Source organism: Arthrobacter sp. ov407 (assembly GCF_900102895.1).
In the GTDB taxonomy this organism is placed as follows: domain Bacteria; phylum Actinomycetota; class Actinomycetes; order Actinomycetales; family Micrococcaceae; genus Arthrobacter.
Genome location: NZ_FNGD01000008.1, coordinates 1 through 115,079 on the forward strand (window position 1 = coordinate 1; position 115,079 = coordinate 115,079).

A 115,079-nucleotide genomic window follows, 5' to 3' on the forward strand; every position below is an offset into this window, starting at 1 on the left:
ACTATTGAGTCTCATGACTTAATGGACATTTCTGTCTCAAGACATCGTGGACAGTGTGTCTCAGGACATCGTGGACACTCGGACCGGTTTTGCTCGGGTCATGAGCAAAATGCACCCCGATATCAAGATCCGGCATTTGGTGGCGACATGGCCTGACGACGCCGAGAGGGGTGCGGTTTCACGGTTCTGCCGGCGTCATAAGGTGTCCCGGGCCTGGTTTTACAAGGTCCGGGCCGCGGCTGCCGCCGTGGGGCCGATCAGAGCCATGGGAACGGCCTCGACCAGGCCGGCGGCCAGCCCGGCTAAGGTCGATGCCTCGATGGCGGAACTGGCTCTCGCGACCCGGGAGTCCCTGAAGAGCCTCGGCTATGACCACGGACCGCTGAGCGTCGCCGCAAAACTGCGACGCCAGGGGGTCCGTCCGCCATCACGTGCCACCTTGGCCCGGATCTTTACCCGGGCGGGAGTCGTGGTCCCGGAACCGGGGAAGAAACCCCGCAGCGCCTACCAAAGATTCGTCTATCCGGAACCCAACGGGTGCTGGCAGATCGACTCCACGCAGTGGCTGCTGGCCGGCGGAGCCACGGTGGCCATTTTCCAGCTCATCGATGATCATTCCCGCCTGGCACTGGCATCTCTGGTCGCAGACGCAGAGACATCCGAGGCGGCCCTCCGGGTGGTGCGAATAGCTATCGATCGCCACGGAGTGCCCCAAAAGTTCCTGTCGGACAACGGGGCAGCGTTCAATCCCACGCGGAGGGGCCGCACCGGGGCCCTGGTGGAATACCTCAAAACCCTCGGCGTCGTGCCGATCACCGGCAAACCCTACAAACCCACCACCCAGGGCAAGAACGAACGCTTCCACCGGACCCTGCACACCTACCTGAACCGCCATCCCCGGGCCGGGACCATCGCCGAGCTACAGGCCCGTGTCGATGTCTTCGACACGTACTACAACACCGAGCGTGAACACCAGGCGCTGCCGCCCGGCACGACCCCGGCCGAGGCCTGGAACGCCACCGCGACAGCCCTGCCGCCAGAGCCCCCGACCCCCGAAACCCGCAAACCCGCACCCCGCCAGAGCGTGCAACGGAAGGTGGGGCGTCAGGGCGAAGTCACCGTCATCGGAATGCACTTCTACATCGGAACGAACCACGCAGGAGAACAGATCCACATCCTCTACGACGACGAAACCATCATGTTCTTCGACGCCCGCGGAACGGAAATCATCCAACACCCGCGCCCGCCCAAGGGAACCGTCTACATCAGCCGCAACGGCCCCACCAAGCAGCCGTCCACGAAGTCCTGAGACATGAACTGTCCACGATCAGTTGAGACATGAAGTGTCAACGATGAGGTGAGACATCACACGGCCTCCAGACAACCCAAAATGATAGGGCAACCGGGCGGGTCAGGGGGCTAGGACACATAGCGTAGGCTTAAAAAACCATGGCAAACATTGATTTTCCCGCTGAAATCCGCGCGCTGCGGGCCACCTACGTGTCCATCGAGAACGTCTCGAACGTCGAGGCGCTCAAGGAAGACATCGCCGAGCTCAGCGAGCGGGCCGGTGAACCCAATCTCTGGGACGACCCCGCCGCGGCACAGGTCATCACCTCGAAGCTCTCGCACAAGCAGACCGAGCTCGAGCGGCTCAACAAGCTCGTGGCCCGGATCGACGACCTAGAGGTCCTCGTGGAGCTCGGCCAGGACGAGGACGACGCCGACTCCATGGCCGACGCCGCCGCGGAACTCGAATCGGTCCGCAAGGCGCTGGCCGACCTAGAGGTTGTCACGCTGCTCTCCGGCGAGTTCGACGAGCGCGAAGCCGTGGTGACCATCCGCGCCGGCGCGGGCGGCGTGGACGCTGCGGACTTCGCCGAGATGCTGCTGCGGATGTACCTGCGCTGGGCCGAACGCCACGGCTACCCGACCACCATCATGGATACCTCCTACGCCGAAGAAGCCGGGCTGAAATCCGCCACCTTCGAGGTCAAGGCGCCTTACGCCTTCGGCACGCTCAGCGTCGAGGCCGGCACTCACCGCCTGGTCCGGATCAGCCCGTTCGACAACCAGGGACGCCGCCAGACCTCCTTTGCCGCCGTGGAAGTGATCCCGCTGATCGAGCAGACGGACTCCATCGACATCCCGGACAACGAGATCCGCGTGGACGTCTTCCGGTCCTCCGGCCCCGGCGGCCAGTCCGTCAACACCACGGACTCTGCGGTGCGCCTGACCCACATCCCCACCGGGACCGTGGTGTCCATGCAGAACGAGAAATCGCAGCTGCAGAACCGTGCCGCCGCCCTGCGCGTGCTGCAGTCCCGGCTCCTGCTGCTGAAGAAAGAACAGGAGGACGCCGAGAAGAAGGCGTTCGCCGGCGACGTCAAGGCCTCGTGGGGCGACCAGATGCGCTCCTACGTCCTGAACCCGTACCAGATGGTCAAGGACCTCCGCACCGAGCACGAGGTCGGCAACACCTCGGCCGTGTTCGACGGCGAAATCGACGATTTCATCGACGCCGGCATCCGTTGGCGGACGGACAACCGCAACGCCGAGAAGTAGGCGCCGCGCTTCGACTTGCGCCCCTGCCGGGAGGTCCCTGGCAATCGTGCGACACGCCCCTCAGTTCCGGCGGTTCCGCCGTTACCCGTGCGTATAGTCGAGGGGCCGGAGCTCTACTTCCCCCAAACGAAAGCCCTTGCCCCGGCGGCAGAACCAGGCCCCCGCGGCCCCGTCCTGCAGGGTACTTAGGGCCATGATTCGTTTCGAAAATGTCACCAAGGTCTATGACCAGAAGGCGCGGCCGGCGCTGGATTCGATCAGTCTTGAGATCGACCGTGGCGAATTCGCCTTCCTCGTCGGTGCCTCCGGCTCCGGCAAATCCACGTTCCTGCGCCTGGTCCTCAAGGAGGACCGCGCCTCTTCCGGCGCCGTCTATGTTGCCGGCCAGAACGTCGCTAACATCTCCAGCTGGCGCGTGCCGCGGCTGCGCCGCGGAATCGGCGTCGTCTTCCAGGATTTCCGCCTGCTGCCGCAGAAGACCGTCTTCGCCAACGTCGCCTTCGCCATGCAGGTCATCGGCAAGAGCCGCAGCGTCATCCGCGACACCGTCCCCGAGGTCCTGAAGACCGTGGGCCTTGAAGGCAAGGAAAACCGCCTCCCGCACGAACTCTCCGGCGGCGAGCAGCAGCGCGTGGCGATCGCCCGCGCCGTCGTGAACCGTCCCGGCATCCTGCTGGCCGACGAGCCCACCGGAAACCTGGACCCCACCACCTCCATGGGCATCATGGGCGTGCTGGACAAGATCAACCAGAACGGCACCACCGTGGTGATGGCCACGCACGACGACGACATCGTCAACGAGATGCGCAAACGGGTGGTGGAACTCAAGAACGGCGTCGTGATCCGCGACGAAGCCAAGGCCCTCTACACCTCCATGATTCCCGTGGTGGGCCAGTCGCGCCGCCTGCGCGACGCCAGCGGCCGGGACGAGCCGCCGGTTGTCCCGCCCCGGGCTGGGACACGCGCCGAAGCCCGCGCCGAGATCCGCCTCGCAGGGGAGGGACAGGCGTGAGGCTTGCATTCGTCCTGAGCGAGATCGGCAGCGGCCTGCGCCGCAACCTGGCCATGGTGATCTCCGTAATCCTGGTGACCTTCGTGTCGCTGACCTTCGTCGGTGCCGCAGGCATGCTGCAGCTGCAGATCAACCAGATGAAGGGCTACTGGTACGACAAAGTCCAGGTGGCGATCTTCCTCTGCAGTGACGGTTCGACGGCGCCCGGCTGCGCCACCGGCCCGGCGACGCCGGAGCAGGAGGACAGCCTGCGCAAGCTGCTGCAGTCACCCGCGGTGGCCCAGTACGTCAACGACTTCGAGTACGAGTCCAAAGACGACGCCTACAAGCACTTCAAGGAACAGTTCTCGAATTCCCCGATCGTTGATTCGGTGACCCCGGACCAGCTTCCGGCCTCCTTCCGGATCAATATGAAGGACCCGGAGAAGTACGAGATCATCAGCGAGACCTTCTCCTCCCAGGCCGGCGTGGAGACCGTGATCGACCAGCGGCAGCTGCTGGAGCGGCTGTTCTCGGCCATGAACGCGGCGTCCCTGGTGGCCGTGAGCATCGCCGGCGTCATGATCATTTGCGCAATTCTGCTGATTGCGACCACCATCCGGCTGTCCGCGTTCAGCCGCCGCCGGGAAACAGGGATCATGCGTCTGGTGGGCGCGTCCAAGATGGTCATCCAACTGCCGTTCATCCTCGAAGGTGTCATCGCCGCGGTGATCGGCGCGGCCCTGGCCTCCGGCACACTGTGGGCCGTGGCCCACTTCTTCCTCGGCGAGGTCATGTCCAAGCAGTATCCGGACACCGCGTTCATCTCGCCCGGGCAGACCCTGATCCTGGCTCCTGCCCTAATTGGCCTGGGCGTCGTCCTGGCCGGAATTTCCTCCCTGCTGACCCTCCGCCGGTACTTGCGGGTCTAGCTTTGCGCAACGAAAAGGGAATGCTTATGACACCGATGGCCCCCCGCACCCTCCGGCAATCGCTCCGGCTTCGTCTGGTGGGACGCCGCAGCCGGATGATCAGCGCCACCCTGGCGCTGGTCCTGGCCGGGAGCATGGGAGCCTCGAGTCCGATGGCATTCGCCGACGACCTTGAGGACCAGCAAGCCGCATTGAAGGATCAGGCGGCACGGGTCCAGGACTCCCTTGAGTTCGTGGACGCCAAGATCTCCCAGGCCGCGGCGGACCTGGTGCTGTACCAGGGCCAGCTCCCAGGCGCCCAGCAAGCTCTCCTGGACGCCCAGGGCAGGGTGGCCGGCGCGGTCCAGGAAGTCCAGGCCCTCGCGGCCCGCGTGGACCTGGCGCAGCAGAACAAGGCAAAAATCACCCAGCAGATCGATGCGGACAAGCAGAAGATTGCGGGCACCCGGAAGCTGATCGGGCAGATCGCCACACAGGCGTACATGTCCGGCGGCGTCCCGTCCAACTTGTCGCTGTTCTTCGGCTCGAACCAGGGCAGCAGCCTGACGGACACCATCGACCTCGCTGACCAGGCCCTGCGCAGCCAGAACTCCGCGATGGACAAGCTCACCCAACAGAGCGCCACGAACGTCAACGCGCAGGCCCGGCTGGCGGCCGTCGAGGCTGAAATCACGGATCTCAAGGCCAAGGCCGACGCCGCGCTGGCCCGGGAAAAGGCAGCCCGGGACGAGGCAGAAGCCAAGAAGGCCAAGGTGGACAAGCTCATCGCCGACACAACCCGGCTCGACGCCCAGCTCCAGGCCGCCAAGCCAGGGATCCAGAAACAGCTGGCTAAGGTCAAGGCGCAGCAGGACGCCGTCGCCGCCGAAATCGTCGAACGCGACCGGAAGCTGCGCGAGGCCTGGGAGGCCGAGCAGCGGCGCATCGCCGCGGCCGCGGCCGCCGCCGCCCGGGCGCGGGGACAGGCCAAGCCACCGTATGTCCCTGCCCCGCCAGGGCCCCCGTCGGCCTTCGGACTGCGGCACCCCTTCAACGGCGTCCCGATCACCTCCGGATTTGGCTGGCGTCCAACGCCGCCGGGCACCATCGACTTCTACGGCCAGGGCGGCTACATGCACACCGGCATCGACTTCGGTGCCGCCTGCGGCACGCCCGTCTACGCCGCGGCTGCCGGTACCGTCTTCTCGGCCGGCTGGGCCAACGACGGGGGAGGCAACAACGTGAAGATCTCCCACGGCGTCATTCAGGGCAACTCGCTGACCACGATCTATTACCACAACACTTCCGTGGCGGTCTCGGTCGGCCAGCACGTCAACCAGGGGCAGCTGATCGCCTATTCGGGCACCACCGGCAACTCCACCGGCTGCCACTCGCACTTCGAGACCTGGCTCAACGGCCGGGCCGTGGACCCGATGAACCTGCTGTAGCCCGGCCCGGCAAAGGCCAGCCGCCGCGGCGGCTGCCCTACCGTAAACTGGAAAGGCTCCGCACCACCTGGCCGGAGTGAACCACCCACAAAACCTAGGAGTCCTACCGTGCCCAAAGAAAGTGGCCGTAAGGTAGTGGCCACCAACCGCAAGGCCCGGCATGACTACCTCATCCTTGACACTTATGAGGCCGGCATCGCGCTGATGGGCACGGAAGTTAAGTCCCTGCGCGAGGGCCATGCCTCGATGGTGGACGGCTTCTGCACGTTCTACAACGACGAGCTGTGGATGGAGGGCATCCACATCCCCGAGTACCACCAGGGGAGCTGGACCAACCACGCCGCGCGCCGCCGCCGCAAGCTGCTGTTGCACCGCGAGGAGCTCACGAAGATCTCGCACAAGATCCGTGAATCAGGGTTCACGATCGTGCCACTGCAGCTGTACTTCGTGGACGGACGCGCGAAAGTCGAAATCGGCGTCGCCCGCGGTAAGAAGGAATACGACAAGCGCCAGACGCTGCGCGAGCAGCAGGACAAGCGCGAGGCGCAGCGGGTCATGCGCGAACGCAACCGCCGCTAGCCGCAGCGGGCCCCGGGAATGTTTCCTGGAGGCCGTGCGTTATAGTGGGTAGTCCGGGAAGGATGCGAAAGTGTCCGGTCCGGGTTTGATAAAAAAATACGGGGATGATCGGTTTCGACGATGTTAGTCGCGACAGGTGAAGCGGGCCGAGGATGCAGAATTATCTCGTAAACGCTGTCTGCAAACCAATAAGTGCCGAATCAAAACGCACTGACTTCGCTCTCGCTGCCTAAGCAGTAAGACAGTCCGTCAGCCCGAGGTTGCTATTGCCCCGGATCCTGGCGTCATTTAGATAGCCACTGCTGTTTACCTCCGTCATCGGGGTAAACGGGACTCTTAGATGACTGGGCCCGGATCAGCCAGCTGTTTGTAGCATGGCTGGGGCCGAGAAAATCCAACGCAAACTGCGCCCGGAGAAGCCCTGACAACACGACATCGGACGGGGGTTCAATTCCCCCCATCTCCACACAAGATAGGCCCTAGATCCCAGTGATCTAGGGCTTTTCTTTTTGGCTGTTGCCATGAAGCCCCGATTTGTTGCCATGGAAGGAATCCCGGGAGCCGATCGCCCCAGATGGATTGCGCTGACGACGAGGGCGACCAGTTGAGTTCGCCCCGTTCCGCAGTTTTACCGCAATTTTCGATGCGTCGTCGGCGTGTGTAGAAAGTGAGTTTGGGCTGACGGCGGACGATGTCGGCAGCACCAGTGGGCACGACGCCCCCGCTGACTGCTGACGGAGAGGAAGAACCGGGATTCGATGACTTTTGTAGTTCCCGCCAAGATGCGCTGGATAGTTCTCGGCGACGAAACGGAGGCGGCTGCCCTGGTGGATACGGCTGCCCGTGATAACGGTTTCAGATCGAGGTCAAGTGCATCCGGTTTTCTTGTAGAGATACCCCGGTCCCTGCGGAAGCGCAGGCCCGAAGCCTGGCTCACGGGAATCGTCGGAACCTCGGAGTGGGGTACTGAGATTCTCTGGGACTGCGGCACCGACACGAACCGCTCCTATGAGCACCTGCTGGAGCTCGAAGCGGCGTTCCCTGCCGGGAAAATTCGTTATCACGGCATGGTTGAGGCATCGGCCGCTGCGGGAGTAGTTTTCGATGGGATACGGGCTTTCCGGGCCGTGGCGGCCGGTCTCCAGCCCGACGAACGCGTGCTCGCCGTCGGCCAGGGACAGGTGGAAAGAGAAACCTGCATCGTTGTGCTGACGGATCGGCGCCTGCTGGTCTTGCGAGGTTGCCTAGAGGCGCCGCCATATCTGGACGCCCGCTTGGAAACCATCAAGGCAGTGAAACTGGGCAAGAAACGTAGTGGGGAGACTCTCCGCATTGGCGCCCCTCCCGGCGCCTCCTTTGTCTCCCATCTGGGGCACGGCGAAGGTCATGCTATCGCCGCTGGGTTCAGACTGCGCGTCGAGGATTTGGCGTGCTCCTTCCCGGCGTTCCCGGCCGGAGTTCCGGGTGACACCTCCGTCGACGACGACAGCGGGTGGCGTTCGACCCGGCCAGGGACACGATCCCCCAGGGACGGGGTGACACTGTGATGCCCGGTCTCGTGGACGCCTGGCGGACGGACCCTGCGACGCTGCGGGATGTCGTACTGGACGCACCGGCGATGGAGGCACGCCTGACGCAGTGCCCCGAATTGGAGCGGGTATGGATTCTGTGTTTGCTCGACCGAACTCGGGAAGCGATCACAGAAGGACTCGAGCTCCTCGCCTGCTCCCGGGACCGACTGCGGCCCCTCCTAGCGCTCGCCCAGGCCTACCAGCGCGAATACAACTGGCACCAAGCCGCCCGGCTGCATGAGGAAGCCTTACGTCTGTCCGGTACGCGGGCCCGCGAGGCATTGGTCCGCCGCCAAATCGGCCATCGACTCTTCAACGAGGCCCGCTACCGCGAAGCAGCCGCGGAATTCGAATGGGCCCGCGATCTCTACCGCAGCACCGGCCAACGCGAGCACCTCGTCCGTGCATGCCAGGAAGCAATGGTGAGGTCCCGGGAACTTTTTCACGGGCAGCGTTAACCGGGTGCGAACTGTCGGAGGAACCCCGGCAGCCGGCCGCCCCACCTGATGGCGCGCATGACAAAGGGCAGGGAAGCGTCTTCTGACACTTCCCTGCCCTTCCTGCTGGGCGGCGCTACATGCCGAGGATCTTCGCCTTCTGGACGCCAAACTCTTGTTCCGTGAGAATCCCTTGATCCTTCAGCGCCCCGAGCTGCTTGAGCTGTTCGAGGGCTTCGTTTGAGATGCCGCCGGCGGCCGGGGGAGGCGGCGGCTGCTGGTAGACAGGTTGCTGGGGTGGTGGTGGCGGTTGCTGCTGCGCCATCTGCGCATCGTATGCGTCCTGCTGCTTGGCCGCCGTCGCGGCGTCCTTTTCGGCAAACTTGTTCGCCTGCCGTCGCTGGACTCGGCCGCTGACTGCACTGGCCGTCCCGGCAACCACCGCCGTCCGCGCCACACCCCTAAGAAGTCCCATAATCCTTCTCCTCTCACTCTTCTTCTTCTGCGTCAGGTCTTATGCGTCGGTTGCCGGCGACTCGGCCTCGAGAGCCTCGAGCGCTTCCATCACGTCGGGCGCAGGGATACGCGTGCTCGCGATGAGCTCGCCCCCGCTGTCGCGGACAGCCGCCACGAAGGGTGCAGCCCAGGTGTTCTCGTAGACAATCAGCGCGGCGACTGTCCCGGGGAGAAGCGCGGCCGATGCCTCGGCGATGTCATCATCGCCCAAAAGCCCGGTCTGCGCTCCGTCGAAGTAGGAGAATGCCGCGGCGGGACCGCCTGGGTCGGTGAGTTCGAGAACCTCGACCGTGCCGTCGTCATTCTTCATGACGACGAGGAGATCGAAGAGGCGGATCACGCCCTGCTCGACGAGTTTGACGAGTTCTTCACTGGCCCGTCCCGTCAGTCCCTCCACGGGGAACTCGAGGAGTACGAAGTCGACCGGCCCGTGGGCCTCGGTCTCCGGTGTGATTGTCACTGGTATTCCTCCGGTCTGTTTCGAGAGCGCTGTCTGGCGCACTGGTCTTAGTCTGGACGTCCTCTCCCGGCGCGTCACCACCCGAGTCGAATGATGCCGACCGGGCCGGGATCCCAAGACCACTAAAGCGCCAACGGGAGTCCCGCCGCATCATCCGTTACGGGTGAGCCCAAGACGTGAAACGTCAAAGGGCCGGAAGCAACGGCTTCCGGCCCTTTGAGTGTTCAACTTGAGTGTTCAGCGCTTCTTGATGTGTGCCACTGGATCGGTGTGGGCATCAACGACGTGCTTCGCCTTTTTCTCGGCCCGTTTTTCCTTGATCGTTTTAACCGACTTCTTCGACACGCTCTGGTGCGGCGTCTTGTCAGGCATGGTGCTCTCCCTCACGGCAGGGGCCCGGAGTAGCCCCGTCTTTTAAGCTACGCCTCGGGAACCGCGGCGTCCACGATCCCTGCGAAGCGGCTGCCGACGCCGTCATACACACTGCGTACGAGCCCGGGGCCGAGGACGGGGATGTCGCGGGCCTCGTGGTGGGCGCAGCAGACATAGGTGAAGTCCGGCCACCATTTCTTGGGCCGTGCAGCTTCGGAAAATCCACAGACGGCGCAGGTGAGTTGGACCCAGACGGGCCGCTTGCCTGTCCGATTTGCCCTGGACTGGACCAGCCACGCCGGGGGGTTGTCCAGCAGCTCGCCGAGCTCGGCCTCGGACAGCCGTGAGGGGATGCCGTGACGGTGCGCCATTTCCAGTGGAATGTCGAGGGTCTGGGCTGCTTCACGTCGGGTAACCATCCTTCAACGATACGGGAATGAGGGCGGCCCGCAGCCACCGAAGCCGCCCGGTGTTAGGCTCGACACACCACCGCCGGGCCCAGTCCTGGCCCGGTGGTGAGCCGGCGGCAGGCTGGGGGAGTTTCAGCCGGCGAGGAAGAGTCCGAGGGCCGCGGCAGCGAGACCCGCGAGGAGATTCGAGCCTATGTTGAGCGCAGCCGCCCGGTAACGCGTTTCGCTGACCAGACGGACCGTTGCTGTGGTCCAAGAGCTGAAGGTTGTCAGGCCGCCGGCCAGCCCGGTGGCGATGGCGGCGTGCCAGTCGGCTCCCAACTCCAGGTGGCCGGTTAGGCCCACAGACAAACCGATGATGAACGATCCGGCGACGTTGACCGCAAACGTCGCCCACGGCCAATGCGGACGGGAACCTTGGTGGTGCGCAAACCAGGAGTCGACGGCGAATCGCAGCAGTGCTCCCGCCACCCCGCATACTCCGACCACGAGCGCGGTCATCATTGGGCACCTCGGCCGAGGTCGGCAATCGCCTTGCCGGCTTTCCAGCCGGCGGCGGCGGCCCCGAGGCCCAGGACGAGCGAGAGTCCGAGGTAGGCCAGCCACGTGGCGTGGAAGCCGCCGCGGATCTGCTGGTCAATGGCAATCACGAGCGCCGAAAAGGTGGTGAAGGACCCCAGGAGGCCAGGGCCGATACCTGCCCGCAGCCAGAAGGCCGTCTGTGGCCGCGCGATCCAGATGGTGGTCAGGGTGGCCAGGACGAAACTCCCGGCCACGTTGATCGCCAAGGTGGTCCACGGCACCGCACCGGCGCTTTCGGGAAAAATCAGGCCGGCTCCGAACCGCAGCTCAGTTCCGATCAGCCCGCCGACGGCGACGGCGGACCAGGCCTTCCAGCCCGGCACGCCGGGGCGAGGCGCGGCCCGGCGCTCGTCCAGCGCACTCTTCACTCAGGTCTCCGAAACGCTGCAGCCCGCGTGCGCGGCATCGCTGTGGACCCAGAGAGCTGAGGCGACTTCCTCGGCAAAATCGAATTCCCGCGGTGCCGCGGCGGACCCAATCCGCACCACGATCGGGCCGCCGAACGGCCGCCGACCCACCACCTCCACTTCGGCGTCGAGGTCGATGTCCTCGGCGGCGAGGTAGCGCAGCAGCTCCGGGTTCTCGTCGCTGATCCGCGTGATTCGGCCGGTATGTCCGTCGTCGAGTTCGCTCAGGCGGTGGGCGGCGGGCACCAGCACCGAGCCGTCCGCGGCCGGGATGGGATCGCCGTGAGGGTCCCGTGAAGGGTTTCCCAGCTTGGCCGCCATCCGTTCAATGAAAGTGTCGGAGACGGCGTGTTCAAGGAGTTCGGCTTCGTCGTGGACCTCGTCCCACCGGTACCCGAGCTCGCGGACGAGGAAAGTCTCGATCAGCCGGTGCCGCCGGACCATGGACAGGGCGAGCCGGACGCCGTCGCTGGTGAGCGTGACGGCGCTATACGGTTTGTGGTCTACGAGGCCTTGGTCCTTGAGCTTGCGGACCATTTCCGAAACCGAGGAGTTGGCGACGCCGAGGCGCTGCGCCAGCTGCGTGGAGGTGATGGGCTTCCGCTGCCACTCGGTGAAGGAATAGATGACCTTGACGTAGTCCTCGATCGAGGAGGAGGGCGTACTGGTCTTCACAGAGCTAAGCCTACCGTCAGCTGCTCCCGGAGAAAGTGAGCCACAGCAGGACCAGGTTAAGTGCCACGACGAGCACCACGCTGATGATGGCTGCGATTCGCAGGGCCATGCCGTCGGCAAACCGGCCCATCAGGGCCTTGTTGCTCGTCAGCACCACCAGCGGGACGAGGACAAAGGGAATTCCGAAGCTGAGGACCACTTGGCTCAAGACGAGTGCCCAGGTGGGGTCGAAACCCACCGCCAGCAGCACAACGGCCGGAATCAGGGTCACCACGCGGCGGGCCATGACAGGAATCCTGATCTTGAGCAGACCCTGCATGATGGTTCCGCCTGCGTAGCAGCCCACCGAGGTCGATGCCAGGCCGGACGCGAGCAGCCCGACCGCGAAGATCACGCCGACGATGGGTCCGAGGTTGGCGGTGATGGCGGCGTGCGCGCCCTCGATCGTGTTCGTTCCCGCTTCGCCGCCGAGTGTGGAGGCGGCAAGGAGCAGCATGCCGATGTTGACCAGTCCGGCGATGGCCAGCGCGGCCACGACGTCGAACCGGGTGGCCCGGACCAGGCGCGCGATGGCCGACGGCGGAACGTGCAGGTGTTCGTCTGGCCGGTGCCGGTCCCGGGACAGGGCCGAGTGGACGTAGATGGCGTGTGGCATGACGGTGGCGCCGAGCATGCTGGCGGCCAGCAGCACCGTGTCCGGGCCCTGGAAGCCGGGCACGAGCCCGGCCAGGGCGGCCCCCGTATCTGGCGGGCTGATGAACAGCCCGGCCAGGAATCCGATGCTTATGATGCCGAGCAGGAACATGATGATGAATTCGAACGGCCGCTGTTTCTGCCGGGCCTGCACCGCGAGCAGGAGCATCGACACCGCGCCGACAATCACGGCCCCAAGGGGGAGGGGAAGTCCGAACAGCAAGTACAGGGCGATTGCCCCGCCCACCACCTCAGCGAGGTCGGTGGCGGCGGCCACGACTTCGGCCTGCAGCCAGAAGGCGCGGCGCCAGAGTGGCTTGAGCCGCTCGCCGAGGATCTCCGGCAGGCTCTTGCCCGTGACGATCCCGAGCTTGGCAGACTGGTACTGGACGAGGACTGCCATGATGTTGGCGGCCACGAGGACCCACACCAGCAGGTAGCCGTACTGCGCGCCGGCGGTCAGGTTGGCGGCCACGTTTCCGGGGTCCACGTAGGCGATCGACGCCACGAACGCCGGCCCCAACAGGCCGATCAGCGCGCTGCGGGCGCCCGGATGTTTGTAGGTCCGTGTGTCCTGCGGCGGTTGCCCGTGTCCCGTTACATCCAGCACTGCCAGCTCCTGTGATTGGCGCGTCCGCGTTGACGCGATGATCGGCACCGGCCGGAAAGCTGCCGGTGTCAAAGTTTCGTATGCCTACAAGTAATTATTAGGCATACCGAAACAATAAGCCGGACGGGCCCTGCGTGCAATCCGGGAGGAGTCTCGCTGTAACAAGACCGGGCCCGGCCGGGGCCCTGCTCCGTCCCGGCGTCAGGTCCGGAAGGCCCGCCACGTCTGGGTCAGGTAGGGCAACCGGAGCACGTCGCCCGGGGCGTGGCCCAGGTGCTCGTGCAGGTACCAGTCGAGGTTCGCCGAGACTTTGGTCCGGGTGGAGTCGGATGCCGCGAGGTAGTAGCTGCGGGACTTGGTCAGCTCCTGGATGTCCTCCGTGGTGACGGAATCCTCCCACCGGGTCAGGTGGCTCTCCAACCCGGTGAACTCGGTGCCCAGGGGCGGGCGGAAGTGTGGCTTGTGGACGTCCCCGGCGTGCATGATGCGGGAGAGTCGGTGCACCCAGGGCACGGCGGTGTCCAGCTGGTTCCAAATCAGGCCCAGCACGCCGTGCGGCCGCAGGATCCGGGCAATCTCGGTGCTGGCCAGGCGGGGGTCGCACCAGTGCCAGGCCTGGGCGACCGTGACGAGATCGAAGGACTCCGGCTCGAGGCCCGTGTCCTCGGCACTGCCCTCGACGGCGGTGACCTCCGGCAGGGTCCGGCGCAACTGCTCGAGCATGTCGGCAGAGGGGTCAACAGCCACCGTATGCAGTCCACGTGCTGCCAGAAGCGCAGTGAACTTTCCGGTGCCGGCGCCGATGTCCGCGGCGTCCTCGGCCCCAGCCGGAATCAGCCAGCCGGCCGACTCCTGTGGATAGCCAGGGCGGACGCGCTCGTAGTGCTCTCCGCCGTCCTGGAAGCTTTGCCCGAGTTCCCGGCGCCGCTCACTGTGCAGCTTAGGACCACTGTGCAGTCTAGGCTCACTGTGCAGTTGGGGTCCGCCGCTTGCCACGTGCGATCTCCTTCAGGAAGGTTCTGCCGGTTTCAGATACCTTTCGAATTTACCGCACCCGCGCTGGGTCCGGCTCCCGCCGCATGTTAGTCCACTGTGCTAGTCCGCCGACTTAGTCCACTGTGCAGGGCGCGGCACCAGCGGTGCCCGGGGTGTTCGGCGCCCAGTGGGGGTAGCTGCGGGTGTCGTTGGCCGGCACCCAGCGGCCGGCGTCTACCACGTAGTCCCAGCCGAGTCCCGTTTGCCGAAGCTGGTGCAGGCCAGCCAGTAGGCGCTCGGCATCCTCCAGCCGTGAGCCGAGACCGAAGCTGGCGCGCAGGGAGCCGGCGGGCAGGCCGAGCCGCTTGAGCAGCGGGTGGGCGCAGAAGCGGCCGTCGCGCAGGCCAATGCCGTGTTCGGCCGACAGGTAGGCGGCCACCAGCCCGGCGTCGTAGCCTTCCACGGAAAAGTTCACGACGCCGATGGTGCCGGTGCCCGGCAGATCGCCACCGGAGGAAGAAGCGGGAGGCGAATCGGCGAAGATCCGGTGCACGCTCACGCCGTCGATGTCCTGGAGACCTTCGACGAGGAAGGACCGGATGGCGTCCTCGTGGCCCTGCCACTGTTCCGGGTCCAGGGCTGCGATGACCTGCGTGGCGCGGGCCAGGGCGGCCGCACCGAGGACGTTCGGGGAGCCGCCCTCGTGCCGCGCGGGGCCGGTGGTCCAGCTGACGGAGTCGAGCCGGGCGTCCCGGACGGCGCCGCCGCCGGCCAGGTGCGGCGTGCCGGCGTCGAGCCAGTCGGTCCGGCCCACCAGCACACCGGCGCCGAACGGGGCGTAAAGCTTGTGCCCCGAGAAGGCGAGGTAGTCGACGTCGTCCGCGGCGATGTCGATCCGCCGGTGCGGGGCCAGCTGCGCGGCGTCGACAACAATCCTGGCGCCATACTCGTGCGCCAGTGCGGCCAGGGTCCGGATCGGCAGGATCTCTCCGGTGACGTTGGAAGCGCCGGTGACGGCCAGCAGGCTCACGCCGCCGCGCGCGAGCTCGTCCCGCAGCCGGTCCACGGTGGCCGCGAGGGTGGGGGCGGCCACGACGCTGCGGTGCGGGACATTCTGCCAGGGCAGGAGGTTGGCGTGGTGCTCGATGTCGAGGTAGAGGACCTCGCCCGCGGGCCGGCCGTCACGGAGTGGCAGGCAGCCGGCCAGCAGGTTCAGGGAATCTGTGGTGTTGCGGGTGAAGATCACGGAATCGTCCGGCCGGCCGCCCACGAAGTCCCGCACGATATCCCTGGCGTTCTCGTAGACGGACGTGCTGATCTGCGATGCGTAGCCGGCGCCGCGGTGCACGCTCGCGTAGTACGGCAGGATTTCGTTCAAGTAGGCCGAGACCACGGACAGGGCCGGGGCGGAGGCACCGTAATCGAGGTTGGCGTAGCGGGCGTGGCCGCCGGTGATCAGCGGGGCCAGGATTTCGGCCCCGGTGACGGCGGCCAGCGGGCGGCCCGCGAGGGCGTGGAATTCGGGGGCAGCGGGAAAAATGGCAGTTGTCATGGGACCTCACTCGAATAGGACCCCACTTCGTGGGAATCCGCGCTTGCCGGGTCCATTCCGGACCGGCCAGGTCGTCACCCGGGGCACCCCACCGCGAATGGAGGGTTGCCGGCCAGCAAACCGGGGTTTAGCGCTGGCACTCGTGACCTGCATCGAGCGTAGGACATCCCCGCGGCCGCGGAAAGGCGGCCACGGATTGTGAAGCGGATTGTTACGTGCGCAGAACGCGCGTTCGTCGAATAAAAAGCGGCGGCGACCCCCGGGTTGGGGCCGCCGCCGCAGTTTGTTTGATTCAGCGTTTGTCGGGATTGAGCCTAGAGAAGGTCGTCGAGACCGGGGTTGAGCCGCTTGAGGACTTCCGAGTGGAGGATCGAATTTGTGGCGAGGGCGTTGCCACCGAACGGGCCGTCCTCGCCCTCGAGCGAGGTGAAGCGGCCGCCAGCCTCGGTCACGATCGGCACCAGGGCGGCCATGTCGTAGAGGTTCAGCTCGGGTTCGCAGGCGATGTCCACTGCTCCCTCGGCCACGAGGCAGTAGGACCAGAAGTCACCGTAGGCGCGGGTACGCCACACTTCCTCGGTGAGGCCCAGGAACTCGTCCAGGTTCCCGCGTTGCTTCCAGCCGCCAAGGCTGGAGTAGGACAGCGAGGCGTCCTCAAGCTTGGAGACGTTGGATACCTTCAGACGTGTGGCGGCGGCCAGCGAGCGGCCCATATAGGCGCCCGCCCCCTTGGCCGCCCACCAGCGCTTGCCCAGTGCCGGTGCGCTGACGACGCCGACCACCGGCTCGCCCTCGTCGACGAGGGCGATCAGGGTGGCCCAGACGGGGACGCCGCGGACAAAGTTCTTGGTGCCGTCGATCGGGTCAATGATCCAGCGGCGGGAACCGTGACCTGAGCTGCCGAATTCTTCGCCCAGGACCGCGTCGCGGGGACGGGACCGGGAGAGCTGGCCGCGGATGGCTTCTTCGGCGGACTTGTCGGCATCGGTGACGGGCGTGAGGTCCGGCTTCGTCTCGATCCGAAGGTCGAGCGCCTTGAAGCGGCTCATCGTCTGGGAATCGACCGAATCTGCCAGTACATGGGCAAGGCGCAGGTCATCGTTGTAGCTTGAAGCGGGTTGGCTCATGGTTCCAAACTACCGTCAAACCGGGCTGCCGGGCGGGAGGCCGCGGCACGGCGCCGCAGGCCAGCAGCCGGGCGGCTTAGGAGACGGTGCCCAGTTCCTTGGTTTCCTGCGCCTCCAGCCGCGGGTCCGTGCCCAGCAGCCGGCGCAGGGACGCGAGCCTGGCGGGTCCCGAGGGCCCCGCGTGCCCGGCCGCAACCCACTTGTCGACGCCGCAGTTGACGGCGGTGGCGTCGTGCTTGCAGCCGCGTTCGCAGTCGTCGGTGCCCGGTTCCAGGTCTGGGAAGGAACGGAGGATCCGGTCCGGGTCCACATGGGCCAGCCCGAAGGACCGGATGCCGGGGGTATCGATGATCCAGCTGCCTGCCGGGGCGTCGTTGACTTTGAGCGCCAGCGCGGAGGAGGACGTGTGGCGGCCGCGGCCGGTTACCGCGTTGACGCCTCCCGTGGCCCGTTCGGCCCCGGTCAGGGCGTTGACCATGGTGGACTTGCCGACGCCGGAATGGCCCAGCATCACGGTGACCTTGCCGTCGAGGTAGTCGCGCAGCTGGGACACCGCATCCTTGTCGAGCCGGGCGGAGAGCCCGTCGTCGGAGCGGGCGTCTATGCCGGAAGCGGCGGAGTCCGCGGTCTTGGAGATGATGACGGGGAAGTCGAGGTGCTGGTAATTGGACAGCAGCTCGGCGGGATCCTTGACGTCAGCCTTGGTGACGAGCAGCAGCGGCTCAATGCCGGCGTCGTATGCGGCCACCAGCGCACGGTCGATGAATCCGGTCCGCGGCTCGGGATTGGCGGCGGCGACCACCACAACCAGCTGGTCGGCGTTGGCCACGACGGCGCGTTCGATCGGGTCCGTGTCATCGGCGCTGCGGCGCAGGAGCGTCTTGCGGTCCTGGATCTTGACCAGCCGCGCGAGGGTGTCGGGCTCGCCGGTGACGTCCCCGACCAGGGAAACGAAGTCGCCGGCAACTACGGGATTGCGGCGCAGCTCCCGGGCCCGCGCCGCAATGATCTTGCGTTCGTCGGGGGTCCCTTCGCCGACGACGGCGGTGTAGCGGCCGCGGTCAACGGTGATGATGCGTCCGGTGACGGCGTCGTCGTAACTGGGCCGGTCCTTGGTGCGGGGGCGGGTGCCCTTCTTGTTCGGTCGGATCCGGACGTCGGATTCGTCCCAGGAATCAGTGCTGCGTGCCACTGGCGGTGTCCTCATCTGCGGCGGGTCCCTGTGCCAGCATGGCTTCCCAGAGTTGCGGGAAATCGGGCATGGTCTTGGCCGTGGTCGCGATGTCCTCGACCTCCACGCCGTGCACGGCAAGGCCGAGGATGGCGCCTGCCGTGGCCATGCGGTGGTCCGCGTAGCTGTGCACCACACCGCCGTGCAGCGTGGCCGGGCGGATGATGAGACCGTCGGCGGTCTCTTCGGCGTCGCCGCCGAGGCGGTTGATTTCGGTGACGAGGGCCGCGAGCCGGTCCGTTTCGTGGCCCCGGAGGTGGGCGATGCCGCTTAGCCGTGAGGGCCCGGCGGCGAGGGCGCAAAGCGCTGCCACGGTGGGGGCGAGCTCGCTGGTCTCGTTGAAGTCGCCACCCTTGATCTCCGTCCCGCCGCTGACGGACAAGGTGCCGCCGTCCACTGTCACCGTCGCGCCCATGGCGGTCAGGATGCCACGCCAGAGATCACCGACCTGGGTGGTCTCCGCGGGCCAGTTCGGGATCCGTACGGTGCCGCGGGTGGCCAGGGCCGCCGCGAGGAACGGTCCGGCGTTCGAGAGGTCCTGCTCGATCCGCTGGTCGAAGGCGCGGATGGGCCCGGGGGAGACGACCCAGTGGTTCGGCACCGAGTCATCGACCACCACGCCCACCCCGCGCAGCACGGCCACGGTCATGTTGATGTGGTCCAGGCTCGGTACGGGCTGTCCGACGTGCTCGAGATGGAGTCCCTCGGTGAAGCGGGCCCCGGCCAGCAGCAGGGCGGAGACGAACTGGGACGATGCGCTGGCGTCGATGATGAGGTGGCCGCCGGGTACTTCGCCCGTGCCGTGGACGGTGAAGGGCAGCGACGACGCCGGACCGCCGTCGGGTGCGTTCACTGCCACACCCAAACCGGCCAGGGCCTCGATGATGGTGCCCATCGGGCGTTTGCGGGCGTGCGGGTCGCCGTCGAAGCGGGACTCACCGCGGCGCAGTGCTGCCACCGGAGGCACAAAGCGCATGACCGTGCCGGCCAGGCCGCAGTCGATCGCGGTGTCCGCCGCGTCGGCGTCCATGCTGATCGGGATGATTTCCAGGTCCGGGCCGAAGGCGCCGTCGCCGGGAACCTCCGTGACGTTGGCCCCCAACTGCCGCAGGGCCTCAATCATCAGTGCGGAATCCCGGGAGTGCAGGGGGGCCCGCAGCCGGGACGGTCCGTCCGCGAGGGCGGCGAGCACGAGGTACCGGTTGGTCAGGGACTTGGACCCTGGAACGGTCACGGTGGCATCGACCGGCCGCGCGGCGAAGGGCGCGGGCCAGTGCGGACCTACGTCGGCAGCATGGGAGCCGGCAGAGTGTGAAAGGGCAGTTGCTGAGGGGGTGGTGCCAGTCATTAAGGTCTTAGGCTCCGGACGAGTGCTCTACGGCCTTGCGGACGACTTTGTCGGCCTTCTTCAGCTGCTTGTTGGTGGTTTTCCGGGCATCCGCTGCCAGGTGCCCGGCCCGCCAGGCCAGGCTGGGCTTGCCGGCGGTATCGACCGCGGCGAGGAGCACGCCGCCGGTAAGGGTGACGTTTTTCAGGAGCTGTTTGCGGCGGGCGTCGCGGGCTTCCTTTGAGGAGATGTCCGCGCTGCGCCATTCAACGTAGCTGTTCAGGACCGAAATGACGGCGAGCAGGGAGGCTGCCAGCCGGGCGGACTTGCCGAGGGCGAAGCAGAGACCTGCACCGATCTGGGTGCCGCCGATCACGCGTGCCAGGACTTTTTCGTCGGGCTGGAATGGCAGTGCGTCGGCCGTACGGCGCAACAGGGGGGACAGCTGTGCGGCGGTGTCATCCGCGTTCTTGAGCTTGTCCATGCCGGCGAGGACGAAACTGGAGGCGAGCATGGGCCGGGCGAGAAAGCGAACAAACGACATGAATTTCCTCCTGGATGGACGAACCGCGGCTTCACTGCGGGAGAACCGGTTCTAGTCTTGCACTTTTGCGGAATATTTGCCCGCAGGCCGTGGTTGTGAAAAGCAGATCCCAGCAGGCTAACAAAGGCAGAGATTTGACTCTCGTCAAAGACAGGGCGGAACCGGAAGCCAGTTCCGGGCATACGTGGACCCTCGCGCTTCCGGCAGTTCCGGGTGCCCGGCGGAAGGTGACAGTAGACTTGAACGCAATGAGCACCATGGACCCGGCCGTTGCGGCCATGCACGAGGTTGCCGGAAACGACGCCACGCCCACCAAGACACCTGATGCCGGCACGTCCGGCTCACCAGAACGGCCCGCTGTGCAGATTTCGCCTATGCAGGTGCCCGCTGATGGTCCCGCCGCCTTGGAAACCGAGGTGGACGGAAAGCCCCTGGACGTCTCCACCGAGTCAGCGGAAGAGCGCCGGGTGCGCTTTGAACGCGACGCCATGCAGTACGTTGACCAGTTGTATTCGGCGGCCATGAGGATGGCCCGGAACCCCTCCGACGCCGAGGACTTGGTCCAGGAGGCGTACACAAAGGCGTTTTCCGCGTTCCACCAGTACAAGCCCGGAACCAATCTGAAGGCCTGGCTGTACCGCATCCTCACCAACACGTACATCAACCTGTACCGGAAGCGCCAGCGCGAGCCGCTGCAGTCGAATTCGGACACCATCGAGGACTGGCAGCTCGCCCGCGCCGAGTCGCATACGTCGTCGGGACTGCGTTCGGCGGAGGCCGAGGCCCTCGACCACCTGCCCGATTCCGATGTGAAGCGCGCACTCCAATCGATTCCGGAGGAGTTCAGGCTCGCCGTGTACTTCGCCGACGTCGAGGGCTTCGCGTACAAGGAAATTTCAGACATCATGAACACCCCCATCGGGACCGTCATGTCCCGGTTGCACCGCGGCCGGAAGATGCTGCGGGACATGCTTGCGGACTATGCCGCCGAACGAGGATTCAGGGCCGCAACCGAGTCAGGCGCCGCGGCCGACAGCAACAAACAGGAGAACAGGAAATGAGCGACTGCCAGGGACTGGGCGATTGCGACGACGCCCGGATGCAACGTATCTATGAATATCTGGATGGTGCGCTCACGCGTGAGGACATCGCAGAGATCAAGGACCACCTGGACAGCTGCCCGGAGTGCCTGGAGCAGTACGACCTCGAATGTGTCATCCGCGTGATGGTTAAGCGTTCGTGCACCGAAGCAGCTCCGGAAAATCTCAAGAATTCCATCCTGGACCGGATCCACTCGATCCGGACTGTGGAGGCTTAAGCCCGGCCCCATACCTAAATAAACGAATGACCCCGGAAGCCGTAAGGACTCCGGGGTCATTCGTCTAAAGCTGTCATTCCAAGCTTTGCTTAGGCGTTGGGGCGCTTACCGTGGTTCGCGCCGCCACGCTTACGGTCACGACGTTTACGTGCACGTTTGCTCATAGCTGGCCTCCTTAATCTTGGTACTCAAAAGAGCTGCCCTCAAGTCTCCCACATCGCGGCACCCGCCGCGAACCGGGGGCCCGCCGCTACGGGGCGCGGCTAGTCGCGCGTGGGGCTCAGCCGTCCAGCGAATTGCGGATCGAGATCCGGGCCTGGTCCAGCACGGTCTTGACTGTTTCGAGTGTGATGGCGGTGACGGGATGGCTCCCGGCATGGCGCCGCAGTTCCACCCGCATGTCGTCGCGGAAGGCCTGCACCAGCATTTCCGCCTCCTTCAGCCGCCGTTCGCCCTCCGGGGAGTACCCCGGGCTGCCCGCGCCGCCGGCAGAGCCCGCGGCGCGGGCCGAGCTCCGTGCAGCCTCCGCCGTTGCCGCGAGATCGGCCCGGAGGCCGCGCATGTTGACGCGGATGTCCTGGCGCAGGTTGTCCGCCAGCCGGCGTACCGAGGCAGAGATGTCGTTTTCGACGCCGGCGAGTTCGTCCCGCCGGCCGTTCAGCTCCGTGAGTCCTGCCTCGGTGATGCTGTAGTTGGTGCGGCGGCCCTCCGTGTGGGTGGCCACGAGCCCTTCTTCTTCGAGCTTGCCTAGGCGCGGGTAGATGGTTCCGGCACTGGGGGAGTAGGTGCCGCCGAAACGCTCGCTGAGCGCCTTGATGAGTTCATAGCCGTGCTTGGGGCCTGATTCGAGCAGGGCGAGCAGGTACAGCCGCAGCGCGCCGTGGGCGAAAACGGGAGGCATCAGAGGGCCGTTTCGGTGTCCGCGGTGGGCTGGCCGTGGAAGATGGACGTTTTTCCCGAGACCGAGTTGGTCCGGACCAGCATCAGCTTGGCGTCCGGTCCCGCGATGGTCTGCACCGTGCCGCTGGACTGGGCGTACCTCAGTTCATCGATGACCACCGCCCCGCTGGCGGATTTGGCGACGATGTCCACGCCGACGTCGTGCGGAAGCCGGATGGTGACGTCGCCGGAGACCGAGTTGGCGCCGAAATCTTGAGTAAAGCCGTGCAGGTCGAAGTTCAGGTCGCCGCTGACAGTGTTCGCGCGGATGTGGCTGAATTCCCCCGAGGCCGTCACTTCGCCGGAGACGCTCTTGGCGGTCAAGACGCCGCGGTGGTTGCGGGCAATCACCTCGCCGCTCACCGTATTGACGGACAGGTCCCCGGAGGTGCCGTCGGCCAGCACGGAGCCAGAGACGGTGTTGAGCCGGGCGTGGCCGCTGATCCCGGAGACCATGCCGTCGCCGCTCACCGTCCCGGCTTCGACCTCGACGCCGGCGGGCAGGGCGATGCTGATGACCACGGAGTTGCTGCTGCCGTTGTTGACGGTGCTCATCAGGTTCTTGAACCAGCCCTGCGGCCCGTGCAACTGGTGGCGGACTTCCAGGCGGCCGTTGACGACGGACACCGACAGCGGATCGCCGACGATTTCGGAGACTTCGACCCTGGCCACGTCCTCGTCATGGGTGACGATATCGAAGCGGCCGCGGACGATGCCGAGCTTGAGGGAGCGGACGCCGTCGACGTCGATGGTCTGCGGGCCGGTCACGGTCCACGTGTTCTCTGACATGGTTCCTCCGGAAAAGCGAAAGGGGGCGGACAACTAACGATATATCGCAACTATGAAGTCACGATATATCGCGCTATCTTCCAGGTCAAGATATATCGCGAAACTCCGGGAAGGGTGTGGCCCGGTACGGCCGTTTGCCGGGTGGCCGGCCTATTCCGGCGCGTCCAGGCCGAGCCACTGGAACCAGCCGCGGTGCAGCACGAGCCACGCCATGAGGCCATACCCGGCCTGGCCGGGCGTGCCGCCGTTGGCCGCGAGGTCCTGGCGCCATTGCTCGTGGTTCAACAGCGGCGAGAAAGTGTCGACGTAGAGGTGTTTCCGGCGCGTCGTTACGTCGGCGAAGGCGGTGTTGAGTTCGCCGAGCCTGCGGTTCTGGGCGGGGTCAAGCGTGGGCGGCGGGCCCACGACGAAGACCTCGATCTTGTTCTGCGAGGCGGAGTCCAGGATGTTGGCGAGGTTCAGGCGGCTGCGGGCCGTGGACAGGCCGAACTCAATGTCACGTCCGGACAGGCCGATCACCAGGCGGTTGTCGTGGTGGTTGCCGAAGCGGCGGCCGGCCTCCTCGAGCCAGCGCGCGGCAATTCCCTCCGTGCCCTCTTCCGGGCAGGGCAGGGAGTAGCACTCCAGTGCGACGCTGTCCTGCGGCGTGCGGGCCAGGACCCGCCCCAACCAGCCCAAGGCACGCGGATCACCGAGCCCGGCCAACAGCTCGTCCCCAACGGCTGCGATCCGCAGCTTCCGATCTTCCACGACTACCTCTTCACTTCAATGCTGTCCATCAAGCTGACCACTAACAGTCCATTAAACAGAACTGCCCGGCCGGAGTGTTGTGTTTCAGTCTCCGGCCGGGCAGCAATGACGCTATTTACGTGCAAATGCCTGCTTGAGCAAGCTGTCCTGTTCTGCCGAGTGGCGCTTCATCGACCCTGCCGCGGTGGAAGCCGAGGCGGGGCGGGAGATGAGGCGGACCCGGCGGTCCAGGGCATCGGGCAGGTTCAGGCCGATGAACGGCCACGGACCCTGGTTGGCCGGTTCGTCCTGCGCCCAGACGACTTCGGCGTTCGGGTACTTGGCCAGCTCCGCGGCGATTTCGGCGGCCGGCAGCGGGTAGAGCTGCTCGACACGCACGATCGCCGTGGTCTTGTTCTCGGTCTTCTGCCGGGTGGACAGAAGATCGTAATACAGGCGTCCGGAGACCAGCAGCACGCGTTCGACGGCGTCGGCCTGCAGCTGAGCGTGTTCCGGAATGACCGGGCGGAACGAGCCGGTGGTGAAGTCCTCCACGGAGGACGCTGCGGCCTTCAGGCGGAGCAGCTGCTTCGGCGTGAAGATGATGAGCGGCTTGCGGGGCCTGCTGTAAGCCTGGCGGCGCAGCAGGTGGAAGTGCGAAGCCGACGTCGTGGGGTTGGCCACGATCATGTTCTCTTCAGCGCACATCAGCAGGAACCGCTCGATGCGGGCGGAGGAGTGGTCCGGTCCCTGGCCCTCGTAGCCGTGCGGCAGCATGAGAACGAGCGAGGACCGCTGGCCCCATTTCTGCTCGGCGGAGGAGATGAACTCATCGATGATGGTCTGGGCGCCGTTGACGAAGTCACCGAACTGCGCCTCCCAGAGCACCAGGGCATCCGGGCGTTCCACGGAGTACCCGTATTCGAAGCCCATGGCGGCGTATTCGGAGAGCAGGGAGTCGTAGATCCACAGCTTCGCCTGGTTATCCGACAGGTGGGCCAGGGGCAGCCATTCGTCGCCGTTGGCGCGGTCGTGGAAGACGGCGTGCCGCTGCACGAAGGTGCCGCGGCGTGAGTCCTGGCCGGCGAGCCGGACGGGGACGCCTTCCATGATGAGCGAGCCGAAAGCGGCAAGTTCACCGAAGCCCCAGTCGATGCCGCCTTCACGGGACATCGCCTCACGCTTCTCCAGCAGCTGCTTGAGCTTGGCGTGGACGGTGAAGCCCTCGGGGATGTCGGTGTGGGCCTTGCCGATGCGGGCCAGGGTCTCCGCGGAGATCGCGGTGGACTTCGGGGCGCTGACACCGGAATCGGACTGCTGGGCCATGGGACGTTCGAGATCGGACACCGCGGCGGAATCGGCCGTGATGATCGGGATCGGGGACGTCTGGGCCGCGTGGGTTTCGGCGAAGACGCGCTCCAGGCGTTCCTGGTAGTCGCGCAACAGCTGCTCGGCTTCTTCCTCGGTGATGTCACCGCGGCCGATCAGCGACTCGGTGTACAGCTTGCGGACCGAGCGCTTGGCTTCGATCAGGTTGTACATCAGCGGCTGGGTCATCGAGGGGTCGTCGCCCTCGTTGTGGCCGCGGCGGCGGTAGCACACCATGTCGATGACAACGTCCTTGTGGAAACGCTGACGGAACTCGTAGGCAAGCTGACCGATGCGGACCACGGCCTCCGGGTCGTCGCCGTTCACGTGGAACACCGGTGCCTGGATCATCTTGGCGACGTCCGTGGAGTAGGTGGAGGAACGCGAGGACGACGGGGCGGTGGTGAAGCCGACCTGGTTGTTGACCACGATGTGGATGGTGCCGCCGGTGCGGTAGCCGCGGAGCTGGGAGAGGTTGAGCGTTTCCGCGACAACACCCTGGCCTGCGAAGGCGGCGTCACCGTGCACCATGATCGGCAGCACGGGGAACGCCTCGCCCTGGTCGAGGCGGTCCTGCTTGGCGCGGACGATGCCTTCGAGGACGGAGTCCACGGCCTCGAGGTGGGACGGGTTCGCGGCGAGGTAGACCTTGGTCTCCTTGCCGTTGTCCGAGGTGAACATGCCCTCGGTGCCGAGGTGGTACTTGACGTCGCCGGAGCCCTGCACGGAGCGCGGGTCCTGGGTGCCTTCGAATTCGCGGAAGACCTGGGCATAGGTCTTGCCCGCGATGTTGGTCAGCACGTTGAGCCGGCCGCGGTGGGCCATGCCGATCGCCACTTCGTCGAGTTCGTCGTCGGCGGCGTCGGAGATGATCGCGTCCAGCAGCGGAATCAGGGACTCGCCGCCTTCGAGCGAGAAGCGCTTCTGGCCGACGAACTTCGTCTGCAGGAACGTCTCAAAGGCCTCGGCGGCGTTGAGCTTGGAGACGATGCGCAGCTGCTCGTCGCGGCTCGGCTTCGAGTACGCGTGCTCCAGCTGGTCCTGGAACCACTTGCGCTCGGCGGGGTCCTGGATGTGCATGTATTCGATGCCGGCGGTGCGGCAGTAGGCGTCGCGGAGAACGCCGAGGATGTCGCGGAACTTGAGCTGTGGCTTGCCACCGAAGCCGCCCGTGGGCCACTCGCGGTCCAGGTCCCACAGGGTCAGGCCGTAGGTCAGGACGTCGAGGTCCGGGTGCTTGCGCTGGACGTACTCGAGCGGATCGGTGTCCGCCATGAGGTGGCCGCGCACGCGGTAGGCATGGATCAGCTGCTGGATCCGGGCGACCTTGTTGATCTCGTCGGCCGGGTCCACCTGCAGGTCAGGGCTCCAGCGCACGGGCTCGTAGGGGATGCGCAGGGACTCGAAGATCTCGTCGTAGAAGTTCTGCGCACCGAGCAGGAGCTGGTGCACGAGCTTGAGGAACTCGCCGCTGCCGGCACCCTGGATGACGCGGTGGTCATAGGTGGAGGTCAGCGTGAGGACCTTGCTGATCGCGTTCTGCGCGATGATCTTCTCGCTGGCACCCTGGAACTCGGCCGGGTAGTCCAGTGCGCCGACGCCGATGATGGCGGCCTGGCCCTTGGACAGGCGGGGCACCGAGTGGACGGTGCCGATGCCGCCGGGGTTGGTCAGGGACACTGTGGTGCCGGAGTGGTCGTCCGCGGTCAGCTTGCCGTTGCGGGCGCGCTTGATCAGGTCCTCGTAGGTGTGCCAGAACTCGGAGAAGTTGAGGGTCTCCGCCTTCTTGATGTTCGGGACCATGAGCAGGCGGGTGCCGTCAGGCTTGGGCATGTCGATCGCGATGCCAAAGTTCACGTGCGCCGGCTGGACAGCCACCGGCTTGCCGTCGATCTCGTCGTAGTAGACGTTCATTGACGGGAACTGGGACAGGGCGCGGATGACGGCGTAGCCGATCAGGTGCGTGAAGGAGACCTTGCCGCCGCGGGCGCGGGCCAGGTTGGAGTTGATGACCACGCGGTTGTCGATCAGCAGCTTTGCCGGAATGGCGCGGACGCTCGTGGCGGTCGGCACTTCCAGGCTGGTGACCATGTTCGACGCGATGGCCTTGGCCGGGCCGCGCAGGACCGAGACGACATCCTCTTCGGGCGCCGTCGGGGCCCTGAGGTTCTTGGGCAGCTGCGCCGGGATCGGCGCGGTGCCGGGGCCGGCGTCGGAGGTCCTGGCGCCGTCCCGGGCGACGGTGGCCGGGGCTTTCTTGGCAGCCGGTGCGGGTGCAGCCGTGGCGGCGGGAGCTGCGGGCGCAGGTGCTGCCGGAGCGGCAGCAGGCGCTACCACGGGGAGTTCACGGGTGGAAGGATGCACAGCTGTCGCGGTGCCGGACGTTCCGTTGGCGGGAGAGGCGTCATTAGCTTCGAAGGATTCAAACAGAGGCCACCACTTGGCGTCGACCGTGTTCTTGTCCTGCTGGTAACGCTCGTACAGTTCGTCAACGAGCCACTCGTTTCCGCCAAATTCCTCTGGTAGACGGTGGCTAGGCTGCTCTGGCACTTGAAATACGCCTCTTCCATGAGTTTGATTCCCTCTGGCTTCCACGGTGCCTCGGCACAACGATTGAGCCAGTCTCTGCGTCCAGTGAACCCAGACCCATGCCAGTCTAGTGAGGATTCTGGCCAAACCGCCAATAAGCGTGACCCAAATCATGATCCGCCCCCGCAGCCACCGAATTGCAGTGAAGAAGCAGTGCGGAATCGGCTCGGACCCGGTGCCTTAAACGGTGTCTTGCACGGTGTCTTCCGCGGTGCTTAACACAGTGCCGGACGCGGTCCCGGCCCCGCCGTGAACCGCCCTAGAATCAAAGAAGAACCCGTGTGGCGCCGACGGCGCCAGCCGAGGGTGCCAGCAAAGGAGCAGCCGTGCGTTTCCTGAATGAGCCCACCACCGATCTGACTTACTCAGACCTCTTCCTAGTGCCGTCGCGGTCGGATGTCATCTCGCGCCTGGACGTCGACCTCGCGGCCGATGACGGGACCGGCTCGGCGATTCCGCTGGTGGCGGCGAACATGACGGCAGTGACGGGGAAGCGGATGGCCGAGACCATGGCCCGCCGCGGTGGCCTTGGAGTCCTGCCGCAGGACGTCCCGCTCGATGTCATCCGGGACGTCACGGCCTGGATCAAGGGGCGCCATCCGGTCCTGGAGACCCCCGTGACGCTCGCGCCCACGGACACCGTGATTGATGCCCTCCACCTGATGGGCAAGCGACCGCACGGCGCCGTTGTGGTGGTGGATGAGTCCGGCGCTGTCGCCGGTGTTGTCCGGGCCGCCGACTGTGAGGGCCAGGACCGTTTCGCGTCGCTGGCCTCCGTCATCCGCCACCAGCCGCTGGTGCTGGATGCCGGATTGCTCTCTGCTGGATCGTTTGGGGCTGGATCGTTTGGGGGCGGACCGGCCGCGGACGCTGTGCAGGCCCTCCGCCGCGCCTTTGAGGCGATGGACGCTGCCGGGACAGACTACGCACCGGTGCAGCAGAACGGCGTACTGGCCGGTGTGCTCACTCGCAAGGGCGCCCTGCGCTCCACGCTTTACCGGCCGTCCCTGGACGACGACGGCAAACTCAAGGTGGCCGCCGCCGTCGGAATCAACGGTGACGTGGCCGGGCGGGCCGCCGAGTTGCTGGCTGCCGGCGTGAATGTGCTGGTCCTCGATACCGCGCACGGGCACCAGCAGAAAATGTTCGACGCCCTGGCCGCCGTGAAGGGACTCAACCCCGGCGTCCCGGTGGTCGCCGGCAACGTCGTCACCGGCGAGGCCACGCGTGAGCTTATCGAGGCCGGGGCGGACATCGTCAAGGTCGGCGTGGGTCCGGGCGCCATGTGCACCACGCGCATGATGACGGCCGTGGGCCGCCCGCAGTTCAGCGCCGTCCTGGAGTGTTCCGCCGCCGCGCGGGAAGCGGGCGGTCGGGTGTGGGCCGACGGCGGGGTCCGCTACCCGCGCGACGTCGCCCTGGCCCTGGCCGCCGGGGCCAGCCAGGTCATGATCGGCTCATGGTTTGCCGGCACCCACGAAAGCCCCGGGGACCTGCAGCTCGACGCGGCGGGCCGGCAATACAAGGAGAGCTTCGGCATGGCGTCCGCCCGGGCGGTGCAGAACCGCAACCAGCGCGAGGGCGCCTTTGAAAAGGACCGCAAGGCGCTGTTCGAGGAAGGCATCTCCACGTCCCGCATGTACGTGGACGCGGCGCGGCCCGGCGTCGAGGACCTGCTGGATATGATCACCGCCGGCCTGCGCAGTTCCATGAGCTACGCCGGCGCTGCCGATCTCGCCGCTTTCCGGGAGCGTGCCGTGGCCGGCATCCAGTCCGCGGCCGGGTACGAGGAAGGCCGGCCCGTTCCGCAGAGCTGGTGAGTTCGGCGTGGCCGGTGACGCGGGCTGGCGGGGGCTGGCGGCGGCCGCTCCTGTAGACTGAAATTCTTATGGACAGTAAATCTAGGTGCCGGCCTGGGGGCTGTCAGCGGAGAACGGAAACCGTTCCCGCGCAGTCCACCCGCAGAGCCGGCAAACCCCGTTCACGCGCCCATCATTCTCCGGCCATACGCCACACCGGAGCCTTCCAGGAAACAGGGTCGGCCGCCGCCGACCATCCTCCGCCGGGCAGAGCCTTCCAGCATTTACGGTCCCTGCAGCGGCCCTTCCTTTGCGCCTCTGCCGCTGCTGCGGAAGCAGGCCGCTGAGATGGAATGGCTACTTCTAGCAGCAGGCCTCCTGCTCATCCTCGGCACCGGGTTCTTTGTCGCCGTGGAATTTTCCCTGGTCGCCTTGGACCAGGCCACCGTGCAGCGCGCCGTTGACACCGGCGACACCGCCGCCGTGCCCTTGCTCAAGTGCCTCAAGTCGCTCTCCACCCAGCTCTCCAGCTGCCAGCTGGGCATCACCATGACCACGCTGCTGACCGGCTACGTCATGGAACCGTCCGTCGGCAAGCTGCTCGAGGGCCCCCTCACCGCGCTCGGAGTCCCGCCAGCGGCGGCTGCCTCGCTGTCCCTGGTCCTCGCGATGGCGGTGGCCACCCTGCTCTCCATGCTGATCGGCGAGCTGGTGCCCAAGAACATGGCAATCGCGCGGTCCTTGCCGATCGGCAAAGCCGTCGCCCGGCCCCAGCTGGTGTTCACCGCCATCTTCAAGCCCGCAATCGTGGTGCTCAACGGTTTCTCCAACAAGGTCCTCAACGTCTTCGGCCTGGAGGCCAAGGAGGAAATCTCCGGCGCCCGCACCCCGGCCGAACTGGCCTCGCTCGTGCGCCGCTCCGCGGCCATGGGCACCCTCGACGCCGGAACGGCCAACTTCATCGCCCGAACCCTTAAGTTCTCCGGGCGGACCGCCGCGGACGTCATGACCCCCCGCATCCGCGTGGAGACCATCGACGCCGACCAGCCGGTCTCGGACATCGTCGAGGCCGCCAAGCGCACCGGATACTCCCGTTTCCCGGTCATCGGCGAGTCCTCCGATGACATTCGCGGCGTGGTCCATATCAAGAAGGCCATCGCCGTGCCCGCGGACCGCCGCGCCAAGCTGCAGGCCGGAGCCATCATGACCGATGTGCTCCAGGTCCCCGAAACCATCCACCTGGACGCCCTCCTCGCCGAACTGCGCGAGGGGAACCTGCAACTGGCCGTCGTCCTTGACGAGTACGGCGGAACGGCCGGCATCACCACCCTGGAAGACCTCGTGGAGGAAATCGTCGGGGAAGTGGCTGATGAACATGACAAGGTCCGGCCCGGCCTGCTCCAAAGCGCCTCGGGGGACTGGTACTTCCCCGGCCTGCTCCGGCCCGATGAACTCTCCGAACAGATCCCGGGCCTGACCGTGCCCGACGAGGCTGCCTACGAAACGGTGGGAGGCTACGTCATGAGCCAGCTCGGCCGCATCGCGGCAGTCGGCGACACTGTCGACGTCGTCGGCGGGACACTGAGCGTGACCCGCATGGACGGCCGCCGGATCGACCGGATCTGTTTCCGGCCCACCCGGGTACCCGGCGACGGCCAGCCCGCCAGCCAGGCCGGAGACGCATGAGCGACTGGGCAGGAATCCTGTGGCTTGCCTTCCTGCTGGTGGGCAACGCCTTCTTCGTGGCGGCAGAATTCGCCGTCATGTCCGCCCGCCGGAGCCAGATCGAGCCGCTGGCCGACGCAGGTTCCAAGCGCGCACAGACCACGCTGCGGGCCATGGAGAACGTTTCCCTCATGCTCGCGTGCGCCCAGCTCGGTATCACCGTCTGCTCACTGCTGATCCTGTTGGTGGCCGAGCCCGCAATTCACCACCTGCTGGCCGTGCCGCTGGAAGCGGCGGGCGTCCCCATGGGGGCCGCCGACATTGTGGCCTTCGCCGTCGCCCTGCTGGTGGTGACGTTCCTGCACGTCACGTTCGGCGAAATGGTGCCCAAGAACATCTCCGTGTCGGTCGCGGACAAGGCGGCGCTGTTGCTGGCGCCGCCGCTGATGTTCATCGCGCGAATGGTCAAGCCCGTCATTGCGGCGCTTAACTGGTCCGCGAACCACATCCTGAAGCTGCTGCGGATTGAACCCCAGAATGAGGTCACGTCCTCCTTCACGCTTGAAGAAGTGCAGTCGATCGTTCAGGAATCCACCCGCCACGGACTCGTGGACGACGACGCCGGACTCATTACCGGAGCGCTGGAGTTCTCCGAACACACGGCATCCCACGTGATGGTTCCATTGGGAAAGCTCGTCATGCTCAAGGCGGCCACCACGCCGGCGGAATTCGAAAAGGCAGTGAGTCGGACCGGGTTCTCGCGCTTCCCCATGCTCGATGACGACGGCATGCTGTCCGGCTACCTCCACATCAAGGACGTGCTGTCCATCCCGGACGCCGGATACCACCAGCCGATTGCCGAAAGCCGCATCCGCTCGCTGGCGAACCTGGCCATGGACGACGAAATCGAGAAGGCCATGTCCGTCATGCAGCGCACGGGCTCCCACCTGGCCCGCGTGATCGGCCCCGACGGGCTGACCCAGGGAGTGCTGTTCCTGGAAGACGTGATCGAGCAGCTCGTCGGCGAAATCCGGGACGCGACGCAGGCTACCGGCTACCGCAGGCTGGGCCAAGACCAGTAAAGGACAGCCCAGTAACGGACAGCCAAGTAACGGACAGCCCAGTAGCGGCGGCACGGCACGCCGGGTAGCCCTAAATAGGAATGATTCCCATTTAGGGCTACACTCGGGCTGTTGCTATTGCTCCTGATTCTCAATAACAGATCCGAGGTTTTCCGTGCGCCGTCCCGCTGTCCGAGCCATGCTGGCTGGTCTTGCCGGCTTGGGCCTCCTGCTTACCGCGTGCAGTCCGACGGCGGGCAGTTCGCGGGGGACCGCCGGCGACGGCGTGGTCGACGTCGTCGCTTCCACCAGCGTTTACGGCGCCATCGTCTCCAGCATCGGCGGCGACAAGGTCCGGGTCAGCTCGATCATCAACCGCACCAGCCAGGACCCGCACTCCTACGAGGCCACCACGCAGGACAAGCTGGCTGTCTCCAAGGCTGAGCTCGTGGTGGAGAACGGCGGGGGATACGACGCCTTCATCGACACGCTGGCAACCGACACCGGGCTGGAGCCCGGCGACATCATCAATGCCGTGGACGTCTCCGGCCTCGCCACCGAAAGCCCGGCAACGGCGAGCCCCGACTCCGCCGGCCACACCCACGAGCACACCGGGCTGAACGAGCACGTCTGGTACAGCCTGTCGGCCATGTCCCGCCTGGCGGACGCCGTCGCCGACAAGCTGGCCACGCTGGAACCGGCCTCGGCGCAGACGTTCAGGACCAACGCGGCGGCCTTCAAGGACTCGCTCGGCGGCCTGGAATCCAAGCTCGCCGCCATCAAGTCCTCGGCAGGCCACGCGCCCGTGGCCGTCACCGAGCCGGTACCGCTGTACCTGCTTGAGGACGCGGGACTGGAGAACAAGACCCCTGATGAGTACACGGCGGCGATCGAGGAAGACGCCGACGTCCCGCCCGCCGTGCTCAAGGCCGCCGTCGATCTCGTGGCATCCCGGGGCGTCCGGCTGCTGGCCTACAACACCCAGACCGAGGGGCCGCAGACGGTGGCGCTGAAAAAGGCCGCCGAGACCGCGGGTGTGCCGGTAGTGAACTTCAGCGAAACCCTCCCGGACGGCCAGTCCTATCTGCAGTGGATGACCGGGAACGTGGACAGCATCGGCAAGGCCCTAGGATGATCGCAACAGCGGGAGCAGCCGTCTCCGCGGAAAATCGAGGATACCCCCTTTGACACCGGTAGTGAGCCTCCGAGGCGCCTCCCTGGCATTCGGTCAGCGGACTCTGTGGGAGGGCCTGGACCTGGACATCAACCCGGGTGAATTCTTTGCCGTGCTCGGTCCCAACGGCAGCGGCAAGACCACCTTCCTGAAGGTCCTGCTGGGGCTGCAGGAACTGAGTACGGGAACTGCCGTGCTCGACGGCCACCCCGTTGAGCGGGGAAGCCGCCGGATCGGCTACGTGCCCCAGCAGAAATCATTCGACCCCGATACGCCCCTGCGCGCCCGCGACCTCGTGGCACTCGGCGTCGACGGCCACCGCTGGGGCATCCGCCTGGGCAATGCAAAAGTGAACCGGAAGGTCGACGAGCTCCTGGACCTCGTGGGCGCCTCCGACTACGCCAAAGTGCCGGTGGGGCAGCTCTCCGGCGGCGAGCAGCAGCGCCTGCGCGTGGCCCAGGCCCTGGCCACGGATCCCAAAGTGCTGCTGTGCGACGAGCCGTTGCTCTCCCTTGACCTTCAGCACCAGCAGGGCGTCAGCGCGCTGATTAACAAGCAATGCCGTGAGTCGGACAGCGCCGTGGTGTTCGTGACCCACGAGATCAACCCGATCATGGACTACGTGGACCGGGTCCTGTACCTGGCCGGCGGCCGGTTCCGGGTGGGCACGCCCGCCGAGGTCATGACCACCGAGGTGCTCTCCGATTTGTACGGCAGCCATGTTGAAGTCATCGAGGCCAATGGCCGGCTGATTGTCGTGGGGCTGCCGGACGGCGCGACGCACCACCACGAAGACGCTCATTCTGTCGCGGGAGAGGTGGGCTAAGTGGATCTGGGCAACCTGCTGCATTCAATCTTCAATTTCGAAAACTACGGCGAGCTGCTGGTCCTGGTGCAGAACTCCATCTGGGCCGGCGCCGTCCTCGGTCTGCTGGGCGGCCTAATGGGCACCTTCGTGATGAAACGCGACCTGGCCTTCGCGGTCCACGGAATCTCGGAGCTCTCCTTTGCCGGGGCGGCGTTCGCGCTGCTGATCGGCGCGAACATTATCCTCGGCTCGCTGGCAGGCTCGGTCATCGCGGCCGTGGTGCTGGGCGTGATGGGTGTCCGGGCACGGGACAAGAACTCGATCATCGGCGTCATCATGCCCTTTGGGCTGGGCCTGGGCATTCTTTTCCTGTCCCTGTACGAGGGCCGGGCGGCCAACAAGTTCGGCCTGCTCACCGGGCAGATCGTTTCGGTCGGAACGGTCCAGCTGCAGGTCCTTGCGGTTGCCGCAGTCGTGGTGATGCTGGCGCTGGTCGCCATCTGGCGGCCGTTGACCTTTGCCAGTGTTGACCCCGACGTCGCCTCCGCCCGCGGCGTTCCGGTTCGGGCCCTGGCCCTTGGGTTCATGGTGCTGCTGGGAATCAGCGTGGCGCTGTCCATCCAGATCGTGGGCGCCCTGCTGGTGCTGGCCCTCCTGATCACGCCCGCGGCGGCGGCCATGCGCGTCACGTCCTCGCCCCGGCTGGTGGTCACGCTGAGCATCGTTTTCGCGATGACGGCGACCGTCGGCGGCATCCTGCTGGCCCTCGGCGGCCGGCTGCCGATCAGCCCCTATGTCACCACGCTGTCGTTCCTGATCTACGTGGCCTGCCGGATGATCGGCAGCGCCCGGGCCAGGCGGGGGCTCAACGGGCGGGTATTGCGCAGCGCCTAGGGCCGCCGCAGGCCTCGCCTGCGGAATTTCCCCATATTTGGCGGCGGCCGACGGTGCGTTCCGGCGACCTGCCGGTAAATTCCGGGGTCACGAAGTCAAGGTGGGGAATTTCAGCAGCGGCTACTGGTTGGCTTGCAACGCCGTGCATTCGGGGCACAGCCCGAAGATTTCCACGGTGTGCTCCACCGCGGTGAAGCCGTGCTCGTTCGCGATCCGCGCGGCCCAGGCTTCGACCGCAGGGGCTTCGACTTCGACGGCCTTGCCGCAGTTGCGGCACAGCAGGTGATGGTGGTGCCCGGTGACGGCGCAGCGCCGGTACACCGCTTCGCCGTCGGCGTTGCGCAGGACATCCACCAGCCCGTCGTCGGCGAGGGACTGCAGGATCCGGTAGGACGTGGCGAGGGACACCGCGGTGCCACGCTCCTGGAGGATGCGGTGCAGTTCCTGGGTGCTGACGAAGTCCGCCAGGTCGTCCAGGGCGGCGCTGACGGCGAGGCGCTGCTTGGTGACGCGCTGTTCCTTACCCTGCACGGGTGCCGAGGCCGGAGTCCGGCTGCTGCCGGCGGTGGTGCCTTGGGACATCGTGGAACTCGCTTCGTCAAGGATGCGCGGGTGGGACTCGCCGAGGTGTGGTGGCAATGTCCAAGATTACCAGCGCCCAAGATGGCCAGCAGCGCTCCGTGGACACTGTGACGGCTGGTGCCTAGGCTGGCCGGATGAAGCTGACCAAATTCACGCACGCCTGTGTCCGCCTCGAGCAGGACGGCCGGGTGCTGGTGTTTGACCCGGGAACTTTTTCGGAGACGGACCAGGCCCTTTCCGGAGCACATGCCGTGCTGATCACCCACGAGCACGCGGACCATGTGGACGTCGACGCCGTCGCCGCGGCTTTGCAGTCAAACACTGCCCTTGAGCTTTTCGCCCCGGAGGCGGTGGCCGCGACGCTTCGCGGCAAGGCGCCCGAGGCCGGGAGCCGCATCCATGCAGCGGCCGCGGGCGAGGAATTTGAAACCTCGGGCTTCGCGGTCAGGACATATGGCGGCCAGCACGCCCTCATCCACCCGCAGATCCCGGTCGTGGCCAACGTCGGCTACCTTGTGGATGGCAACGTCTACCACCCGGGGGACTCCTTCGCGATTCCCGACGGCGTCGAAGTGAAGACGCTGCTCGTGCCCATTCACGCCCCGTGGAACAAGGTAGGTGAAGTGGTGGACTTCGTGATCGGCGTCCGCGCCCCGCAGGCCTTCCCGATCCACGACGCGCTCCTGAACGAGCTGGGCCGCGGCCTGGTGGAGGGGCATGTAACCCGGATCGGCGCCAAGTACGGCACGGAGTACCGGCACCTCTCCAGCGGCGACTCCGTAGAGGTCTAGCCTTCCGGGTTTCGCCTAGGCGGGCGCACCGGCGGATGAGGCCGGCTGGCGGTTAGGCAGGCCAGATGCCGGTTTGGAAGAACTCGCGCAGCACGGCCTCGTGGGGCTCCGGATCCAGGCCTTGGGCGTCCAGCCACTCCGGGTTGTAGTAATTCCCGGCGTAGCGGTCTCCGGCGTCGCACATCAGCGAGACAACACTGCCGCGCCGGCCCTCCGCGATCATCCCGGCGATGAGCTGCCACACGCCCCAGAGATTGGTGCCGGTGGAGGGGCCGGCGTGCAGTCCGGCATGTTCGCGCAGGTGCCGCATGGCCGCCACCGACGCGGCGTCGGGAACCTGGATCATGTGGTCGATCACGGCAGGCACAAAACTCGGCTCCAACCGCGGCCGGCCGATGCCCTCGATGCGTGACGGCAATCCGGCAGTAGCAGTCGCGCCTGCGGCGGGGATCCCGCCGTCGGGCCGGCTGTCCCGCCAGCCCGGATAAAACGCGGAATTTTCCGGGTCGACGACGGCGAGCCTCGTCTCGTGGCGGTGATACCGCAGGTAGCGGCCGATCGTGGCGCTGGTCCCGCCAGTGCCGGCCCCGACCACCACCCAGCGGGGGATCGGGTGCTCCTCCAGCGCCAGCTGGCCGAAGATCGACTCGGCGATGTTGTTGTTCCCGCGCCAGTCCGTGGCCCGCTCGGCGTACGTGAATTGGTCCATGTAATGCCCGCCGGTGCTGCTGGCCAGATCGGCGGCCGCCTCGTAGACCTCGGAGGCGTGGTCCACCAGGTGGCACGAGCCGCCGAACTGTTCAATCAGGGCGATCTTCTCGCGGCTGGTGGTCCGGGTCATCACGGCGATGAAGGGCAGCCCCAGCAGCTGCGCAAAATAGGCTTCGGAGACGGCGGTGCTGCCGCTGGAAGCCTCGACGATCGTGGTGCCTTCCCGGATCCAGCCGTTGACGAGCCCGAAAAGGAACAGCGAACGCGCCAGCCGGTGCTTGAGGCTGCCCGTGCGGTGCGTGGATTCGTCCTTCAGATACAGCTGCACGCCCCAGTGGTCGGGGAGCGGCACCGAATACAGGTGGGTGTCGGCTGAGCGGTTGTTTTCGGCGTTGATCCGGCGGACGGCCTCGTCGGCCCATACCCGGTCCTGCTGGTGCGCGGTGTTCACCGCTACAGCCTACCGGGGGCGGCGGGACGCCGAAGATAGAGTGGGGAAATGGACACCCTTCTCAATGCTGCTGCCCTCAAGGACCGGCTGGACGGCGTCGGCGGCGCCGGCCAGCGCACAGTGCTCCTCGACGTTCGCTGGGCGCTGGGTGACCCTCACGGTCACGACCATTACCTGCGCGAACACATCCCCGGAGCCGTCTTCGTGGATCTCGCCACCGAACTCGCCGGACCCGCGGAGCCCCAAAGGGGAAGGCATCCGCTGCCGCCGCTGGAGCAGTTCCAGGACTCCGCACGCGGCTGGGGCATCAACGACGGCGACGCCGTCGTAGCGTACGACGACAGCGGCAACATGGCCGCCGCCCGGTTGTGGTGGATGCTGCGCAACGCCGGATTCCACCAGGTTCACCTGCTCGACGGCGGCCTGGCGGCCTGGCGGGCCGCCGGGTTCGAGCTGGCGGCGGGACCCGAACAGCCGGCACCCGGAAACGTCACCCTGTCCGACGGCGCCATGCCCGCGATCGACGCCGGACAAGCCGCCACCTGGGGGCAGCGCGGCTTGCTTCTTGACGCCCGGGCGGCTGAGCGGTACCGCGGGGAAATCGAACCAGTGGATCCCCGCGCCGGTCATATTCCGGGCGCAGTGAGCGCCCCCACCACCGGGAACCTGCAGGCTGACGGGCGCTTTATGGCCCCGGCGGAGCTACGGGAGCGGTTCGAGCGGCTCGGCTACAGGGCCGAGATCCCCACTGCCGTGTACTGCGGATCCGGAGTGACGGCGGCCCATGAAATCGCCGCCCTCGAGATCGCCGGCTTTTCCGCTGCCTTGTACCCGGGATCGTTTTCGGAGTGGTGCCACGGCGCCTCCAACGATGTTGTCACTGGGCCGGAACCCTACGGCGAGCACGAGACTTCAAACTAAACACCAGCAGAAGCGCCGGTCAGCCCGCGGGCGCCGCAACCCCAAGCCCCTCGGGAAGTGAGAGATTCCTAGGCTGCAAACCTGTCTTTTAACTTGCTGCGTTTGAGCAACTTGGCGTGGTGCCGGAGCTGGCGCCGTTGGCGGGAGCCCGGCTGATCCGTGGCTGATAGGCGAAGCGGTGTCCCCGGCAGGGGTGGTGCAGTGGAGTGGTAGATGTGGCCGGTGGGGGTGGTGAATTCGATGGTGTGCCTGTCGCCGCTGCCGGATCCGGGATCGGCTGCGGGCCGGGCGGTCCAGCCGGGGGTTTCTTTAGTCTGGTTGCAGGCTTCACAGAGTCCGGCGCCGTTGTCCGTGGTGGTCTGGCCGCCGGTGTGGTGGGCGATGATGTGGTCCAGGTGGCGGATCGGAGCGTCGCAGTAGGGGGTGCGGCAGGTGTCGTCCCGGGCCCGAATGAAGCGGCGGTGCCCGGGCGGGAAGAGCCGGGCGCGGGACTCCATGCCGATGAGGTCGCCGGTGCGCGGGTGGGTGTAGAGCCGGCGGAGCCAGAGCCGGAACGCGGTGTCACCGGCGCTGCCTGCCGCGCCACCGGATCTGTTGGGGCCGCCGGGGTCCGGGGTGGTGCCGTTGATGAGGGTGCGGGCCCACTCCGCGGGGACTGTGCCGTAGCCGGGGAGCCGGGCGGGTTCGGAGTCGGCCTGGAAGAGCGTGCGGTCGGTCATGATGAGCTGGATCTCGATGCCGGTGATTCCGCCGGGGGTGCCGGTGCTGCGTTCGACCAGGGTGTCGGCCATGGCCTGGCCGCCGGTGCGGGGGTCCCCGGTGGCGCGCAGGGTGTCGGCGTGCCGGGTCAGGGCGGTGTAGACGGCGACGCCCTGGGCGACGGGGAGCAGTGCGGTGAGGCAGGCCATGGCGTCGGGGGCGGGGCGGAGGCTGACGTACCGCTCACTGGCGGCGTGCGCAGCGCGGTCGGTGACGGTGCGCGGGTCCAGCCGGTACGCGGCGGCCCGGGCGGTGGCCACCAGCCGCCGGTCGCCCACCCCTGACAGAGTTCCGGTGTCGGGCGCGAGTTCCTCGTCGACGGCGGACCGGTCGGCGGCGGTCAGGCAGGCGGTTTCGCGGACGAGCAGGGTGGCGCGCCATTCGTTGAGCTGCCCGGTCTGCAGGGCGGCGAGGGTGTGCGGCATCTCGGTCACGAGGGCTTTTGCCAGGCCCAGGAGCCGGCCGCCCTTGGCGGGGGACTCGCGCCGGGCCAGGGCGATCTGCGCGCCGATCCCGGCGCCGAGTTTCTCGGCCGGGACCCCGGCGGCGGCCTGGTCGCGGCGTTGGGACACATCCAGTGCGACGGCGTGCCGGGCCTGCCGGGCTGCCATGGCGGACTTCAGGTCCTCCAGGTCCCGGATCTCGTCGATCAGTCCGGCGGCGCTGTCCGGGGCCGGGAGGAAGGCCAGGATCCGGGCCAGTTCGGCGACCGTCACGGCAGTTGCCGGCGCCGGGTCTGCCGGCACCGTCTCGGGCCCCTGAATGCCGTCCATGGGTTAAGTGTCCCTGCGGGCTATGACATTAATGGCCCTCCGGAGCCGTTCCACCGCTTCGGTGGCCATCGGCGACCTTCCAGATCCCAAAGTCACTCCCGAAACGCTGCCCAGAAAAACGTCGAGCTCAAGACGCGTCCGCAACGCGTCGAACGCAGAGCCCAACTCGTCAAGCTGCCGGTATTGTTCGATCATCCCGGCGCGATCCTCGGCCTGACGCACGTCCCCGAGCACGTGGGCGCAGAATGCGAGCAAATCCTGGAGGTCGTCGCCACTGCGCCCTGTCACCGATGAAGCCACGTCGGGCCCCTGATTGCCGTCCATGAATCCAATGTCCTTTGGGGGTCTGACAAAATAGACCGGTCGCTAGTTGCGACGGCAGGAGCGCGCAGGGCGGCTGTCGAAGGGCTCCGGCGCATATGGCCCGGGGGGCTCTCGGTCCGCACCGAACACCCCGCGCTCCAAAGTGGAATACATGCCGGGACCGGGGGTAGCGTCGACGTATGACACCTGGACGTCCCGTACCCCCGCCCCTTGCCAAGCCGCTGCCGGATCTCGACACCACCGCGAACACCACCGCGGGCAGCGCAGCGCAGACCGCCGGCCCCACCTTGGCCGCTGCTTACGGTGCCACCGCACCGGATAGCGGACTCGTTCCCCTGACCGTGTCCCGGCGCGCCCCTAAAGAAGACGACGTCGAGATCGCCATCGAATTCTGTGGACTGTGCCACTCGGACGTGCACGCCACCCGGGGCGAATGGGGCGGCGACACGTATCCGTTGATCCCGGGCCACGAGATCGTCGGCCGCGTCAGCCGGGTCGGTTCCGCCGTCGACGACTTCACGGTGGGTGAACGCGTGGGCGTGGGCTGCATCGTGGATTCCTGCCGTGAGTGCGACAGCTGCCTGGACGGCCTCGAACAGTACTGCGAAAACGCCGCGGTGGGAACCTACGGGGCGAAGGACGCCCGCAACGACGGCGCCATCACCCAGGGCGGGTACGCCACGTCCATCGTGGTGGACCGCAACTACGTCCTGCGGGTCCCGGAGAGCCTGGATCCCGCCGCCGCGGCGCCCCTGCTGTGCGCCGGCATCACCACGTATTCGCCCCTGAACCACTTCGAGGTCGAGGAAGGCGACGTCGTCGGCGTCGTCGGGCTCGGCGGCCTCGGCCACATGGCCGTCAAGATCGCCAAGGCCATGGGCGCCGAGGTCAAGGTCTTCACGACGTCGGAGAACAAGTTCGCAGCAGCACGCGAGCTGGGCGCCGACGACGTCATCCTCTCCACCGACCCGGCAGCCATGGAGGCGGCGAACCGGAGCATCGACGTCATCATCGACACCGTCGCCGCGTCGCACGACCTCAACCCGTACTTCCGCACGCTGCGCCTGGACGGCGCGCTGTTCCAGCTGGGCCTGCCCGCGGAAGCAATGCCGCCCGTCAATCCCGGCGCACTGATCCGGCGCCGGATCGCGTACGCGGGTTCGCTGATAGGCGGTATCGCCGAGACCCAGGAGATGCTGGACTTCTGCGCCGAGCACGGCGTGGTGTCCGACGTCGAGGTGGTCGGGGCAGACCACCTCAACGAAGCCTACGACCGCATGGTGGCGGGCGACGTGAAGTACCGTTTTGTCCTGGACGTCAGTACCCTGGGGTCCCCGGCAGAAAAGGCGGACGCATGAGCACTCTCTTCACCAAAATCATCAACGGCGACATCCCGGGCCGTTTTGTCTGGCGAGAGGACGACGTCGTGGCGTTCCTGACCATGGGCCCGCTGGCCGACGGCCACACCCTCGTGGTGCCTACCGAGGAAGTGGACCGCTGGACGGACGCCTCACCTGAGGTCCTTGGCCGGGTCATGGAGGTTGCCCGCAAGATCGGCGCAGTCCAGGTGGAGGTGTTCGACGCCGCCCGGGCAGGGCTGATCGTGGCCGGCTACGAAATCAACCACATGCACGTCCACGTGTGGCCCTCCAACTCGATGGCGGACTTTGATTTCGGCTCGGCGGACCATCACCCGGATCCGGCCAGGCTGGACGCCAATGCGGAGAAGCTCCGCGAAGGCCTCCGCACGGCTGGCCATGCGGAGCACGTTCCGGCCGCCTAGAAACCAGGCCACTCCCGGCCGCCCGGTACTGGCGCCGGCGCAGCACCCCCAGAGGGTCTACGCCGGCGCCAGTACTTTGTTAAGGGCCGCCCGGATGCGCTTTTCGGACACCGAATAGGCCGTCCCGAGTTCGACGGCGAAGAGGCTCACCCGCAGTTCTTCAATCATCCAGCGCACGTGGGTTAACTCCGCACCGGCCCGCCGCCCGGGCAGCAGTGCGGACACGGCGTCGTCGTAGTCGTCCTCGAGGGCCTGGACAGCGGCCATGTGCTGGGCGTCCCGCTGCACGTTGCCCGGCAGTTTCTCAAGCCGTTTTTCGATCGCCGTCAGGTAGCGGGGCAGCTGGCTGAGCTGTGCGTAGCCCGTGCGTGCCACGAAACCCGGATACACCAGTTGCTCGAGCTGGCTCTTGACGTCGTTGAGCGCGCTGATGAGGGCCAGGCTCGTGGTGCCCTTGAGCTGCTTTTCGATCCGGCGGGTGCTGGCCAGGATGCGTTCGACGACGGCGGTGACCGTGAAGACGGTGTCGATCAGTTCCGCCCGGACAGTCTCGTACAACGCCTTGAACGATGCCTCGTCCCACGGCAGCCCGGCCGGCGTGAGTTTGTCGATGGCGGCCAGGGCGCAGTCGGCGATCAGCGCGGTCACGGAACCGTGCGGGTTCTGGCTGAACGTGAGTTTCTCGGTGTTGTTCAGGTGCTCCAGGACGTAGCGGTCCGGCGGCGGCACCTTCAGCGCCAGGAGCCTGATGACACCGCTGCGCATGGCTTCCTGCTGTTCGGACGGCGTCTGGAACAGCCGAAGCGCCACGGAATTTCCCTCGTCCACCAGGGCAGGGTAGCCGGTGACGGTGTGCCCGCCAACGCTGCCCTGGACCTGGCGCTGGACGGTTCCGAAGGTCCAGTCCTTGAGTCCGGACTCTTCCGTGAACCCGCCCGGGGCCGCGGCTGTGGCAGCCGACGGGGACGTGCCGGCCCGAGACGTTCGGGTGTCCTTCCCGTTTGCGCCGGCCTTCGCCCTCGCCGCCGCCGTCCCTTTCGCAGGTGCCGTGGTGGCCGGTGTGGCACCGAGGGATTCCGCGATGGCCCGGCGGGTGGCAGGGGCCAGCCGCTCCTGCAGTGCGTTAAGGTCCTTACCCTCATCCAGCAACTTGCCGCGGGAATCCACCACTCGGAAGCTGACCCGCAGATGCGCAGGCACGGCGTCCCAGTTCCAGGACCCCGGCGGGATGACCTGTCCGCGGATCCGGCGCAGCACCAGTTCCAGCGACGGTTCAAGCTCGTCCGTGGCGGGATCGAAGTCCGCGTCCAGCGCCGCGACGGCCTGGCGGGCGACGTCCGGGGCAGGAACGAAGTTCTTGCGGATCTGTTTGGGCAGCGACTTGATCAGCGCCGTCACGAGTTCCACCCGCTGCCCGGGGATCAGCCAGCGGAACGCGGCGTCGTCGAGCTGGTTCAGGAAGAGCACGGGGACCTCGGCGGTGACGCCGTCCGAAGGATTCGGCGGCGAACCGGGAGCCACGGGGTGGAACTCGTAGCTCAGCGGCAGCTCGAAGCCCTTGTGCAGCAGGGTCTTGGGGTAGGCCGAATCGTCCAGGGCCGCGGCGTCCTCGCTGATCAGCAGGGACTGGTCGAAGTCGAGCAGCGTGGGATCCTGCTGCCGCGCGTCCTTCCACCACTTGTCGAAGTGCCGCTCCGAGACGACCTCCGCGCCGATCCGGGCGTCGTAGAACTCGAACAGCGTCTCGTCGTCCACCAGGATGTCCCGGCGCCGCATCCTGGCCTCGAGCTCCTCGACTTCGTGCAGCAGTGCGCGGTTGCGGTGGAAGAACTTGTGGTGGGTCTGCCAGTCGCCTTCAACCAGGGCGTGGCGGATGAAGAGCTCGCGGCAGAGCTCCGGATCCACCTTGCCGTAGTTGATGCGCCGGCTCGGGATGATGGGCACGCCGTAAAGGGTGACCTTTTCGTGGGCCATCACCGCGCCCATCTTCTTGGACCAGTGCGGTTCGCTGTAGCTGCGCTTGACCAAGTCGGGGGCCACCTGCTCGGCCCAGAGCGGATCGAACTTCGCCGCGACGCGGGCCCAGAGGCGGCTCGTCTCCACGAGTTCGGCGGCCATAACGAAGGTGGGCGACTTCTTGAACAGGGCCGAACCCGGGAAGATCGCGAAGCGGCTGCCGCGGGCACCCGCGTACTCGCGCTTGCGCTCGTCGAGGATGCCGACGTGGCTCAGCAGCCCCGAGAGCAGGCTGATGTGGATGCCCTCGTGGTGGCCCACTGGATCGGCAAGGCGCTTGTTGTCCAGGCTGATGCCCAGCGGCCGGGCCAGCTGGCGGAGCTGGGCGAACAGGTCCTGCCACTCGCGGACGCGTAGGTAGTTGATGAACTCGTTGCGGCAGAGCCGGCGGAATGCCGTGGAGGACAGTTCCTGCTGTTTCTCCTGCAGGTAGTTCCACAGGTTCAGGTAACCGGTGAAGTCCGAGTTCTCGTCCCGGAAACGGGCGTGCTTCTCCGCGGCGAGCTGCTGCTTATCCGTTGGACGCTCGCGCGGGTCCTGGATCGTCAGCGCGGCGGCGAGGATCATGACTTCGCGGACGCAGCCGCGCTTTCCGGACTCCACGATCATCCGGCCGAGCCTTGGGTCCACCGGCAGCTGCGCCAGCTGCTGTCCGACGGCGGTGAGTCCGCCGCCGCCGTTTCTGCCGGCAGCGGCGCCGGCGGGCCGGCGGCCGGGGCGGCCGTCGCCGTCGTCCGCTGGTTCCTGGGCACGGGCGGCGCTGAGGGCGCCAAGCTCGCGCAAGAGACTGACGCCGTCGTTGATGGCGCGCGAATCCGGCGGCTCGACGAACGGGAAATTCTCCACATCCTTCGGTCCGCGGGCGACGCCCATGGCGGTCATCTGCAGGATGACGGCCGCGAGGTTGGTACGCAGGATCTCCGGGTCCGTGAACAGCGGCCGCGACTGGAAGTCCTCCTCGGAGTACAGCCGGATCGCGATGCCGTCGGAGACGCGGCCGCAGCGGCCCGAGCGCTGGTTGGCCGAGGCCTGGGAGACGCGCTCGATCGGCAGGCGCTGGACCTTGGTCCGGTGCGAGTAGCGCGAGATCCGCGCCGTGCCGGTGTCGATGACGTACTTGATGCCGGGGACCGTCAGCGAGGTTTCGGCGACGTTGGTGGCCAGCACGATCCGGCGTTTGCTGCCGGGGTGGAAGACCTTGTGCTGCTCCTGCAGGCTCAGCCGGGCGAAGAGGGGAAGAACCTCGGTGCCGGCCAGGCGCCGGTTGGACTGGATGCGGGCGTTGAGGGCCTCCGCCGCGTCGCGGATTTCGCGCTCGCCGGAGAAGAAAATCAGAATGTCGCCCGGCGCCTCCTGTGCGAGTTCGTCGACGGCGTCGCATACCGCGTCGAGCGGGTCGCGGTCCTCCTCGAGTTCGTCGTCCGCGGCGGCGCCTTCCCCGTCTCCGTCTCCGGCGCCGGCGGCGGGCTGGGAGAGCGGGCGGTAGCGGATTTCCACCGGGAAGGTCCGGCCCGAGACTTCGATGATGGGGGAGGGCTCTTCGTCAGTGCCGAAGTGCTTGGCGAAGCGCTCCGGATCGATCGTGGCCGAAGTGATGATGATCTTCAGGTCCGGGCGCTGCGGCAGGATCCGCTTGAGGTAGCCGAGGATGAAGTCGATGTTGAGGCTGCGCTCGTGGGCCTCGTCGATGATGATGGCGTTGTACTTGCGCAGCAGCCGGTCGCGCTGGATTTCCGCCAGCAGGATGCCGTCGGTCATGAGTTTGACCTTGGTGGACCGGCTGACCTCGCCGGTGAAGCGGACCTGGAAGCCCACTTCCTGGCCGATCTCGACCCCGAGTTCCTCCGCGATGCGCTCGGCCACAGTGCGGGCCGCGAGCCGGCGGGGCTGGGTGTGGCCGATCAGCCCGTTCTCGCCAAAGCCGAGCTCGAGGCACATCTTGGGGATCTGGGTGGTCTTACCCGAGCCGGTCTCGCCCGCGATGATGGTCACCTGGTTGGCCGCGATGGCGGCCATCAGATCTTCGCGGCGCTCGGAAACCGGCAGCTCGGCGGGGTAGGAAATATGGAATGTCATGGCTGGAGACAGTCTACTGGGGCGGACTGTCCGCTGGCGTGGCGACGGCGGCTGTGTGGTCCTGCTGTTCGGTCCTGCGGTTCAGTCAGGCTGCTCAGTCCTGCTATTCAGCCCCGGCGCATGTTGAGGGCCCGGCTGGATGAGCCGGGCCCGTGGTGTGTGCGCGGACTTAGAAAATCCGCAGGGTGTAGTTGACGCTCGGCAGGTCCCGGGCCATCCAGTACTCTTCCGAGCGGACGGGCGGGGTGTGGCCGAGGCCGTCCTTCCGCAGGGCGGAGATGGTGGCTGCGAGGCCGGCGATGATGAGGATGATGACGGCGATTCCGAGGAGTTCCATACCTCCATGGTTCTCCTGTCCCCGAACTAAAAAAAGTGGCAGAAATGACCAAAAAGCTATAATTTCTGCCACAATGGAAGGATGATCAAATCAGTGGCAATGATCGTGGTTCCCAACTTCTCGATCTTCGAGTTCGCGACCGCCTTCGAGGTCTTTGGCGTAGACCGCTCGGACCGTGGGAACGGCGTGCCCGCCTTCGATTTCCGCGTCTGCGCCCCGGAGCCGGGCGACGTCCCGCTCAAGTCCGGTCTGTCCATGCACGTCGGGCTCGGGCTGGAAGCGGCCGCGGACGCGGACCTGGTGGTGATGGCCCCGTACGGCCGGGACGAGGACGTTCCCGAATCCGTCCTGGAGGCGCTGCGGGCCGCCCACGCCCGCGGTGCGTGGGTGATGTCCATTTGTTCCGGCGCCTTCGCCCTGGCCCGGGCGGGCCTGCTCGATGGCCGGCGCTGCACTACGCACTGGCATTACTCCCAGGAACTCGCCAGCCGCTACCCGGCTGTCCTGGTGGATGAAAATGTCCTCTATGTCGAGGACGGGCGGATCATCACCAGTGCCGGCACGGCCGCGGGGATCGATGCCTGCCTGCACCTGATCCGTGTTGAGTTCGGCGCCAAGGTGGCCGCCGCCATCGCCCGGGACATGGTGGTCCCGCCGCACCGGGACGGCGGCCAGGCCCAATACATCGACCGGCCCATTCCGCAGTGCGGCTCGGAGCCCATGGAGCAGCTGCTGCAGTGGATGGTTCGGCACCTGGACGCGGAACACGCGGTCAACGAACTGGCGGCACGTGTCCATATGTCGCCGCGAACGTTTGCGCGGCGCTTCCGCGCGGAAACGGGGGCCACCCCGGCAGCCTGGCTCAATTCCCAGCGGGTGTTGCGGGCCCAGGAGCTGCTGGAGAGTACGGAGCTCAATATCGACGAGATCGCGAGGGAGTCCGGCTTCGGGCATTCGGTCCTGTTGCGGCACCACTTTGCCAAGGCGCTGGACACTAGCCCGCAGTCCTACCGGCGCACGTTCCGGGGGCACCTGGCCACGGCATAAGGGCAGGGACATAAGAGGCCACGGCGCAAAAGGCCACGGCGTAAAAGGCCGCGGCTAGCCAAAGCCCGGCGGCGCCGCCTCCTCGGCCGCGGCCCGGGCGCATTCGACAAGGTCGCGCCACGGGCCCGTCAGCGCACGCTCCGGCAGGACCGCCCGGCGTTGATCGGCCCGGATGCTGTACATGAACCGGTCCGGCTGGCCGGTTGTCCCGCTGATCCCAGCAACGTCGTCCCAGGGGCAGGCCTCGATCAGCGGCTGCCACCGGTCGGTGTCCTCCGGCGGCTCGGGCCGGACGGTCCACGTCCTTTTCATTCCGGCCACGCCGCCACTGCGCTGGACAGTTATCTTCATGGGACTCGGATCTCAATCAGACTCGATCTGCAGGGGCTCGGCTTATCGTCGGGCTCCCGGGAGCTTTACTTTCACAGTTTCCCACGCGGAGCGCACGGCGTCATGTTCCTTGGAATCCTCCCCGAAAAGCTCCCGGGCAGAGGAGGCAGTGGCCTTGGCGAAGGCGCCGAACGTGGCGGTGGGGGACAGCGTGCCGCCCGTCAACGTCTCGTACCAGATCCGTCCCGGCGCGTCCCAGGCATTGTCGCCGAGGGCCGTGGCAACCAGACAGAACGCGCGGTTGGGGATTCCGGAGTTGATGTGCACGCCGCCGTTGTCCGCACTCGTGCGTACGTAGCCGTCCATCGAGTCCGGCTGCGGGTCCTTGCCCAGCACGTCGTCGTCGTAGGCCGTTCCAGGAGCCTTCATGGAACGCAAAGCGGCCCCCTGCACTTGATCCGTGAAGAGGCCTTCGCCGATCAGCCAGCTGGCCTCCGCCGTCGACTGCTTGCGGACATACTGCTCAACTAGGGCTCCGAAGACATCGGACATCGATTCGTTCAGCGCGCCGGCCTGGTTGCGGTAGACCAGCCCGGCGGAGTACTGGGTCACGCCGTGGGTGAGCTCGTGGCCGATTACGCTCAGGGATTTCGTGAACCGCTCGAAGACCTGGCCGTCACCGTCGCCGAAGACCATTTGCTGGCCGTCCCAGAACGCGTTGTCGTACAGGCGGCCGTAGTGGACCGTGGCATCAAGGTGGAGACCTTGGCCGTCAATCGAATTTCGTCCGAAGGCTTCCGCGTAGAGGCGGTGCGTGTGCCCCAGCCCGTCATAGGCCTCATCGGCGGCGGGATCGCCGGTTGGCGGTTCGCCTTCTTTGCGGACAACGCTGCCGGGCAGCTGCTCGGCGGACTTGGCGTCGTAGACCGTCCGTTCCGGTGTGGACGGCTTGAGTTCCTGTATGCCCGGATATCTGCCGGGCCCGGGCACTGCGCGGGAGGCCTGGAAGCTCGGGACGTGCTGCAGGGTTGCCTTTGCCGCGCGGGCAGCCCTGAAGAGCTCCGGCTTGCGCTGTGCGGCCAAGCGGCGGAGCAAATAGGGCGGAACGATGGAACAGTACGGAGTTGGAAAGAACATGCGAGACCCCCTTCACGATTCGGGGCAGGCAGGGTAGCCCGCTACCGATGGAAACAGCCTACGAGGGGGCACCGACAATGGGCAGGGGCAAGCCGCTGATTTTCGCGTTCGTTCGGCGGGATTCAGAGCACAAAAAACCCCGCCGTTTCAGTGAAACAGCGGGGGGTTTGTTGGCAAAGCCAATATTTTGTGCCCTCGATTGGAATCGAACCAACGACCTTCTGCTCCGGAGGCAGACGCTCTATCCCCTGAGCTACGAGGGCATCCAGGGATCCTGCCGTTACCGGCGGGACGTCCTAGAGCTTAGCAGGAAGTTGGCCTCCAACGGAAAATCGGCAGGCAAGTCCCGCGAATGGCCCGCCCATTCAGTAGCCGGTGAATGTATCCACATGGACCCGGCGGGCACCCGCGCCACGTGCCGCGGCCCGCAGCGAACGCACGCTGGCGGGCGAGCCGGAGACGAAGACTTCCCGGCCGCCGATGTCGGGGACCAGTTCCCTGAGGGCCGGCGCGTCGATCCTTCTGGAGCCTGCGTCCTCCATGAAGGCCGGCGGCGCCGTACCGTCGGCAAGCCGGGCCAGGATGCGGGCCCCGGAGCGCTGCAGTTCTTCGGCGTAGCCCAGTTCGGCGGCATTCTTTGCCAGGTACAGGAGGACAATGTCGCGGCTCCCGGCAGAGGTTCCGGCCGCCGTTGCCGCCGCGGCCAGCTGGGCCATGTAGGGGGTGATGCCGATTCCGGCCGCGATGAGCAGCACGGGGGCGGCCGGGTCCCGGGGCAGGAGGAAGTCGCCGTCTACCGTGGTCGCGGTGAGCCCGTCGCCGGGGGAAAGGGCCAGCAGCGAGCGCTTGGCTGACGACACAGGCTCCGCCGTCCCCACCCCGATCGTCAGCAGAGATGCACCGGGCGCGCCGGTCAGGCTGAATACCCGCCGGATCCCCTTGCCATCACCTTTGCGAGTGCCGGCGGTGTCGGGAGGAAGGTGCAGCTCCAGGGACTGTCCGGGAATGAAGCGCACCGGACGCTCCGGGCGGAAGCTGAATTCCGTCGTCGTGGGCGTCAGCGGACGGCTGGCGACGAATCGCAGCCGGACACCGCCGCGCTGTCCAACAGCGAAGGCGAGCACGTTGCCCACGAGCAGCGCCAGCTCGGGGGAGTTGGCCACAAACCCCAGGTTGTAGGGGACCGCGAACAGCACCCCGACGACGGCGGCCAGCGCCATTTGCTGCCAGCGTCGCGGGGGCAACGTAAGGGGTTCGGTGAGCATGAACCCGACGAAGAACAGCACAGGACGCTGCGCGATCGGCTGCCAGAGGGCCTCGGGAAGCTCCATCCCGGCCCGGAGCAGTTCCGTGGCGACGATGGACACGGCGACCACGGTGAAGACGGCAGCCATGGCGAACTTCCGGGTCCGGTAGAGGACCAGCAATACCCCAGGCAGCACAAGCCAGAGCATCGCCGGAGTCGCCGCCCACCAGGTGGCAATGTTCAGCCCGGTCAGCCCGGCGAGGAATGCGCCCGCCGCGGCAGGATTGAAGATGTGGCGGCCGCGCCAGGCCAGTGCATACTTCGAGGCTGAGGCCAGGATGCAGGCCAGGGCGACGCCGGCGAGCTCCGCCAGCTGCAGCCCCTGTGTCAGCTGGCTGGGCCAGAAAAGGAAATACAGCAACAGCCCGGTGATGAGCGAGGATTCCGTGTGCGGCCGGATGTGGAAGAGCGCGGCCAGCGCCTGGTTGGAGGCGTACGTCAAGCCAAGGCACAAGGCAAGGTGCGCCAGCATTTCCGGCAGCCCGAACGTCAGCCAGCCCAGCACATTGAGCAGCAGGCTGTAGCCGGCCAGGACGGCCAGGACCCACAGCACCAGCCGGTACATCGTGAGCCGGCCCAAGGCCGTCTCCAGCCTCGAGCCGAGAGCAGTGGTGGTGATGGCAGTCATGAAAACAGGGCCCCTTCAAAATCAGCTGAGTATTCCGCGTGCCCGTCCGAATAGACCTTGAGCCAGGCGAAATCGAACTCCTGCTCCAGCCGTGGACCGTCGACAAAAAACAATGCGGTGGCGAGCGCATCGGCCACCATCGCGGTCCCGGCCATGGCCCAGCTGGCGACGACGCTATGCACCGGCGCCCCCGTGGTGCCGTCCAGGACATGATGGAACCCGTCGCCCCAGGCCCGCCGGTTGGCGGCGGAAGCGCAGAGGGCGCCGGCCCCCAGCCGGACGGTGCCGATCGCCCGGGTGGGATCGTAGGGATGCTCGAGGGCAACCACCACCGGGTCCGGCCCCGGATTCAGCAGGTCCCCGCTGGCATCGATGAAGTGCTCGGCGCAGCCGCCGTCCCGGAGCTGGGCGGAGAGCAGATCGGCGAGCTGCCCCTTGCCGGCCGCGCCGACGTCGATCACAACCGGAGCCGTGGTGGTCAGCGCGGTGCCCTGCCAGTCCAGCACATCCTCCCAGCGCGGCGCGGGAAGCGGCGCGCCGCCCGGGCGCAGGGTGTAGTTGGCGTCGTAGCCCAGATGCTCCAGGCTCCCGCCGATGAGCGGGGTCATTGCACCCCCGGTGAGCCGGTACAGGGTGCCGTACAGCTCGCCCAAGGCGGCCGCTTCGACGGGCAGCTCAACACGGCCAGGCGTTCGGGCGGCGTCCGCAATGAGCGAGTCTGGCCTGAACCGGGACCACGCGGCGTCGTACTTCTCCACCGTGGCGAGCAGCCCGCGGCGCTGTTCGCCGGACAGGAGGGACGGCGTGGAAATCTCCCAGCGGGTCCCGATCCCGTCGAAGCCGAAGTGCGTCCAGCCCGGATGCGGCACGATTCCTCTCTCCCTGTCGGGCTATTGGGCCTGTGACTTGATCTTCGCCACGGCCTGGTTGAAGCCGCCGCTGGTCAGCGAGGATCCGGCCACTTTGGAAACCTGAATCTCGTCGAGCTTCTTGCCAACCACCTGGGCCTGGATGCCGCCCGCGAACTCGCCCTGGAATTTCCGGGTGTTCGGATTCGACGGGTGCTGGGTGATCTGCACGTCGGACACGGCACCGCCGGCCAGCGTCAGCTCCACGCCGACCGTCTCAGTGCCGTTGGGGGAGGTGTAGTTCCCGTCGGCACTGTACGTGCCGTCCTTGTAGGAACCGGTGCCGGCAGCGGACTGGGACGCCGGGGGCGCGCCCTGCGCGGCCGGCGCCTGCGCGGCCGGCGCCTGCGCGGCCGGGGCACAGCCAGCCGCACTTCCGGCCACGGAGAGGCCGGCAATGCCGACGAGGACGCGGTTGCGGAAGGCGGTATTCATGCGGGACTCGATTCTTTATGGGGATCGGGCAGCGAACAATGTGGAGGCACTGACACGGTTGTAGACGTTGGTTTCAGGGTAACGGTTCACCCTCGGAGCGAGGCATTGAAGACCTTGGAGTCTCCCGGAACCTGCCCCAGCCGTCATGCCGGGCGCCAGATTCCGCCACACTACGGGCCCACCGGTAGGCTAGAAGTGTGACCCCAGAAGAACTCTCCCTCGCAATATCCGCCTGCCTGAAGGACGCCGTCGAGGCCGGTGACATAGCCCTTTCCGCGGCCGACATCCCGGATGCGGTGCGTGTGGAGCGCCCGAAGAACAGGGACCACGGGGACTGGGCCACCAACGTCGCCCTCCAGCTGGCCAAAACGGCTGGCACCAACCCGCGGGAGTTCGCGTCCGTCCTGGGCGCCCGGCTCAAAACGATCGACGGCGTGTCCGCGGTGGACATCGCAGGCCCCGGCTTCCTGAACATCACCGTGGACGCTGCTGCCGCCGGCACCCTAGCCAAGGCGATCGTCGAGGCAGGTGCCGCCTACGGCACCAACACCGCGCTCGCCGGGCACGTGGTCAACATGGAGTTCGTCTCGGCCAACCCCACCGGCCCGCTGCACATCGGCCACACCCGCTGGGCCGCCCTCGGCGACGCGATCGCCCGCGTCCTCCGGGCCTCCGGTGCCCACGTCACGGCCGAGTACTACATCAACGACGCCGGTTCCCAGATGAACGTGTTCGCGAACTCCGTGTTCGCCAGGCTGCACGGCCGGGACGTGCCCGAGGGCGGCTACCCCGGCCAGTACATCGCGGACCTCGGCCACGAGGTGCTGACGGAGCACCCGGACATCCGCGAACTCACCGAAGTGGCGGCCCTGCCGGTGATCAGGGGTGCCGCATACAAGGCGCAGATGCACGACATCAAGCAGACGCTGGCCGAGTTTGGCGTCGACTTTGATGTCTACTTCTCGGAGCAGGAGCTCCACGAGGCCGGCGCGATCGAAGACGCCGTCGCCCGCCTGCGCGAACAGGGCCACGTCTTTGACGACGGCGGCGCGGTCTGGCTGCGCACCACCGACTTCGGCGATGACAAGGACCGCGTGATGGTCCGCGCAAACGGTGAGCCCACGTACTTCGCCGCCGACGCCGCCTACTACCTGTCCAAGAAGGACCGCGGCTACACCGAGAAGATCTACCTCCTCGGCGCCGACCACCACGGCTACATCAACCGGCTCAAGGCCATCGCGGCCGCAGCGGGCGATGACCCCGAGGTGAACATCGAGGTCCTGATCGGCCAGCTGGTCTCCGTCAACGGCGCCAAGCTGTCCAAGCGCGCCGGCAACATCATCGAGCTCAAGGACCTCGTCTCCTGGCTCGGCAAGGACGCCGTCCGGTACTCGCTCGCCCGGTTCCCCGCCGATTCGCCGCTGACGCTGGACCCGGACCTGCTGAAGAAGCACAGCAACGAAAACCCGGTGTTCTACGTCCAGTACGCCCACGCCCGCTCTTGCGGGGCCGCCCGCAATGCCGTGGCCGCAGGCGTGGAGCGCCGTGTGGACGGCAAAGACGCCTTCAACGCCGCCCTGCTGGAGCATCCCACCGAAAACGAGCTGCTCTCGTACCTGGGCAGCTACCCCTCGGTGGTGGCCAAGGCCGCCGAGTTGCGCGAGCCGCACCGCGTGGCCCGCCACCTCGAAGTCATCGCCGGCGCCTACCACCGCTGGTACGACGCCTGCCGCGTGGCGCCCCAGGGCGAGGAACCCATCACGGACACCAACCGCACCCGGCTGTGGCTCAACGACGCCACCAGCCAGGTGCTGGCCAACGGCCTGGAACTGCTGGGCGTCTCGGCGCCGGAACGGATGTAACCGCCATGACCGAAGCATCAGGAAAGTCACCGCTCGCGCCGGACTGGCTCGAGGTCCCTGCCGACCTCAACGCCCTCCACGAGCCGCTGTGGGCGGGCGGTGTCGCGCGGAACGACGCCGGCGAGCTCACCATCGAGGGGCTGACGGTCAGCGAGCTGCAGCGCCAGTACGGCACGCCGCTGTTCGTGCTGAGCGAGACCGACTTCCGGGCCCGGGCCCGGGCGTTCAGCGACGCGTTCAACGATGCCTTCGCCGATATTTGCGGGGGAGTGGACGTCTACTATGCCGGCAAGTCCTTCCTGTGCACCTCCGTGGTGCGGTGGGTCGAGGAAGAGGGGCTGCGCCTGGACACCGCGTCCGGCGGCGAACTCGCCGTTGCCGCCCGGGCCGGCATCCCCGGCGCCGACGTCGCCCTACACGGGAACAACAAGTCCGACGGCGAAATCCACCGGGCGCTGGACATGCAGCTGGGCCGGATCGTGGTGGACAGCCTCGACGAGCTCGAACGCGTCGCGGCGATCGCCGCCAACCGGGAGGAAACCGCCAAGGTCATGCTGCGGCTGACCCCCGGAGTGCACGCCCACACCCACGAATTCATCGCCACCGCCCACGAGGACCAGAAATTCGGGCTCTCCATGGCCGGGGACTCCACTGACCAGGCCGGACTGTCCGCCGCAGAGGAAGCCGTGGCCGCGGCGACCCGGCACCCCAGCATCGAGCTGCTGGGCCTGCACTGCCACATCGGCTCCCAGATCTTCGAACCGGACGGCTTCGCCCTCGCCGCGGAGAGGCTGCTTGACTTCCTGGCAGCGATGCAGTCGAAGTACTCCATCGTGCTGCCCGAACTTGACCTCGGCGGCGGCTACGGCATCGCTTACACTCCCGTTGACACCCCGCGCCCTGCCACCGAAATCGCGCAGGCGATGGCCGCCGTCGTCCGTTCCAAGTGCGCTGCGCTGGACATTGCCGCCCCCCGGATTTCGATCGAACCGGGCCGCGCGATCGTCGGAAGCACCACTTTCACGCTGTACGAGGTCGGCACGCTTAAGACCGTCCGGGTGGATTCCCCTGGCTCCGGGGTCACCGTTGGCGCCTCGGCCAGCCACGACGCCGCAGAAGACGTTACGTACCCCCGCCGGTATGTGTCGGTGGACGGCGGAATGAGCGACAACCCCCGGCCGGTGCTGTACGACGCGGATTATTCGGCGATTCTCGCCTCGCGGAGCTCCGATGCGGCGCCGCAGCTGTCCCGAGTGGTGGGCAAACATTGCGAGAGCGGCGACATAGTTGTTAGAGATGTATATCTGCCCGAGGACGTGGCAGCCGGTGATCTGCTTGCTGTACCGGGGACCGGCGCCTACTGCTGGGCCCTGTCAAGCAACTACAACTATCTGGCCCGGCCGGGCGTTATCGCTATCAGCGACGGATCTGCCCGGCTCATTGTCCGCGGGGAAACCGAAGAAGATTTGCTCAACCGCGACATGGGAGTCTGAATGACTGAATTGCGAACCCTGAAAGTGGCCCTGCTGGGCTGTGGCAACGTTGGGGCCCAGGTTGCGCGGATTCTCATTGACGACGCCGAGGCCCTCGCCGCGCGCACGGGCGCCCGCCTGGAGCTGCAGGGCATCGCGGTGCGCAACCTCGATGCCGAGCGCGACGTCGCGCTGCCGCAGGAGCTGTTCACCACCGACGCCGAAGTCCTCGTCAAGGACGCCGACGTCGTCATCGAACTCATGGGCGGGATTGAGCCGGCCAGGACCCTGATCCTCAGTGCCATGCGGCACGGTGCCAGTGTGGTCAGCGGCAACAAGGCGCTCCTGGCCCAGGACGGCCCCACGCTGTACGAGGAAGCGGACAAGGCCGGGGTGCAGCTCTCCTACGAGGCAGCCGTGGCCGGCGCCATCCCCATCCTGCGGCCCATCCGCGACAGCCTGTCCGGCGACCGGATCACCCGGGTGCTCGGAATCGTCAACGGCACCACCAACTTCATCCTCGACCAGATGGACTCCACCGGTGCGCAGTTCGCCGATGCGCTCGCCGAGGCCCAGCGCCTTGGCTACGCGGAAGCCGATCCCACCGCCGACATCGAAGGCTACGACGCCGCCGCCAAGGCCGCGATCCTTGCTTCCCTGTCCTTCCACACGCGCTTCGCCCTGGAAGACGTCTCGTGCGAGGGCATCACCGCGGTCACCGCGGCGGACATCGCCGCCGCCAAAGAGGCCGGCTTTGTCATCAAGCTGCTCGCGATTGCTGAGAAACTGGATGACGAGGACGGCAAAACCGGCGTCTCGGTCCGCGTCCATCCCACGCTGCTGCCCCGCGAACACCCCCTCGCCGCCGTCCGCGGTGCGTTCAACGCCGTCTTCATCGAGGCCGAGAACGCCGGCGAGCTCATGTTCTACGGCCAGGGTGCCGGCGGCACCCCGACGGCGTCCGCCGTGCTGGGCGACCTCGTGTCCGCGGCCCGCCGCATTGTCCTCGGCGGCCCCGGCAGGACCGAAACCACCACCGGGCACGTGCCCTCGCTGCCCATCGACGCAGCCATCACGAGCTACTACATCGGACTCGACGTCGCGGACCAGCCCGGCGTCCTGGCCCGGATCGCGCAGCTCTTCGCGGAGCACGGCGTTTCCATTGAGATCATGCGGCAGACCATCCACCGCGATGCCGACTCCAACGTGGAATCGGCCGAGCTGCGGATCGTGACACACCGTGCACGCGAAGCCGCACTTGCAGCAACCGTCGAGGCCGTCAGGCGCCTGGACGTCATCAATTCCGTCACATCCGTACTCCGGGTAGAAGGAGTCTAAGTGGCTCACCAATGGCGCGGTGTCATCCGCGAATACGCTGATCGTCTTCCTGTCACGGAAGCCACTAAGGTCATCAGCCTGGGCGAGGGCGGCACCCCGCTCGTGCACGCCCGCCACCTCTCCGAGCTGACCGGCAGCACCGTCTACCTCAAGGTCGAAGGCATGAACCCGACCGGTTCCTTCAAGGACCGCGGCATGACCATGGCCATGACGGCGGCGGTGGCCGCCGGCGCCAAGGCCGTGGTCTGCGCCTCCACCGGCAACACCTCTGCATCCGCCGCGGCCTATGCGACGGCGGCCGGGCTGCAGTGTGCGGTGCTGGTCCCCGAGGGCAAGATCTCCATGGGCAAGCTCAGCCAGGCAGTCGCGCACGGAGCCACGCTGCTCCAGGTGGACGGCAACTTCGATGATTGCCTCGACATCGCCCGCAAGCTCGGCGAGTCCTACCCGGTCTTCCTGGTCAATTCCGTCAACCCCGCCCGGATCGAAGGCCAGAAGACCGGTGCCTTCGAAGTGGTGGATTCGCTCGGCGACGCCCCGGACTTCCACGTGCTCCCGGTGGGCAACGCTGGCAACATCAGCGCGTACTGGAAGGGCTACAAGGAGTACGCCGCGGCATTTGAGTCGCCCACCGCCGGGTCACTGCCCGCCGTTTCCACCAAGACCCCGGTCATGTGGGGCTTCCAGGCCGCAGGGGCGGCCCCTTTCGTGGCGGGCCACCCCATCACCGAGCCCGACACCATTGCCACCGCCATCCGGATCGGCAACCCGGCCTCCTGGGACACCGCGGTGGCGGCCCGGGATGAATCCGGCGGCGTGATCGAGGCCGTCACGGACGAGGAAATCCTGTCCGCGCACCGCTGGCTCTCCGCCCGGGAAGGCGTCTTCGTGGAGCCCGGCTCCGCCGCCGGCGTCGCCGGACTGATCAAGAAGCACGCGGCCGGGGAAGTGCCGGCCGGCAAGACGATCGTGATCACGGTGACCGGTCACGGCCTCAAGGACCCGCAGTGGGCCTTGCGCACCGAGGACGGCAGCGACGTGCAGCCGGTCAAGGTCTCCAACGACGTAGTCACCGTCGCCGCAGCACTGGGACTGGAAGAAAAATAACGTTGGAAACAACCCTCACCGTCCCGGCCGAATCAGCTGCCGGCTCCCCGGCCGTTCCGGCGGGCCAGCTGGTCACCGTGCGGGTGCCGGCCACCAGCGCCAACCTGGGCCCCGGGTACGACAGCCTCGGCCTGGCGCTCACGCTGCATGACACGCTCACCGTGGAAACCCTGGCCAGCGGCGAACTTGAATTCGAACTCAGTGGCGAGGGCGCCGAGTCCCTGCCCCGCGATGCGACGCACCTCGTGGTCAAGGCCCTCACCGAGGCACTGCACCGCCTCGGATTCCGGCACGAAGGCCTGCGGATCACCGCGGACAACGTCAACCCGCACGGGCGGGGCCTGGGTTCCTCGGCCTCGGCCGTGGTGGCGGCCGTCAGTGCCGCGAATGCCTTGGTCCCGGAGGACTCCCGACGGGGCCGGGACTGGATCCTGCAGCTCACGAGCGAAATGGAAGGCCACCCGGACAACGTGGCACCCGCCATTTTCGGCGGACTGGCGCTGTCATGGCAGGACAGTGACCAGTACAGCAGCACGTGCGCTTCCGTGGCCGCCTCGGTGATCCCGGTTGTTGCCGTGCCGGACTACGAGCTCTCCACTGAGGCCGCCCGGGCACTCTTGCCGGCGTCGGTGGGCCACCACGCCGCGGCCATGAACTCCGGCCGCGCCGCCCTGCTGATCCATGCCCTGACCGCCAACCCGGAGTTCCTGCTGCCCGGCACCGAGGACTACCTGCACCAGAGCTACCGCGCCCAGGCCATGCGGCCTAGCGCCGAGCTGATCGGCGCGCTGCGCCGGGCCGGGCACGCCGCCGTCGTATCCGGCGCCGGACCCACCGTGCTGGTCCTGGCCAACGGAGAAGCGGAAGCCCGTGAAGTGGTGGACTTCATCAGCATCCACACCGCGGGCAACACGCCGGAGGTGGGCTGGCGCGTGATGAAGCTGGCCGTGGACGTTGAAGGTGCTAAAGTGGAAGTGCACCGGCGGTAAATACGCAGGCGGTAAATTTGTAACCGTTGTAAGACCGCGATGTTGGCCACGTAGCCTCTCTCATCTTTCACTGCGCAATATTTTCCGGTGCCACCTGCTTTCGGTCTGACGCAGGAATCAGCAGAATTGTTTCTGCCCCCTGAAACTCAGCCCGCCGTTCCTCATTTCTCGGATCGTGCATGGTGAAGCAGTATCCGGCCCTGCTGGCCGAAATCCATCCGGCAAGGCCGAAATCCCGGCTGCAGATCTGAACTGCAGCCCAGATCAAATCACCGCGTCCAGCTCTTAGCCTGGACGCCGTCGAGGGGGAAGGATCCTTCGTGACCGAAACCACTGAGCTGTCTCCGGCTGTGGATACATCTTCTGCTGCCGAATCAACGACAGCACCCGCCAAGAGCAGCGGCCTTGCAGGCCTTAAGCTCGCCCAGCTCCAGGCCCTCGCCAGCCAGCTGGGCATTTCCGGCGGCTCCCGCATGCGTAAGGGCGATCTGGTCACGGCCATTTCCGCCCACCGCGCGGGCACCCCGATAAGCAAGGCTCCGGCCCGTGCTGCCGAGAAGGCGAGCGACAACGGCACTGTTTCCCAGGCAGCTGCCCCGGCAACGGCGCCCGCAAAGGCGCCGGCCGCCGAGGAGGCTCCGGCCCAGGAAAGCCCCCGCGCCCGCCGCGGCCGCAGCCGCCGTGCAGGCAGCGACGGCGTCGTCACGGCGCCTGCCGCTGAGGCACCCGCCGCCGCCCCGGTTGAAGCCCCCGCGGTTTCCACGGAGTCCGGCTCTGCCGTTTCCGGCACGGAATCCGGCGACCGCACGAGGCAGCCGCGCACCCGCAACCGCCGCCGCGGCGAAGCTGCAGCCCAGGGCACCGAGGCCGCTGGCCAGAACGCCGTCGAGGCCCAGGCCGAACAGCCCGCCGCCGAGCAGCGTGAGCAGCGCACTGAACAGCGCGACCAGCGCACTGAGCAGCGTGAACAGCGCACCGAACAGCGTGAACAGCGCCAGGGCGAGCCCAGCGAAGACGGCCAGCGCCGCGACACCCGCCGTGGTGGCCGCGACGAAAACGCCGGCAACCGCGACAACACCCGCGACACTGCCCGCGATAACACCCGCGACAGCGATGATAATGACGGCGGAAGCCGCCGGAACCGCCGCAACCGTCGCGACCGCAACGACCGTGGTGACCGCCAGGGCCAGCAGGACAGCCGCGACAACTCCTCGCGCAACGACCGCTTCCGCGACCGCAACGACCGTCGCCGCGGGCGTCAGCAGGGACCCGACGTCGACGACGTCGAGGTCACCGAGGACGATGTCCTCCTGCCGGTCGCCGGTATCCTCGACGTCCTCGAGAACTACGCGTTCATCCGGACGTCCGGTTACCTGCCGGGCCCGAACGACGTCTACGTCTCGCTCGCCCAGGTCAAGAAGTACAACCTGCGCAAGGGCGACGCCTGCGTCGGTGCCATCCGTGCTCCCCGCGAAGGCGAGGACCGCAGCCAGCAGTCCGCCCGCCAGAAGTTCAACGCCCTGGTCCGCGTCACCTCGGTGAACGGCAAGACGCCGGAAGAACTCAAGGACCGCGTCGAATTCGCGAAGCTCGTCCCGCTGTACCCCTCCGAGCGTCTGCGCCTCGAGACGGACCCGAAGAAGATCGGCCCCCGCGTCATCGACCTCGTGGCCCCGATCGGCAAGGGCCAGCGCGGCCTGATCGTTTCGCCGCCGAAGGCCGGCAAGACGCTCATCCTGCAGTCCATCGCCAACGCCATCACGACCAACAATCCTGAGGTCCACCTCATGATGGTGCTTGTTGACGAACGCCCCGAAGAAGTCACGGACATGCAGCGCACCGTCAAGGGCGAGGTTATTGCCTCCACCTTCGACCGTCCCGCAGACGACCACACCACCGTGGCCGAGCTTTCCATCGAACGCGCCAAGCGCCTCGTGGAAATGGGCATGGACGTTGTGGTGCTCCTCGACTCGATGACCCGACTGGGCCGCGCCTACAACCTGGCAGCACCGGCTTCCGGCCGCATCCTGTCCGGTGGTGTGGACTCCGCCGCGCTGTACCCGCCGAAGCGCTTCTTCGGTGCAGCCCGCAACATCGAAAACGGCGGCTCGCTGACCATTCTGGCCACCGCGCTCGTCGAGACCGGTTCCAAGATGGACGAGGTCATTTTCGAAGAGTTCAAGGGCACCGGCAACATGGAACTGCGCCTGTCCCGCCAGCTCGCGGACAAGCGCATCTTCCCGGCCGTGGACGTCAACGCGTCCGGTACGCGCCGTGAGGAAAACCTGCTTTCCCCCGAGGAAGTCAAGATCATGTGGAAGCTGCGCCGCGTCCTGTCCGGACTCGAAACGCAGCAGAGCCTTGAGCTGCTGACCAACAAGATCCGGGAGACGCAGAGCAACGTCGAGTTCCTCATGCAGGTGCAGAAGACGACGCTTGGTGCGAAGTCCGATAACGACAAGTAGTTGATTAGGGGCGGGGAGCTGAATCCTCGCGTGGTTCGCCGCGCGGGTTTTCCGCCCCCGCCCCTTCGCGTGGAGGCTCGATCCTGACGGATCTGAGCCTCCACGCTCCGGCAGGCCCGAAGCCACTCCCGGGGCGGAAAACCCGCGCGGCGCATGCGCTGCTACGCCCGATGCCACTCCCGGGGCGGCAGAAAACCGAGCGGCTTCGCTGTTTGCCCACCTTCGCTGTCGCGTTACTAGACTTGAGAGAGTCGAAAGAGGTTTGAAAATGTTTGAGTCCGTACAGGGCCTGTTGGATGAGCATGACTCTATCCAGGCCCAGCTGGGGGATCCTGCTGTTTATGCCGATCAGCGGCTGGCCCGGAAGCTGGGGCGGCGTTCTGCCCAGCTGAACGGCATCGTGGAGGCCTACCACCGCTGGGAAAGCATCCGCGATGACCTGGCGGCTGCCAAGGAAATGGCGGACGAGGACCCCGAGTTCGCGGCGGAGGTACCCGAGCTGGAGGCTGCGCTGGAGACTGCGGCGGCCAAGCTGCGCCGGCTGCTGATCCCGCGCGACCCGGACGATGCCCGCAACGTGATCCTTGAGGTCAAGGGCGGCGAAGGCGGCGACGAGGCTGCCCTGTTCGCCGCGGACCTCCTGCGGATGTACAGCCGGTACGCGGAATCCCGCGGCTGGAAGACGGAGATCATCTCCGCCACCGAGTCGGACCTCGGCGGGTACAAGGACGTCCAGATGGCCGTCAAGGGCAGTTCGAACGATCCGGCCGAGGGCGTGTTCGCGCGCCTGAAGTTCGAGGGCGGCGTGCACCGGGTGCAGCGTGTCCCCGTCACCGAATCCCAGGGCCGCATCCACACCTCGGCCGCCGGCGTGCTGGTGCTGCCCGAAGTGGACGAGCCCGAGGAACTCGAGATCAACCAGAACGATCTCAAGATCGACGTCTACCGCTCCTCAGGTCCCGGCGGGCAGTCGGTCAACACCACCGACTCCGCTGTGCGCATCACCCACCTTCCCACGGGAATCGTCGTCGCCATGCAGAACGAGAAGTCGCAGCTGCAGAACCGTGAGGCCGGCATGCGCGTGCTGCGTGCCCGCATCCTGGCACACCAGCAGGAGCTGATCGACGCCGAAAACTCGGCGCAGCGCAAGTCGCAGATCCGCACCATGGACCGCTCCGAGCGCATCCGCACCTACAACTACCCGGAAAACCGGATCGCGGACCACCGCACCGGTTACAAGGCCTACAACCTGGACCAGGTCATGAACGGCGACCTGGAACCCGTGATCCAGTCGGCCATCGAATTGGACGAGCAGTCCCGGCTCGACGCCATCGGCGAATAGGCGCGGGTCACTCGTGATGACAGCAGGCGATGATCCGAGCCTCGCGGAGGCCGTCAGCGACGCGACCGCAGTTCTCGCGGCGGCCGGCGTGCCCAGCCCGCGCGTGGACGCCGAGCTCCTGGCCGAGCACCTGCTCGGCGTCGGGCTCGGCCAGCTGCGCGCGTTGATGCTCGGCGACTCGCCGGCGCCGGAGGGCTATGCCGACCTCGTTGCCGAGCGGGCGCAGCGGATCCCGCTGCAGCACATCACGGGCGTGGCGCATTTCCGCTACCTCGAACTCGCAGTCGGTCCGGGCGTGTTCATCCCGCGGCCGGAAACCGAATCCGTGGTGCAGCTGGTGCTGGACTGGCTCAAGGACCGGGACGGGTTGGCGCACCCCAAGGTGGTGGACCTGGGCACGGGATCCGGGGCGATCGCAGGATCGATTGCGCACGAGGTTCCCGGCGCGGAAGTCCATGCGGTGGAGTACAGCGAATTCGCACACGCCTGGGCGGCGAAAAACTTGGCTCCCCTGGGCGTCCATCTCGTCCGCGGCGATCTGCGCGACGCGCTGGCCGAACACAACGGCACCTTCGACGTCGTCGTCTCCAATCCGCCGTACATTCCGGCCGAGGCGATCCCGAACGAACCCGAAGTGGCGCTGCACGACCCGCCCGAGGCGCTCTACGGCGGGGGAGCGGACGGGATGGAACTTCCGACGGCGGCGGCTGCCTCGGCTGCCCGCCTGCTGGTCCCCGGCGGCTACTTCGTGATGGAGCACGCCGAAGTCCAGTCGGCATGGATCGCCGCGATGCTCAACCGCACCGGGATGTTCTCCGAGGTGAGAACGCACCGCGACCTCAACGGCAAGGACCGTGCCACCAGCGCTGTCCTGACCGGCCGGTCCTGACGCCGTCGAAAAAATCGTGTGACAAGTGATGAAAGAATAGGCCAGTGACAACTAGCTACGATTGCACGGCAGCTGAGCAGCGCGCCGCGGGACTTGAACACGCCCAACGGGCCATCCGGGAGAACAAGTGCGTGGTCTTCCCCACGGACACGGTCTACGGCATTGCCGCCGACGCCTTTTCACCCCTCGCCGTGACCCTGCTGCTCGCGTCCAAGGGCCGGAGCCGGAAGATGCCCCCGCCCGTGCTGATCCCCAGGCTGAACGCCCTCGATGGCCTCGCCACGGATGTTCCGGCCGAGGCGCGGCGGCTGGCCGAGGCGTTCTGGCCCGGCGGCCTGACCCTGATCCTGCACGCCCAGCCGTCACTGGACTGGGACCTCGGTGAGACCAAGGGGACTGTGGCCCTGCGGATCCCGGCCGACGAGATCGCCCAGGACCTGCTCACGCTCACCGGGCCCCTTGCTGTGTCCTCCGCGAACCGCACCGGGCACGCAGCGGCGCAGACCGCTGCCGACGCCGAAGCCCAGCTGGCGGAATCCGTGGAGGTCTACCTTGAGGGCGGACCCCGGCCCGCCGAGGGTGCCGAGGCCCTCGCCTCGACCATCGTCGACGCGACGGCGCTGCCGCTGCGCGTAGTCCGGCAGGGCGCCATCAGCCTCGAACGGCTGCGCGGCGTGGTCCCGGGCATTCTTGGCGTCGGCGAGGAACCGGCCGCCTCGGAGGAGGCACCTTCGCAGGATTCGGCCGCCGTCGAGAGTGCTGAAGCCCCCGACACCGCCACCCCCGAGACCGCCACCTCCGACAGCAGCGGCGCCACCGCCGTCGACGATTCACCGAGGAACTGACATGCAGTCCAAAGTCGCCGTCGCGGCAGTAACCTTCGACCGCCACGAGGAACTCGCCCTTCTCCTCAAGGGGCTGGCCGAACAGACCGCCCCCATCCACTCGATCGCCCTCGTGGACTCGGGCACCGTCCCGGCCACGGACGTCGTCGCCGCAGGCGGGGACAACATCAACTACCTGCGCTCCGAGGCGAACCTCGGGGGCGCCGGGGGATTCGCCTACGCGATCCTGGCCGCCATGTCCAGCGGCGCGGAGTGGATCTGGATGATGGACGATGACGGCCATCCCGAGGACGCGAGCTGCCTGGCGGAACTGCTCAAAACAGCCGAGGAGCACCAGCTCGATATCGTGAGCCCGCTCGTCGCCGCCACCGCCGACCCGAACCGGCTCTCCTTCAACTTCCGGATCAATGGCCTGATCACCAACGACCGCTCGCGGCTGGCTCCCATGGGCTACCTTCCGGACATGGTGCACTTCTTTAACGGCGCGCTCATCCGCACGGAGGTCTTCTACAAGGTGGGAATCCCGGACGTGAAGTTCTTCATCCGCGGCGACGAAGTCGACTTCCTGTCGCGGGTCAAGAAGGCAGGCCTGAAATACGGCACCCTGGCCACCGTCGCCGTCCGGCACCCCGCCACGTGGACCGAAATGAAGCCGGTCTTCGGCGGCTTCATTACCCCCGTCATTCCTGAGGGCGACTTCAAGCGGTACTGCTATTTCCGCAACCGCGGCTATCTCACCCGGAAGTACCGGAACCTGCGGTGGTTTGGGGCGGACATTGTCGGGTTCCCCTACTACTTCCTGAAGACCGGGGACGTCAAAGGCCTCGCGCACTGGTTCCGGGCCTACTCCACCGGCTTCCGCGGAAAAGGCTTCGGCTCGCCGGCCCAACTGATGTCGACCAACAGCTAGGCCGGGCGTGAAGAACCTGTTCGCCGTCGTCGTTACCTACAACCGTGCCGACTTCCTGCAGAATCTGCTCGAGTCCTTCCGCCACCTGAGCACCCGGCCGGACCGGATCGTCGTGGTGGACAACGCCAGCAGCGACCACACCGCCGATGTTGTCTCCCGCGCCGTGGCCGCAAGCGGTCTGCCGATCCAGTATGAACGGCTATCCGCGAACGCGGGTGGCTCCGGCGGCTTCTCCCGCGGCGTTGAACTCGCCCTGGAGGGCGGTGCGGAGTGGCTGTGGCTCATGGACGACGACGTCGAGGTCCTCCCCGGGGCGATCGAGGCGCTGGCTAAGTTCACGCCGGAGTACTCCTGCATGATCGGCCGCCGCTACGACGCCGCCGGCCGGCCGTTCTTCTGGCAGCACCATTTTGTCGAGGCACTCGGCATCTTCCTGCCCGTCTCGGGCGACGTCTTCCGCAAGTCCGACGTGTTTCCCACCAACGTGGGAAACTTCGAGGGCATGCTCATCAAGGCGTCGCTGGCCCGGGACATCGGGCTGCCGGACCCGCGGTTCTTCATCACGTGGGATGACCTCATCTACGGCTGGCTCGCCGCGCAGCAGACGCCGGTGGTGTACGTGAACGCCTTTGTCATCAAAAAGGTCCGCGCCCAGCGCCAGGTGGACCTGGGCGTGCGCCACCTCAACGATTCGAGCGACCTCAGCCGCCGCTACGTGATGCGGAACCGGGGCCATGTGGCGCAGTACCTGCGGGTGCACGGCAAGTTCAACCGGCTCGGTTTCGGGGCGGGAACAGTCCTGACATATCTCAAGGAACTCACGCGCCTGGTGCTGGTTGAACGCACGCTGAAGGGCGCCGGCGCATTGTGGCGGGGATGGCGCGAATCCCGCGGCATCCTCGCCGACCGGTACTGGCAGCCGATGCCGCCGGTGCCCTATGCGGCGGGCCGGGAAACATCCTGACGCAGGCACAGATCCGGATGTACCGGCCCCTCCCTGCCGGTACAGACCCGGGGTTCCGGCGCGACAACGATTAGTATCGTGGGAGACCCTGGCGCCGTCCGGCAGTTGTACGGCGCGTAATTTTTGAAACAGGCGCATGGCCGCCGTGGTAGTGGAAGTCGGTTGCAATCTCTGTTGACTAAGAAATTTGAAGCGAGCGGACCTGCCGCAGCCCTGGACGAGAAGAAGCCCCCGCTCTGGATCTGGATCCAGCTCTTCCTCGACTCGGCGTCCTGGGTGGTGGCCATCATCCTGGCCCTGCTGCTGCGCTACGAGATGGGAATCCGGGAAGAACAGCTTGTCAGTGCCACGATCATCATGGGCGTTGCCGTTGTTGTCCAGGCCCTGGCCGGCTATGCCCTGGCGCTGTACCGCGGCAGGTATCCCTTCGGCAGTTTCCAGGAAGCCAAGGCGCTCGTCTTCGTCACCGTTATCGTGGCCGCTTCGATCACGCTGAGCCTGCTGGTACTCTACGAAGCCATCGGGATCGGCCGCAGCGTCGGACTCATCGCTTTCCCGTTCGCATGCCTCTTCATGGGAGCCGCCCGCTACGCCAAGAGGCTCTACGTCGAGGGCAAAAACCGTCCCGGCGACGGCGCCCAAAACACCCTTATCTACGGCGCGGGCTTCCTTGGCAACTCGCTGCTGACACGCATGCTGCAGGAGGCTGATTCACCGTACTTCCCGGTGGGCCTGATCGACGACGATCCCACGAAAAAGCACCTGCGGCTGTCCGGCGTCCAGGTCCTGGGCCGGGGCGACGATCTGCCAGCGGTCATCCGGCGCACCCGCGCTACGGTGCTGGTCCTGGCCTTCTCCCACGTGGAGGCTTCGGTGGTCCGGCGGATATCAGACGCGGTCACCGGCCTGAACATCAGGGTGCTGGTTCTTCCCCCGCTCCGCGACATGCTCGGCGGCGGCGCGCCCAAGGGTTTCTCCGATTTCCGGGATGTGGCGGTCGAGGACCTGATCGGCCGACGGCCCGTGGACATCAAGGTCGACGAGATTGCCGGCTATATCAAGGGCAAGCGCGTCCTGGTCACGGGCGCCGGCGGCTCCATCGGCTCCGAACTGTGCCGGCAGATCACGCAGTTCTCCCCGGCCGAGCTGATCATGCTGGACCACGACGAGACCGGCCTGCAGCACACCCAGATCTCCATCACCGGCCGGGGACTGCTCGCGGGGCGCGACACCGTACTGGCCAATATCCGGGACGCGGCCGCCCTCCAGGAGATCTTCGAGGACCGCCGCCCCGAAGTGGTGTTCCACGCCGCCGCCCTGAAACACGCCCCGCTGCTGCAGCAGTATCCGATCGAGGCCTGGAAGACCAACGTCCTGGGCACCCTCAATGTGCTGCGCGCGGCCGGGCGCACGGGCGTGTCACACTTCGTGAATATCTCCACGGACAAGGCGGCCAACCCGACCACCGCCCTGGGCCATTCGAAGCGCGTCGCGGAAAAGCTGACGGCCTGGATGGCCCGCCAGACCGGGCGGAAGTTCGTCTCCGTCAGGTTTGGGAACGTGATGGGAAGCCGCGGCTCAATGCTGCCGCTCTTCACGGAACAGATCCGGGTCGGCGGACCAGTGACGGTGACAGACCCCGAGATCACGCGGTTCTTTATGACTATTCCCGAGGCGTGCCAGCTGGTGATCCAGGCAGGTGCGATCGGCCGCGGCGGCGAGGTCCTGATCCTGGACATGGGGGAGCCGGTGAAGATCCTGGACGTGGCCGAACGGATGATCGCGATGTCCGGCAAGGAGATCGAGATCATCTACACGGGGCTTCGGCCCGGCGAGAAGCTCCACGAAGAGCTCGTCGGAACCGGCGAACTGGACGAACGTCCCCTGCACCCCAAGATCTCCCACACCCAGGCCCGTGTGCAGGATCCGGCCGGGCTGAACCTCGAGGCGTGGCTTGCCCGTGTCGAGGCCGAGCAGGGCATCGACATTGCGTCGATCCCCGACGACGAAGCGGATGAGCCCGGCGGCAACATCCGGGTTGCGTCATGATGCCCGTGCTCATCGCGGCCGGAATCACCCTGGTTGCGAGCCTGCTGCTTCCCTTTGCGGTCAGGCCGTGGCTGGTCAGGATGGGTGTCGTCGACGTTCCGTCGGCCAGGTCCTCCCATGCCAAGACCACCATCCGCGGCATGGGGGTGGCCGTTTTCCTGGCTACCGCGCTCGGATACGCCGCCGCCGTCCTCCTGCGGGCGGTGACAGTGGACCGGTCCATCTTCCTCGCGGTCCTGGCGATCATTGCCGCAAGCGCGGCAGTGGGCTGGATCGAAGACCTCCGCGGGCTCTCCATCCGGGGACGCGCCGCAGCCCAGCTGGGGATCGGCGCCGCCGGTTCTGCCGTCCTGCTCCTGCTCACCGGGCAGTCCTTCTGGTGGCTGCCGCTCGCTGCGCTGGCCATTGCGGCGTACGTCAACATTGCCAACTTCATGGATGGCGTCAACGGTATTTCCGGCTTCCATGGAGTCCTTGCCGGCGGCGCCTATGCGGCGGCCGGAGTCTTGACCGGCCAGCCGTGGCTCATAGCCGGCGGCGCCGTGCTGGCCATGGCGTTCCTGGGCTTCCTCCCGTGGAACCTGTCCCGCGGCTCCGTTTTCCTCGGCGACGTCGGCAGCTACCTGCTCGGCGCCTCGGTTGCCGCCCTGGCGGTGGCAGGGTTCTTCAGCGGCGTCTACGTGGAATACGTCCTGTCACCGATCCTGGTCTACCTTGCGGACACCGGTTACACCCTGCTGCGCAGGATCAAGGCGGGGGAGCGGTGGTACGCGTCCCACCGCGAGCACGTTTACCAGCGGCTGACCGACGTCGGCTTCTCGCACCTGCAGTCGGCCGGCACCGTCACGGCGTGCACCGCCGCAGTCATCGTCCTCGGGTTCATCGCCGCCACGGCGCCGCTGCCCACGGTGGTGCTCTGCGTGGCCGGCAGCCTGGCCGTGCTGGGACTCTACCTTGCTTCCCCGGACCTGATCCGGCACTTCCGACGCCGGCAGAAGGTCACCCGGGTGCCGGTGTCCTGAGGTCACCCGGAACGCAGGGCGGCACCGGCCAGGAGCCGGACGCCGCCCTGTTCTATCTCGTGTAGAATTCAGGGGCGGTACTTCGCCGCCCACTTTGACCAAAAATACGCCAGCGACGATTGGGATCTCATGACCTCCAACGCCGGGCCGGGACCCGCTTCCGGCAACGGACCAGTTGGTGTCTCCGGCCCCACAAAATCCCTCTGGCTTAGGCTGCTGGCCATGAGCTCCGCAGCCTCCGCCGCCGCCCTGGTGCTGACCGGCATAGCCGCCTTCATCTTCAACGGCGCCGTGGGCTTCTGGTCCGCCCTCTTCGGGGGAGCGCTGGTGATGGCGTTCTTTGCCATCAGCCTCGCGGTGGGCCACTTCGTCGGCCGCAGCAACCCCTCCGGAGCGATCGGACTGTTCGTCGCGACGTACTTCGTCAAGGTTGTCGGCTTTGCCGTAGTCCTCTTCGTCATCGGGGCTCCGGCCTGGCTGCACGGCCGCTGGTTCCTGATCGGCGCCGTCGTGACCGTGGTGTTTTGGCAGGCAGCCGAAATTTACGGTTTCAGCAAGGCCAGGCTCCAGATTTACAACGATCCCGAAACCCGAAAAGATGGCACCGATGTTTAGCCGCAAAAAGGGCCAACGGCCAGTTGCCAGCCCACTTGCCGGAGCAATTAACAGGCCAGCCAAATCACCTAAAACTACAGCCGGTGCCCCCGGTGTATCGACGGAGGGCAGCGACGGCGGATACAACGCCGGCATCGCCGTCTTCAGCTACATTGTTGGCGGAATCATCGTCTGGAGTTTGGTAGGGTGGGGACTGGATAATCTGTGGGGAACCCGCTGGATTGTGCTCGCAGGCGCTCTGCTTGGAGCTGCGGGAGGGTTCTATCTTTCTCATATGCACGGCCTCACCAGTAACAGAACGTCAGCTGGTGACGGCAATGCTGCACGTGGCCCGTCCCAGGACGAGGAACAGTAATGCCAAATAATTTCACAGGGGGAGAGGCGGGCACCAATGTCGCCGGTCCCCGCCCAACGCCCAATGATGGACACTGCAGAGAGGAAACGCGTTGATCGCGCTTGCGCTCCCGGCCCAAGATTCAGGAACCTTCACGCCTCCTGGAATTGAAGAACTTCACCTGCCGGCTATCATCCCCTGGGGTGCGGCCGAAGGATTTTCCAAGCAGATGCTGCTGGTAATCCTGTCGGTTGTCATTATCGCTACATTTTTTGTGATCGCTGCGCGGAAGCAGCAGCTCGTTCCCGGCAAGCTGCAGTTCGCAGGCGAGGCGGCCTATAGCTTCGTCCGCAACAGCATCGCCAAGGACATCATCGGCGGCCGGGACTTCATGAAGTATGTCCCGCTGCTGTTCAGCCTGTTCTTCTTCATCCTCGTGAACAACATCTACGGTGCAATCCCGCTGATCCAGCTTCCGACGTTCTCGCACGTCGGCGGGGCCTACGTTATGGCAGCGATCGTGTACATCACCTGGATCGCCGTCGGCATCAAGAAGAGCGGCCTGAAGTACTTCAAGCTGGCCACGGTTCCAACCGGCGTGCCGTTCTACATTCTCCCGATCGTGGTTCCGATTGAGATCATCTCCAATTTCCTGGTCCGCCCGGTCACGCACAGCCTCCGTCTGTTCGCCACCATGCTGGCCGGCCACTTGATCATGATGATCTCCGGCGCGGGCATTGAATTCCTCGTGATGCAGGAAAACGTGCTCCTCAAGGGCGCGTCCGTACTCGTCCTTGGTGGCGCCATCGCCATGTACATGCTCGAAGCGCTGATCATGGTGCTGCAGGCCTACGTCTTCACGCTGCTGACCGCGATCTACATCGAAGGTGCGCTCCACGCCGACAGCCACTAGGCGCAGCGCCAGCGGGCACAACGCCAGCTGGCACAACATAGTCTTCCCCTCACGGGGATGAAGCAACCCAAACAACCTGCCACATGGGTGGCATCTTGAAAGGAAGAAAAATGGAAGGCTCCATCAACGGCTCCCTCAACCTCATCGGCTACGGCCTCTCCGCCATCGGCGGTGGTATCGGTGTGGGTCTCGTGTTCGCCGCCTACATCAACGGTGTGGCACGTCAGCCGGAAGCCCAGCGCGTCCTGCAGCCGATCGCATTCCTCGGCCTCGCGTTGACTGAAGCCCTCGCCATCCTTGGCCTGGTCTTCGCGTTCGTTCTCAAGTAAACAGAACAACCGAACATCCAGAACCGAGTAGATAAGGACGGGTGAAATATGAATCAAGCGATCATCTCAGCCGCCACCGAAGGCGGTACTAACCCCCTCGTTCCCAATCCTTGGGAGATGCTTGTCGTCTTCGCCGGCTTTGCTGTCCTCATGTACGTCGTGGTCAAGTACGTTGTCCCGATGTTCGAGAAGACCTTCGCAGAGCGGGCCGAGGCCATCGAGGGTGGCATCGCCAAGGCCGAAAAGGCCCAGGCCGAGGCCTCCGCTGCACTCGAAGAGTACAAGCAGCAGCTCACGGAAGCCCGCACCGAAGCCAACCGCATCCGTGAGGAAGCACGCGCCGAAGGTGCCCAGATCCTTGCAGAGCTGAAGGAGAAGGCTGCTGCCGAGTCTGCCCGCATCACCGCACAGGCGCACACGCAGATCGAATCCGAGCGCCAGGCGGCCGTTGTGTCGCTCCGCGCGGAGGTCGGCACGCTGGCCACGACGCTGGCGAGCCGCATCGTCGGCGAGGCACTGAGCGACGATGCACGGTCGGCCCGAGTGGTGGACCGGTTCCTGGCAGATCTGGAGAACCAGAACGCGGGTGTAGCTAAGTAATGGCAGGTGTATCGAGCGAATCGCTGGCCGCTGCGCTGGCGGCCTTGGAAGCCAAGCTTCCCTCCGCGTCGCTGCAGTTGGCAAAGGAACTCTTCGGAATCCTGGGCACAGTGGACAGTTCGGCCGGCTTGCGCCGCGCCCTGACTGACCCGTCCCGCAGCGGTGACGAAAAGTCGGCGCTGGTCAAGCAGCTCTTCAGCGGGAAAGTCTCCGCTGACGCTGTTCAGATCGCTGCCGGCCTGGCCAGCTCCCGCTGGGCATCCGCACGGGATATCGGCGATGCACTCGAGACTCTTGCCGCTTCGGTGGTCATCGCTGTTGCCGAGAACAAGTCGGCCGTCTCTGCCTCCGGACTCACCGGACTGGAAGCGCTGGAGAACGATCTGTTCTCCTTCAACCAGACCGTTGAGTCCAGCCACGAGGTCCAGCGTGCTCTGTCCGAGCCGCAGGCCAGCCCGGCTGCCAAGGTGTCCCTCGCCGAGAAGCTCGTACCAGGTGCGAGCGAGGAAGCGAAAGTCCTGATCGGACAGGCCGTCACGGCTCCGAGGGGGCTCAAGGTCACCAAGCTGGTTCGCCGTTTCGCCGAGCTTGCCGCCAAACGCCAGCAGCGCTGGATTGCAACGGTCAACGTCACCCGTCCACTGACGGAGACGCAGACCAGCCGCCTGCAGGCGGGGCTGAACGCCCTTTACGGGCGAGAGCTCAAGATCAACATGAACGTTGACCCGGCACTGATCGGTGGCATCCGGATCCAGGTAGGTGACGAAGTGGTTGACGCTTCGGTCGCCGGCCGCCTGGGCCAGCTCCAGCGTCAGCTTGCTTAGCTAGCCGGACAAGCACAACCTAACGACAAGAAACCCCGGTCATCGTGAGCAACGATGATCACGAAAACAGGAGAGCAGGGACTGCAGATGGCCGAATTGACCATCAACGCCGACGACGTCCGTAATGCGTTGAACGAGTTCGCGGCGTCCTACGAACCCGGAAACGCAGAGCGCGTAGAGGTCGGCCGTGTAACAACCGCAGGTGACGGCATCGCCCGTGTTGAGGGCCTTCCCTCGGTCATGGCGAACGAGCTGCTTCGCTTCGAAGACGGCACCCTGGGCCTGGCCCAGAACCTTGACGTCCGCGAGATCGGTGTGATCGTCCTCGGTGACTTCACCGGAATCGAAGAAGGCCAGGAAGTCCACCGCACCGGACAGGTTCTGTCCGTGCCGGTTGGCGATGCCTTCCTCGGCCGCGTGGTTGACCCGCTGGGCCAGCCCATCGATGACCTCGGGGAGATCAAGGCCGAGACCACCCGTGCCCTGGAACTCCAGGCGCCCGGCGTGACCCAGCGTAAGTCGGTTCACGAGCCGATGCAGACGGGCCTGAAGGCCATCGACGCAATGATCCCGATTGGCCGCGGTCAGCGTCAGCTGATCATCGGTGACCGCCAGACCGGCAAGTCGGCAATCGCGATCGATACGATCATCAACCAGAAGGCCAACTGGGCTTCTGGCGATGTCACCAAGCAGGTGCGCTGCATCTATGTAGCCATCGGCCAGAAGGCATCCACGATCGCGGCCGTCCGCCAGACCCTCGAGGACAACGGCGCACTGGAATACACCACGATCGTGGCTTCCCCCGCGTCCGACCCCGCAGGCTTCAAGTACCTGGCACCGTACGCCGGCTCGGCTATCGGCCAGCACTGGATGTACGGCGGCAAACACGTCCTCATCGTGTTCGATGACCTGTCCAAGCAGGCCGAGGCCTACCGTGCAGTGTCACTGCTGCTCCGCCGCCCGCCGGGACGCGAAGCCTACCCGGGCGACGTCTTCTACTTGCACTCCCGCCTGCTGGAGCGTTGTGCCAAGCTCTCCGACGAGCTCGGTGCAGGCTCGATGACCGGCCTCCCGCTGATCGAGACCAAGGCGAACGACGTGTCCGCCTACATCCCGACCAACGTGATCTCCATCACCGATGGCCAGATCTTCCTGCAGTCGGACCTCTTCAACGCCAACCAGCGTCCCGCTGTGGACGTCGGCGTGTCCGTCTCCCGTGTTGGTGGCGCCGCCCAGGTCAAGTCCATGAAGAAGGTCTCCGGTACCTTGAAGCTGGAACTGGCCCAGTACCGCGACATGCAGGCCTTCGCCATGTTTGCCTCGGACCTCGACGCCGCATCGCGCCAGCAGCTGACCCGTGGTGCACGCCTGATGGAACTGCTCAAGCAGGGCCAGTACTCGCCGTTCCCGATCGAGAACCAGGTTGTCTCCATCTGGGCCGGCACCAACGGCCACCTCGACGAGGTTCCGGTTGAAGACATCAACCGCTTCGAGACCGAGTTCCTGGAGCACCTCAAGCACAAGTCCTCCATCCTGACGACGCTGGCCCAGACCAACGTCATGGACGATGACACCGCTGAAGCACTGAAGACCGCGATCGTGGACTTCAAGAAGGGCTTCTTCGGCGAGGGAGACAACCTCCTGGTCGGTGCGGGGCACGAGGAGCACGCCCCCATCGGCGAGGACCAGGTCGACCAGGAAAAAATCGTCAAGCAGAAGCGCTAGTTTCGCTGGCAGGGACTGCCGGGACCCGCACGGGTTCCGGCAGTCCCGGCCATCGAGATCTTAGGAAAGGATAAGTATGGGAGCCCAGATCCGGGTCTACCGCCAGAAGATCAGCTCGACGACGTCGATGCGCAAGATCTTCAAGGCGATGGAACTGATCGCTACCTCGCGCATCGGCAAGGCCCGCGCACGCGTAGCAGCTTCACTGCCTTACGCGAACGCGATCACGCGTGCCGTTTCTGCTGTCGCAAGCCAGAGCGAAATCGACCACCCGCTGGTCACCGAGCCGTCGCAGATTCGCCGGGCCGCCGTCCTGGTCATCACCTCGGACCGTGGCCTCGCAGGGTCTTACTCGGCGAGCATCCTCAAGCAGGCCGAAGGCCTCAACGAGTTGCTCCACGCGGAAGGCAAGGAAGTCAAGACGTTCCTGGTCGGCCGCAAGGCGCAGGCGTACTTCGACTTCCGGAACCGTGAATACGCTCGCGTATGGACCGGCAACACGGATGCACCGGAGTTCGCGACCGCGCGGGAAGTCAGCGAAGCATTGCTGGCTGATTTCGCTACCGCCTACGAAGAGGGCGGCGTCGACGAAATCCACGTCGTCTACACCCGCTTCAAGTCGATGGTGACCCAGGAGCCGACGGTCGTCCGTCTGCTGCCGCTCGAGGTTGTCGAAGAGAAAGCCGCGTCCGAATCGGACCTGCTTCCCCTCTACGAATTCGAGCCGGAAACGGAGCAGGTTCTCGATGCCCTGCTGCCGCGCTACATCGAATCACGTATCTTCGCCGCCATGTTGCAGGCAGCAGCTTCCGAGCTCGCAGCCCGCCAGCGCGCGATGAAGTCCGCCGGCGACAACGCGACGGATCTCATCAAGAAGTACACGCGTCTGCGCAACACTGCCCGTCAGGCTGAAATTACGCAGGAGCTTTCCGAAATCGTTGCCGGTGCCGACGCGTTGTCCGCGTCCTAGCCAGCACGAGCCCGGATCCAGCTGTACCTGCACCAAAGAATGAACTTAACCCCACGCCATCTACTGAGTGAAGTGAGAGAGATGACTGCCACTGCTACCGATCACGTAGCCGCAACGTCCGGTGCTACCGGTCGTATTGCACGTGTTATTGGCCCGGTTGTCGACGTCGAATTCCCGGCTGACGCAATCCCCTCGATTTACAACGCACTCACCACCGAGATCACTCTCAATGGTGAGACCCGAACCGTCACGTTCGAGGTTGCCCTGCACCTGGGCGACAACCTCATCCGTGCAATCTCCCTCCAGGCCACCGACGGACTTGTCCGCGGTACCAACGTTGTAGACACCGGGGGCCCGATCACCGTGCCCGTGGGCGACGGCGTCAAGGGTCACATCTTCAACGTGCTGGGCAAGCCGCTGGACGTCGACGAGTCCGAGATCCAGGCTTCCGACTACTGGCCGATCCACCGCAAGGCTCCCGCCTTCGCGACCCTGGAAGGCTCCACCGAGATGCTGGAGACCGGCATCAAGGTGATCGACCTCCTCACCCCGTACATCAAGGGTGGCAAGATCGGTCTGTTCGGTGGTGCCGGCGTCGGCAAGACCGTGCTGATCCAGGAAATGATCACCCGTGTTGCCCGCAACTTCGGTGGCACCTCGGTGTTCGCCGGTGTCGGCGAGCGTACCCGTGAGGGCAACGACCTCTGGGTCGAAATGGAAGAGGCAGGCGTCCTCAAGGACACCGCCCTTGTGTTCGGCCAGATGGATGAGCCGCCGGGAACGCGTCTGCGCGTCGCCCTGTCCGCCCTGACCATGGCGGAGTACTTCCGCGATGTCCAGAACCAGGACGTGCTGCTCTTCATCGACAACATCTTCCGCTTCACCCAGGCAGGCTCCGAGGTTTCCACCCTCCTCGGCCGCATGCCGTCGGCCGTGGGCTACCAGCCCAACCTGGCTGACGAGATGGGTCTCCTCCAGGAGCGCATCACGTCCACCAAGGGCCACTCCATCACCTCGATGCAGGCCATCTACGTTCCCGCAGATGACTACACCGACCCGGCTCCGGCCACGACCTTCGCACACCTCGACGCGACCACGGAACTTTCCCGTGAAATCGCTTCCCGTGGTCTGTACCCGGCCGTTGACCCGCTGACGTCGACTTCCCGCATCCTGGATCCGCAGTACATCGGACAGGCCCACTACAACACGGCCGTCCGCGTCAAGCAGATCCTGCAGAAGAACAAGGAACTTCAGGACATCATCGCCATCCTCGGCGTTGACGAACTCTCTGAAGAAGACAAGATCGTCGTGTCGCGTGCACGCCGCATCCAGCAGTTCCTCTCGCAGAACACCTACACCGCCAAGCAGTTCACCGGCGTCGAGGGCTCCACCGTGTCCATCAAGGACACCGTTGAAGGCTTCACGGCGATCTGCGACGGCGAACTTGACCACGTTGCAGAGCAGGCGTTCTTCAACGTCGGCGGCCTGGACGACGTCGAGCGCCAGTGGGCCAAGATCCAGGAACAGACCAAGTAATATGGCTGAGCTTGAGGTTGAGATTGTCGCAGCGGATCACTTCGTGTGGTCCGGAGCGGCCAAGATGGTCAAGGCCCGCACCAGCGATGGTGAAATCGGAATCCTGCCCGGCCACTCGCCCCTGCTGGCGATTCTGGCCGAAGGTGAGCTGGCAATCGAGCCGGTATCCGGTGACCGCATCTCTGTAGCCGTCGACGGGGGATTCTTCTCCGTTGACAACAACAGGGTGGTCATTGTTGCTGACAACGCCCAAATGGGCGAAGCGGCTACTGCGGGGATCCGCTAGCACGACCTTGATGAACGATATTGGTTTGCCGTTCATCGTCCTGGCAACTGCGTTTGCGTTGCTGGTCTTTGCACTGTGCCTCATGGGGGTGCGTCGCTTCAACCTGCGGCGCGCCCTCGGCACGGTGGACGCCTCCATCTGCACGGCTGGAAAAAGCTGGCAGATGGGGGTTTGTCGTTATCAGGACAACGACCTCGAGTGGTTCCGCCTGCTCTCTCTCAGCGTCCGTCCCAAGCACACCTTCCGGCGCAGCTCGCTGGAGCTGCTTGGCCGGCGCAAGCCCACCGAATCCGAGCTCCTCAAGGTCCAGCCCGACGCCGTGATCGTCGAGCTCCGCTACGAGGGACAGCAGGTCCTTCTCGCGATGCGCTTCGATGCCTACACAGGGTTGTCATCCTGGCTTGAGGCCGGACCGGTCATCGGCGTCGGCACCTGGCGCTAGCCCCGGTGGATTACCTTGACAGCCTCCGCCTGGTCGACGGGCCGGTGGTGTGGCTCGCGTGGGCCGCCGCAGCGGCGGGCCTGGCCTACCTTCTCTGGCACGCCGCACTCCGGCACACGGGTTTTCGTGACAAGGGTTTCCGGCACACGGGTTTTCCGGACACCGCTTTTCCGCAAATCAGGCGTCACCCAGCCGATGCGGCCGCCGTCGTGGCTACCGTGACCCTGCTTGCCGCGGCGCTCGTCGCTGCCGTGCATTGGTTCCTGATCTACGTGATCACGGTCATCCCCGCCGAACTGCCGGGGGAGACCCTCGCCTGGTCCCTTGCCGCCGTCGGCGCCCTGCTCCTGTGGCTCATGCGCCTGTTCGGTCTCTGGGGCCGCGGAGGCAGCCGCGCCAAACGTTGGCGCTCAAGCGGCGCAGCCACGGCCGCCTTCCTGGCCGTCCTCGCGCTTTCCGCCGTCCAGATCAACATCTACTTCGGCCTGAACCACACCGTCGGCGATCTCACCGGAACGGCAGTAGCCCGGATCCAGCCGCTCGAGGCCGGCCTGACGCGCGCGGCCGGCGGCCCTCCCGCCACCGGGCTCGCCCACTGGCAGGCACCCGCCGAGCTTCCCGAAAGCGTCATCCGGAAGGCGGCCATCCCCGGCACGGTCTCCGGCTTCCAGAGCCGGGACGCCTACGTCTACCTCCCGCCGGCCTACCAGAGTTCCCCGCGGCCCGCGCTGCCGGTGCTCGTCCTCTTTTCCGGCCAGCCGGGCAGCCCCGCCGACTGGCTGACCGGCGGCGCGCTCCGGAGTCGGCTGGACGGGTTCGCCGCGCAGCACGCGGGGGTGGCGCCCGTGGCGGTGGTGGTCGATCCCAACGGCTCCCCGTCGGGAAACACACTGTGCCTGGACAGCCGGATTGCCCAGGCGGACACCTTCCTGGCGCGCGACGTGCCGGACTGGATCAACAGCACGCTCGACGTCGACCCGGACCCCCGGCACTGGGCCGCGGGCGGCTTCTCCTTCGGCGGCACGTGCGCCATGCAGATGCTGACGAGGCATCCCAACGTCTACAGCGCGGCGCTGGCCTTCTCCAGCGAGGAAGAGCCGGCCATCGCGAAGGAGCGTGCCAAGACCATCGAGGCCTCCTTCGGCGCCGACACCGGGGCCTTCGACCGGCTGACACCGCTCCGCGTCATGGCGGAAAAGCACTTCGATGGCCACGGCGTGTACTTCGCCGCCGGAGACCGTGACCCGCAATTCATCCGCTCCATGGACGTACTCTCAGAGGCGGCACGGCGCGCCGGGTTCACGGTCGAAACACAACGGATCGCCAACGCGGGGCACTCCTGGGACACGGCATCCAACGGCCTGCCCGGCGGCCTGGACTTCCTGGCCCGGCGCTGGGGGATCTCCCCATGAGCCTGGTCAAGGCCGGCAGCACGCGGACCGCCGGGAGTCCGGGGCCGGAGGGCCCGCCGTTGCCGGGCGTCTGGCGGCAGGGCAGACGCCGGACGCTGGCGCACTTCCGTGCCGTACCTTTCACTCTGGCGGTCCTAGCGACCTTCCTCGTCGTCGGTGCCGTCACAGGCAGCTTCCTGTCCGGACCGCCGAACGCCCTGTGGCCCATTGCCTCCGTCAGCGCTCCCGGGCTGAGGGCGGGTCACTGGTGGTCCCTTTTCACGTCGCTGTTCTTCGCGACCAATCTGCTGGCCTACCTCGCCGCATCACTGATGATTCTCGTGCTCCTGGGCCTCGCTGAACGGCATCTGGGGACGTTGCGGACGGCCGTGTTCTTCTTTGCGGGCCAGTTCGCGGCCGTGACCGTGTTCCTGCTGATCACCCAGCTGGCCCGGTATATCGGCGACGGCTGGCTGGGCCTCATGGTCAATGCCCGGCTGATCGGGCCCTACGCCGCCGTCCTGGCCGTGGCCCTGGCCGCTAGCGGGCTGCTGTCCACGCTGTGGCAACGGCGGCTGCGGACCGCCGTCGTGGCCGCATCCCTGCTGCTGGTGCTCTACGTCGGGCATCCGGAGACGGTAGTGGGGCTCGCCGGTGCCCTCGCCGGCCTGGCTGCGGGCTGGTGGATCCAGGGCGACCGGGGGACCCTGCACCGCTACCGTTCAACGGGACGCGAAACGCGAAACCTGCTGGCGCTCACGGTCGCCATTTTCGCGGTGGGACCGATCCTCACGGCCGCTGTCAGCAGCCCCACCGGGCCCCTGGCCTTGTTGCGCGACGTCGTGCTGAACCCGCTGCCCACGCTGAGCCAGCTGGAGCAAAACTGCGGCGGGACGGTTGACGTCAGTTGCCTGGAGGCCGGCCGGACCGGATTCGCCGGTCCGCTGGGCCTCGCGCTGGCAGTCGTCCCGGTGGTCCTGCTGCTGATCTGTGCGGACGGCATGCGGCAAGGCCGCCGCCTGGCCCTGCGGATCGCCATCATCGTCCAGCTCGGCGTGACAGCACTGGCCGCCGTGTACCTCGCCCTGTTCGCCCGCATTCCGCACTACCCCAACCGGCCGCACACGGCGGTGATGGGCTCCGGCTTCGTCCACGTCCTTCCGCTCGTGGCCGTTCCGCTGCTGCTCGTTGTGCTGCTCTGGCTTAACCGCCGGCAGTTCCGGGTGGAGACGGCACCGCGGGCCCGGCGGATCCTTGGCATAGTGGTTGGCGGGACGTGGCTGGGGCTCTCCGGCGCCTATGCGGTGGCCTGGCTGGCGGCCGGCGGGATGAACCGCGACCGCGGAGTGCTGGGCCTCGCGGCGGAACTCGCCCGGCAGTACCTGCCGCTGCCCATTCCCGGCGCCTACAGCCGGCTCTTCCAGAACCGGAACGCCGTCGAGTCTTTCCTGTTCGCCTATGCCGGCATCATCTTCTGGGGAGTGGCCCTGGCGGCGGTCTGGCTGGTCCTGCGGCGGCGGCTGCACAGTACCGGGCTGCACAGTACCGACATCGGCTCCGGGGACCGGGACACGGCCCGTGACCTCATCCGCCGGGGCGGAGACTCGCTGTCCTGGATGGCGCTCTGGGAACCGAACAAATACTGGTTCACGCAGGACCGGCGCGGCGGGGTGGCCTATCAGCAGCACGGCAACGTGGCCCTGACGCTGGCGGGGCCCTTCGGTCCTGCTGCCCTGCATGAGGAGACCGCGGCGGGCTTCATGCGCTACTGCGCCGAGCACGCCCTGATCCCGTGTTTCTACTCCTGCACCGCCGACCTCTGGCCGATGCTCCGGGCCCGCGGGTTCCGCCGGGTGGCCGTGGCCCAGGAAACCCGGCTCGCCGTGCGCGAACTCGGGTTCAAGGGCAAGGAATGGCAGAACGTCCGCACGGCCCTGAACCGTGCGGCGAAAACCGGCGTCCAGGCCGTGTGGGGGCGCTACAGCGAATTCCCGGCCCAGCTGCGTGCCCAGCTGATCGAGGTCTCCGAGGAATGGGCTGCGCAAAAGCACGTGCCGGAAATGGGCTTCACGCTCGGCAGCATCGACGAGCTCGACGACGACGAGGTGCTGTGCTGCCTGGCGGTGGACGCCGGCGGACGGGTGCAGGGTGTCACGAGCTGGCTGCCGGTGTACGAGGACGGACAGCTGGTGAGCTGGACCCTGGACTTCATGCGCCGGCGCGGAGACGCCTTCCCCGGCGTCATGGAGTTCCTTATTGCCTCCGCCGTGCTGGAGCTCAAGAACACGGTCGAAGTGATCTCCCTTTCCGGCTCGCCGCTGGCGAAGGACCGCGCCGGAGACGACGCCGGGGCCAGCGATGCCGGAGACGAGGCAGCCGGGCAAGAGGGGCTGGCCGGAATCCTGGACGTGGTGGGCAGGGCCCTGGAACCTGTTTACGGCTTCCGCTCGCTGGCAACGTTCAAGTCGCGCTTTAAGCCGGACTACCGCACGCTTTACCTCTACTATCAGGACCCGTTGCATTTGCCCGCGATGGGCCGGGCCCTGAGCCGCGCGTACCTTCCCGGCTTGTCCGTCCGGCAGAGCGCACGCCTGCTGCGCACCCTGGTGGGTTAGCCGCGCGGTCCGGCGGGTAATTGCCCGGCGCCGCCGGCTCGGATCCGGGCCCTGCCGCAAAAGGCATTCGTGCGGCCGTGCAATTCGGATGAACAATGTCGCATGACCAAAAGAGGCGTGCCCGAAAGGGGGGACGCGAAACACCGCGTCCAACAATGCGCAAAAAAATGATCCCCGGCGTCAATGCCGGGGATCATTCTTGTTGCCGGAAATGCCCTAAAGCACTTCCCGACGGGAGACTAGACCAGCGTTACGCCGGTAGCCTGGGGACCCTTGGCGCCCTGGCCGATCTCGAACTGAACACGCTGGTTCTCGTCGAGGGTCTTGAAGCCGCCGGTCTGGATCTCGGAGTAGTGAACGAAGACATCGCCATCGGAGTCATCCGGGGTGATGAAGCCGAAGCCCTTTTCTGCGTTGAACCACTTGACGGTTCCCTGTGCCATTTGTTTCTCCTCATTGTGGATCTTGAATAAGTCCGGCGCACTTCGCACCGTACTTGGTCACTCTGCGAGAAGAACCTTTGGCTTCGAATCCGGATTCCCGGACCGCGGCTGCAGGAGCTTCACGCTCGCAACATGTCTTGCGAGCATGAATAACACCTACACAAAGACTTGTATAAGAATTTCATGACACTTGCGTCAGGTCAACGGGCGAACGGAAGAAATGCATAAATTTTGTGCAAAGAACCGCTTAACGCGAATCGCCGCCGCGGAAAGGCTGCCGCAGGAAGCTTTAGAAGAGCCTGGATTCGCTGTCGTCCACGCCGCGCATGGCGTCGTAGTCCAGGGTCACGCAGTCAATTCCGCGGTCCTTGGCGAGGACCTTGGCCTGCGGCTTGATCTGCTGGGCGGCGAAGATTCCCCGGACCGGAGCCAGCAGCGGGTCCCGATTCAGCAGTTCCAGGTACCGGGTGAGCTGCTCGACGCCGTCGATGTCGCCGCGCCTCTTGAGTTCAATGGCCACGGTTGCGCCATCCGCGTCCCGGGCCAGGATGTCCACGGGGCCGATCGCGGTGAAATACTCGCGGCGGATCAGCGAGAACCCGGTGCCGAGCAGTTCGATCTGGGCGGCCAGCAGCCGCTGGAGGTCCGCCTCGACGCCGTCCTTGATCAGGCCGGGATCCTGGCCCAGTTCGTGGGACGTGTCGTGCAGCTGCTCATGGATATTGATGATGAGCCGGTCATCGGTCTTGGCCGACTGGACCGTCCACTGCTCGACGACGCCGACCTCGACGTCGACCTCATCCGGGGAGGAGACCCGCAAGGACGCAGGGGGGCTCATCCAGTTCAGGGGTTTGTAGGATCCGCCGTCTGAATGGACCAGGACCGAGCCATCGGCCTTGACGAGCAACAGCCTGGTGGCCAGCGGAAGGTGGGCTTTGAGGCGGCCGACGTAATCAACGGAGCAGCGGGCTATGACTAAACGCACCCGGTCCACTCTACCGTCTGCGCAGGAGTCCCCGGGCTGGGGCCAGCGGTGACGCAAGGCGTGGCAGCCTGGCTGGGGCAGAATGGAGGCATGCCCCGTTCCAACCGACCCCGCCGCGCCGGTACTGCAAAGACAGGCTCTGGCAAGAGCGCAGCGCCCGGAAAGAGCAAAACCCCCGGAGCCAAGCACGGCCCGGCGCCGGAGCTCGATCTGGAGCGGGCCCGCTCAGGTTTCGCCCGCCGGGAAAGCGCGCCCGACGGCGAATGGATGGTCCGCTCCATCACCGCGAGCCGTGCCGAGAAGACCTACATCTGCCCGGGCTGCTCCACCGCAGTGCTGCCCGGGATCGCCCACCTGGTGGTGTGGTCCGAGGACCACCTCTTTGGCGCGGCCGCGGGGCTCGCCGAGCGGCGCCACTGGCATACCAACTGCTGGACCTCCCGGAGCTATCGGTATCGCTAAGCTGGTCAGCATGACCTTTGATCCCGCGTCGTACGTCTTCACCCAGCCGTCTGCGCCAACTGCCATCCGCGCTTCCACCGTCCTTCCGGCCCACCGCGAGAACGTCGAACTCCGCACCTCGGACGGACACCGGCTGGTGGGCGAGCTCGCCCTCCCGGAATCCGGCGAGATCAAGGCAACACTCATCACGCTGCACCCGCTGCCGACGCACGGCGGCTTCATGGATTCGCATGTGTACCGCAAGGCTTCCTACCGGCTCCCGGCCCTCGCCGGAATCGCCGTGCTGCGCTTCAATACCCGCGGCACGTCATCGCCGCGGGGGACCAGCGGGGGAGACTTCGAGGAAGGCATCGGCGAGCGTCTCGACGTCGAGGCCGCCGTGCAGTTCGCCGTGGACCGGGGCTTGCCGAACCGGTGGCTCGTGGGCTGGTCCTTCGGCACCGAGCTTGCCCTCATGTACGGCGCCGCTGAGCCCGTCGCCTCGGAGATCGAGGGGGCTGTCCTGCTCTCGCCGCCGCTGCACCGGGCCACGGACGTGCACCTGAAGGAATGGGCGCAGGCGGGCAAACCGCTGAAGGTGCTGGTCCCCGAACACGATGACTACCTGCAGCCGGCGGCTGCGGCCGCGAGGTTCGCGCTGGTACCGCAGGCGCTGGTATTGGGGGTCGACGGCGCCAAGCACCTGTGGGTGGGGGAGAAGTACGCCGGACGGGTGCTCAACGAGATCGTGGACGAGGTCATCCCCGGCCGCGCCGGCACTGTGCTTCCGCAGGAATGGGACGGGCCGGTCGCCACGGCGCACACCTGAGCCGCCGGCCCCGAAACGGGAAATGCCCCGAAATAGGACAGCCGCACCGTGGAACTGGATCAGTTCAAATCACGGTGCGGCTGTCCCTTTTCGGCGCAAAAACCGTTCAGCGGCTGTCCTGGCGCGCGATGAATATTTCCTTGAGCAGCAGCAGGATCGCCGCCGCTGTGGGGATGGCGATCAAGGCGCCAAGCACGCCGAGCAGGCTGCCGCCGGCGATCACCGAGATGACGGCGACGGCCCCGGGCACCGCCACGGCCTTCTGCATGATCCGCGGTGAGATGAAGTAGGCCTCGAACTGGAGGTAGGCGAAGTAGCAGATGGCAAAGACAAGCGCCGTCTGCCAGCCGGCGGTCAGTGCCACGAGCGTCACCAGGAACCCGGCAATCATGCCGCCCACGAGCGGGATGAACGCCAGCAGGGCCACCACGAATGCCAGCAGCGTGGCGAACGGCACTCCGATGATCGACATGACGATGAAGGCGAAGGTGGCGTTCAGCACTGCCACGGCGGCCTGGCCGATCACGTAGTTGCCCACTGAACCGGTGATTTCCTCGGACAGGGCTTCAACCCGGGGCCGGCGCGAGCGCGGCGCGAGACGGTAGCCCCACTTCTTCATGGCGGGAAGGGCGCCGAGGAAGTACAGGCTCAGGACCAGCACGATCAGCGCACCGAACAGCCCGTTTGCCAGGGTGGAGCCGAAGCCGACAACACCGCCGAAGATGCCGCCCATGGCCTCCGGGTTGTTGACGAACTTTTCCAGCTCCTGGCCGATGCGGTCCCTGATGCCGAACTGGCTGTCAATGCCCCGGAAGAACTCCGAGTCAATGAAATCCTGCACCCACTTGGGCGCCTGCTGCACGATTTGCGTTACCTGCTGCACGATCGTGGGGATCAGGGTGGCGAAAAATGCGGCGACTGCCACTGCCAGGGTGGATACGGACAAGAGGATGCCGGCGGCACGGGGGACATTCCGGTGTTCGAGCCAGCGCACCACCGGGTCCAGGCCCAGGGTGATGAAGAGCGCCGTGATGATCCACAAGAGCAGTTGCGTCGTGTTCGAACCGATCCAGTACACCAGGAGCGCGACGCCGACGCCGACCGTACCCATGAAGCCCATGTACAGGGGGTGCTGGGCCGACATCCGGGGACCAGGACTGCCGAAGGGCGCATCGGACCCGTTCTCGGCCTCATGCTCTGGCGGCATCTCGAAGCGGATTCTCGGTTGGGCTCCCGGCAGGGGCTGACGCAGGCGCCGGGCCGCCGACAAAAGGACATTCGCCGCGGCAACCCGGGAGCGGGACGTTGTGGGCCGGTGGCTGGCGACGGTTTCTTCGGGGCCGCGTTCCTCGCTGCCGGATTCCTGGGCTTCTTCTTGTCCGGCGGAGGACGAATCCGTATGTTCAGTCACTGCGTTGAATGCCCTATTTCTCTGCGGCGCCACTGAGGCGGCGCTGGTGTGATGATCACCGCAAACACTATCAGCAGGCTTGTCAGATCACGGGCGGAGACGCGGCGGGGGAGCCGCGGGCGGGGGTGGGCCAGGCCGCCGATCTGACTCGCGGGTAACAAAATGGTTACTATTGAAGCTAACTGTCCGCTGATGATTGGTAGTATTTTGCGTTTCAAGACTGCAGTCGCCCTGGTGCTGCTCGGCCTCCTGACACTGCTGGCCGGAATTGGCCAGAAGACGTTCTGGGCTCCTCCGGAGACGATCACGGCCACCGCTCCGACAGGTACCGCCGCGCCGCTGACCGTCTTCGACGAGAAGCTGAGGACGGTGCACCCCGGGACCGTGAAGATCCAAGTCAAGGGTGAGGGCGCCTTCTTGCTGGCCGCTGGGCGGCCGGACGACGTCGACGCCTGGGTGGGCAAGACGGCACACAATACTGTCGCCGGCGTCTCGGAGGACGGCAAAGCGCTGCAGCTGACGCATACCGACGGCGCCGCTACCGCGCCCTCGCCCGCCGGGTCGGACCTTTGGGTCGCCACCGAGAACGCCAGCGGTGAAATGAACTACTCGTGGAACGCGCCGGCCGACGGCGACTGGTCCCTCCTCCTCGCCACTGACGGCACCAAGCCCGCCCCGGGCTCCATCACGATGACGTTCCAGAACGACACGTCCACGCCCTGGGCCATTCCGCTCATGGTGCTTGGCGGCCTGCTGATCATCGCCGGCGCGGCGCTGCTGGTCCTCAAGCCGAAGTCAGGTAACCGGTCCGGCGGCGGTGGCGGCGGCAGCTCCTTCGCCCGCCGCGCGCAGGCCAAGGCCGCGGCACGCCGCGAGGGACAGGGTTCGACGGCCATCACGCAGCAGCCTGCCGCGCCCGACGCCGAAGCACCCGACACCGAAGCACCTCACACCGCACAGCAGCCGGCCACGTCCGAGAAAACAGGGCCGGTCAAAACAGCGCCCGAACAGAAGAAGGGCTCCGGCACGGTGCGCCGTTCCGGCATCGTGGTGGCCGTGCTGACCGCCGCCGCCGTCGCCGGAACGTCGGTGGCCGCGCAGGCCAGCCAGACACCCGCTCCGTCGCCCAGCGCGCCGGCCTCCAGCGATGCGACCCCGGGCAGTCCCAGTGCGGACCAGACCGGTGATGCGCCGGTGCTGCTGGACGCCCAGTTCCGTCGCGTCCTGGAGCAGGTTTCCGGTGCTGTCAATGCGGGAGACGCCGCCAAGGACGCCGCCAAGCTGGCGCCGCGGGTGGCTAAGTCCGAGCTCGAGGTGCGCAAGCAGAACTACAAGATCCGCTCGCAGGTCGGCTCCTATGAGGCCCGCATGCCCGTCCGTTCCATGAAGCTGCTGACCACGGTGGTCACCAACAAGCGCAGCTGGCCCCGTTCCGTCATGGCCGTGACGCAGGGCGAGGGCAACGTCGTCCCGCAGTTGCTGACCCTGACCCAGGCCTCCCCGCGGGAGAACTACAAGCTGGTCAGCAGCACCCCGCTGCAGCCCGGTGCCACCTTCCCGGCGATCGGGCGAGCCGGCACGGAGACGCTGGCATCCGCGGACAAGTCCGGACTCCTGTACAGCGGCGACGAAGCCCTCGCCGGCCTCGGTGACCGCCTGACCAAGGCCGACTCCGCCTTCAAGGGCAAACTCGTCGAGGGCCAGTCCTCCCCGTACATCGCGGACACGCTCGCTTACCAGGCCGACGTCGTCAAGTCAGGCGTCAACGGCGCCTTCGCCTTCACGCACAAGGTGGCTCCCGAGAACACTGTCGTGTTCCGCACCGCCGACGGCGGGGCACTGGTCATGGGACGCCTGAACTTCTCCTTCGACGGCACTCCGAAAGCCAAGGGCGACAAGCTCACGATCGGCGAGGACGCGGCCGCCCTGGCCGGCGGCAAGGAAACCAGCACCGGCATGGTGCTGAAGTTCGCCGAGTCGGTGGCTGTCTATGTTCCGCCGGCCGGTTCCAAGGATCCGATGAAGCTCGTGGCCGCCACCCGGGGCCTGGTCGGCGCCGCTATCAAGTAGCCTTCGCCGGCGGGCACGGTGGCGCCGGGCAGGACATCACTGGCTAGAGTGGAGCTATGACTACGCCAGCTTCCCGCCCGGTCCCGCCAGTTGCCGCCAGCCCGCTGAACCTGCGCGGCGCCGTCGATCTCTCCGCCCTGAAACAGAGGCCGGCATCGTCCTCTCCGGCACCGTCCTCTCCGGCACCGTCCGGTGCAGGACCTGCGGCCCCCGGCCCGGCAGGCTCCGCTGGAGCCCCCGCACCGGCAGCCGGTGCCGCCGACCGCTCCGGCCGGCCGCTGCGCGTGGACGTGACCGAGGGCAACTTCCAGGATCTCGTGGAGCTCTCGGCCCAGGTGCCCGTGGTGATCGCCCTCTGGGCCTCCTACTCGCCAGGCTCCGGCCAGCTGGTGGAGGTCCTCGAAGGCATCGTCGAGAGCTACGAGGGCAGGCTGGTCCTCGGGGCCGCGGACATCGACGTCTTCCCGGAACTTGCCCAGGCCTTCCAGGTCCAGGCCGTTCCCACCGCCGTCGCCGTCGTCAAGGGCCAGCCCGTTCCGCTCTTCCAGGGCGGCGCGGACGAACAGCAGGTACGCAGCCTGTTCGACGAACTCCTCAAGGTCGCGGCCGCCAACGGCGTGACCGGACAGATTGGCGCCGGCGGTCCCGGTAGCGGGGAACCGGAAGCCCCGCCGCTGCCGCCGCTGCATCAGGCAGCGTTCGACGCGATCGAGGCCGGCGACTACGCGGCCGCGGCCGCCGCCTACCGGCAGGCCCTGAATGAGATGCCCGCCGATGCAGAGGCCAAGGCCGGCCTGGCGCAGGTGGAACTCATGGGGCGCCTGCAGTCCTTCTCCGGGCCCGAGGCAGATGCCCTCCGCCGGCTCGCCGCCGACGAGCCGGACAACCTCGAGGCCCAGCTCGGCGTTGCGGACCTCGACATCGCCGGCGGCCACATCGAGGACGGCCTCGGCCGGATCGTGACGTTCATTGGCCGGAACTTCGGCCCGGAACGGGAGACCGCCCGGGTCCGGCTGCTGGAACTCTTTGATGTCGTCGGCTCCGGTGACGAGCGTGTCGCCAAGGCCCGCCAGGGACTGGCCCGGGTGCTGTTCTAGTGGGATCGGCACTTTTCGCGCCGCTGGACCTGAGGTCCCTGCGGCTGCAACACCGTGGCTGGGTGTCCCCGATGTGCCAGTACAGCTGCGAGCCTGAGACGGGCGAGGGCGTGCCCACCGACTGGCACCTCATGCACCTGGGCTCCTTCGCCACCGGGGGAGCGGCGCTCATCCTCACGGAGGCCAACTCCGTGAACGCCGCGGGCAGGATCAGCCCCCGCGACGCAGGCCTTTACAACGACGACCAGGCCGCGGCCTGGGAACGCATCACCTCCTTCGTGCACCGCCACGGCACCGCGGAGACCAAGATCGGTACGCAGCTGGCGCACGCGGGCCGGAAGGCGTCGTCCTACTGGCCCTTCTCCGGCAAGACGGGCAGCGTGCCGGCATCCGAGGGCGGCTGGGACACCGTGGGTCCCGGCACCGGCGCGTTCGACGGTTACGCGCCGCCGTCGGCCATGACCGAAGCGCAGATTGACGGCGTGATCGCCGATTTTGCCGCCGCCGCAGTGCGGGCCGTCGACGCCGGGTTCGACACGATCGAAATCCATGGCGCCCACGGCTACCTGCTGCACCAGTTCCAGAGCCCGCTGGTCAACGACCGCACGGATCGCTGGGGCGGGGACGAGACGGGCCGGAACAGGCTGACGCTTGCCGTGGTGGACGCCGTCCGCGCGGTCATCCCGGACTCCATGCCCCTGTTGCTGCGGATCTCGGCCGCGGACTGGGCGCCGGGCGGGATCGAGGTCGAGGCCTCGGTCCGGATGGCCGGCGCCGCCGCGGAGCGCGGAGTGGACCTGGTGGACGTTTCCAGCGGCGGGGCCGTTGCCCACCAGCAGATTCCCGTTGGCCCCGGCTACCAGACCGGGTTCTCCGCCCGGATCCGGCGCGAAGCCGGAGTCAGGACCGGTACCGTGGGACTCTTGACCTCGGCCGGGCAGGCCGAGCACGCGGTGGCCACCGGCCAGGCCGATGGCGTGTTCATAGCCCGTGCCGCGCTGCGGGACCCGCACTGGTGGCTGCGCGCCGCGTTCGAGCTCGGCCATGACCTTGCGTGGCCGCCGCAGTACGAGCGCGCCATACCCCGGCATTTGTTCTAGCACGCCCGGTCGCGGAGCCGGTTCCCGGCGCGGGAACCGCGAGGAAAACTCAGTCTTGCGGACGATCCTTTTGGCGCCGGCGGAGCGTTAGTCTGGCGTCATGACATTCCAGCCCCCGGTGCCGCCCGGCACGTCTTCGCCGGTTCCTGCCCTGTCCCTGCTCGGCCTCGCCAAGCGCTTCGGCGACAAAATCGCCGTCGATGGCATCAGCTTGGATGTTCCGGCCGGCTCTTTCTACGGGGTGGTCGGCCCCAACGGCGCCGGCAAGACCACCACTTTGTCCATGGCAACCGGCCTGCTGCGCCCCGATTTCGGGACCGCGCTGGTCCACGGCGTCGACGTCTGGCAGCATCCGCTGGAGGCCAAGAAGCTGATGGGGATCCTGCCCGACGGCGTCCGGCTTTTCGACCGCCTGAGCGGCGAGCAGCTGGTCACCTACGCCGGCCTGCTGCGCGGGATGGACCGGGAGATGGTGGCGTCGCGGGTTGCGGAGCTGCTCGCAGCACTGGACCTGGGCAGTGACGCCGGCACGCTGGTGGTGGACTACTCCGCCGGCATGACCAAGAAGATCGCGCTGGCCTCGGCGTTGATCCACGCACCACGGCTACTGGTCCTCGACGAGCCGTTCGAATCGGTGGATCCCATCTCCGCGGCGAACATCCGCGACATCCTGGACCGCTATGTTGCCTCGGGCGGAACGGTGATCGTCTCCAGCCACGTCATGGACCTGGTCCAGCGCATGTGCGACCACGTCGCCGTCGTCGCCGGCGGCCGGGTCCTCGCCGCCGGAACCGTGGAGGAGGTCCGTGCCGGGGCCAGCCTCGAGGACCGCTTCGTGCAGCTCGTTGGCGGCCGGAACCACACGGAAGGGCTGGAATGGTTGCGCACCTTCTGAGGCTCAAGCTGACCCTGCTGCGCAACAGCGTCCGGCGCAGCCCCTGGCAGCTTGTAGGCCTCGGGATCGGCACCCTGTATGCCTTGGGAATCGTGGGCGTTTGTGTGGCCGGGCTGTTCGTCCTGCGCGGCCAGGAGGTCGAACTTGCCCAGACCGTGGTGGTTCTGGGCGGCGCGACGGCACTGCTGGGCTGGGCCATCATCCCCGTCGCGGTCTCCGCCGCGGACATGACCCTGGACCCTGCCCGTTTCACTACCTTCGCCGTGCCCATGCCGCAGCTGCTGGCAGGGCTGGCGCTGGGCGGCCTGATCGGCATTCCGGGCCTCGCAACCTCGCTCGTTGCGCTTGCGACCGTGGGTACCTGGTCCCGCAGCCTGCCGGCCGCGGCCGGCGCCCTCGTGGGTGCCGTGCTGGGCGTGCTGAGCTGCGTTGTGCTCTCCAAGGTCGTGACCACGGCTACCGCCGGCCTGGCAAGCTCCCGGCGCTTCAAGGACATCAGCGCCGTGGCCTTCCTCATTCCGCTCGTGCTCACCGGCCCCATTGTGGCCGGCATCGCGCGGGGCATCGCGGGTTCGGGCGATTTCCTGGTCGGCCTGGCCCGGATGCTGTCCTGGACGCCGGCCGGGGCGGCCTTCGCGCTCGGCGGCGAGCTCGCCGCCGGCAACTACGCGGCCGCGGCCGTGAAATTCCTCATCGCCGTGGCCACACTGGCGGGCCTTGCCCTGGCGTGGAAGGTCTTGTTGCAGCGCGCCCTGGTGACCCCGCCCTACGCCGGAACATCCAAGCGGCGGACCGGCGGCGCGGGCCTGTTCAGGCTGCTCCCGGCGACACCGGCCGCCGCCGTCGCCGCGAGGTCCCTGTACTACTGGCTGCGTGATCCCCGCTACGCCGGCGCGCTCGTGGTGGTTCCGCTTCTGCCGGTGCTGTTCCTGTTCCAGGGCAGCCAGAGCGGGTTCTACGGCCCGTTCCAGTTTGTCGGGCCGTTGACGGCGTTCCTCCTGGCCTGGTCGATCTCCACGGACGTTTCCTATGACAGCACTGCCTTCGCCCTGCATGTGGCCACCGGTGTGCGCGGCGCCGACGACCGGCTCGGCCGGGCACTGGCGTGCATGAGCTTCGCGCTGCCCGTGGTGCTCATCTTCAGCGTCGGACCGTTCTTCTTCACCGGCGACTGGGACAAGCTGCCCGCGGTCCTTGGCCTCTCGCTCGGCGTCCTCTTCACCGGCCTGGGCCTGGCCTCGGTGATCTCGGCGCGCTACACCGTGAGCGTCCCGCTGCCGGGAGACAGCCCGTTCAAGAAACCGCCGGGCAATGTGGCCCAGACCCTCGCCGTGCAGTTCGGCGGCATGGCCGTCCTCATGGTCCTGGTGGCGCCCGAAGTGGCGCTCGTGGCCGCGCAGTTCATCACCGGCAGCCCCGTGCCGGGCTGGGTCACGCTGGTCCTCGGACCCGTGCTGGGCCTCGCGCTGTTCGCCGCCGGCGTGCGGGCCGGCGGAGCATGGCTGGACCGGCGGGGGCCGGAGTTGCTGGCACAACTGGCCGTCAACCGCTGACGGGTGCATGCTGGGAGTGCGCATTCCCGAACACCAGGTAGGCCAGTAAAGGCAGGATCATGGAAGTTGTCATCCTTCCCGGCCGCAGGCAGATCGCAGCACTGGCGGCGGATGCGGTGGAGGCCCTGCTTCGCCGCAAGCCCGACGCCGTGCTGGGCCTGGCGACCGGGTCCACGCCGCTGCCGATCTACGGCGAGCTGGCCCTGCGGCATGAGCGCGACGGCCTGGACTTCAGCCAGGCCCGCGCCTTCGCCCTGGACGAATACGTGGGACTGCCCGCCGGCCACCCGGAGTCCTACCGCCAGGTGATCGCGCGCGAATTCACCGCACGCGTGAACATCAGCCCGGCCAACGTCCACCTGCCCGACGGCGCCGCGGCGGACATCCCGGCGGCCTGCCGGGCCTATGAAGACGCCATCCGCGATGCCGGGGGAATGGACCTGCAGCTCCTCGGCGTCGGAACGGACGGTCACATCGGGTTCAACGAACCGGGCTCGTCGCTGGCGTCCCGGACGCGGATCAAGACCCTGATTGAGCAGACACGCCGGGACAACGCACGGTTTTTCGGCAGCCTGGCCGACGTGCCGCACCACGTCCTGACCCAAGGCCTCGGCACCATCCTGGATGCCCGCCACGTCATCCTGGTCGCCACCGGTGCGCAAAAGGCCCAGGCCGTCCGGGATCTCGCGGAGGGCCCCGTCGCCGCTATCTGTGCGGCCTCCGTGCTGCAGCTGCACCCGCACGCCACCATCCTCCTGGACGAAGCGGCGGCGTCGTCGCTCCGGCTGGCGGATTACTACCGCCACAGCTATGACCACAAACCTGCCTGGCAGGGCCTTTAGGCTCCGGCGCCGGCATCCCAAAGGTCCGGCGGCGGACTTCCAACGGCTAAGATGGGTGTCATGACTAGCATGACCGATCCTCTCGAAAACGATCCGATGCGGGAGCTCTCCGGAGCCGGGACGTCAACGGCCACGATCGAGCGCGAAGAACTGCGCCAGGAAGTTGAGCCCGGTGACCGGGAGCGCTTCTCGCACTACGTGCGCAAGGAAAAGATCATGGAATCCGCGCTGAGCGGTGACCCGGTCATCGCGCTCTGCGGCAAGGTCTGGACACCGGGCCGGGACCCGCAGAAGTTCCCCGTCTGCCCTGAATGCAAGGAAGTCTACGAGGGCCTGCGCCCCGGGAACGACGGCGGCAAGGGCTCCGGCGACAAGTAACGGCAATTAACGGAACAAACAGGTTCCGTTAGCCGTCACTGGGCGGCGTTTCTTTATGGGGCTGCTCTTTATGGCACTGCGCCGTTGCGCGCCGAATTTCCTGTTCTGCAGTTCCCCTGTTCCTGTTCCCTGCTGTCCTGCTCTCCTGCTTGCCGGTCCATGTTGTCCGGGCACTGCCCTGTGCGGGGTTCCGCCCTACGGTCCATCCGAAAAAGATTGGTGTTTTTGTGCTTAATTGGGTTTCTCCGTCGGCTGGAGCCATGCGCGGTTGGAGGGCGCCTCAATGACAGAGACACTTTTCGGCGGACCCACGCTTCCCCCCGCCTATCCCGAGCGGGCTGCCTGGGGCACCGCCCCCAAACTGCGCGCCTGGCAGCAGGAGGCGCTGGACAGCTACTTCAGCCTCCATCCCAAGGATTTCCTTGCTGTCGCGACCCCCGGCGCGGGTAAGACCACGTTCGCCCTGCGTGTGGCGTCCATGCTCATCGATTCCGGTGTGGTCAACCGCGTGACCATCGTGGCCCCCACCGACCACCTGAAGCGCCAGTGGGCCGACGCCGCGGCCCGCGTAGGTATCGCGATCGACCCGAACTTCAAGAACGCCGACGGCCAGCACGGCCGCGGGTTCATCGGCGTCGCCGTGACCTACGCCCAGGTGGCCAGCAAGCCCATGCTGCACCGGGCCAAGACCGAGGCCGCCCGCACGCTGGTGATCCTGGACGAAATCCACCACGGCGGCGAGGCGCTGTCCTGGGGCGACGGCCTCCGCGAGGCGTTCGACCCCGCGGCCCGCCGGCTGTCCCTGACCGGTACCCCGTTCCGCTCCGACACGTCGCCCATCCCGTTCGTGGAATATGCCGAGGACCGCGACGGGATCCGGCGCTCCAAGGCCGACTACACCTACGGCTACGGCAAGGCGCTGCGCGACCATGTGGTCCGCCCGGTCATGTTCATGGCGTACTCGGGCCAAATGCGCTGGCGCACGAGCGCCGGGGACGAAATGGCCGCCTCGCTCGGAGAGTCGGCCGTCACGAAAGACATCACCTCGCAGGCCTGGCGCACCGCGCTGAACCCGGCCGGCGAATGGATCCCCGCCGTCCTTGCCGGCGCGGACAAACGCCTCAGCGAAGTCCGGCGCAGCGTCCCGGATGCAGGCGGCCTGGTCATCGCCACCGACCATGACGACGCCCGCGCGTACGCCGGCCAGCTGAAGAAGATCACCGGCGAATCGCCCACCGTCATCCTCTCCGACGATGCCAAGGCCTCCAGCAAGATCGAGGAATTCACCGCCAGCGAGAAGCGCTGGATGGTGGCTGTCCGGATGGTCTCCGAAGGCGTGGACGTTCCGCGGCTGTCCGTCGGCGTTTATGCCACCTCGACCTCCACTCCGCTGTTCTTCGCCCAGGCGGTGGGGCGCTTCGTGCGTGCCCGCAAGCGCGGCGAGACGGCGTCGGTCTTCCTGCCTTCGGTGCCGCAGCTGATGGCGCTGGCCAACTCGATGGAGGCCGAGCGCGACCACGCCCTGGACCGGCCGGAGAAGGAAGACAGCGACGGTCTCTTCAATCCTGAGGACTCGCTCATGGACGAGGCGAACAGGGAGGAGAAGGCCTCCGACTCCCTGATGAAGGGCAAGTTCGAGGCACTCGACTCCCAGGCGTCCTTTGACCGGGTGCTCTTCGACGGCGGCGAGTTCGGCACCGGCGGGGAGGTGGGCTCGGAGGACGAGCTCGACTTCCTCGGAATCCCCGGCCTGCTGGACGCTGAACAGGTCGGCACGCTGTTGCGCCAGCGCCAGCACGAACAGCTGAACCGGAAGAACAAGCGCTCCCCGCAGGCGGACGCCGTACCTGCGGCAGCCCCGGCCATGCCGGATCACCGGATGCTCATGGACCTGCGCACCGAGCTGGCCAAAAACGTGGCGGCCTGGTCAGCCCGCACCGGGACCCCGCACGGCGTCGTCCACACCAAACTCCGGACCGTCTGCGGCGGCCCGGCCGTTGCGCAGGCCAACGAGGCGCAGCTGCAGACCCGCCTGCGGAAGCTGCAGGACTGGTTCATCGGCAGGAAGTAGCCGCCGGCACGTCATTGAGCGTGTGCGAGGGTCTCTGATCTGCACTAGTCTAACAAGTGCATACGTAAGCACTTATTGATTTGTGGTGCTGGTCCAGAGGAGTCCCGTTGATTGAAGTCCTGGCCGTTCCGGCCTACCGCAAGCTGTTTTCGGCACAGGTCGTGGCCCTGCTCGGCACCGGGCTGCTGACGGTCGCCCTCGGGCTGCTGGCGTTCGATCTGGCGGGCGGCCAGGCCGGGGCGGTGCTGGGAACGGCGTTGACCATCAAGATGCTCGCCTATGTCTTCGTTGCCCCGCTGATGGCGGCCCTGGTGGAGCGGCTGCCGAAGAAGGCGGTGCTGGTCGGCGCGGACCTGATCCGTGCCGGCATCGCGCTGATGCTGCCGATCGTGGACCAGGCCTGGCAGATCTACGTGCTGGTGTTTGTCCTGCAGAGCGCCTCGGCGACGTTCACGCCGGCGTTCCAGTCCCTGATCCCGGTGGTGCTGCCCGATGAACGGCACTACACCAGGGCATTGTCGCTCTCGCGGCTGGCGTATGACCTGGAATCCTTGCTCAGCCCGGCGCTGGCCGCAGCATTGCTGACCGTGCTGTCCTTCCACGAGCTGTTCCTCGGGACCGTGGCCGGCTTCCTGTTCTCCGCGGCCCTAGTGGTCACGACCAGGCTGCCAGGAGCCCCCGCACTGAAGCAGGAAGGTTCGCTGTGGCACCGCACCACCCTGGGTGCGCGGATCTTCGCCCGGACACCTGAATTGCGGGGTTTGATGGCCCTGAACCTGGCCGTGGCAGCCGCGACGGCCCTGGTGCTGGTCAACACCGTCGTCTACGCACGGGACATGTTCGGCGGGTCCAACGCCGACGTCGCGATCGCCCTGGCCTGCTTCGGCGCCGGATCCATGATCGTCGCCCTCACCGCCCCGAAGATCCTGGACAGGATCCCGGACCGCCCTTTCATGCGGATCGGAGCCGTTCTGCTTTCCCTCGGCCTGATCGGGGCGTTCGCGGTGCTCGCGGTGCCGGGCACCTGGCCGCTCCTGCCGTGCCTCTGGGTGGTACTCGGGGCCGGAACATCGATGATCAACACCCCCTCGGCGCGGCTTCTTCGCCGCGCCGCGACGGACAATACCCGCTCCTACATCTTCACCGCGCAGTTTTCCCTCTCCCACGCCTGCTTCATGATCACCTACCCCATCGCAGGCTGGATCGGCGCCGCCGCCGGCCAGCCCGTGGCCGCCGCCGTCCTGGCCGCAGTCGCTACAATCAGTACTGTGGCGGCGCTGAAATTCTGGCCCGCCGCGGCCAGGACCGGTCCTGTGCTGGAAACCATGAAGGGGTGAACGGTGGACAACTCCCAACGCATCCCGGCCGCGAGTCTCCACCACCCCGACGCACCGGATGCCCGCCGGCTGGACGCGGCCACTTCGACCTTCAGGATGCTCTCGGACCCCACCCGGCTCCACCTCCTCTGGCTCCTCGCCCAGGAACCCTCAGACGTGAGTTCCCTAGTGGAGCAGACCGGGGCATCCCGGACCTCCGTCAGCCAGCACCTGGCCAAACTGCGCTTCAGCGGACTCGTCACCACCCGGAAGCACAGCCGCCGCGTCGTCTACAGCATCGCCGACGGACACCTGACCCGACTGGTCATGGAAGGCCTGAACCACGCCGACCACAAAGTCACCGGCGAACCCGCCCACGACTGACCCTCCGTCCCGCCGGTGGGGATCTGACAGACACCTTCCGCCCGGCGCCGAGCAGATCATGGGAAAACGGACCGATGGCTCCGGTCCAGTTAGGAATCGAATTCCAGCACGCTGGCATGACAAGGCGGCACTTACTGAACAATTTCTGCTGCAGCAGCCGCGCGGATGGCCGCGGTTTGGTTACTGCCCCGTGCCGCAGACCTGGCCGTAGGTCTGTCCTGCCGCGCTGTAGTCGGCCTTCATGTCCTCGAGCTTGGCGGTGTCCGGGGTGGGCTTGGCCGCCTCGTCAAAGTATTCGATGATGGTCTGCAGCGGATCCCGCAGGTCCTCGGAGGCCGCCGCCTTGATGGGCCGCAGCTGGTTGGCGACCCTGGTCATGCCGGCCTTGTCCGACGTGGCCGACTGAGCGGAGACGACGGTCTTGACCCGGGCGCAGGTTTCCTCGTTGGTCAGCTGCGGCGTGGCCGAGCAGCCGGCCGCGCCGAGCAGCGCTCCGGCGGCAATCAGAACGGTCAGGGTCTTCTTCATGGTGTACTCCGGGGTTCTACGGGTCGGTCAATATTGCAAGACTGGCGATAGGGCAAGGATTTCGAGTCTACTGCGGCGGCGGCCTTTTCCCGCCAGCCGTTAAGGCCCACCCGGCTCCCCGGGCGGGGGCGTTGGCGCTCAGAGGACATCGACGCCGCCGAGCTCCATCTCGGCCACGGCGTCATCCAGGTCTTCGCCGATGCCGACCGTCAAACCGCGCAGCACCGTGACGGAGTAGCCGGCCTGGACTGCGTCCAGGGCGGTCGCCTTGACGCAGTAATCCGTGGCGATCCCCACCACCACGATGTCCTCGACGTCGTGGCTCTGCAGCCAGTCGTCCAGTCCGATCGCGTCCTCGTCAGCGGCGAAGGGACTCACTGAGTTTTCGGTGTCGGAACCGGTGCCGGAAACGGGCATGGCGCCGGGCTTGCGGTCCCCGGTGGGGACGTCGTCTTCAGGGGCCAGGAGCCCTTCGAAGCCGGAGTACGCCGCGGCGAACTGGCCCTTGCGGAAGTACGCCTGGATGTGTTCGGGATCGAGATCTGGGTGCAGATCGGCTCCGCGGGTGCCCGCCACGCAGTGCGGCGGCCAGCTGTCCACGAGATCAGGTTCCTCCGAGAAATGCGCACCGGGATCGATGTGCCAGTCCTGGGTGGCCAGGACGTGGTCAAACTGGCCGTGGTGTGCGTCAACGTACTCGCTGATCTCCCCGGCGAGGCCCGCCCCGCCGGGGACGGGCAGGGCACCGCCCTCACAGAAATCGTTTTGGACGTCAACGATGATCAGGGCGCGGGACATTTAGTCCTCCTCGTAGATGGTGGGGATGGCCGCCTCGCCGCGCTGCAGCCGGTTGACCACCGCGGGAAGCTCCCGCATGGTCTCCGCGTGGCGCCGGCGCGCGCGCTGGACCCCCTCGGGGCCGGTCCACCCGGGCAGGAGCTCGCCGTTCTTGACGAACTGCTCCAGCAGCGGACGGTCGTTGCCGTCGTCCTCCGGGTGGTGGCCGACGCCGACGATTTCCGCGGTGGCGGTCCCGCGCTCGTTGAGCTTGCGCAGCGCGTACTTCCGGCCGCCCTTGCTGGCTTTGTTCTTGGCGGCCTTGGCGACGGAGATGAAATCGCCGGCATCGTCGGTGCGGCTGACGAGCTTGTAGACCATGCTCGCCGTTGGTGCGCCGGAACCGGTCACCAGCGAGGTGCCCACACCATAGGAGTCCACCGGAGCGGACGCCAACGCCGCGATGGCGAACTCGTCGAGGTCTGAGGTCACCACGATCTTGGTGTGGTCGTTGCCGAGCTCGTCGAGCAGCTGCCGGACCCACTGGGCCTGGGCCACGAGGTCGCCGGAGTCCAGCCGGACAGCGCCCAGCTTGTCCCCGGCGAGGTCGACGGCGGTGCGGACGGCCGTTTCGACGTCGTACGTGTCCACCAGGAGGGACGTGTCCGGCCCGAAGGCGGCAATCTGGGCCTCGAAGGCCTCACGCTCGGTGTCATGGAGGAGGGTGAAGGAGTGGGCGGCCGTGCCCACCGTCTTCAGCCCGTAGCGCAATCCGGCCTCCAGATTGGAGGTGCTGTCGAACCCGGCAATGACCGCGGCCCGGGCGGCGGCGGCCGCCGATTCCTCGTGCGTCCGGCGCGACCCCATCTCGATGCAGGGGCGGGTTCCGGCCGCGGAGATCATCCGGGAGGCGGCCGAGGCGATCGCGCAGTCGTGGTTGAGCACGGAGAGCAGGTACGTCTCAAGGATGCAGGCCTCGGCGAACGTGGACTCCACGATCAGCACGGGGGAGTTCGGGAAGTAGGCTTCGCCCTCCGGGTAGCCCCAGATGTCGCCGGAAAAGCTGTAATCTGCCAGATACTCCAGCGTCTGGTCGTTGACCACTTTAGTCCGGCGCAGGTAGTCCAGTTCCGGCTCGCCGAAGCGGAAGTTCGCGATCCCCTCCAGCAGGCGGCCGGTGCCTGCCACGATCCCGTAGCGGCGCCCGTCCGGCAGCCTCCGGGCAAAGGCCTCGAAGATCGATTTCCGGTGGGCCGCGCCGGACTGCAGAGCACCCTGCAGCATGGTCAGCTCGTAATGGTCGGTGTACAGGGACGTGCGGGGACGGTCCCAGCCAGCGGAGGTACTCACAAATTCACTCTAGTGTGCATCCCCATAGAATGGACAGATGACCCTCAGCGTTGCGCTCGGCCCCGACACGCGGGAGAGCACCCAGACCGGAACAGTGACGTCCGGCGACGTCCTGACCGCCCCGGACATCCCCTGGAACCTCGTGATCTGGAATGATCCCGTGAACCTGATGAGCTACGTGAGCTTCGTGTTCCGCAGCTATTTCGGCTATTCGGAGGCCAAGGCCAACAAGCTCATGATGGAGGTCCACAAGAAGGGCCGCTCGATCGTGGCGCACGGCAGCAAGGAGCAGGTGGAGCAGCACGCCGTCGCCATGCATGGCTACGGCCTCTGGGCGACGGTGGAAAAGGCCACGGGCGGCAACGCCAGCGGTTCCGGCAAAGGCAAGGGAAAACGTGGCTAAGGCATTCAAGTACGGACTCAAGGGCATCAGGGGTCACCTCGAGCCGGCCGAGCGGGACCTGCTGCGCAGCCTCTTTGACGACGTGATCTCCATGCTTGAGCCGGAGGAGCGCGCCAACGAGGATCCGCTGGCCGCCCTGGTGGGCCTGGACACCGAAGCCCGCGAACCCTCGGACCGTGCCATGCGGCGGCTGTTGCCGAACGTGATGAAGAACGACGACGACGCCTCCCTTGAGTTCCGCCGGTACACCGAGCGGTCGCTGCGCGAAAACAAGATCGGCGCGCTGAAGGCGGCCGCCCTGAGCCTGGACCGGGACAACCTCATCCTGACCCCGGACGACGCCCGGCACTGGGCCACCGCGCTCAACGATGTCCGGCTGGTGCTGGCCGAACGCCTCGACATCCGTGACGACGCCGACGCCGACAACGTTCACCTCATGCAGGACTGGGCCCAGGCCGAGGACGTGGAAAGCTACCTGGCACTGGTGTACAACTTCACCACCTGGCTGCAGGAGTCGCTGGTCCAGGCCATGGTGCACTCGCTCGATGCCCGGCGCTGAGCCCAGGCGTGTGACCCATGAGACACGAGTTGCACACCACAATGTGATGGCTGCCCCGCAGGCGTTGTCCTATCCTCGAATAATCATGACTTCAGCATCGAGTATGGATCCGGCAGTGGCTGCTGCGGACTCCCCAGCAAGCAGCACCGCAACCGGCCCCACGGGACCCGAACCGGCATCCGAGCTGGGGTCGCGCCCCATTGGCGTCTTCGACTCCGGCGTCGGCGGCCTCACGGTGGCCCGGTCGATCATCGACCAGCTGCCCAACGAATCCATCCTGTATGTCGGCGACACCGCGCACGGCCCATACGGCCCGCTTCCCATCGCCGAAGTCCGGGCAAACGCCCTCGGCGTCATGGACGAGCTCGTGGATTCAGGCGTGAAGCTGCTGACCATCGCCTGCAACTCCGCGTCCGCCGCAGTGCTGCGCGACGCCCGCGAGCGGTACACGGCCCGGTACGGGATCCCTGTGATCGAAGTGATCCAGCCGGCGGTGCGGCGTGCCGTCGCAGCAACCCGGACGGGCCGGGTGGGCGTGATCGGGACCTCGGCCACGGTGGGCTCGCGCGCCTACGAGGACACCTTCGCCGCGGCTCCGGACCTGCAGATCACGTCAGTGGCATGCCCGGCGTTCGTGCCGTACGTGGAGGCCGGGATCACCACGGGACCGGAACTGCTTGCCGTCGCCCGCGATTACCTGGCGCCGCTCAAGGCCGCCGGGGTGGACACCGTGGTGCTCGGCTGCACCCACTACCCGCTGCTCACCGGCGTCATCTCCTATGTCATGGGCGAGGACGTCACGCTGGTTTCCAGCGCCGAGGAAACGGCCAAGGACGTCTACCGGGCTTTGGCCTCCCGGGGCCTCGAGCGCACCGACGCCACGGCTCCCGAACACAATTTCATTGCCACCGGCGACGCCGCCCAGTTCGAGCACCTCGCCCGGCGCTTCCTCGGCCCCGAGGTCCTCAGTGTCCGTCACGTCGACCACGTCGCGGCGCAGTACCCCACCGGCAGCCTCGCCCGGATCACGCCGGAGATGATCGCCGCCGCCCAGGCCGGCGCCGTCCGGCCGCGGATCTCCAACTTTGTGGGCGGATCCGCGGGCGGGGGAACACTGCTGTGAAGCTGACCATCGTGGGCTGTACCGGCTCCTTCCCGGGGCCGGGCTCGCCGGCGTCGTGCTATCTGCTAACCGCCAACGACGGCGAGCGGAACTGGAAGATCGTCCTGGACCTCGGCAGCGGGGCGCTCGGCGCCATCCAGCGCTACACGGACCTGGAGGACATTGACGCGATCTTCCTCACGCACCTGCACCCGGACCACTGCATGGACCTGTGCGGGCTCCACGTTGCCGTGCGCTGGAAGCCGGGCGGCTGGGGACGGGGCAGGATTCCGGTGTGGGGGCCCGCCGCCACGGCCGACCGGATGGCCACGGCGTACGGGCTGGACCTGGATCCGGGCATGCACGAGGAATTCGACTTCAGCAACTGGTCCGAGCGCAAGCCCGTGAGCGTCGGCCCGTTCACGGTGACGCCGTATGCGGTGAACCATCCGGTCGAGGAGGCCTACGCCCTCCGGGTGGAGGTCACCGAGCCTGCCAAGGACGGCCCGCCCGTGACCCGCGTCCTGAGCTATTCCGGGGACACGGACTCCTGCGCGGGCCTTGAGGACGCCGCCCGCGACGCCGACCTCTTCCTGTGCGAGGCGGCGTTCGAGGAAGGCCGCGACGACGGGATCAAGGACGTGCACCTGACCGGCAAGCGGGCGGGGGAGGCCGCCGTCGCCGCCGGAGCGCGCCGACTGCTGCTGACGCACATTCCCGTCTGGACGTCCCCGACCACCGTCCTGGCCGAGGCCAAGGACGTCTTCGGCAAGGACGTGGCCGTCGCCGTCGCGGGTGTGCACTACACCGTCTAGCGCGCGCTGACCGCCGGCGCGGGCGGGGGCGGGTGAGTCGATAAGCTAAAGGCATGACTTCCCAAGCTCCCAGTGTCCCCGTCATCCGCGCCGACGGCCGTACCCCCGACCAGCTGCGTCCGATCAGCATCACGCGCGGCTGGTCCAAGCAGGCCGAAGGTTCGGCCCTGATCGAGTTCGGCAACACCCGGGTCCTGTGCACGGCCTCCCTGACCGAAGGCGTGCCGCGCTGGCTCAAGGGCGAGGGCCGCGGCTGGGTCACCGCCGAATACGCCATGCTGCCCCGGGCCACGAACACCCGCTCCGACCGTGAATCGGTCAAGGGCAAGATCGGCGGCCGCACGCACGAGATTTCCCGGCTGATCGGCCGCTCGCTGCGCTCCATCATCGACACCAAGGCCCTCGGCGAGATCACGATCGTGCTGGACTGCGATGTCCTGCAGGCCGACGGCGGCACCCGCACCGCTGCCATCACCGGCGCCTACGTGGCACTGGCGGACGCCATCCGGTTCGCCCGCGAGAAGAAGATGATCGCCCGCAACGCCGAGCCCCTGATCGACACGATCGCCGCGGTCTCCGTCGGCATCATCGACGGCGTCCCGATGCTCGACCTGCCCTACGTCGAAGACGTGCGCGCCGAGACCGACATGAACGTTGTGGTGACCGGCTCCGGAAAGTTCGTGGAAGTCCAGGGCACCGCCGAGGGCGCACCCTTCGACCGCGACGAGCTGAACAAGCTGCTGGACCTGGCGCTGCTGGGCACGGAGCAGCTCGCAGCCATCCAGCGCGACACCTTGGCGGAGGCCCCGTGACGGAGGCGCCCTTCGCGGATCAGCCGGCAGGTGACGGCCCGGCCCCGCGGCTGGTCCTCGCCACCCACAACAAAGGCAAGCTCCGGGAACTGCGCGAGCTGCTGCGCGGCCAGGTGCCCGGCCTCGACGTCGACACGCAGGTGGTGGACGCCGGCGCCGTCGGCGCCCCGGACGTCGCCGAGACCGGCGTGACCTTCGCGGAAAACTCGCTGCTGAAGGCGCGGGCCGTGGCCGAGGCCACGGGGCTCGTTGCGATCGCCGATGACTCCGGACTTTCCGTGGACGTGCTTGGCGGCGCGCCCGGGATTTTCTCGGCCCGCTGGTCCGGCCGGCACGGCGACGACGCCGCGAACCTGCAGTTGCTGCTCGCCCAGCTGGCCGACGTGCCGGATGAGTACCGCGGCGCCGCGTTTGTCTGCGCCGCGGCCCTCGCGGTGCCCGGGTCCTCGCCCGACGGCGGCCGGGAAGTGGTGGAGTACGGACAGCTCGAAGGGACACTCCTGCGGGAGCCGCGCGGGGAGGGCGGCTTCGGCTACGACCCCGTCCTGCAGCCGAGCGGGCTGGACCGCAGCTGCGCCGAGCTCAGTGCCGACGAGAAGAACGCCATCAGCCATCGGGGCCATGCGTTCCGGGCGCTCCTGCCGGCCATCGTCGAGGCCCTGGCCGGGAAGTAGGCGGCCGCGCCGGCCATGCCTGGTGCAAGACGACGGAAGGCGCCCCACACGGTGGGGCGCCTTCGTTGTTAACTGCTGCTGGGGCTACGGGGTCCGGCGCTCTTCTTCCGGCTCATGCTCTTCGATGAACTCGTCCACGACGTCCGTGCCGTACTTCTCTGCCTGGCGCTTGGCGGCGGCGCCCCGGATGACCTCGATGGCGATCGGGATCACGGAGACCAGCACGATGGCGATGAAGATGATGTCCAGGTTGTCCTTGACCCACGGCACCTTGTCCCCGAGCAGGTAGCCGAGGAGCGTGACGCCGCCGCCCCACAGCACCGCGCCGATCACGTTGTAGGTGAAGAATTTGCGCTTGCTCATCTGCGCGACGCCCACGATCACCGGGACGAAGGTGCGGATGATCGGGACGAACCGGGCCAGGATCAGGGCCTTGCCGCCGTGCTTTTCGAAGAAGGCATGCGCGCTATCCACGTTTTCACGCTTGAACAGCTTGGAGTTTGGCCTGTTGAACAGGGCAGGTCCCGCCTTGGACCCAATCAGGTAGCCCACCTGGTTGCCGATAGTCGCGGCGACGATGATGAGCGCGGTCAGGACCCAGATGTTGACCTGGATGGTGCCGGTGGCCACGAGCAGCCCGGCCGTGAACAGCATGGAGTCCCCGGGCAGGAAGAAGCCGATCAACAGCCCGGTTTCGGCAAAGATGATGCCGCAGACAAGGAGGACCACCCACGGCGCGAAGGCCGGATTCGCCAGGAAAACCTGAGGGTTGAGCCAGTCTGGCAGGAAGGAGGCCAGCTGCGGCTGGACGGGGCCGGCACCGCCAAGGGCGGACACGGCGAGGTCGCTCATTGCTATTACATTCACTCGTTAAGGGTACTTGACGGCCGCAGGCCGGCCCCGGGGCCGTTCCCGGTGCGGGTGGCGCCGCTCGCGGGCGGTAAAGTTGGGCCGTGACTTTGGACTTTACGGCGATCGACTTTGAGACCGCGAACGGCTTCCGCGGTTCGCCGTGCGCTGTTGGCCTGAGCAAGGTCCGCGGCGGCGTCGTCGTCGAGGAAGCCTCCTGGCTCATGCGGCCGCCGGAAAACCATGACACCTTCGATCACCACAACGTCCGGATCCACGGCATCCGGCCGGACCAGGTGGCCGGACTGCCGCGGTTCGGGGAGCTGTTCCCGGAGATCGGCGCGTTCATCGGCGGCGACGTGCTGGCGGCCCACAACGCAGGGTTCGATCTCGGTGTGATCCGCTCTGGGCTGGAGGTCTCAGGGCTGGCCGGGCCCGCCTACGACTACGTCTGCACGGTGATATTGTCCCGGCGCTGTTACTCCCTGGTGTCCAATTCGCTGCCCTACGCCGCCGAAGAGGCCGGCGTCCCGCTGGTCAACCACCACGATGCCGCCGAGGACGCCCGGGCCTGCGCAGGCATCCTGATCGACATTGCCGCCCGCAACGGGGCGGCGAGCATCGCGGAACTCTATCTGTCCCTGGGCCTGACGGTGTCGCACCAGCCGGCCTTCGACCCCCGGCGCGACCCGCTGTCCAAAGCCACCCTGGCCGCGCTGGAGGCGCTCGCCGGGGGGACTGCCGGCGCACCTGTTGGCCGGCGGTTCGTGGCCGGGTGGCCGGAGGAAGGCCCCAACCCGGCTCCCAATGCCGCCGCCAGCCCCGACCATCCGCTGTTCGGCCAGACGGTCGTGTTCACCGGCGAACTGGCGATTCCCCGGCCCGAAGCCAAGGTCCGCTCTGCCGAGCTCGGTGCCAGGCCGGAAAGCCGGGTCACGGCCCGCACAACCGTCCTGGTGGTGGGCGACGGGTTTGTGGCCGCGGACCTGCGCTCGGGCCGGCTCACCGGTAAAGCGCGCCGCGTCCTGGAACTGCACGACCGCGGGCAGCGGATCGAAGTCTTGTCCGAGGGCGAATTCCTCCAGATGGTCGGCGGACACCTGGCCGCCGTACCCGCCTGAACCGGCCCTACCTGAACCCGTGCTGCCTGAACCCGTCTTGCCTGAATCCGCAGTCACATGGCGCAACAATCATTCCCGCCCCGGCGCGCCCGCTCGTAGCCTTGGCGGATGAGCAAACCCGCGGATGCACAGGCCCCTGAATTGCCGTCGACGCCAGTGCTGTCGACGCGCGGCATTGACTGGCGGAAGGTGTTCGCGTTCCCCAACCCGGTGAACGAATACGCCGCCCGCATCACCGCAGCCCTGGTGGTGGCGCTTTCCGCGGTGACCCTGCTGACCGGTTTCGGCTGGGGGCTCGCCATCATCGCGGCCGGCTTTTGGCTGCGCGTGCTGTTCGGCCCCCGAATCTCGCCCCTGGCCCAGCTCTCGGTCAAGGTCCTGACGCCCTGGCTCGGACGGACCCGCCTCGTTCCCGGTCCGCCAAAGCGATTCGCCCAGGGCATTGGAGCCGCCGTGTCGACGGCGGCCGCGTTGCTGCTGGCTGCCGGCCTCGCGCCTGCGGCGTGGGTCCTGCTCGCAGTGCTGATAGCCGCCGCATCCCTTGAGGCGTTCGCCGGGTTCTGCCTCGGCTGCACCATTTTCGGCTTCCTGCAGCGCCGCGGACTCATCCCCGAGGACGTCTGCGAAGCCTGCAACAACGTCTCGCTCCGCGGCGCCTAGGATCCGCCACCAGGGCCGGGCATGTCCCGGCGATGCGGCCACCAGGGCCGGGCATGTCCATCGGTGCCGTGCATGGAGGGACGGACATGTTCTCCGGAGGCGTGCATGGAGGGACGGACATGTTCTCCGGAGGCGTGCATGGAGGGACGGACATGTCCATCGGTGCCGTGCACGGAGGGACGGACGTGTTCTCCGGAGGCTCTGACCAATGGACATAGTGGCAATATGTCCAGTCCCCGCCACCGGAGATGGGCATGTCCTGAGGATGCCGCGGCAGAGGATGGACATGTCCTTCGCAGCGAGGGCGACCGGGCATGTCCTCGTTACGCGGCAGGGGATGGACATGTTCATTGCACTGATTCATTGCACTGAGGCGCGACTGGGCATGCCCGGGGGGTGCGGCAGCCTGGGATGGACATGTCCATCGCAACGGGGTGGAAAGGGGCATGTCCCGCGGACAAGCCGAGCGCGCGGGCTTCCGCGCGCAGCCAGTTGCGCTGCGAGAATGCCGAAGACCCAGCGCCAGGCTGACAGGTGCCCGGGCTGACAGTTGCCCGCCGAAGCTACGAGCCGGTGACGGCCGCCAGCCTCGACGCCATGCCCCGGATGACCTCCGGCGCCTCGAGCGCCGCCAGCCAGTCGGCCGGCAGGCACGGCTCGCCGTAGTACGCCCCGAGGATGTTCCCGGCGATCGACGCCGTCGAGTCGCTGTCCCCGCTGTGATTCACGGCCACCGCAATTGCCGCACGGAAATGTGCCTGGGCACCGGCCTCGGCAGTGCCGGCGTCCGCCGTCGCTGTTTCTGTCCCGGTTTCCGGGGCGGTGGCCAGCACGGCGTACAGCGCGACGGCCAGGGCTTCCTCGGCCACCCAGCCCTCGCCGAGTTCGCTGACCAGGTCCTCGGGGCTGAGCACGTGTCCGCCGCCGGGCAGGTCACCGGCCAGCCGCAGGGCCGCCTGCAGCCGTGCCACAACATCCGGATCCGGATTCTCGCCCTTGCGCAGGATGCCGCCGCGCAGGTGCCCCAGGGCCGATTCCGCCGCTGCGCGCAAACTCTGGCCGGAGGACAGGGCATGGATGACCAGGCTGAACACTCCTGCGCTCTGCCGCGCCGCGGGGTGCCCGTGCGTCAGGGACGCGGCATCGGCACTGAGCTTATAGACCGTTTCGGGTTCGAGGTGGGGGATCAGGCCGAACGGCGCCGAGCGCATCACGGCGCCGCAGCCCTTCGCATCGGGATTGACCGGCCGCTTCACGGTGCCCATCTCGCCCGTGGCGAGTCCGCTTAGGCAGGCGTTGCCGGGCGAACGCCGGTTCTTCAGGACGGCCTGGGCATCGATCCAGCGCGGCGGCTGGAACGGGGCCGACGCCGGCACCGCGACGCTCTGGGTGCCCAGCCACCGCAGGTACGCGAGCCACAGGCACGCGTTGATATCCGATGCCACGCCGTCGTTCGCCCATTCCAGCGCCTCGAGGAGGCCATCCGCGGTGTACAGCGTCATTTGCGTGTCGTCCGAAAACGGGCTGCCGGCGTCGAGCGCGGAAAAATCCTGCAGGCCCGCGGGGCCAAACCGGGCGCGGATCGCGGAAATGTCGTCGAATTCGACAGCGTAGCCCAGCGAATCGCCGAGCGCACCGCCCAGCAGGCAGCCGTGGATGCGCGATCCGTGGTTCGGGGCGTGGGAATGCGGCTGGCCGGGTGACGGGGCGGGTGCGGGCGTGGTCCCGGGCTCGGTGCTCATGCCCCCAAATTTACCCGGCGCTGCCCCGCACTCTGCAATGCCGCCGACCCAATACCGCCGACCCAATGCCGCGGACTCAATGCAGGGCGGCGGATGCGGAACGCCGGTAGGGTGCTGGTAGGACCCGTCCAGCGGTCAGGCGAAGCAACCGCCGGCGGCGTATCCGTCCGGCAGCGGAGGAAACGAATGCGCGAACCAGCGTGGCGGAAGACCGGGACCACTCCCGACTACAGGTTCTCCATGGCCAACGAGCGGACGTTCCTGGCCTGGATCCGCACGTCCCTGGCCCTGATTGCCGGAGCCCTGGCGATTGACCAGCTGGCCCCGGAGATCGCGCCCGGACCCGTGCGGATCGCGTTGTGCGTCATCCTCGCGTTCCTCGGCGCGGGTCTGGCGGCCTTCTCCTATCGCCGGTGGGGACGCCTGGAAGCTGCCATGCGGAACAACAGGGAGTTGCCGTTCTCTGCCGTGATGCTGGTGATGACGATCGGCGTCGCGGCTGCGGCGCTGCTGTTCGCCATCCTGGTCCTGGTGGCGCGGTGAGCCCGGAGGCGGCCCGGGATCCCGGGCTGCAGCCCGAGCGGACATCCCTGTCCTGGCGCCGGACCCTGCTGGGCCTTATAGTGGCGGACCTGCTCATATGGCGCAGCTGGGCGCTCGCGGGGTCCCGCGGCGGCGCTCCGGGACCCGTCGACTATCTTGGCGTCTGCGCGCTTGCCGCCATGGCCGCGACGCTGGTCCTTGGGGTGTGCGTGCTGGTCCGCGGGCGGGAGCTCCGGCAGTCCAACTCCGCGCCGCCGGCTGCGCTCCTGCGCTGGGCCGCCGCCGCCGTGGTGGTCCTGGCCACCAGCGCCGTGGCCGCCGTCGCCCTGGGACACTGAGCCGGTTACCGGACAAGCAAGGATCCAGCCAACATCCAGATTCCGCTGGCAGACTGCTGGCGAACCTATTCTCCGGGCGGCCGAGGCCGCACCCGGACCACGACCCGGCGGGCCAGCGACGCCGCAGCTGCAGCCCAGGGCCCAGCACCAACAAAGGAATACTGACCATGACCCTGCTTGTGCCAGCCCGCAAGTCCGTTGGCGTCCAGCCACCGGCCGCCAGCGACGTTTCGCCCCGACCCCGACTCGTGGCCCGGCTGTCCGCCGAGGCGCTGGGGACCCTGATCGTGGTGTTCGCCGGCCTGGGCGTGCCGCTGTTCACCATTCCGCAGTCGAACCCGCTGCCCGCCGCCCTGGCTGCCGGCCTGGCGCTGACGGCGGCGATGCTGGCCGTCGGGTATGTCTCCGGCGGTCACTTCAATCCCGCCGTCACCGTGGGCAACGCCATCGCGGGACGGATCCGGCTGGCCGACGCCGCGGCGTACATCGGTGCCCAGCTCGTGGGTGCGGCGCTCGGGGCAGTCGCACTGTTCGGCGTCCTGCGCACCGTACCGACGATCAACGACAGCCAGGGCGCATTCGCCACCGTGGCGGCCGGATTCGGCGAGCACTCGATCATCCAGGTTCCCATGGCGGGCGTCCTGCTCGTGGAGGTCCTGGGCACTGCCCTGCTCGTGGCCGTCTTCCTTGCCACGACGGCCCGCCGAAATCCCGCCAGGGCGGCGGCCCCCTTCGCGGTGGGCCTGACGACGGCGATGCTCCTGCAGTTGGGCCAGGCGCTCGGCAATGTTCCGTTCAACCCGGCCCGGGCCACGGCGTCGGCCATCTTCAGCGGCCCGAATGCGCTTGGGCAGCTGTGGCTGTTCTGGGTGGCACCTGTGGTCGGTGCAGCCATCGCCGGGCTGGTTTTCCGCGGCTTCGCCCAGAACACTGCCCAGACCACCGCGCAGGCCGACGCGGAGCTCACCGACGCAGACTTGGACGGCGCCGACTTCGGTGACGCTGACTTCGGTGACGCGGAGCTGACCGACGGCGTGGAGGACAGCCAGAGGGCCGGCACGGGGCACAGGGGCAACGGGAAGACTGCGGCCGCCGCTTCCGCTTCGCCCGACCGCATCCGCGCCCAGGACGACGAGGCCCGCAGCTTCTTCGACAGCAAGGGTGGAAAGTAGCCGCTCTTGACCAGCTTTAACCTCCGTCACCCTCACGGGGTGGTGGCGCAAGAGTGTCGGTGCCAGCCGATACCGTAGGAATATGCGGTTATTGCACACCTCCGACTGGCACTTGGGCCGGTCCTTCCACGGCATCGGCATGCTGGATTCCCAGCGCGCCTTCATCGACCAGCTCGTGACCTTTGTCCGGGAAGAGAGCGTGGACGTCGTCCTCATCGCCGGGGACGTCTACGACCGCGCACTGCCGGGAGTCGACGTCGTCGGCCTGCTGGATGACGCCCTGGTGCGCCTCACCGGGGCCGGCGCGCAGGTTGTCCTCACCAGCGGCAACCACGACTCCGCCATCAGGCTGGGGTTCGCGTCGAGGCTGCTCGAGCGAGGGGGAGTGCATTTGCGCACGCGGCTGAACGAACTGGACCAGCCCGTGCTCTTCTCGCTCGGGGACGCCGCCGGGGACGGCGCGGTGGACGATACAGGGCCGGTGCTGGCCATTTACGGGATCCCCTGGCTGGAACCCCGGCTTGTCGCCGAGCAGCTGGGGGTCGAGACCGCGAGCCACTTTGAGGTCACACGCGCCGCCACCGATCGGATCCGTGCAGACGTGCGGCACAGGAGTGAGACCCGGACTGTCCATTCGGTGGTCCTGGCGCACACCTTCGCCAGCGGAGGCATCAGCTCTGACAGCGAGCGGGATCTGAGCATCGGGGGCGTCGGAGCGGTTCCGCTGGATCTCTTCGACCGCTTTGGCTACACCGCACTTGGCCACCTGCACGGCCGGCAGGAGCTCTCCCCGGCGGTACGCTATTCCGGCTCGCCGCTGGCGTACTCCTTCTCGGAAGCGAAGCACAGGAAGGGCAGCTGGCTCGTGGAGGTCGACGCCGAGGGCATCGGCGAAGTGCGCGAAGTGCCCTGGGACGCGCCCCGGGCCCTCGCCGTGCTCCGCGGGAAGCTGGATGACCTCCTGGAGTCGGAGGATTTCGCCTGGGCCGAGGCCGCCTATTGCCAGATCACGCTGACGGACGCCGCCCGCCCCGCACAAGCGATGGACCGCCTGCGGGCACGGTTCCCCGACACGTTGGTGCTCGGCTTCGATCCCGACGGCCCCGGCGCGGCGCCCAAGGCCAGCTACAGCAGCCGGCTTGCCGAGGCCGAGGATGACCTCTCCGTCTGCTGCGGATTCCTCGATCACGTCCGCGGCCGGCCCGCGTCCGACGCCGAGGCAGCCGTCCTCGCCGAGGCGCTCGAAGCCGTGCGCCTGGAAGGGGTATCCCTGTGAGGATCCACCGCCTGGAGATTTCAGCCTTCGGCCCGTTCGCCGGCACCGAGCGGATCGACTTCGACCGGCTTAGCGCACACGGGCTGTTCCTGCTGAACGGCGCCACCGGTGCGGGCAAGACCAGCGTCCTGGACGCCGTCTGTTTCGCCCTGTACGGATCGGTTCCCGGAGCCCGGCAGGACGGGAAGCGGCTGCGCAGCGACCACGCGGAGGCCGCCGCCGAGCCGCGCGTCACCTGCGAGTTCTCGGCCAAGGGCCGGCATTTCGAAGTCTCCCGGTCGCCCGCTTGGGACAAGCCGAGCGCCCGGGGCAAGAACGGCTTCACGGTCCAGCAGGCCAACACGCTGCTGCGCGAACGCATCGACGGCGCGTGGGTAGAGAAATCCGGCCGGAATGATGAAGCCGGGGCCGAGATCGCTGACGTCCTGGGCATGAACCGGGACCAGTTCACGCGCGTGGTCATGCTGCCCCAGGGCGACTTCGCGGCGTTCCTGCGCTCCAAGGCATCTGACCGTCTGGAGCTGCTGCAGAGCCTCTTCGGCACCCAGCGCTTTGAAGCCGTGGAACAGGAACTGTCCCGGCAGGCGCAGACCGCCAAGGCGGAGGTCGCCAGCCTGAACACGAAGCTGGACCTGCTCCTGGCGCAGGCCGAGTCCGAAACCGCGGCGCTCGAACTCGACCCCGTCGGCGCCCCCGGCAGGGACGAGCCCGATGCGCTTCTGACGTGGCTAAACGACGGTGCGGCAACCGCCGCGGAGGGCAGACGGGTGGCCGCCGCAGCAGCCGAGAAACACGCCGCGGAACATGCCTCCGCGTTGGAGACCGCCAACGCGCGGGCAAACCGCCACGCCAAACTTGCCGCCGCGGAACTGCGACGGATTGACGCCGACGCCGCCGCCCCCGTCCTGGCCGACAAATCAGTCACGCTCGGCCTGCACCGCCAAGCCGAAGTGCTTGGCGGCCAGCTGCGGGCCGTCGAAAGTTCCGCGGCAGCCGAGAACCTGGCAGGAACGGCCCTGCTACAAGCCGCGCGCCAGCTGCGGTCCGCGGCAGCAACAGACGCGGAGCTCGCCGGGCAGGACCTCATTGACGGAGGGCCGGGGGACGCTGCCAACGGCCCCGCCGGCGGGCACGCCCCGTTGGACAGCGCCGCCGTCCGGAGTACGCTCGCACGGCTGCGGTCCCTGCACGCCGTGCTCACCGAACGCCTGCCCGACGAATCCCGGCTCATCGGACTCACCGACCGCGGCAGCCGGCTGCGCCAGCAGTTGCAGGAGCTCGAAACAGGTCGCCGGACCGGTGCCGCCGCCCTGGACGCCCTGCGCTCTGAGTCGGCGGCCCTGTCCGCCGGAATCCGCCCCCTCGAGGAACTGGCCGCGGAAGTCCAGTTGCGCACCAAGGAAGCCACTGCAGCTGACGAACTCGTGACCATCGTTGGCCGCTACCTCGCCGCCGAGGCCGAATGCTCGGTAATCGCGGAACAGCATGCCGCAGCCCGGAACGTACACCAGGACCGGAGGCAGCACTGGCTGGACCTCCGTGAGCAACGGCTCACAAACGCGGCGGCCGAGCTCGCCACCCAACTCCTCGCCGGAGTCCCTTGTCCCGTCTGCGGCAGCCCGGAGCACCCGGCGCCGGCCCCCGCCGCAGCCTCCGCACTGGCCGTCGCCGAGGCTGAGAAGGCGGCGCAACTAGCCAGCGACATGGCGGAAGAGGCCTTCGCTGCCCTCGGGCGCGATCTCGCCGACGCCCACCAGAACGTCGCCGTCCTGGCCGCCCAGGGCGGCAGCACACCTCCCGAGGAAGCCCGCGCGGAGGCGGCCCTGGCCCGGGAACGGGCCGACGACGCCGGCCGCGCCGCCACGGACCTTGCGGCCAGCCGGGCCCGGCTGGCAGAACTCGAGGCGGCCATCGCCGCCGCGGACCGGGCGCAGGCCGATGCCGCCTCCGGCATCGCCCAAACGCAATCCACGATCGCCGAAATCGACGAACAGGCAGAGGCCCTGGAACACGCCCTGGACAAGCTGCGCGCCGGCCACGCCACCCTCGAACAGCGGATCGCCGCCCTGACGTCAACGACGGCAGTCCTCGAGCACGCCGACGCCGCGCAGTCTGCCCTCGACCAGTCCGCCGCACGCACCGCGGAGGCACGCCGTCAACTTGAGCAGGCGCTGCCCGCAGCCGGATTCAGCACCGAAACCGCGGCGCGGGAAGCGCTGCTGCCGACGCCGGTGGCAACAAGCCTCGAAACGGCCATCCGGGCGGGACAGGACGAAGC

109 protein-coding genes, 1 tRNA gene, 1 other RNA gene and 1 riboswitch (1 of these 112 running past the window's edge) are annotated in these 115,079 nt (G+C 67.1%); of the genes, 72 read left to right on the top strand and 39 right to left on the bottom strand.

All coding sequences use genetic code 11. The annotated features are described in order from the left end of the window. Positions 1–100: 100 nt before the first annotated feature. From BLS42_RS11555 to BLS42_RS11595, 9 genes are all read left to right on the top strand, one after another. Positions 101–1,309, top strand: a complete 1,209-nt coding sequence (locus tag BLS42_RS11555) for a DDE-type integrase/transposase/recombinase (RefSeq protein ID WP_090581216.1) — start codon at positions 101–103, stop codon at positions 1,307–1,309. 140 nt (positions 1,310–1,449) lie between these two features. Then, positions 1,450–2,565 carry a peptide chain release factor 2 gene (gene prfB, locus BLS42_RS11560; protein ID WP_090581221.1) on the top strand — a complete coding sequence of 372 codons (1,116 nt, stop codon included), beginning with the start codon at positions 1,450–1,452 and terminating at the stop codon, positions 2,563–2,565. A 193-nt stretch (positions 2,566–2,758) separates the two neighbouring features. Further along, a complete protein-coding gene (gene ftsE / locus BLS42_RS11565; protein ID WP_090581224.1) occupies positions 2,759–3,577 on the top strand; it encodes a cell division ATP-binding protein FtsE in 819 nt (272 codons plus the stop codon). Then, positions 3,574–4,488 carry a permease-like cell division protein FtsX gene (ftsX, locus tag BLS42_RS11570; protein ID WP_090581227.1) on the top strand — a complete coding sequence of 305 codons (915 nt, stop codon included), beginning with the start codon at positions 3,574–3,576 and terminating at the stop codon, positions 4,486–4,488. The genes ftsE and ftsX overlap by 4 nt, the downstream gene beginning before the upstream one ends. A gap of 26 nt (positions 4,489–4,514) precedes the next feature. Next, a complete protein-coding gene (locus BLS42_RS11575; RefSeq protein ID WP_090581230.1) occupies positions 4,515–5,915 on the top strand; it encodes a M23 family metallopeptidase in 1,401 nt (466 codons plus the stop codon). A 108-nt stretch (positions 5,916–6,023) separates the two neighbouring features. After that, on the top strand, positions 6,024–6,494 hold the full coding sequence (smpB, locus tag BLS42_RS11580) for an SsrA-binding protein SmpB (RefSeq protein ID WP_090581234.1): 471 nt from the start codon (positions 6,024–6,026) through the stop codon (positions 6,492–6,494). Between the two features lie 100 nt (positions 6,495–6,594). Next, positions 6,595–6,963, top strand: a transfer-messenger RNA (tmRNA) gene (gene ssrA, locus BLS42_RS11585). A gap of 289 nt (positions 6,964–7,252) precedes the next feature. After that, positions 7,253–8,041: a hypothetical protein gene (locus BLS42_RS11590; RefSeq protein WP_090581237.1), complete on the top strand. Its 789-nt coding sequence runs from the start codon at positions 7,253–7,255 to the stop codon at positions 8,039–8,041. A gap of 125 nt (positions 8,042–8,166) precedes the next feature. Continuing rightward, positions 8,167–8,523 carry a hypothetical protein gene (locus BLS42_RS11595; protein ID WP_256336426.1) on the top strand — a complete coding sequence of 119 codons (357 nt, stop codon included), beginning with the start codon at positions 8,167–8,169 and terminating at the stop codon, positions 8,521–8,523. A 115-nt stretch (positions 8,524–8,638) separates the two neighbouring features. Here BLS42_RS11595 and BLS42_RS11600 read toward each other — a convergent pair whose 3' ends face one another. From BLS42_RS11600 to BLS42_RS11660, 14 genes are all read right to left on the bottom strand, one after another. Then, positions 8,639–8,977, bottom strand: a complete 339-nt coding sequence (locus BLS42_RS11600; protein WP_256336427.1) for an SHOCT domain-containing protein — start codon at positions 8,975–8,977, stop codon at positions 8,639–8,641. 39 nt (positions 8,978–9,016) lie between these two features. Beyond that, positions 9,017–9,478 (bottom strand): DUF6325 family protein, encoded by a 462-nt coding sequence (locus BLS42_RS11605; protein ID WP_090581245.1) that lies wholly within the window; start codon positions 9,476–9,478, stop codon positions 9,017–9,019. Between the two features lie 237 nt (positions 9,479–9,715). Then, the gene (locus BLS42_RS20600; RefSeq protein ID WP_256336428.1) at positions 9,716–9,850 is read right to left on the bottom strand and encodes a hypothetical protein; all 135 of its coding nucleotides are present in this window, start codon (positions 9,848–9,850) and stop codon (positions 9,716–9,718) included. A 47-nt stretch (positions 9,851–9,897) separates the two neighbouring features. Further along, positions 9,898–10,269, bottom strand: a complete 372-nt coding sequence (locus BLS42_RS11610; protein ID WP_090581248.1) for a hypothetical protein — start codon at positions 10,267–10,269, stop codon at positions 9,898–9,900. 123 nt (positions 10,270–10,392) lie between these two features. Further along, entirely contained in the window at positions 10,393–10,761 is a 369-nt protein-coding gene (crcB, locus tag BLS42_RS11615; RefSeq protein ID WP_090581250.1) for a fluoride efflux transporter CrcB, read from the bottom strand. Continuing rightward, positions 10,761–11,210, bottom strand: coding sequence for a fluoride efflux transporter FluC (locus BLS42_RS11620; protein WP_090581253.1), 450 nt, complete (start codon positions 11,208–11,210; stop codon positions 10,761–10,763). Before BLS42_RS11620 ends, crcB begins: the two co-directional genes overlap by 1 nt. Next, positions 11,211–11,924, bottom strand: a complete 714-nt coding sequence (locus tag BLS42_RS11625) for a metal-dependent transcriptional regulator (RefSeq protein ID WP_090581256.1) — start codon at positions 11,922–11,924, stop codon at positions 11,211–11,213. A gap of 16 nt (positions 11,925–11,940) precedes the next feature. After that, positions 11,941–13,227, bottom strand: a complete 1,287-nt coding sequence (locus BLS42_RS11630; protein WP_090581259.1) for an Nramp family divalent metal transporter — start codon at positions 13,225–13,227, stop codon at positions 11,941–11,943. 201 nt (positions 13,228–13,428) lie between these two features. Continuing rightward, complete coding sequence (locus BLS42_RS11635) at positions 13,429–14,223, bottom strand: class I SAM-dependent methyltransferase (protein WP_176803367.1); 795 nt, start codon at positions 14,221–14,223, stop codon at positions 13,429–13,431. Positions 14,224–14,335: 112 nt separating this feature from the next. Then, entirely contained in the window at positions 14,336–15,754 is a 1,419-nt protein-coding gene (locus BLS42_RS11640; RefSeq protein WP_090581262.1) for an aminotransferase class V-fold PLP-dependent enzyme, read from the bottom strand. 34 nt (positions 15,755–15,788) lie between these two features. After that, positions 15,789–15,902: riboswitch (SAM riboswitch) on the bottom strand. Between the two features lie 166 nt (positions 15,903–16,068). Then, the gene (gene hisN, locus BLS42_RS11645) at positions 16,069–16,881 is read right to left on the bottom strand and encodes a histidinol-phosphatase (RefSeq protein WP_090581266.1); all 813 of its coding nucleotides are present in this window, start codon (positions 16,879–16,881) and stop codon (positions 16,069–16,071) included. Positions 16,882–16,957: 76 nt separating this feature from the next. Further along, positions 16,958–18,073 carry a ribosome small subunit-dependent GTPase A gene (locus BLS42_RS11650; protein ID WP_090581269.1) on the bottom strand — a complete coding sequence of 372 codons (1,116 nt, stop codon included), beginning with the start codon at positions 18,071–18,073 and terminating at the stop codon, positions 16,958–16,960. Further along, positions 18,057–19,460, bottom strand: coding sequence for a 3-phosphoshikimate 1-carboxyvinyltransferase (gene aroA, locus BLS42_RS11655; protein WP_090581272.1), 1,404 nt, complete (start codon positions 19,458–19,460; stop codon positions 18,057–18,059). The genes BLS42_RS11650 and aroA overlap by 17 nt, the downstream gene beginning before the upstream one ends. A gap of 7 nt (positions 19,461–19,467) precedes the next feature. Next, positions 19,468–19,983 (bottom strand): DoxX family protein, encoded by a 516-nt coding sequence (locus BLS42_RS11660; RefSeq protein WP_090581274.1) that lies wholly within the window; start codon positions 19,981–19,983, stop codon positions 19,468–19,470. Positions 19,984–20,231: 248 nt separating this feature from the next. Between BLS42_RS11660 and BLS42_RS11665 the strand changes: the two genes are divergently transcribed. After that, the gene (locus tag BLS42_RS11665) at positions 20,232–21,044 is read left to right on the top strand and encodes a sigma-70 family RNA polymerase sigma factor (RefSeq protein WP_090581278.1); all 813 of its coding nucleotides are present in this window, start codon (positions 20,232–20,234) and stop codon (positions 21,042–21,044) included. Further along, positions 21,041–21,301, top strand: a complete 261-nt coding sequence (gene rsrA, locus BLS42_RS11670; RefSeq protein ID WP_090581281.1) for a mycothiol system anti-sigma-R factor — start codon at positions 21,041–21,043, stop codon at positions 21,299–21,301. Before BLS42_RS11665 ends, rsrA begins: the two co-directional genes overlap by 4 nt. 89 nt (positions 21,302–21,390) lie before the next feature. Here the strand turns inward: rsrA and BLS42_RS20825 are convergent, their stop codons facing one another. The 5 genes from BLS42_RS20825 to BLS42_RS11690 form a co-directional block, all read right to left on the bottom strand. Next, positions 21,391–21,465, bottom strand: coding sequence for a 50S ribosomal protein bL37 (locus BLS42_RS20825; RefSeq protein WP_104061284.1), 75 nt, complete (start codon positions 21,463–21,465; stop codon positions 21,391–21,393). 116 nt (positions 21,466–21,581) lie between these two features. After that, on the bottom strand, positions 21,582–22,202 hold the full coding sequence (locus BLS42_RS11675; RefSeq protein WP_090581284.1) for a PadR family transcriptional regulator: 621 nt from the start codon (positions 22,200–22,202) through the stop codon (positions 21,582–21,584). Further along, positions 22,202–23,029, bottom strand: a complete 828-nt coding sequence (locus tag BLS42_RS11680) for a DUF4097 family beta strand repeat-containing protein (protein ID WP_090581287.1) — start codon at positions 23,027–23,029, stop codon at positions 22,202–22,204. Before BLS42_RS11680 ends, BLS42_RS11675 begins: the two co-directional genes overlap by 1 nt. Positions 23,030–23,179: 150 nt before the next feature. After that, entirely contained in the window at positions 23,180–23,779 is a 600-nt protein-coding gene (locus tag BLS42_RS11685) for a GDSL-type esterase/lipase family protein (protein ID WP_090581290.1), read from the bottom strand. Positions 23,780–23,890: 111 nt separating this feature from the next. After that, complete coding sequence (locus BLS42_RS11690) at positions 23,891–27,676, bottom strand: multifunctional oxoglutarate decarboxylase/oxoglutarate dehydrogenase thiamine pyrophosphate-binding subunit/dihydrolipoyllysine-residue succinyltransferase subunit (RefSeq protein ID WP_090581293.1); 3,786 nt, start codon at positions 27,674–27,676, stop codon at positions 23,891–23,893. Positions 27,677–28,041: 365 nt separating this feature from the next. On the opposite strand from BLS42_RS11690, the gene BLS42_RS11695 reads away from it, so the two are divergent. The 6 genes from BLS42_RS11695 (at position 28,042) to BLS42_RS11720 (ending at position 35,116) form a co-directional block, all read left to right on the top strand. After that, a complete protein-coding gene (locus BLS42_RS11695) occupies positions 28,042–29,535 on the top strand; it encodes a GuaB1 family IMP dehydrogenase-related protein (protein ID WP_090581296.1) in 1,494 nt (497 codons plus the stop codon). 327 nt (positions 29,536–29,862) lie between these two features. Further along, positions 29,863–31,200, top strand: a complete 1,338-nt coding sequence (locus BLS42_RS11700) for a hemolysin family protein (protein ID WP_090581300.1) — start codon at positions 29,863–29,865, stop codon at positions 31,198–31,200. After that, positions 31,197–32,261, top strand: a complete 1,065-nt coding sequence (locus tag BLS42_RS11705; protein ID WP_090581304.1) for a hemolysin family protein — start codon at positions 31,197–31,199, stop codon at positions 32,259–32,261. Before BLS42_RS11700 ends, BLS42_RS11705 begins: the two co-directional genes overlap by 4 nt. Before the next feature lie 154 nt (positions 32,262–32,415). Next, entirely contained in the window at positions 32,416–33,375 is a 960-nt protein-coding gene (locus BLS42_RS11710) for a metal ABC transporter solute-binding protein, Zn/Mn family (RefSeq protein WP_256336429.1), read from the top strand. Positions 33,376–33,424: 49 nt separating this feature from the next. Continuing rightward, a complete protein-coding gene (locus BLS42_RS11715; protein WP_176803368.1) occupies positions 33,425–34,240 on the top strand; it encodes a metal ABC transporter ATP-binding protein in 816 nt (271 codons plus the stop codon). After that, complete coding sequence (locus BLS42_RS11720) at positions 34,241–35,116, top strand: metal ABC transporter permease (RefSeq protein WP_090581312.1); 876 nt, start codon at positions 34,241–34,243, stop codon at positions 35,114–35,116. A 120-nt stretch (positions 35,117–35,236) separates the two neighbouring features. Here the strand turns inward: BLS42_RS11720 and BLS42_RS11725 are convergent, their stop codons facing one another. Then, a complete protein-coding gene (locus BLS42_RS11725; RefSeq protein WP_090581315.1) occupies positions 35,237–35,698 on the bottom strand; it encodes a Fur family transcriptional regulator in 462 nt (153 codons plus the stop codon). A 134-nt stretch (positions 35,699–35,832) separates the two neighbouring features. Between BLS42_RS11725 and BLS42_RS11730 the strand changes: the two genes are divergently transcribed. Next, a complete protein-coding gene (locus tag BLS42_RS11730; protein WP_090581318.1) occupies positions 35,833–36,489 on the top strand; it encodes an MBL fold metallo-hydrolase in 657 nt (218 codons plus the stop codon). A gap of 52 nt (positions 36,490–36,541) precedes the next feature. On the opposite strand, the gene BLS42_RS11735 is transcribed toward BLS42_RS11730, so the two are convergent. Next, positions 36,542–37,651 (bottom strand): PLP-dependent cysteine synthase family protein, encoded by a 1,110-nt coding sequence (locus BLS42_RS11735; protein ID WP_090581321.1) that lies wholly within the window; start codon positions 37,649–37,651, stop codon positions 36,542–36,544. 48 nt (positions 37,652–37,699) lie between these two features. On the opposite strand from BLS42_RS11735, the gene BLS42_RS11740 reads away from it, so the two are divergent. After that, positions 37,700–38,572, top strand: coding sequence for a sulfurtransferase (locus tag BLS42_RS11740; RefSeq protein ID WP_090581324.1), 873 nt, complete (start codon positions 37,700–37,702; stop codon positions 38,570–38,572). Between the two features lie 68 nt (positions 38,573–38,640). On the opposite strand, the gene BLS42_RS11745 is transcribed toward BLS42_RS11740, so the two are convergent. Together BLS42_RS11745 and BLS42_RS11750 are read right to left on the bottom strand one after the other, a co-directional pair. Further along, positions 38,641–40,104, bottom strand: a complete 1,464-nt coding sequence (locus BLS42_RS11745) for an HNH endonuclease (protein ID WP_090581327.1) — start codon at positions 40,102–40,104, stop codon at positions 38,641–38,643. A gap of 3 nt (positions 40,105–40,107) precedes the next feature. Continuing rightward, positions 40,108–40,428: a hypothetical protein gene (locus BLS42_RS11750; RefSeq protein WP_090581330.1), complete on the bottom strand. Its 321-nt coding sequence runs from the start codon at positions 40,426–40,428 to the stop codon at positions 40,108–40,110. Positions 40,429–40,607: 179 nt separating this feature from the next. Between BLS42_RS11750 and BLS42_RS11755 the strand changes: the two genes are divergently transcribed. Together BLS42_RS11755 and BLS42_RS11760 are read left to right on the top strand one after the other, a co-directional pair. Beyond that, positions 40,608–41,786 (top strand): NAD(P)-dependent alcohol dehydrogenase, encoded by a 1,179-nt coding sequence (locus tag BLS42_RS11755; RefSeq protein ID WP_090581333.1) that lies wholly within the window; start codon positions 40,608–40,610, stop codon positions 41,784–41,786. Continuing rightward, the gene (locus BLS42_RS11760) at positions 41,783–42,211 is read left to right on the top strand and encodes an HIT family protein (protein WP_090581336.1); all 429 of its coding nucleotides are present in this window, start codon (positions 41,783–41,785) and stop codon (positions 42,209–42,211) included. The genes BLS42_RS11755 and BLS42_RS11760 overlap by 4 nt, the downstream gene beginning before the upstream one ends. Positions 42,212–42,268: 57 nt before the next feature. On the opposite strand, the gene hrpA is transcribed toward BLS42_RS11760, so the two are convergent. Next, positions 42,269–46,303 carry an ATP-dependent RNA helicase HrpA gene (gene hrpA, locus BLS42_RS11765; RefSeq protein WP_090581339.1) on the bottom strand — a complete coding sequence of 1,345 codons (4,035 nt, stop codon included), beginning with the start codon at positions 46,301–46,303 and terminating at the stop codon, positions 42,269–42,271. Between the two features lie 169 nt (positions 46,304–46,472). After that, a complete protein-coding gene (locus tag BLS42_RS20235) occupies positions 46,473–46,640 on the bottom strand; it encodes a hypothetical protein (RefSeq protein ID WP_175558492.1) in 168 nt (55 codons plus the stop codon). An 81-nt stretch (positions 46,641–46,721) separates the two neighbouring features. On the opposite strand from BLS42_RS20235, the gene BLS42_RS11770 reads away from it, so the two are divergent. Beyond that, the gene (locus BLS42_RS11770) at positions 46,722–47,687 is read left to right on the top strand and encodes a GlxA family transcriptional regulator (RefSeq protein WP_090581342.1); all 966 of its coding nucleotides are present in this window, start codon (positions 46,722–46,724) and stop codon (positions 47,685–47,687) included. Positions 47,688–47,741: 54 nt separating this feature from the next. On the opposite strand, the gene BLS42_RS11775 is transcribed toward BLS42_RS11770, so the two are convergent. From BLS42_RS11775 to BLS42_RS11800, 6 genes are all read right to left on the bottom strand, one after another. Then, positions 47,742–48,038, bottom strand: coding sequence for a protealysin inhibitor emfourin (locus BLS42_RS11775; protein WP_090581345.1), 297 nt, complete (start codon positions 48,036–48,038; stop codon positions 47,742–47,744). Between the two features lie 42 nt (positions 48,039–48,080). After that, complete coding sequence (locus tag BLS42_RS11780; RefSeq protein ID WP_090581348.1) at positions 48,081–49,154, bottom strand: M4 family metallopeptidase; 1,074 nt, start codon at positions 49,152–49,154, stop codon at positions 48,081–48,083. A gap of 190 nt (positions 49,155–49,344) precedes the next feature. Continuing rightward, positions 49,345–49,417 (bottom strand) — tRNA-Arg (locus BLS42_RS11785). A gap of 102 nt (positions 49,418–49,519) precedes the next feature. Further along, the gene (locus BLS42_RS11790; protein ID WP_090581350.1) at positions 49,520–51,088 is read right to left on the bottom strand and encodes an FAD-dependent oxidoreductase; all 1,569 of its coding nucleotides are present in this window, start codon (positions 51,086–51,088) and stop codon (positions 49,520–49,522) included. Continuing rightward, positions 51,085–51,957: an FAD:protein FMN transferase gene (locus BLS42_RS11795; protein ID WP_090581353.1), complete on the bottom strand. Its 873-nt coding sequence runs from the start codon at positions 51,955–51,957 to the stop codon at positions 51,085–51,087. The genes BLS42_RS11790 and BLS42_RS11795 overlap by 4 nt, the downstream gene beginning before the upstream one ends. A gap of 21 nt (positions 51,958–51,978) precedes the next feature. Further along, positions 51,979–52,431: an FMN-binding protein gene (locus BLS42_RS11800; protein WP_090581356.1), complete on the bottom strand. Its 453-nt coding sequence runs from the start codon at positions 52,429–52,431 to the stop codon at positions 51,979–51,981. A gap of 197 nt (positions 52,432–52,628) precedes the next feature. Here BLS42_RS11800 and argS point away from each other — a divergent pair, with 197 nt between their 5' ends. The 25 genes from argS to BLS42_RS11930 all read left to right on the top strand — a co-directional run bounded on the left by argS (position 52,629) and on the right by BLS42_RS11930 (position 82,265). After that, positions 52,629–54,293: an arginine--tRNA ligase gene (argS, locus tag BLS42_RS11805; protein ID WP_090581358.1), complete on the top strand. Its 1,665-nt coding sequence runs from the start codon at positions 52,629–52,631 to the stop codon at positions 54,291–54,293. A 5-nt stretch (positions 54,294–54,298) separates the two neighbouring features. Beyond that, positions 54,299–55,786: a diaminopimelate decarboxylase gene (lysA, locus tag BLS42_RS11810; RefSeq protein WP_090581361.1), complete on the top strand. Its 1,488-nt coding sequence runs from the start codon at positions 54,299–54,301 to the stop codon at positions 55,784–55,786. Next, positions 55,787–57,103 carry a homoserine dehydrogenase gene (locus tag BLS42_RS11815; RefSeq protein WP_090581364.1) on the top strand — a complete coding sequence of 439 codons (1,317 nt, stop codon included), beginning with the start codon at positions 55,787–55,789 and terminating at the stop codon, positions 57,101–57,103. After that, on the top strand, positions 57,104–58,210 hold the full coding sequence (gene thrC / locus BLS42_RS11820; protein WP_028276075.1) for a threonine synthase: 1,107 nt from the start codon (positions 57,104–57,106) through the stop codon (positions 58,208–58,210). 2 nt (positions 58,211–58,212) lie between these two features. Further along, a complete protein-coding gene (gene thrB / locus BLS42_RS11825) occupies positions 58,213–59,199 on the top strand; it encodes a homoserine kinase (protein ID WP_090581367.1) in 987 nt (328 codons plus the stop codon). Positions 59,200–59,519: 320 nt separating this feature from the next. Then, positions 59,520–61,664: a transcription termination factor Rho gene (gene rho / locus BLS42_RS11830; RefSeq protein WP_090581370.1), complete on the top strand. Its 2,145-nt coding sequence runs from the start codon at positions 59,520–59,522 to the stop codon at positions 61,662–61,664. Positions 61,665–61,932: 268 nt separating this feature from the next. Next, positions 61,933–63,006, top strand: a complete 1,074-nt coding sequence (gene prfA / locus BLS42_RS11835; RefSeq protein WP_090581372.1) for a peptide chain release factor 1 — start codon at positions 61,933–61,935, stop codon at positions 63,004–63,006. A 16-nt stretch (positions 63,007–63,022) separates the two neighbouring features. Further along, entirely contained in the window at positions 63,023–63,895 is an 873-nt protein-coding gene (prmC, locus tag BLS42_RS11840) for a peptide chain release factor N(5)-glutamine methyltransferase (RefSeq protein WP_090581375.1), read from the top strand. A 44-nt stretch (positions 63,896–63,939) separates the two neighbouring features. Then, positions 63,940–64,740, top strand: coding sequence for an L-threonylcarbamoyladenylate synthase (locus BLS42_RS11845; RefSeq protein ID WP_090581378.1), 801 nt, complete (start codon positions 63,940–63,942; stop codon positions 64,738–64,740). Between the two features lies 1 nt (position 64,741). Further along, positions 64,742–65,650, top strand: a complete 909-nt coding sequence (locus BLS42_RS11850) for a glycosyltransferase (RefSeq protein WP_090581381.1) — start codon at positions 64,742–64,744, stop codon at positions 65,648–65,650. A gap of 7 nt (positions 65,651–65,657) precedes the next feature. Continuing rightward, a complete protein-coding gene (locus tag BLS42_RS11855; protein ID WP_090581384.1) occupies positions 65,658–66,614 on the top strand; it encodes a glycosyltransferase in 957 nt (318 codons plus the stop codon). A 174-nt stretch (positions 66,615–66,788) separates the two neighbouring features. Next, entirely contained in the window at positions 66,789–68,663 is a 1,875-nt protein-coding gene (locus BLS42_RS11860; protein ID WP_090581386.1) for a polysaccharide biosynthesis protein, read from the top strand. Beyond that, positions 68,660–69,685: an MraY family glycosyltransferase gene (locus tag BLS42_RS11865; protein WP_090581389.1), complete on the top strand. Its 1,026-nt coding sequence runs from the start codon at positions 68,660–68,662 to the stop codon at positions 69,683–69,685. Before BLS42_RS11860 ends, BLS42_RS11865 begins: the two co-directional genes overlap by 4 nt. A gap of 129 nt (positions 69,686–69,814) precedes the next feature. Further along, complete coding sequence (locus BLS42_RS11870) at positions 69,815–70,300, top strand: Cg1360 family ATP-synthase-associated protein (RefSeq protein WP_090581392.1); 486 nt, start codon at positions 69,815–69,817, stop codon at positions 70,298–70,300. A gap of 446 nt (positions 70,301–70,746) precedes the next feature. Next, the gene (atpB, locus tag BLS42_RS11880; RefSeq protein ID WP_090581394.1) at positions 70,747–71,547 is read left to right on the top strand and encodes a F0F1 ATP synthase subunit A; all 801 of its coding nucleotides are present in this window, start codon (positions 70,747–70,749) and stop codon (positions 71,545–71,547) included. 110 nt (positions 71,548–71,657) lie between these two features. Continuing rightward, positions 71,658–71,876 (top strand): ATP synthase F0 subunit C, encoded by a 219-nt coding sequence (gene atpE, locus BLS42_RS11885; protein ID WP_003804776.1) that lies wholly within the window; start codon positions 71,658–71,660, stop codon positions 71,874–71,876. A 48-nt stretch (positions 71,877–71,924) separates the two neighbouring features. After that, positions 71,925–72,476, top strand: a complete 552-nt coding sequence (locus tag BLS42_RS11890) for a F0F1 ATP synthase subunit B (RefSeq protein ID WP_090581397.1) — start codon at positions 71,925–71,927, stop codon at positions 72,474–72,476. Next, positions 72,476–73,300: a F0F1 ATP synthase subunit delta gene (locus tag BLS42_RS11895; RefSeq protein ID WP_090581399.1), complete on the top strand. Its 825-nt coding sequence runs from the start codon at positions 72,476–72,478 to the stop codon at positions 73,298–73,300. The genes BLS42_RS11890 and BLS42_RS11895 overlap by 1 nt, the downstream gene beginning before the upstream one ends. An 87-nt stretch (positions 73,301–73,387) precedes the next feature. Next, a complete protein-coding gene (atpA, locus tag BLS42_RS11900; protein WP_090581657.1) occupies positions 73,388–75,025 on the top strand; it encodes a F0F1 ATP synthase subunit alpha in 1,638 nt (545 codons plus the stop codon). A 76-nt stretch (positions 75,026–75,101) separates the two neighbouring features. After that, a complete protein-coding gene (locus tag BLS42_RS11905; protein WP_090581402.1) occupies positions 75,102–75,995 on the top strand; it encodes a F0F1 ATP synthase subunit gamma in 894 nt (297 codons plus the stop codon). Between the two features lie 81 nt (positions 75,996–76,076). After that, a complete protein-coding gene (gene atpD / locus BLS42_RS11910) occupies positions 76,077–77,531 on the top strand; it encodes a F0F1 ATP synthase subunit beta (RefSeq protein WP_090581405.1) in 1,455 nt (484 codons plus the stop codon). Between the two features lies 1 nt (position 77,532). Then, a complete protein-coding gene (locus BLS42_RS11915; protein WP_090581408.1) occupies positions 77,533–77,817 on the top strand; it encodes a F0F1 ATP synthase subunit epsilon in 285 nt (94 codons plus the stop codon). A 10-nt stretch (positions 77,818–77,827) separates the two neighbouring features. Beyond that, positions 77,828–78,259: a DUF2550 domain-containing protein gene (locus tag BLS42_RS11920; RefSeq protein ID WP_090581411.1), complete on the top strand. Its 432-nt coding sequence runs from the start codon at positions 77,828–77,830 to the stop codon at positions 78,257–78,259. A gap of 5 nt (positions 78,260–78,264) precedes the next feature. Then, entirely contained in the window at positions 78,265–79,671 is a 1,407-nt protein-coding gene (locus BLS42_RS11925; protein WP_090581414.1) for an alpha/beta hydrolase, read from the top strand. After that, positions 79,668–82,265 (top strand): DUF2156 domain-containing protein, encoded by a 2,598-nt coding sequence (locus tag BLS42_RS11930; protein ID WP_090581419.1) that lies wholly within the window; start codon positions 79,668–79,670, stop codon positions 82,263–82,265. The genes BLS42_RS11925 and BLS42_RS11930 overlap by 4 nt, the downstream gene beginning before the upstream one ends. A 239-nt stretch (positions 82,266–82,504) precedes the next feature. Here BLS42_RS11930 and BLS42_RS11935 read toward each other — a convergent pair whose 3' ends face one another. Both BLS42_RS11935 and nucS read right to left on the bottom strand, forming a co-directional pair. Next, on the bottom strand, positions 82,505–82,708 hold the full coding sequence (locus tag BLS42_RS11935; protein ID WP_011692441.1) for a cold-shock protein: 204 nt from the start codon (positions 82,706–82,708) through the stop codon (positions 82,505–82,507). A 289-nt stretch (positions 82,709–82,997) separates the two neighbouring features. Beyond that, the gene (gene nucS / locus BLS42_RS11940; protein ID WP_090581659.1) at positions 82,998–83,693 is read right to left on the bottom strand and encodes an endonuclease NucS; all 696 of its coding nucleotides are present in this window, start codon (positions 83,691–83,693) and stop codon (positions 82,998–83,000) included. A gap of 90 nt (positions 83,694–83,783) precedes the next feature. Here nucS and BLS42_RS11945 point away from each other — a divergent pair, with 90 nt between their 5' ends. Together BLS42_RS11945 and BLS42_RS11950 are read left to right on the top strand one after the other, a co-directional pair. Continuing rightward, the gene (locus tag BLS42_RS11945) at positions 83,784–84,155 is read left to right on the top strand and encodes an ATP/GTP-binding protein (RefSeq protein ID WP_090581421.1); all 372 of its coding nucleotides are present in this window, start codon (positions 83,784–83,786) and stop codon (positions 84,153–84,155) included. A 10-nt stretch (positions 84,156–84,165) separates the two neighbouring features. Then, positions 84,166–84,963, top strand: coding sequence for an alpha/beta hydrolase (locus tag BLS42_RS11950; RefSeq protein ID WP_090581422.1), 798 nt, complete (start codon positions 84,166–84,168; stop codon positions 84,961–84,963). Positions 84,964–85,069: 106 nt separating this feature from the next. Here the strand turns inward: BLS42_RS11950 and BLS42_RS11955 are convergent, their stop codons facing one another. Continuing rightward, the gene (locus BLS42_RS11955; protein WP_256336446.1) at positions 85,070–86,233 is read right to left on the bottom strand and encodes an AI-2E family transporter; all 1,164 of its coding nucleotides are present in this window, start codon (positions 86,231–86,233) and stop codon (positions 85,070–85,072) included. A 333-nt stretch (positions 86,234–86,566) separates the two neighbouring features. Between BLS42_RS11955 and BLS42_RS11960 the strand changes: the two genes are divergently transcribed. The 10 genes from BLS42_RS11960 (at position 86,567) to BLS42_RS12005 (ending at position 98,080) form a co-directional block, all read left to right on the top strand. Beyond that, on the top strand, positions 86,567–88,444 hold the full coding sequence (locus BLS42_RS11960; RefSeq protein WP_176803369.1) for a hypothetical protein: 1,878 nt from the start codon (positions 86,567–86,569) through the stop codon (positions 88,442–88,444). 56 nt (positions 88,445–88,500) lie between these two features. Beyond that, positions 88,501–89,541: a tetratricopeptide repeat protein gene (locus BLS42_RS11965; protein ID WP_090581430.1), complete on the top strand. Its 1,041-nt coding sequence runs from the start codon at positions 88,501–88,503 to the stop codon at positions 89,539–89,541. After that, the gene (locus tag BLS42_RS11970; protein ID WP_090581432.1) at positions 89,541–90,641 is read left to right on the top strand and encodes an NADH:flavin oxidoreductase/NADH oxidase; all 1,101 of its coding nucleotides are present in this window, start codon (positions 89,541–89,543) and stop codon (positions 90,639–90,641) included. The genes BLS42_RS11965 and BLS42_RS11970 overlap by 1 nt, the downstream gene beginning before the upstream one ends. A gap of 100 nt (positions 90,642–90,741) precedes the next feature. Then, positions 90,742–91,536, top strand: a complete 795-nt coding sequence (locus BLS42_RS11975; RefSeq protein ID WP_090581434.1) for an ABC transporter ATP-binding protein — start codon at positions 90,742–90,744, stop codon at positions 91,534–91,536. Further along, positions 91,518–93,089 (top strand): transporter, encoded by a 1,572-nt coding sequence (locus BLS42_RS11980; RefSeq protein ID WP_090581436.1) that lies wholly within the window; start codon positions 91,518–91,520, stop codon positions 93,087–93,089. The genes BLS42_RS11975 and BLS42_RS11980 overlap by 19 nt, the downstream gene beginning before the upstream one ends. A 59-nt stretch (positions 93,090–93,148) precedes the next feature. Next, a complete protein-coding gene (gene nagB, locus BLS42_RS11985) occupies positions 93,149–93,931 on the top strand; it encodes a glucosamine-6-phosphate deaminase (protein WP_090581438.1) in 783 nt (260 codons plus the stop codon). A 60-nt stretch (positions 93,932–93,991) separates the two neighbouring features. Further along, positions 93,992–94,309, top strand: coding sequence for a DUF3039 domain-containing protein (locus BLS42_RS11990; protein ID WP_371129562.1), 318 nt, complete (start codon positions 93,992–93,994; stop codon positions 94,307–94,309). Positions 94,310–94,592: 283 nt separating this feature from the next. Continuing rightward, positions 94,593–96,380, top strand: coding sequence for a DEAD/DEAH box helicase (locus tag BLS42_RS11995; protein WP_090581443.1), 1,788 nt, complete (start codon positions 94,593–94,595; stop codon positions 96,378–96,380). Positions 96,381–96,487: 107 nt separating this feature from the next. After that, complete coding sequence (locus BLS42_RS12000; RefSeq protein WP_090581446.1) at positions 96,488–97,717, top strand: MFS transporter; 1,230 nt, start codon at positions 96,488–96,490, stop codon at positions 97,715–97,717. A 3-nt stretch (positions 97,718–97,720) separates the two neighbouring features. After that, positions 97,721–98,080 carry an ArsR/SmtB family transcription factor gene (locus BLS42_RS12005; protein WP_256336432.1) on the top strand — a complete coding sequence of 120 codons (360 nt, stop codon included), beginning with the start codon at positions 97,721–97,723 and terminating at the stop codon, positions 98,078–98,080. A 180-nt stretch (positions 98,081–98,260) separates the two neighbouring features. Here BLS42_RS12005 and BLS42_RS12010 read toward each other — a convergent pair whose 3' ends face one another. From BLS42_RS12010 to BLS42_RS12020, 3 genes are all read right to left on the bottom strand, one after another. Continuing rightward, a complete protein-coding gene (locus BLS42_RS12010; RefSeq protein ID WP_090581447.1) occupies positions 98,261–98,608 on the bottom strand; it encodes a hypothetical protein in 348 nt (115 codons plus the stop codon). A gap of 138 nt (positions 98,609–98,746) precedes the next feature. Then, positions 98,747–99,406 (bottom strand): isochorismatase family protein, encoded by a 660-nt coding sequence (locus BLS42_RS12015; protein ID WP_090581449.1) that lies wholly within the window; start codon positions 99,404–99,406, stop codon positions 98,747–98,749. After that, entirely contained in the window at positions 99,407–100,735 is a 1,329-nt protein-coding gene (locus tag BLS42_RS12020; protein ID WP_256336433.1) for a nicotinate phosphoribosyltransferase, read from the bottom strand. It abuts the gene before it with no gap. Positions 100,736–100,772: 37 nt separating this feature from the next. Between BLS42_RS12020 and clpS the strand changes: the two genes are divergently transcribed. The 6 genes from clpS to rdgB all read left to right on the top strand — a co-directional run bounded on the left by clpS (position 100,773) and on the right by rdgB (position 105,100). Then, positions 100,773–101,138: an ATP-dependent Clp protease adapter ClpS gene (gene clpS, locus BLS42_RS12025; RefSeq protein ID WP_090581451.1), complete on the top strand. Its 366-nt coding sequence runs from the start codon at positions 100,773–100,775 to the stop codon at positions 101,136–101,138. Then, positions 101,131–101,697, top strand: a complete 567-nt coding sequence (locus BLS42_RS12030) for a DUF2017 domain-containing protein (RefSeq protein WP_090581453.1) — start codon at positions 101,131–101,133, stop codon at positions 101,695–101,697. Before clpS ends, BLS42_RS12030 begins: the two co-directional genes overlap by 8 nt. A gap of 85 nt (positions 101,698–101,782) precedes the next feature. After that, complete coding sequence (gene murI, locus BLS42_RS12035) at positions 101,783–102,820, top strand: glutamate racemase (RefSeq protein ID WP_256336434.1); 1,038 nt, start codon at positions 101,783–101,785, stop codon at positions 102,818–102,820. Then, positions 102,817–103,614: an MBL fold metallo-hydrolase gene (locus BLS42_RS12040; protein ID WP_090581456.1), complete on the top strand. Its 798-nt coding sequence runs from the start codon at positions 102,817–102,819 to the stop codon at positions 103,612–103,614. The genes murI and BLS42_RS12040 overlap by 4 nt, the downstream gene beginning before the upstream one ends. A gap of 53 nt (positions 103,615–103,667) precedes the next feature. After that, positions 103,668–104,426 carry a ribonuclease PH gene (gene rph, locus BLS42_RS12045; protein WP_090581458.1) on the top strand — a complete coding sequence of 253 codons (759 nt, stop codon included), beginning with the start codon at positions 103,668–103,670 and terminating at the stop codon, positions 104,424–104,426. Beyond that, positions 104,423–105,100, top strand: a complete 678-nt coding sequence (gene rdgB, locus BLS42_RS12050) for an RdgB/HAM1 family non-canonical purine NTP pyrophosphatase (RefSeq protein WP_090581460.1) — start codon at positions 104,423–104,425, stop codon at positions 105,098–105,100. The genes rph and rdgB overlap by 4 nt, the downstream gene beginning before the upstream one ends. Positions 105,101–105,184: 84 nt before the next feature. Here rdgB and BLS42_RS12055 read toward each other — a convergent pair whose 3' ends face one another. Next, positions 105,185–105,952 carry a VTT domain-containing protein gene (locus BLS42_RS12055; RefSeq protein ID WP_090581462.1) on the bottom strand — a complete coding sequence of 256 codons (768 nt, stop codon included), beginning with the start codon at positions 105,950–105,952 and terminating at the stop codon, positions 105,185–105,187. Positions 105,953–106,053: 101 nt separating this feature from the next. On the opposite strand from BLS42_RS12055, the gene BLS42_RS12060 reads away from it, so the two are divergent. Together BLS42_RS12060 and BLS42_RS12065 are read left to right on the top strand one after the other, a co-directional pair. Further along, on the top strand, positions 106,054–107,070 hold the full coding sequence (locus BLS42_RS12060; RefSeq protein WP_090581464.1) for a 3'-5' exonuclease: 1,017 nt from the start codon (positions 106,054–106,056) through the stop codon (positions 107,068–107,070). A 108-nt stretch (positions 107,071–107,178) separates the two neighbouring features. Next, positions 107,179–107,730 carry a DUF4395 domain-containing protein gene (locus BLS42_RS12065; protein ID WP_256336435.1) on the top strand — a complete coding sequence of 184 codons (552 nt, stop codon included), beginning with the start codon at positions 107,179–107,181 and terminating at the stop codon, positions 107,728–107,730. A gap of 563 nt (positions 107,731–108,293) precedes the next feature. Here the strand turns inward: BLS42_RS12065 and BLS42_RS12070 are convergent. Continuing rightward, positions 108,294–109,472: an ADP-ribosylglycohydrolase family protein gene (locus BLS42_RS12070; protein WP_256336436.1), complete on the bottom strand. Its 1,179-nt coding sequence runs from the start codon at positions 109,470–109,472 to the stop codon at positions 108,294–108,296. A gap of 186 nt (positions 109,473–109,658) precedes the next feature. Between BLS42_RS12070 and BLS42_RS12075 the strand changes: the two genes are divergently transcribed. The 5 genes from BLS42_RS12075 to BLS42_RS12095 form a co-directional block, all read left to right on the top strand. Beyond that, complete coding sequence (locus tag BLS42_RS12075) at positions 109,659–110,015, top strand: YidH family protein (protein ID WP_090581466.1); 357 nt, start codon at positions 109,659–109,661, stop codon at positions 110,013–110,015. Beyond that, positions 110,012–110,353: a DUF202 domain-containing protein gene (locus BLS42_RS12080; protein ID WP_090581468.1), complete on the top strand. Its 342-nt coding sequence runs from the start codon at positions 110,012–110,014 to the stop codon at positions 110,351–110,353. The genes BLS42_RS12075 and BLS42_RS12080 overlap by 4 nt, the downstream gene beginning before the upstream one ends. A 167-nt stretch (positions 110,354–110,520) precedes the next feature. Continuing rightward, entirely contained in the window at positions 110,521–111,525 is a 1,005-nt protein-coding gene (locus BLS42_RS12085) for an MIP/aquaporin family protein (RefSeq protein WP_090581470.1), read from the top strand. Positions 111,526–111,607: 82 nt separating this feature from the next. Then, complete coding sequence (locus BLS42_RS12090) at positions 111,608–112,801, top strand: exonuclease SbcCD subunit D (RefSeq protein ID WP_090581472.1); 1,194 nt, start codon at positions 111,608–111,610, stop codon at positions 112,799–112,801. Next, positions 112,798–115,079, top strand: the 5' portion of a protein-coding gene (locus BLS42_RS12095) for an AAA family ATPase (RefSeq protein ID WP_090581474.1). The gene runs 802 nt beyond the window's last position; 2,282 of the gene's 3,084 nt are visible here — the first part of the coding sequence; it begins with the start codon at positions 112,798–112,800; its stop codon lies beyond the right edge, outside the window. Before BLS42_RS12090 ends, BLS42_RS12095 begins: the two co-directional genes overlap by 4 nt.

Bases quoted from the DNA above. Each gene is read 5' to 3' on its own strand.
- BLS42_RS11555 (WP_090581216.1), top strand. From the start codon at position 101: ATGAGCAAAATGCACCCCGATATCAAGATCCGGCATTTGGTGGCGACA.
- prfB (WP_090581221.1), top strand. From the start codon at position 1,450: ATGGCAAACATTGATTTTCCCGCTGAAATCCGCGCGCTGCGGGCCACC.
- ftsE (WP_090581224.1), top strand. From the start codon at position 2,759: ATGATTCGTTTCGAAAATGTCACCAAGGTCTATGACCAGAAGGCGCGG.
- BLS42_RS11575 (WP_090581230.1), top strand. From the start codon at position 4,515: ATGACACCGATGGCCCCCCGCACCCTCCGGCAATCGCTCCGGCTTCGT.
- BLS42_RS11590 (WP_090581237.1), top strand. From the start codon at position 7,253: ATGACTTTTGTAGTTCCCGCCAAGATGCGCTGGATAGTTCTCGGCGAC.
- BLS42_RS11600 (WP_256336427.1), bottom strand. From the start codon at position 8,977: ATGGGACTTCTTAGGGGTGTGGCGCGGACGGCGGTGGTTGCCGGGACG.
- BLS42_RS20600 (WP_256336428.1), bottom strand. From the start codon at position 9,850: ATGCCTGACAAGACGCCGCACCAGAGCGTGTCGAAGAAGTCGGTTAAA.
- BLS42_RS11610 (WP_090581248.1), bottom strand. From the start codon at position 10,269: ATGGTTACCCGACGTGAAGCAGCCCAGACCCTCGACATTCCACTGGAA.
- crcB (WP_090581250.1), bottom strand. From the start codon at position 10,761: ATGACCGCGCTCGTGGTCGGAGTATGCGGGGTGGCGGGAGCACTGCTG.
- BLS42_RS11640 (WP_090581262.1), bottom strand. From the start codon at position 15,754: ATGACAACTGCCATTTTTCCCGCTGCCCCCGAATTCCACGCCCTCGCG.
- hisN (WP_090581266.1), bottom strand. From the start codon at position 16,881: ATGAGCCAACCCGCTTCAAGCTACAACGATGACCTGCGCCTTGCCCAT.
- aroA (WP_090581272.1), bottom strand. From the start codon at position 19,460: ATGACTGGCACCACCCCCTCAGCAACTGCCCTTTCACACTCTGCCGGC.
- BLS42_RS11660 (WP_090581274.1), bottom strand. From the start codon at position 19,983: ATGTCGTTTGTTCGCTTTCTCGCCCGGCCCATGCTCGCCTCCAGTTTC.
- BLS42_RS11665 (WP_090581278.1), top strand. From the start codon at position 20,232: ATGAGCACCATGGACCCGGCCGTTGCGGCCATGCACGAGGTTGCCGGA.
- rsrA (WP_090581281.1), top strand. From the start codon at position 21,041: ATGAGCGACTGCCAGGGACTGGGCGATTGCGACGACGCCCGGATGCAA.
- BLS42_RS11675 (WP_090581284.1), bottom strand. From the start codon at position 22,202: ATGCCTCCCGTTTTCGCCCACGGCGCGCTGCGGCTGTACCTGCTCGCC.
- BLS42_RS11680 (WP_090581287.1), bottom strand. From the start codon at position 23,029: ATGTCAGAGAACACGTGGACCGTGACCGGCCCGCAGACCATCGACGTC.
- BLS42_RS11700 (WP_090581300.1), top strand. From the start codon at position 29,863: ATGGAATGGCTACTTCTAGCAGCAGGCCTCCTGCTCATCCTCGGCACC.
- BLS42_RS11705 (WP_090581304.1), top strand. From the start codon at position 31,197: ATGAGCGACTGGGCAGGAATCCTGTGGCTTGCCTTCCTGCTGGTGGGC.
- BLS42_RS11725 (WP_090581315.1), bottom strand. From the start codon at position 35,698: ATGTCCCAAGGCACCACCGCCGGCAGCAGCCGGACTCCGGCCTCGGCA.
- BLS42_RS11730 (WP_090581318.1), top strand. From the start codon at position 35,833: ATGAAGCTGACCAAATTCACGCACGCCTGTGTCCGCCTCGAGCAGGAC.
- BLS42_RS11740 (WP_090581324.1), top strand. From the start codon at position 37,700: ATGGACACCCTTCTCAATGCTGCTGCCCTCAAGGACCGGCTGGACGGC.
- BLS42_RS11745 (WP_090581327.1), bottom strand. From the start codon at position 40,104: ATGGACGGCATTCAGGGGCCCGAGACGGTGCCGGCAGACCCGGCGCCG.
- BLS42_RS11750 (WP_090581330.1), bottom strand. From the start codon at position 40,428: ATGGACGGCAATCAGGGGCCCGACGTGGCTTCATCGGTGACAGGGCGC.
- BLS42_RS11755 (WP_090581333.1), top strand. From the start codon at position 40,608: ATGACACCTGGACGTCCCGTACCCCCGCCCCTTGCCAAGCCGCTGCCG.
- BLS42_RS11760 (WP_090581336.1), top strand. From the start codon at position 41,783: ATGAGCACTCTCTTCACCAAAATCATCAACGGCGACATCCCGGGCCGT.
- hrpA (WP_090581339.1), bottom strand. From the start codon at position 46,303: ATGACATTCCATATTTCCTACCCCGCCGAGCTGCCGGTTTCCGAGCGC.
- BLS42_RS20235 (WP_175558492.1), bottom strand. From the start codon at position 46,640: ATGGAACTCCTCGGAATCGCCGTCATCATCCTCATCATCGCCGGCCTC.
- BLS42_RS11770 (WP_090581342.1), top strand. From the start codon at position 46,722: ATGATCAAATCAGTGGCAATGATCGTGGTTCCCAACTTCTCGATCTTC.
- BLS42_RS11775 (WP_090581345.1), bottom strand. From the start codon at position 48,038: ATGAAGATAACTGTCCAGCGCAGTGGCGGCGTGGCCGGAATGAAAAGG.
- BLS42_RS11780 (WP_090581348.1), bottom strand. From the start codon at position 49,154: ATGTTCTTTCCAACTCCGTACTGTTCCATCGTTCCGCCCTATTTGCTC.
- BLS42_RS11790 (WP_090581350.1), bottom strand. From the start codon at position 51,088: ATGACTGCCATCACCACCACTGCTCTCGGCTCGAGGCTGGAGACGGCC.
- BLS42_RS11800 (WP_090581356.1), bottom strand. From the start codon at position 52,431: ATGAATACCGCCTTCCGCAACCGCGTCCTCGTCGGCATTGCCGGCCTC.
- lysA (WP_090581361.1), top strand. From the start codon at position 54,299: ATGACCGAAGCATCAGGAAAGTCACCGCTCGCGCCGGACTGGCTCGAG.
- BLS42_RS11815 (WP_090581364.1), top strand. From the start codon at position 55,787: ATGACTGAATTGCGAACCCTGAAAGTGGCCCTGCTGGGCTGTGGCAAC.
- prfA (WP_090581372.1), top strand. From the start codon at position 61,933: ATGTTTGAGTCCGTACAGGGCCTGTTGGATGAGCATGACTCTATCCAG.
- prmC (WP_090581375.1), top strand. From the start codon at position 63,023: ATGACAGCAGGCGATGATCCGAGCCTCGCGGAGGCCGTCAGCGACGCG.
- BLS42_RS11850 (WP_090581381.1), top strand. From the start codon at position 64,742: ATGCAGTCCAAAGTCGCCGTCGCGGCAGTAACCTTCGACCGCCACGAG.
- BLS42_RS11865 (WP_090581389.1), top strand. From the start codon at position 68,660: ATGATGCCCGTGCTCATCGCGGCCGGAATCACCCTGGTTGCGAGCCTG.
- BLS42_RS11870 (WP_090581392.1), top strand. From the start codon at position 69,815: ATGACCTCCAACGCCGGGCCGGGACCCGCTTCCGGCAACGGACCAGTT.
- atpE (WP_003804776.1), top strand. From the start codon at position 71,658: ATGGAAGGCTCCATCAACGGCTCCCTCAACCTCATCGGCTACGGCCTC.
- BLS42_RS11890 (WP_090581397.1), top strand. From the start codon at position 71,925: ATGAATCAAGCGATCATCTCAGCCGCCACCGAAGGCGGTACTAACCCC.
- BLS42_RS11895 (WP_090581399.1), top strand. From the start codon at position 72,476: ATGGCAGGTGTATCGAGCGAATCGCTGGCCGCTGCGCTGGCGGCCTTG.
- atpA (WP_090581657.1), top strand. From the start codon at position 73,388: ATGGCCGAATTGACCATCAACGCCGACGACGTCCGTAATGCGTTGAAC.
- BLS42_RS11905 (WP_090581402.1), top strand. From the start codon at position 75,102: ATGGGAGCCCAGATCCGGGTCTACCGCCAGAAGATCAGCTCGACGACG.
- atpD (WP_090581405.1), top strand. From the start codon at position 76,077: ATGACTGCCACTGCTACCGATCACGTAGCCGCAACGTCCGGTGCTACC.
- BLS42_RS11915 (WP_090581408.1), top strand. From the start codon at position 77,533: ATGGCTGAGCTTGAGGTTGAGATTGTCGCAGCGGATCACTTCGTGTGG.
- BLS42_RS11920 (WP_090581411.1), top strand. From the start codon at position 77,828: ATGAACGATATTGGTTTGCCGTTCATCGTCCTGGCAACTGCGTTTGCG.
- BLS42_RS11930 (WP_090581419.1), top strand. From the start codon at position 79,668: ATGAGCCTGGTCAAGGCCGGCAGCACGCGGACCGCCGGGAGTCCGGGG.
- BLS42_RS11935 (WP_011692441.1), bottom strand. From the start codon at position 82,708: ATGGCACAGGGAACCGTCAAGTGGTTCAACGCAGAAAAGGGCTTCGGC.
- BLS42_RS11945 (WP_090581421.1), top strand. From the start codon at position 83,784: ATGCCCCGTTCCAACCGACCCCGCCGCGCCGGTACTGCAAAGACAGGC.
- BLS42_RS11950 (WP_090581422.1), top strand. From the start codon at position 84,166: ATGACCTTTGATCCCGCGTCGTACGTCTTCACCCAGCCGTCTGCGCCA.
- BLS42_RS11960 (WP_176803369.1), top strand. From the start codon at position 86,567: ATGATTGGTAGTATTTTGCGTTTCAAGACTGCAGTCGCCCTGGTGCTG.
- BLS42_RS11965 (WP_090581430.1), top strand. From the start codon at position 88,501: ATGACTACGCCAGCTTCCCGCCCGGTCCCGCCAGTTGCCGCCAGCCCG.
- BLS42_RS11975 (WP_090581434.1), top strand. From the start codon at position 90,742: ATGACATTCCAGCCCCCGGTGCCGCCCGGCACGTCTTCGCCGGTTCCT.
- BLS42_RS11980 (WP_090581436.1), top strand. From the start codon at position 91,518: ATGGTTGCGCACCTTCTGAGGCTCAAGCTGACCCTGCTGCGCAACAGC.
- nagB (WP_090581438.1), top strand. From the start codon at position 93,149: ATGGAAGTTGTCATCCTTCCCGGCCGCAGGCAGATCGCAGCACTGGCG.
- BLS42_RS11990 (WP_371129562.1), top strand. From the start codon at position 93,992: ATGACTAGCATGACCGATCCTCTCGAAAACGATCCGATGCGGGAGCTC.
- BLS42_RS11995 (WP_090581443.1), top strand. From the start codon at position 94,593: ATGACAGAGACACTTTTCGGCGGACCCACGCTTCCCCCCGCCTATCCC.
- BLS42_RS12010 (WP_090581447.1), bottom strand. From the start codon at position 98,608: ATGAAGAAGACCCTGACCGTTCTGATTGCCGCCGGAGCGCTGCTCGGC.
- BLS42_RS12015 (WP_090581449.1), bottom strand. From the start codon at position 99,406: ATGTCCCGCGCCCTGATCATCGTTGACGTCCAAAACGATTTCTGTGAG.
- clpS (WP_090581451.1), top strand. From the start codon at position 100,773: ATGACCCTCAGCGTTGCGCTCGGCCCCGACACGCGGGAGAGCACCCAG.
- murI (WP_256336434.1), top strand. From the start codon at position 101,783: ATGACTTCAGCATCGAGTATGGATCCGGCAGTGGCTGCTGCGGACTCC.
- rph (WP_090581458.1), top strand. From the start codon at position 103,668: ATGACTTCCCAAGCTCCCAGTGTCCCCGTCATCCGCGCCGACGGCCGT.
- BLS42_RS12055 (WP_090581462.1), bottom strand. From the start codon at position 105,952: ATGAGCGACCTCGCCGTGTCCGCCCTTGGCGGTGCCGGCCCCGTCCAG.
- BLS42_RS12065 (WP_256336435.1), top strand. From the start codon at position 107,179: ATGAGCAAACCCGCGGATGCACAGGCCCCTGAATTGCCGTCGACGCCA.
- BLS42_RS12070 (WP_256336436.1), bottom strand. From the start codon at position 109,472: ATGAGCACCGAGCCCGGGACCACGCCCGCACCCGCCCCGTCACCCGGC.
- BLS42_RS12075 (WP_090581466.1), top strand. From the start codon at position 109,659: ATGCGCGAACCAGCGTGGCGGAAGACCGGGACCACTCCCGACTACAGG.
- BLS42_RS12085 (WP_090581470.1), top strand. From the start codon at position 110,521: ATGACCCTGCTTGTGCCAGCCCGCAAGTCCGTTGGCGTCCAGCCACCG.
- BLS42_RS12090 (WP_090581472.1), top strand. From the start codon at position 111,608: ATGCGGTTATTGCACACCTCCGACTGGCACTTGGGCCGGTCCTTCCAC.